The sequence below is a fragment of the Bradyrhizobium commune genome (assembly GCF_015624505.1).
In the GTDB taxonomy this organism is placed as follows: domain Bacteria; phylum Pseudomonadota; class Alphaproteobacteria; order Rhizobiales; family Xanthobacteraceae; genus Bradyrhizobium; species Bradyrhizobium commune.
Window position 1 is genome coordinate 4,936,686 of sequence record NZ_CP061379.1, and the last position, 115,343, is coordinate 5,052,028.

Sequence of the window (115,343 nt, forward strand, 5' to 3'; positions counted from 1 at the left end):
GGCATTTGCTGCCGAATTCGGGTGTCGTGGTCTTGCCGATCAGGATCGCGCCCTCGGCGCGCAGCTTTGCGACCGCGACGGCATCCTCGGCCGGCACATTGTCCTTGTAGGGCACGGCGCCGAAGGTCGTCCTCACGCCTTTGGTGTTGACGATGTCCTTGACAGTGACGGGGAGCCCGTGCAGCAGGCCGAGCGGCTCGCCGGCCATGACTTTGCGCTCGGCGGTGCGCGCCTCGGCGATCGCCTCGTCGCCGCAGATCGTGATGAAGCAGTTCAACTCGCCCTGGAGCGCTTCCGCGCGCGCGAGCACGGCGCTGATGATCTCGACCGGCGAGATCTTCCTGGCGGCGACCAGGCCGCGCAATTCGGTTGCGGACAGCAGGCAGGGATCGCCGTTCATCGTCACATCACGCTCCGAAGCCCGGCCCTCGTTGGCCAAGGCATTTGACAAGGTATTGACAGCGAGAATGACAGTTTTGTTAACTCGCCGTCCAATACGATTTTGGTGGCCAACCCATACGTTTTCGGTATGCCTATGGATCTTCGCCGGCTCCGCTATTTCGTCGCCGTCGCCGAGGCGCGCAGCGTCGGCAAGGCGGCCGAGCGGCTGCGGATGGCGCAGCCGCCGCTCTCGGTGCAGATCCGCAAGCTGGAGGCCGAAATCGGCGCGCCGCTGTTCCGCCGCGGCACGCGCGGCATGGACCTGACCGAGGCCGGCCAGGCGCTGATGGCGCGCGCCGGCGAGGCGCTGGCGCTTGCGGCCGACGGCGCCGAAGCCGCGCGCGCGGTGGCTTCGGGGCGACGCGGCCGGCTGTCGGTCGGCTACATGTTCGTGCTGGCGAATGCGGTGTTGCCGCGGCTGATCCCCGAGCTGCGGCGCTCCGTGCCCGGCGTCGATCTCGATTTCGTCGACCTCAGCGCTTCGACGCGCGAGGCGCGGCTGCTCGACCGCAGCGTCACGGTCGCGCTGTGCATGCCGGCGATCCATCACCCCGAAATCCAGGTGGCGAGGATCGGCGCGCAACCCTTCATGCTGGCGATGCCGATCCGCTCGCCGCTGGCGCGGCTCGGCGCGGTGCCGATGGCGAAATTGCAGGGCCGTCCGCTGATCGCGCTCCCGCCGCCGGAGCGGGATCCCGCCTCCTCCGCGGTCGCGGCCCTGTTGCGGCGGCATCAGATCGTGATGCCGATCGCGAGCCGGGTCGAGACGGTGCATTCGGCGATGAGCCTCGTCCTCTCCGGCGAAGGCCTTGCGATCCTGCCAGCTTGCGCAAAACTCGGCGCGCCGCGCGGCATCGTGTTCCGGCCGCTGCGCGATGCGAGCGACTCCATCGACATCGCGGTGTGCTGGCGGCGGGATTCGCAGAGCCCGCTGATCCGGACGTTTATCAAATGTGCCGAGAAGGTCGTCGCGCGGCTGTGACGCGGGCTACCAGCTCCAATTGATCTCGCTAATCCAGGGCGGATCGGCGCCCGGGCGGGTGCAGGTGAGACCGGCGCAATTGGCGGCAAAGGACAGCGCGCGGCGAAGCTCGTCGGTGCTGATGTCCTTGAGCCGTTCTCGGGCAAGCCGTCCCTGCTTGTGCAGGGCGAACAGCAGCGCGGCCTGAAAACTGTCGCCGGCGCCGATGGTGTCGGCGACCGCGACCGTGGGCGCCTGCACCTCGATCTGCCCGGCGCTTGCGTGCCAGGCGATGGCACCGCTGTTGCCGCGGGTAATGACGACGAGGCTCGTCCCCTGCCCGAGCAGCGCGCTCGCGCGCTGCTGACAGGGCTCCTCGCCATGCAGATAGGCGAAGTCGATATCAGACATCTTGACGAGGTCGGCGTCCCTCGCGAACTCCGCCATGCGCACGAGATAGGCCGGCTTGTCCTTGACCAGATTGGGGCGGCAGTTCGGATCGAACGAGATCGTCGATGAGCTCCGTGCGTCAGCGATCAGCGCCTTGGCCTCGGCCGCGCCCTGGTCGTTGACCAGCGTGGTCGAGCCGACATGGACGGCTTCGACCGTGTCGAAGGGAATGGATCCGCGCCGGTAGGTCCAGCTCCGCGTCGCGGTTTCGGCATCGTAGAAGGCGTAATGCGATTCACCCGCGACGATGCGGACGAAGGCGAGCGTGGTCTGGTGGTCGCTGCGGGTGGCGAGATCGAGCTCGACGTTCGACGCCGCTGCATGGTCGGCGATCATGCGGCCGAACAGATCGGTCGAGATGCCGCCGACGAATCCGGTCGGCGCGCCCAGCCGCGCCATGCCGATCGCGACGTTGAGGCAGGAGCCGCCGACGGCCGGCATCACCGCCTCGCGTCCGTCGCCGGTTCGCGTCGGCACGAAATCGATCAGCGCATCGCCGCAGGCAATCAGCATGTCCTTCAACGTGTCCTTCAACTCTTGGCGATGTTCTTGGCGATATCAGCCATCGCGGCACGGCTGCCGCGATCGACCTCGCGCAGCAGCTTGTAGACCTCGCGCTTGCGTTGGTGAAATGCCGCCATGTCGGGTGCGGTCGGCTCGCTCTTGCGTCCGAGCGCCGACATCTTTGCCATGGTCTCGCCGATCGATGAATAGGCACCGCCGGCGACCGCGCCCAGCATCGCTGCGCCGAGCAGCACCGGCTCCTTGGTCTGCGGCAGCGCGACGGTGAGGCCGGTCGTATCGGCCATGATCTGCCGCACCAGCGGACTGCGGCTGGCGCCGCCGCCCATGATCATGAGGCCTGCATGGACGCCATGTGCGGCAAAGACCTCGATCACTTCGGCGAGACCATAAGCGAGCCCGCACAGGCCGGCGACGAACAGCCGCTCCATCGCGCCGGTATCGGTGTCGAGATCGAGACCGGCGATTACCGCGCGCGTGTCGGGGTCGGCATAGGGCGAACGGTTGCCGATGAATTCGGGCAGCACATGGATATCCCGGGCAAGCCGCGCTGCGCGGCTGGCATCGCCCGCACGCGCGATGATGCGGCGCTCGAGGAATTCGATGAGATCGAGTCCGTCGTTGCGCGCCGCCGCGCTCGCCTCGGCATGGCCGGGATGCGACTTGAGGAGATGATCGATCGCCGCGCCCGCGGCCGACTGGCCGCCCTCGTTGAGCCAGAAATCCGGCACCATGCCGGAATAATAAGGGCCCCACACACCGGGCACGAAGCACGGCTCTGTGGTCGTCGCCATGATGCAGGCCGACGTTCCCATGATATAGGCGAGCCGGTCGCTGACATCCGTCGCACCACCCGATCCGTCACGGCCGCCGATCGCGCCGATGCCGCCGGCATGCGCGTCGATCAGGGAGGCGCCGACCGGCGTACCCGGCGACAGGCCGAGATCGGCAGCGGCGGCGCGCGTCAGGCCGGTGCCGAGGCGCGTACCGGGCGCCACGATCTCGGTGCCGATGCGGGCGTATTTTTCGTTGACGAAGTCCGAGAGCCCGATGCGCTTGAAGAATTGGCCGCTCCAGCCGCCGCCATCATGGGCGAGATAGTTCCACTTGCAGGTGACGGTGCAGGTCGAGCGCTGCAAGGAGCCGGTCGCGCGCCAGGTCAAATAGTCTGCCAGATCGAAGAAATGACCGGCGGCGTCAAAGCTCGCGCGCAGATGCCGCTTCAGCCACAGCAGCTTCGGCATCTCCATCTCGGGCGAGATCGAGCCGCCGACATAGCGCAGCACGGCATCCTCGGTCTCGTTGATCAGCCGTGCCTCCGCGGTGGCGCGATGGTCCATCCAGACGATGACGTTGCGCTGCCTGTCGCCGGAGCCACTGACGGTGACAGGCTCGCCTTGCTTGTCGAGCACGACCAGCGAGCAGGTGGCGTCGAAGCCGATGCCGCCGACGCTGTCGGGCGCGACGGCAGCTTCCGCCATCGCCGCCTTCACCGATGTCGCGCAGGCGTCCCAGATGTCGGACGACGACTGCTCGACGAGATCGCCGGCCTCATGCCAGATCCTGATCGGATGCCTGGCGGTGGCAAGCAAGGTGCCGGCCTCGTCAAACACCCCTGCCCGCGTGCTCGTGGTCCCCACGTCGACGCCGATATACGCTCGCGGCATTGTTGCTCCCGGAAGCTCTCGTCAGTCTTGACGCAAGCCTACCAGCAAGTGTAGCCGCCATCCACCAGCACGATGCTGCCGGTCATCAGGCTCGCGGCTTCCGAGGCCAGGAACAAGACGACCGAGGCGATCTCCTCGACCTGCCCCATCCGCGCCATCGGGGTTCCACCGATCCAGGCGTCATACATTTTCGGGGTGCTTTTCACGAAGGCGTTGAGCGGCGTGTCGATATAGGTCGGCGCCACCGCGTTGACGCGGATGCCGCGCGCACCCCATTCGGCCGCGAGCGACTTGGTCAGATGGTGCACGCCGGCCTTGGAGGCATTGTAAAAGCACTGCTCCTGCGGCTTGTTGACGATGAAGCCGGACATCGAGCCGACATTGACGATGGCGCCGCTTTTCGCTTTCAGCATGTGCTTGCCGAACTCGCGACAGCACCAGAAGGTGCCGTTGAGGTTGACGTCGATGACATTGAGCCAATGCTCGTCGGTCACGGTCTCCGCCGGCGTTTCGCTGCGCGCAATGCCGGCATTGTTGACGAGGATGTCGACCTTGCCGTGGCGGGCGACGAGATCGTTCGCCACCTCAGCCACCCGCTTGGTGTCGGTGACGTCCATGATCGCGGTCTCGACATCAAAACCCTTGGTCTTCAAGATGGCTTTCGCACTGTCGGCGACCTTGCTGTCGCGGTCGCCGATCACGACCCTGGCGCCGGCTTCGGCCAGCGCCTCGGCACAGCCAAGGCCGATGCCCTGCCCGCCGCCGGTGATGAACGCGGTCTTGCCGTTCAGCTTGAATTTTTCCAGGTACATGGTGGTCTTCCCGTCTTCTTGCCGTTTCTTGTTAGCCACGGAGCGCGTTGCCGCCCGCGTCGAACCGGTGGATGCGCGCGGGGTCCGGCACCAGCGACACGCGGTCGCCGGCATGCAGGCTCAATTCGCCGATGTAGCGCGCCGTCAGCATCCCGAGCGGCCCCGCATCGACATAAAGGAACGTGTCGCTGCCGAGATGTTCCGCCACCGTGATCGTTCCCGGCCAGCCGCCAGCGCCGTCACGCTCGATCTTCAGATGCTCCGGCCGTACGCCGATCGTCGCCGCGCCCTTCTGCAAGGCGGGTTCACCGGTCACCAAGTTCATCTTGGGCGAGCCGATGAAGCCGGCAACGAACAGATTGGCGGGCCGCTCATAGAGCTCCAGCGGCGAGCCATATTGCTCGATCTTGCCGGCATTGAGCACGACGATCTTGTCGGCCATGGTCATGGCCTCGACCTGGTCGTGGGTGACGTAGATCGCGGTGGTGCCGAGCTGCTTCTGGAGCCGGGTCACCTCGATGCGCATCTGCACGCGCAGCGCCGCATCGAGGTTCGACAGCGGCTCGTCGAACAGGAACCCCTTGGGCTCGCGCACGATGGCGCGGCCGATCGCGACGCGCTGACGCTGGCCGCCGGAGAGCTCGCGCGGCTTGCGGTCGAGATAGGGCGTGAGGTTGAGAGTGGCGGCGGCCGCCTCGACCTTGCGGTTGATCTCGTCCTTGGGAAGGCCCGCCATCTTCAGGCCGAAGCCGATATTGCCGCGCACGCTCATATGTGGGTAGAGCGCGTAGGACTGGAACACCATCGACAGGCCGCGCTTCGCCGGCGGCGTGTCGACGACGTTCTTGCCGTCGATCAAAATCTTGCCGCCGGAGACATCCTCGAGCCCGGCGATCAGGCGCAAGAGCGTGGTCTTGCCGCAGCCGGAGGGGCCGACGAACACCACGAAGGAGCCGTCGGTGATGTCCAAGTCGGCGCCCTTGATGATGTGCACGGGGCCGAAGGATTTCTGCACGTCCTGAAGTGTGATCTGACCCATGATCCGGCAGCCCCTTTTACTTGACCGCGCCGAAGGTGAGCCCGCGCACGAGCTGCTTCTGGCTGAACCAACCGAGGACGAGAATGGGCGCGATCGCCAGCGTCGAGGCCGCTGACAGCTTGGCCCAGAACAGTCCTTCCGGACTGGAATAGGACGCGATGAAGGTGGTGAGCGGCGCCGCGTTCGAGGTCGACAGATTGAGCGTCCAGAACGCCTCGTTCCAGGCCAGGATCAGATTGAGCAGCATGGTCGATGCGAGCCCGGGGATCGCCATCGGCGTCAGGACATAGACGAGCTCGCGGCCGATCGTGGCGCCGTCCATCCGCGCGGCTTCGAGGATGTCGCGCGGGATCTCCTTGAAATAGGTGAACAGCATCCAGATCACGATCGGCAGGTTTCCGAGGCAGAGGATGAAGACGAGGCCGATGCGGGAATCGAGCAAGCCGAAAGTCTTGAAGATCAAGTAGATCGGCACCAGCACGCCGACCGGCGGCATCATCTTGGTCGAGAGCATCCAGAGCAGAATGTCCTTGGTGCGCTTGGTCGGCGAGAACGCCATTGACCAGGCCGCCGGGATCGCAATCAACAACGCAATCAGCGTCGAGCCGCCGGCGATGATGATCGAGTTCAGCGCATGGTGCAGATAGTCGCTGCGCTCCTGCACGGTCGCATAGTTCTCCGTGGTCCAGTGGAAGAACAGGAAGGACGGCGGGATGGCGAAGGCCTCGAGCTCGGTCTTGAAGCTCGCCAGCACCATCCACAAAATCGGGAAGAAGATCAGGAAGCCGAACAACCATGCCCCGATCGTCGAGACCACCACCCGCTGCGTCGTCGCCATTCGCGCCATGGTCTATGCCTCCAGATTGCGGCCGACGATGCGGACGAGGAAGAAGGCAACGATGTTGGCGATCACGACCGCGACGAGGCCGCCCGCCGACGCGCTGCCGACGTCGAACTGGATCAACGCCTGCGAATAGATCAGGAAGGCGATGTTGGTGGTTTGCAGGCCCGGCCCGCCGCCGGTGGTGACGAAGATCTCGGCGAACACCGTGAGCAAGAAGATGGTCTCGATCAGGATCACCACGGTGATCGGGCGCGCCAGATGCGGCAGCGTGATGTAGATGAAGGTCGACACCGCGCTGGCGCCATCCATCTCAGCCGCCTCCTTCTGCTCCTCGTCGAGCGATTGCAGCGCGGTGAGCAAAATGAGCGTCGCGAACGGCAGCCATTGCCAGGCGACGATCAGGATTACCGAGAACAGCGGCACGTCGTTGAACCAATCGACCGGCGTCAGCCCGACCAGCTTCGCGAGCCAGGCGAACAGGCCGGAGACCGGGTGCATCAACAGGTTCTTCCAGACCAGCGCGCTGACCGTCGGCATCACGAAGAACGGCGCGATCACCATCAGCCGGACGAAGTTGCGGCCGACCACGGGCTGGTCCATCAGCAGCGCCAGGGGAATGCCGAGCAGGATCGTCAGCGCAAGAACCGAGCCGACCAGCACCAGCGTGTTCTGGAGCGAGGCGAGAAAGGCGGGATCTGTGAGGAAGTAGCGGAAATTCTCGAGCCCGACGAATGCTTCCGAGCCGGGATCGAGCAGGCTGTAATGCAGCGTCGAGAAATAGAGCGTCAGCGCGAGCGGGACGATCATCCAGATGAACAGCAGCCCGACGGCCGGGGTCAACAGCGACCGCGCAAGAAGTTGCGTCTGCCGGGTTGCCATCCTTCGCGCTCCGCTCTGAGGAAAAAGGCGGCCATCCATCGGCGTAACGAGGATGGCCGCAGGTGTGAGCTCAGGGAGAGCTCGGGTTCACTTGATATAGCCGGCGCGCTTCATCTCGCGCTCGGTGGCGGATTGCGCGGCGGCAAGCGCCGCATCGACCGTCATCGATCCCGCAAGCGCGGCCGAGAACTGCTGCCCGACTTGGGTGCCGATGCCCTGGAATTCGGGGATCGCAGCATATTGCACGCCGACATAAGGCACCGGCTTCACGGTCGGCTTGTTCGGGTCGGCTGCGTCGATCGAGGCCAGGGTCATCTTGGCGAAGGGCGCGGCCTTCAGATAGTCAGGGTTCTGGTAGAGCGAGGTGCGCGTGCCCGGCGGGACGTTAGACCAGCCCTCCCTCGAGGCCACGAGCTTGGTGTAGTCCTTGCTCGTTGCCCAGGCGATGAACTTCTCCGCGGCTTCGGTCTTCTTGGAGCCGGCGGGGATCGCGAGATTCCAGGCCCACAGCCAGTTGGCGTTCTTGCCGAGCCCGGTGTTGGGCGCGAGCGCGAAGCCGACCTTGCCGGCAACCGTGGACTGACTCGGGTTCGTCACGAAGGACGCCGCCACTGTGGCATCGATCCACATGCCGCACTTGCCGGCGTTGAACAGCGCCAGGTTCTCGTTGAAGCCGTTCGAACTCGCGCCGGGCGGCCCGGCGTCCTTCATCAAATTGACGTAGGTCGTGAGCGTCGTCTTCCATTCCGGCGTGTTGAACTGCGGCTCCCACTTCTCGTCGAACCAGCGCGCGCCGTAGGAATTGGCCATCGCCGAGAGGAACGCCATGTTCTCGCCCCAGCCGGCCTTGCCGCGCAGGCAGATGCCGTAGACGCCACCGTTCTTGTCGGTCAGTTTCTTGGCGGCGTCGATCACAAAGTCCCAGGTCGGCTTCTCCGGCATCTTCAGGCCGGCCTTCTCGAACAGATCGGTGCGATACATGATCATCGAGCTCTCGCCATAGAACGGCGCGGCATAGAGCTTGCCGTCGACGGAGACCGCGTCCTTGATCTTCGGCAAGAGGTCGGCGACGTCGTAATCGGCGCCGAGATTGGCAAGCGGCACCAGCCAGCCTTTCTTGGCCCAGATCGGCACTTCATAGGTGCCGATGGTCAAGACGTCGAACTGGCCGCCCTTGGTGGCGATGTCGGTGGTGACGCGCTGGCGCAGCACGTTCTCCTCCAGCGTCACCCATTTCACGGAGATGTCGGGATTCGCCTTGGTGAATTCGCCGGTCAATCCCTGCATCCGGATCATGTCGCCGTTGTTGACGGTGGCGATGGTCAGGGTCGTTTCGGCCATCGCGGGGACGGCCAGCAACAGGCAAGACGCGCCGCAGACGGCGCCAAGAACGTGTTTCACGGTGACCTCCCTAAGCTCGCGTTCTTGAGCATATGCCCACGCGTTGGGCGTATGTTCGACCGCGGGCCGGCGCTTGTCAAGCAGGCGCGCGGGCGTTTCGGCAACTTATGAGTGCTGCGGTGCGGGAGGCCGGGCTGTTGTTTGCGATAGAGCGCCGCGGCTTGCTTTACCTCTCCCGCTTGCGGGAGAGGTCGTATCGCATCGCAGATGCGATACGGGTGAGGGCTTTTTCCTTTTGGGGAGTCTTGCCAGGGAGGCACCCTCTCCCCAGCCCTCTCCCGCAAGCGGGAGAGGGAGCCGAATCCCGCTACCGCGCTAGCCTTCCCTACCGCTCCAGAATCGCCCTCGCCGTCGTCTCGTCGGTGATCAATCCGTTGATCAACCGCCCGTTCAGCGCGGCCGCAATTGCCGGCACCTTGGCGGCGCCGATGGCGGCACCGATCGTCGTGGTCCTGGCCGGCACTTCCGGCGGAATGCTGGTGAGGCGCTTGTTGGTGCCGGCCTTGAGCAGGCGGCCCTTGGAATCATAGGCCCAGCCGGTGATCTCGCCGATGGCGCCCTGGCGCATCATCTCGAACAATTCGTCGCGGGTGACAAAGCCGTCGATATGGACCTGCGCCTTCTGGTCCATCTGACCGATGCCGACGAGGCGCAGGTCGGCCTTGGCCGCGACCGCCTTCACTTTCGCGATCGGCTCGATGCGGACCATCTTGTTGCGCTCGTCCTCCGACGACATCAGGAACGGCAGCGGCATCGGATAATGCCGCGCGCCGGTGCGATCGGCGAGCCGGCCGACGGTGTCGTAGAAGCTTGCCGAACCGTCGGCGGAGATGTTGCCGACCAGCGAGACGATCTGGTGATTGGGCCGGTCGATCGGCGTGACGCGCTCGACCGCGGCGCGCACCGCCCGCCCCGTGCCGAGCGCGACGATGACGGGCGTCTCCGAGCGCAGCGTCGCATCCAGGAGATTGGCGCAGCGCTCGGCGATGCCGGCGGTTGCCTGCGGCGCAGCCGGATCGGCCGGCACCACCTCGCAATGGGAAAGATCAAACCGTTGCTTCAGACGCGCCGCCAATTCCATGCAGGCGGCGATGGGATGTTCGAGCCGGAAGGTGATCAGCCGCTCGGCGAGACACAGCGACACCAGCCGCTGCGCCGACGCCCGCGAGACCTGAAGCAGTTTTGCGATCTCGTCCTGGGTGTGGCCGGCAATGAAATAGAGCCAGCCGGCGCGCGCGGCGTCGTCGAGCCTGGACTTTTCGTTCTCGACAGCCACGGCTGAAATCACGCCTCCCAGAAATCACCCATCCGCGCGAAGACCCGATCGGCTCCGGCGGCGGTCAATATAGCGCGACCGTCGCGGCTGCGATAATGGCTGCCGCCGACAAATCCCCAGACGGTCATGCCGGCCGCCTTGGCGGCCTGCACACCGCTGACGCTGTCCTCGATCACCAGGGCGCGCGAAGGATCGACCCGCATCTTCTCCGCGGCATAGAGAAAGAGGTCGGGGGCGGGCTTGCCATGCTTGACCATCTGTGCGGTGTAAAGCCGGCCATCGAAATGCGCTGCGAGGCCGGTCACATTGAGCGACAGCGAGACGCGATCGATATCGCTCGAAGAGGCGACACAGCGCGGCGACTTCAAATTGGACAAGACGGCGCTGACCTCAGGGATCGGCTGGAGCGCGCCCGCAAACGTCTCGAGCACGCGCGTTTTGAGCCGCGGCAAGAAATCATCGGGCAGAACCTCGCCGCGCTCGCGAAAATACTGCCCGATCGCAGCCGTGCTGCGCCCGAGAAAGAGCTCGAGCGCCTGCTCCACACTGAGCGCGAAGCCGAACTCGGCCAGCGCCTCCGACAGACACCGGCAGCTCAATAGCTCGCTGTCGACGAGCACGCCGTCGCAGTCGAAGATGACGAGATCGAGCTTGCCAGGATCCATCCGATCATTCGATCATATACTCATTGACTGGGCAATAGCTCAGGACTTGCCGGGCGTTCCGGGGCAACCCGCGGCAAAACAAGCCGAAATGCCGTGCCGGCGTCCGGCTTGCTTTCGAGCCGAAGCTGTCCGCCGAGGCGATCCACGACGATGCTGTGGACGATGTGCAGACCGAGGCCGCTCGCACCATCGTGCCGACGCGTCGTAAAGAAAGGATCAAAGGCCCGCCGCTCCACGTCCGGCGCCATGCCGCAGCCGTCGTCGGCAAACGAGAGCACGACATGTTCGTAACCGGCCGCACCGATCGAGACGTTGATGGTTCCCCGACGACCGCCGGGAAACGCGTGCGTCATCGCATTGACGGCGAGATTGGTCAGGACCTGGCCGAACGGCCCGGGATAGCTGTCCATCGCCAGACCCGGCGCGCAGCTGATGCTGAGCGCGATGTCACGCTGCCGCAGCTGGCGCTCGAACTGCGAGAGCACCTGCCCCGCCAGTTCGCCCGCGTCAAAGCTTCGTCGATGGGACTCGGTCTGATCGGCCGCGACCTGCTTGAAGGATTGAACGCGCTCGGCGGCCCGGCCGAGATTGGCGACCAGCTGTTCCGAGGCCTCACTGACCAGCTTCAGGAAGCCGGTCAAGGTCGAACGCCTGAGGTTACCGCGCGCGACTTCCGCCGCGAACAGCTCCGCCTTCCGCTGAAGCGTCGAGGCGACCGTCAGGCTGCTGCCGAGCGGCGTGTTGATCTCATGGGCGACGCCGGCGACCATTCGCCCGAGCGCGGCCAGTTTCTCGGCTTCGATCAGCGAGGCCTGGATGTCGCGCAAATGGCGAAGCGCGGTCTCGGCCGCGTCCCGGGCACTGCGAATGTCGCGCTCGGCGCGCTTGCGTTCGGTGATCTCCTCCGCGGCGACGTTGACCGCAATGATCTCGCCGCCCTGCGTTCGCAGCGGATGCCAATAGGTGACCCAGGAGCGCTCCTCGACCTGATCGGCGCGCTGGCCCGCGACCTCGATGCCGATGACGGGTTCCCCGGTCTCGACGATCGACCGCACGATCTGCTCGACGGAATCCGCCAGCGCAGGCACGCAATCCCTGACAAAGCGTCCAAGATGGCCTTCGACGGATATGCCACAGATCTCGGTCAGGCGCTGGTTGATCAGGAGATAGCGGCAGTCGCGCGACAGGCAGGCAAGCCCGATCGGTGCGGTATCGTAGATCAATTGCAACGCCGGCGTCGTCGAGACCAGCATCACCTCCGACGCCGACAGCGATATCGGTGTACTCGTCACGCAAGTTCCCCGTGCACGCTGCGCCCGCCCTATGACATTAGCACGGAGCGGGCCGTCGGTTGATCTAGATCAACATCGCATCGCGGACGGGCAGGCGTCTCAGGCCGGGAAACGGAGCCAGAAGGGACCTTTTGCACGATGTCGGCGTGGAAGATGGTGGGCACGGCGCAAGTGCGCCTTTTGCCCACTCTACGAGCATGATCCCATCACCGCCGCTGGTTATACACATCGATGCAGACCGCCCCGAGCAGCACCAGGCCCTTGATCACCTGCTGGTAATCGATGCCGATGCCGAGGATGGACATGCCATTGTTCATCACGCCCATGATCATGGCGCCGACCACCGCGCCGCCGACCCTCCCTACTCCACCGTACGCCGAGGCGCCGCCGATGAAGCAGGCGGCGATGACGTCGAGCTCGAAGCCGAGGCCCGCTTTCGGGGTCGCGGTGTTCAGCCGCGCGGCGAAGACGAGGCCGGCAAGGGCCGCGAGCACGCCCATGTTGACGAACGTGAAGAAGGTCAGCCGCTCGGTCTTGATACCCGAAAGTCCCGCCGCCTTGGCGTTGCCGCCGACGGCATAGATATGCCGACCGATCACGGTGCGGCGGGTGACGAAGCCGTAGAGCGCGATCAGGACGCTCATGATCACCAATACGTTGGGCAGGCCGCGGTAGGTCGCGATCAGGTAGGTGAAATACAGCACGGCGCAGGCGAGCACGACACTTTTGCCGAGAAAGAACGCATAGGGCTCGACCTCGATGCCATGCGAGACTTCACGCGCCCGGCTCTTGGCGCTGGCATAGACCAGCCCCAGCGCCAGCACGGCGCCGATCAGCATCGATGTCGGGTGCAGCGTACCGGCCTCGGGCAATAGCTCCGGAATGAAGCCCGACGACAGCTTCTGGAAGGTCGACGGGAACGGGCCGAGCGACTGGCCCTGCAACACCGCAAGCGCCAGCCCCTTGAATACGAGCATGCCGGCCAGCGTCACGATGAAGGACGGGATCTTGAAATAGGCGACCCAATAGCCCTGCGCCGCGCCGATTGCCGCGCCGACCACGAGGCAAGCGATGAAGGCGAGCGTGTAGTCGACCTTGTAGGTCACCATGAGAAGAGCGGCGACAGCGCCGACGAAGCCCGCAACCGAGCCGACCGAGAGGTCGATATGGCCGGTGACGATCACCAGCAGCATGCCCAGCGCCATGATGACGATGTAGCTGTTTTGCAGCACCAGGTTGGTGAGGTTGAGCGGCTGAAGCAGCGTGCCGCCGGTCATGACCTGGAAGAACAGCATGATCGCGATCAGCGACATCAGCATGCCGTAGTTGCGTAAGTTGTTCTTGATGAAGCTGCCGGTCCGGCGCTCCTCGGGCAGCGAAACCGTCTTGTCGGTCATGGCCGCACACCTCCCATCTCCGCGACCTCGGCCGCGCCGTTTCCATTGCTTCGTTCGTTGCGCATGATGGCGCGCATGATCTTTTCCTGCGTCGCCTCACGGCCAGGGAACTCACCCACGAACGCACCGTCGTTCATGACGCAGATGCGGTCGCAGATACCGAGCAGCTCGGGCATCTCGGAGGAGATCACCACGACGCCACGGCCGGCCTCTGCAAGCTCGTTGATGATACAGTAAATCTCGTATTTGGCACCGACGTCGATGCCCCTTGTCGGCTCATCCAGGATCAGGACTTTCGGGTCGGTCATCAGCCATTTCGACAGGACGACCTTCTGCTGGTTGCCGCCGGAGAGCTGGCCGGTCTCCTGGTAGACGTCGGAACAGCGGATGCGCATCCGGTTCCGGTAGTCGCTGGCGACCTTCAGCTCGGCGATATCGTCGATCACCCTGCCCGGCGCGACCTGGTCGAGGCTTGCCAGCGTAATGTTCTTGCGGACGTCGTCGGCGAGGATCAGCCCGAGCTGCTTGCGGTCCTCGGTGACATAGGCAAGGCCGGCATCGATCGCCGCGGCGACGCTCGGCAGCGCGATCTCACGGCCTTCGAGGGCGATGCGACCGCTGATATTGGTGCCCCAGGACCGGCCGAACAGGCTCATGGCGAATTCGGTGCGGCCGGCGCCCATCAGCCCGGCGATTCCGACCACCTCGCCGCGCTTGACGCCGAAATTGACGTTCTTGATCACCTGCCGGTCGGGATGGATGGGGTGATAGACCGACCAGTTGATAACTTCGAGCACGGGCTCGCCGATCTTCGCGCTGCGTTCGGGAAAGCGGTGGGCGAGATCGCGGTTGACCATGCTGCGGATGATGCGATCTTCCTGGATCGGCTCGGCATGGCAATCAATGCTGTCGACGGTGCGGCCGTCGCGCAGCACGGTGATGTGGTCGGCGACCTTGGCAACTTCGTTGAGCTTGTGCGAGATCAGGATCGAGCCGATGCCCTGCGCGCGGAACGCCATCAGGCGCTCGAGCAATGCGGCGCTGTCGGCCTCGTTGAGGCTCGCGGTCGGCTCGTCCAGGATCAGCATGCGCACCCGCTTGGAGAGCGCCTTGGCGATTTCGACCAGCTGCTGCTTGCCGACGCCGAGATCGGTGATCAGCGTGTCCGGCGATTCCTTCAGGCCGACCTGCGCCAGCAGCTCGCGGGTGCGCCGGTAGACCTCGTCGCGATCGATCACGCCGAATTTTGACGGCGGGTGCGAGAGAAAGATGTTTTCCGCGATCGACATCAGCGGGATCAGCGCGAGCTCCTGATGAATGATGATGATGCCGAGCGCCTCGGAATCGTTGATGTCGCGGAAGCGGCGCTCCTCGCCCTCGAAGACGATGGTGCCTTCGTAGCTGCCTGCCGGGTAGACCCCACTCAGGACCTTCATCAGCGTCGATTTGCCGGCGCCGTTCTCGCCGACGAGGGCGTGGATCTGGCCCGCCTCGACCGAGAAGTTGACGTCGCGCAGCGCCTGCACACCGGCAAAGCTCTTGCTGACGTTGCGCATCTCCAGCATGGCGGTCATGGCGTCTTGTCCTTTAGTGCCCGTGTCGAGAGAGCCCCTCATCCCGACCCTCTCCCCGTGAGAACGGGGAGAGGGAGAAGAGAGAGCCTTACTGGAACTGCGACTTCTTGTAGTAGCCGCTGTCGACCAGCGTCTTCTCCCAATTGTCCTTGTAGACCACGACCGGCTTCAGGAGATAGGACGGAATCGTCTTGACGCCGTTTTCGTAGGTCTTGGTGTCGTTGACGGTGACCTGCTTGCCGGCGAGCGCGGCGTCGACCATGTCGGCGGTCACCTTGGCGAGGTCGCGGGTGTCCTTGAAGATGGTCGAGTACTGGTCGCCGCGCAGCATCGCCTTGATCGAGGGTACCTCGGCGTCCTGGCCCGAGATGATCGGCATCGGCTGGTCGGCGCTGCCGTAGCCGACGCCCTTCAGCGATGAAATAATGCCGATCGAAAGCCCGTCATAGGGCGACAGCACGGCGTTCACCTTCTTGTTGCCGTAATAGGCGCTGAGCAGATTGTCCATGCGGGCCTGCGCAGTGGCACCGTCCCAGCGAAGGGTCGCAACCTTGTCCATGCCCATCTGGCCGGAGACGACGACGAGCTTGCCGCTGTCGATATACGGCTTCAGCACGCTCATCGCCCCGTTGTAGAAGAAGTAGGCGTTGTTGTCGTCGGGCGAGCCGCCGAACAGCTCGATGTTGAAGGGGCCCTTGCCGTCCTTCAGGCCAAGGCCTTGCACGATCGAGTCCGCCTGGAGCACGCCGACCTGGAAATTGTCGAAGGTCGCGTAATAGTCGACGTTCGGCGTGCCGCGGATCAGGCGGTCATAGGCGATCACGGTGATGCCCTTTGCTTTCGCCTGCTTCAGCACGTCGGACAGCGTGGTGCCGTCGATCGCGGCGATCACCAGCGCCTTGGCGCCCTTGGTCACCATGTTCTCGACCTGCGAGAGCTGGTTCGGAATGTCGTCCTCGGCATATTGCAGATCGGTGTTGTAGCCGCGCTCCTTCAGCACCTTGACCATGTTGTTGCCATCGTCGATCCAGCGCGCCGACGACTTCGTCGGCATGGCGATGCCGACGGTCGCCTTCTCCTGCGCGGAGGCAGGCGCGATCATCGCAGCGGCGCTCGCAACGGCGAGTGCAAAAAATGTCGTCTTCAGTTTCAGCATGTTTCACTCCCTTGGGTATCAGACTGTTTGTTAGGTCGTCGAGAAACTCTGGTCGTGTGTGGCCTCTGGTCTCCTATGCGAGCTTGACATCAGGCTCCGCGCGCCCACGTGCGGACGCTTGGAGCAGAAAGGTGCACCCCGCTTGCGGATCGGCAGCGCGCGCCGACGCGTCCATGTCCTGCCAGGCGGAGGTAACGAGCAGGCGCGACAGGTCCGGGCCGACAAAGGCCGGACAGCTCGCCTGCTTGGCGGGCACGTGCAGCGAGCGCAGGCGTTCGCCCTGCGGAGAGTAGACGTCGACGCGGCTTGCGCCCCAGCAGGCATTCCAGATTTGCCCGTCGGCGTCGCACACGGAGCCGTCGAGGCCCCCAATGCCGGTGTGACGCAACAGCACCTCCGGCTCGCCGCGCGGCAGGCCGGTCGCGGGATTGAGCGGCACCGCATAGAGCACCGCGCGCGGGGTATCGGTGAAGTAGCCGGTCGCACCGTCCGGCGAGAAGCAGATCGAGTTGGGGATGCTGATGCCCGGAAACAGCGTCGATATCTTGCCGCGATGGAGCGCGTAGATCGCCCCCGCCTTCGGCTCGGCCTTGCGCCCCATGGTACCGATCCAGAACGTGCCGGATTGATGCACGCGGCAATCATTGGAGCGCGTGGCGGGATTATCCGCCTCGAGCGGCAGGAACGGCGTCATCGTCTCGTCGGAGAGTGTGCGGATGTACAGACCGTCCTCCGCGACGATCAGCTGGCGCTCGGCATCGATGCGCGCAAGCGCGCTCGCCATCCGACCGAGCGCGTGGACACGGATGCTGCGGCCAGCGAGATGCGCCTCGAACAGCTTCCCTTCGCCAATGTCGAACCACCACGCCGTGTCGGTGGTCACATCATAGGTCGGCCCTTCGCCGAGATGACAAGGATGGTCGGATAGAACTGACGTCGGCACGTCTTCCATCATGACGCCCTCACCGCAAAACGATAGACGGTGTGATACCGGTAGACCGCGCCGGGATCGAGGCGCGGGCTCGGGAAATCCGGCCGGTTCGGCGAATTCGGCCAGATGTGCGGCTCCAGGCACATGGCGTCCGACTGCCGGATCAGCTTGCCGCCCTTGCCCGACATGGTGCCGTCGAGATAATTGCCGGAATAGACCTGAAGCCCGGGCTGATTGGTGAAGAGCTCCATGATCCGCCCCGAACGCGGCGCCTCCAGCCGCGCCGCAAGTGCGAGCTTGCCGTCACGGGCGAGACAATAAGTGTGGTCATATCCCCTGCCGTTGCGCAATTGTTGATCGCTCTCGCGGATGCGCGCCCCCACCGGCCGCGCCTCACGGAAGTCGAACGGCGTGCCGGCCACGCTGCGCGGCGGCTCCGGCAGCGGAATGGCGGTGGGGTCGATGGCGAGGAAGTGCTCGGCCGCGACCATCAGCTTGTGGTCGAGGATGGGCGTACCCGACGTTGCCCCCTCGAGGTTGAAGAAGCTGTGGTTGGTCAGGTTGACGATGGTCGGCCGGTCCGTCCGCGCTTCCATGGTCAGTGACAATTCGGTCGGGCCGGTGACGCAATAGGTCAGCCGCACGTCGAGCTTGCCGGGATAATTCTCCTCACCATGCGGGCTGGTGTAGGTCAGCGTCACCGCGGGCCCAGCGCCCTCGTCGATGTCGGCAATCGCCCAGAGCTTGCGGTCGAAGCCGTCGAGGCCGCCATGCAACGCATTTGGGCCGTTGTTGACGGGAAGCTGGAAGGCCTCGCCGTCGAGCGAGAACTGGCCTTTTTCAATGCGGTTGGCGTAGCGGCCGACGGTGGCGCCGAGAAACTTCCGCTCGGCGAGATAGGCGGCAAAGGCATCGTGACCGAGCACGACGTCATCCGTACCGCCTTTGGCGTCCGGCGCGATCAGCGCCTGGATCACCGCGCCATGGGTGATGATACGGGCCTCGAAGCCACCCTCGCCGCGCAGCACGATGCGATCCACATTGCGGCCGTCCGGCAGCGTTCCGAACACATCTTTTGTTATTTTTGAGCCAGCCATTTTCTAGTCCATAAAGGGTTCGACGATCGTGCGCTCGCCGAGCAGGAAGGAGTCGGCGACGAGACGGAGCGGCGCCAGGTCGACATCGCTGGCGCCGGTCGCCGCGAGCACAACGAAGCGGCGGTAGAGCTCGCGATATTCCTCGTCCGGCGCCTCGGATATGATCTTTCCGTCGACTGCCATGACCCTGCCACCGCGGGACAAACTCATCCGGCCCTGATCGGTTTCCACGACGATATCCCAGCTCTGCGGCCCGGTCTGGCGGAAGTCGAATTCGGCCGTGATCGGCGTGTCGCCGATATCGGTCAGCGTCAGGTTCGCGGCGATCGGCGCCTGGCGATTGGCCGGAAAGGCCAGCTCGGCCGCGGTGACGAACACGGACTTCGGCAGGATGCGGGTCAGGATCGACAACGCGTTGATGCCGGGATCGAACACGCCGAGCCCGCCCGGTTCCCAGATCCAGGCCTGGCCGGGATGCCAGACGCGGACGTCCTCCTTCCAGTTGATGTGTACCGACCTGATCCGCCGCGTCGCGAGCCATTCACGTGCCGGCTCGACGGCCGGCGCGTAGCGGGAATGCCAGGTCGCAAACAGAGTTCGCTTCGCATCCGCCGCCATCGCGATGAGAGGATCAAGCTCGGCGACGCCGGTGCCGGGTGGCTTCTCCAGCATGACATGCTTGCCGGCCGCGAGCGCCGCGGCGGCCTGCGCGCGTCGCACCTGCGGCGGCGTGCAGAGCGACACCGCATCGATCGGCGGGCCCTTGTGCAGCAGTTCCTCGATGGTCGCAAAATGCGGCAAATTCGACAGCGAGGCGTTGCGGCTCGCGACGGCGGCAAGCGCCGCGCCCGCTGTCGCGGCGATCGCGCCAACATGCTGATCGCGCGCGATCTTGCCGAAGCCGACGATGGCGATGCGAAGGTCAGTCACGTTCATTCTCCCGTATCCGCCGATGGCAGCGCCTCGGCTGTCTCGATCACGGTGCCCTCATGGCGGCGCATGCCGTTGTGAATGACGAAGATCATCGCTTCCGACGCCGTTTCGGCATCGCCGGCTGCAATCGCATCGACGATCTTCTGATGCCAGAGCAGCACGGTGTCGCGATCCTCAAGCTCGACCGGTGCGCTGAGCAGGAACGAGGCGCGCAAGGCCGCCTCGATGACATGCCCGATCGAGCGCATGAACAGATTGCCGGAGGCCCGTGCCACCGCGACGTGGAGCGCGAGATCGGCATCGGCAAAGCCGACGGAATCGGAACCTTCAAGCCGCATGCGGTCCATGCTGCGGCGAAGCTCGGCCAAGTCCTCCTCCGAGCGCCGCGCCGCCGCAAGCACGGCCGCGCGCGGCTCGACGGCGAGACGAATTTCGGCGAGGTCGTTGAGGAACCGCTTGTCGATACCGGCGTCGAGATGCCAGGCCAGCACGTCGGCATCGAACATGTTCCAGGCGGCGCGCTCACGCACGACGGTGCCGACCCGGGCCTTGGTGGTCAAAAGCCCCTTGGCGACCAGCGTCTTCACGCTCTCCCGCAGCACGGGGCGCGACACGCCGAACATCGCCGTCAGCTCGGCATCGCCTGGCACCCGCGTGCCCTCTGCATAACGGCCGGCGATGATGTCGACTCCGATCGAGCGCGCCACTTCCGCATGGTTGGAATGGGCCCGCCGGGTCGGGATGACGACGATGCGCGAGGTCATGAAACCGCTCCCGCGCGGTTCGCCGACGGCCGGCGCGCCAGCGCGACCAACCCCTGCTGCAAGGCGATGAAAGCGAACAGCAGCACGCCGGTCGCGATCTTGGTCCACCAGCTCGACAGCGTTCCGTCAAAATTGATGTAGGTCTGGATCATGCCCTGGATCAGCACGCCGAGGAACGTGCCGATCACCGAGCCCTGCCCACCCGTGAGCAACGTGCCGCCGATTACGACCGCGGCGATGCTGTCGAGCTCTACACCAACGGCGGAGAGCGAATAGCCGGCGCTGGTGTAGAGGGAGAACACGATGCCGGCGATGCCTGCAAGCAGGCTCGACAGCATGTAGATTTTGACCGTCATCTTGCCGACGGCGACGCCCATCAGGCTTGCGGTGGCCCGGCTGCCGCCGAGCGCGTAGACATTGGCGCCGAACCTCGTGAGATGCAGCAGCAAGGCGCCGCCGATCACGATCACGAGCATGATGATCGCGATCGCCGTCAGCCGCCCGCCGCCGGGCATGCGCAACGCAAAGTCGGACACGGTCGAATAGATCGGCGCGGTGATCGGCACCGATTCCGTCGAGAGCAGGAAGCTCGCACCGCGCGCCAGAAACATGCCGGCGAGCGTCACGATGAAGGGCGGCAGGTCGAACACGTGAATGATTGCGCCCATCGCCGCCCCGAAGGCCGCCGACAGCGCGAGGATGGCAACGAACGCGACCAGCGGCGGAACGCCCCAGCGCTCGATCGCGAGCGCCACGAACACGGTGGTGAAGCCGATCACCGAGCCGACCGAGAGATCGATGCCGCCGGAGATGATGACAAAGGTCATGCCGGTCGCGACGATGCCGAGGAAGGCGTTGTCGGTGAGGAGATTGCCGACCACGCGGGTCGAGGCAATATTGGGAAACTGCGCGGCGCAGCCGGCGAAGCCGAGGACGAGCACGATGGCGGTGATCAGGACGGGCGGCAGGCCTTTCATGGTTTCGTCCTCCGCGGCCGCGCCATGATGCCGGCAAAGCCGGACAGCTTTGGCGATTGCAGCAAGAGCACCGCGAGCACCACCACCGCCTTGACCAACAAATTGAACTCCGGTGGGTAGCCTGACAACAGGATGCCGGTGTTCATGGTCTGGATGATCAGCGCGCCGAGCACGGCGAGAACGAGGCTGAAGCGCCCGCCGAACAGCGAAGTGCCGCCGATCACCACGGCGAGAATCGCATCGAGCTCGAGCCAGAGGCCGGCATTGTTGGCGTCCGCGCCCATGATGTCGGCTGCGGCGATCACGCCGGCGAGCGCGGCGCAGACGCCGCACCAGACATAGACCGCCAAAATCATCGCGCGGGTGCCGACGCCGGCAAGCTCGCTCGCCCGCGCATTGCCGCCGGTCGCCTCGATCAGCAGCCCGAGCGCCGAACCGCGCACCACGACGCCGGTCAAAATCAGCATGCCAAGCGCGACTGCAACCGGCACTGGCAGGCCGAGGATGGAGCCGTTGCCCAACCAGACCAGGTCGGGCGACGAGAAGGTCACGATGCGCCCTTCGGTGATCAGCTGGGCGATGCCGCGCCCCGCCACCATCAGGATCAGCGTCGCCACGATCGGCTGCATGCCGAGCACGGCGACGAGAAAGCCATTCCACAATCCGCAAACAAGACCGGCACCGAGCGCGGCCGCCAGCACCACCGGCAGACCATGGCTGTCGGCGAGGCTTGCCGCGATCGCACCGGAGATCGCCATCACCGCGCCGACCGAGAGATCGATGCCGCGGGTCGCGATCACCAGCACCATGCCGAGCGACAGCAGCGCCACCGGCGTGCCGCGGTTGAGCACATCGATGAGACTGCCGAACAGTCGGCCGTCCTGAAGGCGCAAATCGAAGAATTGCGGCGACACCACGCGGTCGACCGCGAGGATCACGATCAGGGCCAGGATCTGGGCAAGGCCGCGACGCGGCAGCAGCGCGGTCATGCACGCGCCTCCTGCATCGCCGCGCCGTCGGCGGCGATGGCCGTGAGAATGTTGGTGACGTCGATCGCCTCGCCCGACAATTCCTCGACATGGGCGCGATCGCGCAGCACCACGACGCGATCGGAATAGGTCACGATCTCATCCAGCTCGGAGGAGATCACGAGCAGCGCGAGCCCGTCGTCACAGAGCTCGCGGATCAGGCGGATGATCTCGGCATGCGCGCCGACATCGATGCCGCGGGTCGGCTCGTCCAGCACCAGAAGCCGCGGCGCGGTCGCGAGCCAGCGCGCCAGCAGCACCTTTTGCTGATTGCCGCCGGAGAGCAGGCCGACGGGCCGTTCGGCATCGGGCGGGCGGATGTCGAGCATCTTGACGTAACGACGCGCGATCTCATCCTGCTCGCGGCGCGACAGTGGCCTGTACAGACCTCGCTTGGCCTGGAGCGCGAGCACGATGTTCTCGCGCACGGTGAGCTCGGCGACGATGCCGTCGGTCTTGCGCTCCTCCGGGCAATAGCCAAAGCCATGGCGTACGCCGTCGCGCGGCGACTGGAGCCGCACCGGCGCCCCCTCCACTTTCGCCTGCCCGCGATCGGCGCGCTCGGCGCCGAACACCAGCCGCGCTGTCTCGGTCCGGCCCGAGCCGAGCAGGCCGGCGAGACCGACGACCTCGCCATGACGCAGCTCGAGATTAAATGGGGTGACATAGCCGGCCTTGCCGTAATTCTCGAAGCTCGCACAGACTTTTCGCGCCTGATGCTCGTGCGAGGCCGCCCGCGCGCCGGTGGTTTCCGCAAGCTCGCGTCCGAGCATCATTCGGATCAGGTCGAGCCGCGGCAACGAGGCGGTCTCGCGCTCGCCGACCAGGCGGCCGTTGCGTAGCACGGTGATGCGGTCGGAAATTTCGTAGACCTGGTCGAGGAAATGGCTGACAAAAACGATGCCGATACCGCGCTTGGCGAGCTGGCGCATGATGCGGAAGAGGATCTCGACCTCGTGACGGTCGAGGCTAGCGGTCGGCTCATCCAGGATCAGCACGCGCGCCGAGAGATCGACTGCGCGCGCGATCGCAGTGACGTGCTGGATGGCAACCGAATAATTGCCGAGGGGCGCTCCGACGTCGATGTCGAGGCCAAAGTCCGCGAGCAGCGTCTTGGCGCGGCGGCGTATCTCGCCCTCGCGGACGATGCCGAAGCGCATCGGCTGCCGGTCGAGAAACAGGTTCTGCGCCACCGAGAGATTCGGCAGCAGGTTGACCTCCTGGTAGACCGTGGCGATGCCGGCCTGAAGCGCGGCCTTGGCCGAGCGCGGCGCGACCTCATCGCCTCCTAAGCGGATCACACCGGCATCGCGCGGGAACACACCGGTGACGACCTTGATCAGCGTCGATTTTCCGGCGCCATTCTCGCCGAGCAGCGCATGGATCTCACCGGCGCGAAGCGTGAAGTCGACCTCCTGCAACGCGCGCACCGTGCCGAAACTCTTGCTGATCCCGCGCGCCTCCAGCAGGGAAGGAGCAGGATCAAGGCTGTTCTCCATAGCGACGTCACTCCCACCGGCGCCCGCTTATGCCGCGGACGCCCAGCCTATTCGTTCGCGCAGCGGAATCGAAGGGGCTTGCAGCGCGGGACCACATGGTCCCGCGCTGCATCTCGCCTCAGTAGCCGAGGCCCTTCTTGCTGTCGTAGATCTTCTGCGGATCGTCAGCCGCCGTATAGAGTTTCGAATCCGTCTGGATCCATTTCGGCGGAACAGCGCCCTTGTCCTTGAAGGCCGCGATGGCGTCGAGCGCCGGGCCCGCCATGTTCGGCGTCAGCTCGACCGTGGCATTGGCTTCGCCCGCGGCCATCGCCTTGAAGATATCAGGGACCGCGTCGATGGAGACGGTGAGGATGTCCTTGCCTGGCTTGAGGCCGGCTTCCTTCATCGCCTGGATCGCACCAACCATCATGTCGTCATTGTGCGCATAGACCGCGCAGATCGACTTGCCGCCGCCTTCGGCCTTGATGAAGCTCTCCATGACTTCCTTGCCCTTGGCGCGGGTAAAGTCGCCAGTCTGGCTGCGCACCACTTTCAGGTTCGGATGCTTGGCTACGGCCGTGTCAAAACCCTTCTTGCGGTTGGCGGCGACGCTGGCGCCGACCGTGCCCTGCAATTCGACGATATTGCAGGCCTTCTCGCCGACCGTCTTGGCCAGCCAGTCGCCGGCGACCTCGCCTTCGTGCACGCTGTCCGAGGTGACGGCGGTGAGATAGAGGTCCTTGCCGGAAGGATCGATGTCGCGGTCGAGCAGCACGACCGGGATCTTGGCCTCCTTGGCTTCCTTCAGCACCGAGTCCCAGCCGGTCGAGACCACGGGCGCAAGGAAGATCGCATCGACGTTCTGCGCGATGAAGGAGCGGATCGCCTTGATCTGGTTCTCCTGCTTCTGCTGGGCGTCGGCGATCTTGAGATTGACCTTGCGCTTGGCGGCCTCCTGCTTGGAGACCGAGGTCTCGGCCGCGCGCCAGCCGGATTCCGATCCGATCTGCGAGAAGCCGATGGTGAGCTCGGCCGCACCGGCCGGGAGCGCGAGCAGCAACGCGGCCATGGCGCTGGCCGCATAGAGGGCTTTGAGGGTCATCAGGCGTGTCTCCCAAAAGACGTCTTGTGTTATTCCGGGCGCTCGTTGGTAACATCGCACCCGAAGACCGCCCTTTGCGGGCGACGAGCGGCACTATTTCACGGAAGACAGGTTCCGACTAGTCATATTATCTGACTATTCGGATGAAATGATGAGAAGATGGGCTGACTGCGCACATGACACGCCAAGCGCGATTTTGTTCCGTCGATGCAACGCGGAGATGAAGAAAATGATGCGACCTGGATGAAGCCACACCCGTCATGGCCGGGCTTGTGCCGGCCATCCACGCCTTGCCACACGGCACGAAGAACGTGGATGCCCGGGACAGGCCCGGGCATCACGGCCGTGGATAGAGAGAGGCGAAGACCTAGATCAGCTTCCGCTGCGCGAGGTTCTTCATCAGCGCGCCGATGCCGAAGGTCCAGGGCTCGCACTCGTCGCTGGTGCGCATGCGGTTGACGAGCTTGCCGAGCTGGGGCGCGGCGATGGTGACGATGTCGTCGCGCTTGTGGGTAAACCCCTGCCCCGGCGCATCGCGATCCTTGACGGGTGCGAACATCGTGCCGAGGAACAGCACGAAGCCATCAGGATATTGATGCACCTTGCCGATGGTCTGCTCGACGAGGTCGGTCGGATCGCGGCTGATCTTGCTGATCGAGGAATGGCCGTCGAGGACAAAGCCGTCGGTCCCCTTCACGTTCAGGCCGATGTCGAGCCTGCGCGCGTCGTCGAGCGTGAAGGTATCGTCGAACAGACGCAGCAGCGGGCCGATCGCGCAGGACGCGTTGTTGTCCTTGGCCTTCGACAGCAGCAGCGCCGAGCGTCCTTCGAAGTCGCGCAGGTTCACGTCGTTGCCGAGCGCGCCGCCGACGATCTTGCCGCGGCTCGACACGAACAGCACGAGCTCCGGCTCTGGGTTGTTCCAGGTCGATTTCGGATGCAGGCCGGCGTCCATGCCGGTGCCGACCGAGGACATGGTCGGCGCCTTGGTGAAGACCTCGGCATCCGGGCCGATCCCGACTTCGAGATACTGGCTCCAGGCGTTCTGGTCGATCAGCACCTGCTTCAGGTGCATCGCCTGGTCCGAGCCCGGCTTGAGCTTTGACAGATCGTCGCCGATCAGCCGCGTCACTTCTTTGCGGATTGCTTCGGCCGAAGCCGGATTGCCCTTGGCCCGCTCCTCGATCACGCGCTCCAGCATCGAGATGGCGAAGGTGACGCCAGCCGCCTTCAAGGTCTGGAGATCGACCGGCGCGAGCAGCCAGGGCTTCTTGGGGTCACGCCCATCGGGCGCCGTGTTGGCAACGATCGCATCGAGATCGCCGATGCGCTCGCCCCTGGTCGCGGCGAGGGCCTTGGCCGGATTGTCTTCCTCGCAGAGCGCGCTGACGGTCGGAAATTTTGCGGTGACGTCGAAGACACCATCGGCGCGGATGGCGACCACGGCCGGGCCGTTCACCTGCGGCAGCCAGAGGCGGCCGACCAGCGTACCCCGCACGCCATCCTCGGGGAGAAGGTCTTTCACGGACAGTGTCGTCATGACCGGCGTCCTCGCTGTTTCTAAGGACCGGCCGCGCTCATAGCGGCCGATCCCATTGGCGAAGACCAATAAACGTCTGGCAGGGGAAGTCCAGAGCGGCGGCTATGCCCCTGCCCGCGCCTTTCGCGCCGCGATCTGCTGGAGCGCCCAGCGCGCGTTCTTGCGCACGTCGGGATCGGCATCGTCGGCGATCACGGCAAGGAATGCTTCACCGTCAGGGTGGGCGATCTCGCCGAGTGCTGCGGCGGCTTCCTTCCGCAAGTTTGCCTGATCATGATTGATGCAATTGCCGACCGGCCGTACCGCGCGCTCGATCTTCATCTTGCCGAGGCTGCGGATCGCCTTCAGGCGGACCTGCCAGAATTCATCGGCAAGCGAACCGATGAGCTGGTCGGCCGCGATCGAACCGTTGACGTTGAGGCCGAGTGTCTCGGCGGCCATCTCGCGGACCATCCAGTCCGAATCCTTCAGCGCACGCGTGATCGTCTCCGCCGCGGGCTTCATCTGCGAGAACGCCAGCGCGCTCACCGCGGCGCGGCGCACATGGGCATCGGGATCGTTGATCAGCGCCGTCAGCGCGGGGATCGATTCTTCGAGCTTGAGGAAGCCGATCACGCCGATCGCCTGGACGCGCACGGCGGCATCGGAATCCTGGAGCGCTTCCAGCGCCGGCTTCAGCGTGTCCTTGCAGCGCAGCTCCTTCAGCGCGCGCAGCGCGCCCATGCGGACGAAGGCGTGAGTGTGCTTGACCAGCGGCAGGATGATTTCGGCGCAGGCCGGATCCTTGAACTCGGCCATGCTGTCGGCCGCGGCCGATGCCACGATTCGTTCGGGATCAACCAGCAGCTTCACCAGCGCGCTCGCCGCCTCCGGCCCGTCGAACTCGCCGAGCGCCATCGCGACCTGCTGGCGCACGCCGGCATCGGGATCGGCGACCATGTTGGCGAGATGGCCGACCGCTGCGGGATCGCCGGAATGGCCGAGCGCGATGATGGCGACGCGGCGTTCGGCGGGATCGGCAGCCTGAAGCCGCTCGTCGGCGTCTTCGAGATCGTCGTAGGATTCGAACGGACTCGACATGATCACCTCAGGAGATAGGGAATGTTGACGGTGACGGCGCCGGTCGGGCAATCGGCCTCGCAGGGCATGCAGTACCAGCACTCGTCATAGGCCATATAGGCCTTGCCGGTCATGTCGCTGATGCGGAGCACGTCGAGCGGGCAGACGTCGACACAGACGGTGCAGCCCTTGTCGGCGATGCATTTGGCGTCGTCGACGACCACCGGAACCGAAGTCTGATAGGACGCGAGAGGCATTTGACGTCTCCTGTTGCTCTGGTGCGGTGGATCAGGCGGTGGCGCGGATGCGCTGCTTGTCGTAGAGGTCCTTCTCGTCGTCGGCGATCGGGACGACATAGGGCTCGACCGCGCGCTTCTCGCTGGTCATCTTGCCGTTCTGCTTCGACAGCAGCGTGTGGCAGAACCAGTTCTCGTTGTCCTTCTCAGGGAAATCCGTGCGCCAGTGGTAGAGGCCCCAGCGGCTTTCCTCGCGGTAGAGCGAGGCATGCACGGCCATATCGGCGCAATCCATGATCGATTGCACTTCGAGCGCACGAAGCAGCTCATGCGCATTGCGCGCGATCATGCGCTCCTGCATGTCCTCGCGCGCCTCGGCGAGACGGCGCATGCCAAGCTCGTATTTGCGCGTGACTTTTGGCGGCTGGAGGTAGTCGTTGACGAGACGGCGGGTCTTGTACTCGATCTGATTCGGCGGAATGCCGTCCTCGCGCTTGGTCGGCGCCAGCACACGGTCGCGCTCCTTGGCGACATCAGCGGCGTCGAACTCCGCAAAGTCGTGATTGTCGGCGAACTCCATCGCGTCGATACCGGCGACCGAGCCGTTGGTGAAAGCGCCCAGCATGTAATTGTGCGGCACGCTCGCCATGTCGCCGGCGGCATAGAGGCCGGGCACGGTGGTGCGGGCATTGTCGTCGACAAACACGCCGGAGGCGCTGTGGCCGGAGCAGAAGCCGATCTCAGAAATGTGCATCTCGATCGACTCGTTGCGGTAATCGACCCCGCGCCCCTGCTGGAACAGGCCGCGCGTGGGACGCTCGACCTTGTGCAGGGTCGATTCGATTTCCTCGATCGTGTTCGGATGGAGGTGCTTGAGCTGGAGGAACACGGGGCCCTTGCCGGAGAGCAGCTCGTTATAGAATTCGAGCATCATCTGGCCGGACCAGTAGTCGCATTCGATGAATCGTGAGCCTTGGTTATTGGCCGTAAACGCGCCGAAGGGACCGGCGACGTAAGCGCAGGCCGGGCCATTATAGTCCTTGATCAGCGGATTGATCTGGTAGCATTCGAGGTTCGCGAGTGCGGCACCGGCATGGTAGGCCATCGCGTAGCCGTCGCCGGAATTGGCGGCATTCTCGTAGGTGCCGAACATGTAGCCGGAGGTCGGCAGGCCGAGGCGGCCGGCAGCCCCCATGCACAGGATCACGGCCTTGGCCTTGATCACCAGGATCTCAGCGGTACGGGTGTTGACGCTGATCGCGCCGGCGATGCGGCCATCCGAAGACTTCAGCAGCCGCGTCGCCATGTAGCGGTTCGAGATCAGGATGCGGGCACGTCGGAGCTGGCGATACAGTGCCTTCTTCACGGTCTCGCCATTCGGCATCGGCAGCACGTAGGTGCCGATGTGGTGCACCTTCTTGACGGCATAGTCGCCGTTCTCGTTCTTCAGGAAGCGGATGCCGAAACTGTCGAGCTCTTCGATGATCTCAAAGCAGTTCTGGGCGTATTTATAGACCGCCTTCTGATCGACGATGCCGTCGTTGGCAATGGTGATTTCCTTGGTGTACTGCTCCGGCGTCGCATAGCCGGGGATGACGGCGTTGTTCAAGCCGTCCATGCCCATCGAGATCGCACCGGAGCGCTTGACGTTGGCCTTTTCGAGCAGGACGACATTGGCCTTCGGGTTCTTCAGCTTCGCTTTCAGCGCCGCCATCGGGCCGGCCGTGCCGCCGCCGATGACGAGCACATCGCAGGAAACCTCCGAAAGTCCGTCGACGATCTGATCTAGTGCCATCGCTTGCTCCTGGTTCGCCGGCGCACCGGTGCTTCTGCATCAGATTTGTTCAGGTGGCTTTCCGGCGATAGCAATTAGTTGTCGCCAGGACGCGAATTGCGCCTCAGCGCTCGACAAAAGCCTTTTCGATGACGAAGTGGCCGGGCTGGCTGTGATTGCCCTCGACAAACCCGCGCGCGGTGAACATCGCGGGGAGTTCCTCGAGCATCGCCGGGCTGCCGCACAGCATGATGCGATCGGTCTCGATGTCGAGGCCGGACCGCCCGATATCGTCGAACAGCTGGTTCGATGCGATCAGATCGGTGATGCGGCCACGGTTCCGGAACGGCTCGCGGGTGACGGTCGGGTAATAGACCAGCTTGTCGCGGATCAGGGGGCCGAAGAATTCGTGGTTGCACAGGGCGTCGACGAGGTGCTCGCCATAGGCCAGCTCGGAGACCTGGCGACAGCCATGGGCGAGCACGATGGTCTCGTAATTCTCGTAGACATCAGGGTCCTTGATCAGGCTGGCGAACGGCGCGAGGCCCGTTCCGGTCGAGAGCAGCAGCAGACGCTTGCCCGGAATGAGATTGCCGGTGATCAGCGTGCCCGTCGCCTTGCGGCCGACCAGGATGATGTCGCCTTCCCTGATCTTCTGGAGGCGCGAGGTCAGCGGACCGTCCTGCACCTTGATCGAGAAGAATTCAAGCGCTTCCTCATGATTGGCGCTCGCCATGCTGTAGGCCCGCATCAACGGCTTGCCCTCGACCTCCAGGCCGATCATCGCGAACTGGCCGTTCTGGAAGCGGAAGCCGGGATCGCGCGTCGCGGTGAAGCTGAACAGGGACTCGGTCCAGTGCCGGACCGACAAAACCGTTTCCTTCTGAAATGCGCTCATCCGTCGTCTCTCCATGCCTTGGTTGCGCACAAGGTTTCGGAGAGAGGAGAGTCCGGCAACGCGGAAGTAAAATTCCCGGTCGATTAGTTTCACATTTCGCGGGCGATGATTGAAGAGCAGGCACACGGTCACACAAGCTGCGCGTCCGCGCTGGCAATTAGTTGCTATTCGCGCGCGCCAGCGCGGGCGTAGAGAGAGATCGGAGGTTCGTCATGACCATGACCCTGGTGGCACCGACCTTGGCTGATTATGAAGCGAGCGCCGATCTCGCGACGCTCCTCGTCCGTACCACCGAGGGCGACGCGCTCAGCGTGTCCGCCGAAACACTCCGCCTCTCCTGCAAATGCGCCCACTGCACCCGCGCCCGCTTCGACGGCCGCTTCCCCGACGGGTTTCCGGGGATTGCCATCGTCGAGATCGGCGATCTCGGTTACGGGCTGAACATCTCGTTTTCGGATGGGCACAATCGCGGGATTTACCCCACGCCGTATCTGCTGAGCCTGGCGGGGCGTTAGTCGCCCGTTTGCCCGGCCCCCATCTGGCACGGACATTGCTCCTCTTTAGAACGATTTGAACGTTCCGGAGGCAGGTGATGTTGCAGGCGGCGAGTGCGGTTCGCGGGGCGGTTCCCCCGGCAGTCCGGCCTGCGGGCAGTTCCTCGCTGCTGCTCACCGAGAACCAGCAATGGATCGGCGGGCCGCCGCCGCTGATGGACAAGCTGACGCCACGCGAGCGGGAGCTGGTGCTGAAGCAGGGCCGCCGCAAGGTGCTCAACCGCGGCCAGACACTGTTCAGCCAGGGCGGCAAGCATGACGGCATCTGGCTGGTCGAGAGCGGCCGCATCCGCGTGTTCTACACTTCCCCGCTCGGCCGCGAGATCACACTCGCCTATTGGCATGTCGGCAATTTCGTCGGCGGCCCCGAAGTGTTCGAAGGCACCGTGCATCAATGGTCCGGTGTCGCATCCAGCAATTGCAGCGTCGTGCACCTGCCCGGAAAGGAACTGCGGTCGCTTGCCGTTGAGATTCCGAACCTCGCGATCGGCCTGATCGAAGGCCTCACCTTCAAGGGCAAATGCTATTCGGCGCTGGCCCAGATGCTGGGAACGCGCTCGATCACGCAGCGCCTTGCGCATCTCTTGCTGCATCTCGTCGATCTCTATGGCGTCGAGGATGCTGACGGCCGCGTGATCGCGGCGGCCTTCACCCATGCCGACATCGCCCACATGGTCGGCGCGACCCGGCAATGGGTCACCATCAGCCTGAAGCGGATGCAGGAGAAGGGAATCGTCTTGACCAAGCGGTCGCAGATCGTGGTGTGCCGAACCGACATCCTGGAAGAGATGCGCGGCCAAGCGGCCGATTGAGGCCGGTGCCCAGGCAAGCGGCTTTATAGTGCAGGACTGCCCAAGGAGTATGCAATCAGCTTTTCCCGGCAACTAATCGACTGCGGCACCCATTCCGGATTTGCCCTGTCCGCGCCCCCACCCAATCATGGCAACCACAGCACATCCAACCGAATGAGGATGAGAATGGTCCGCCATCTTCCCACGCTCTCGATCGCGATGTCGGTGACGTCGCTGGCGCTAATCCTCGCGCAGCCGGCCTCGGCGGAAACCGTCACGCTCGGCATCGGAACGCAGGACACCACGACCAACACGGTGACCGCCGGCGTCGTCATCCGCCAGCTTCACCTGCTCGAAAAATACCTGCCGAAGGACGGCAAATACGCCAACATCAAGTTCGAGCTGGAGTGGCAGAATTTCACCTCCGGTCCGCCCGTCACCAATGCGATGATGGCGAACAAGCTGCAAATCGGCATGATGGGCGACTATCCGCTGATCGTGAACGGCTTCACCTTCGACAGCAATCCGGAAAGCAAGAGCCGCCTGATCGGCATCGCCGCCTACAGCCTCTCCGGCTCCGGCAACGGCATCGTCGTTCACAAGGATTCGCCCTATTACGATCTCGCCGATCTCAAGGGCAAGCTCGTCAGCGTGCCCTTCGGCTCGGCCGCGCACGGCATGGTGCTCAAGGCGATGCAGGATCGCGGCTATTCGTCCGATTTCTTCCAGCTCGTCAGCCAGAGTCCCGAAGTCGGCTCGACCAATCTCCAGGAAAAGAAGATCGACGCGCATGCCGACTTCGTCCCCTTTGCAGAATTGCTGCCGTTCCGCGGTTTCGCGCGAAAAATCTTTGACGGCGTCGAGACCAATCTGCCGACCTTCCACGGTATCGTCGTCCGCACCGACTTCGCCGAGAAATATCCGGAGGTCGTGGTTGCCTACTTCAAGGCGCTGATCGCCGCCAACCAGTGGCTTCGCGACGATCCGAAACTCGCCGCGGAAAAGATCCAGGAATGGACCGGTATCAACAAGGAAGTCGTCTACATCTTCCTTGGCCCCAGCGGCAACATGACCACCGATCCCACGATCAAGCCGGCGCTGATCGATGCCGCCGCGACCGACGTCAAGGTTCTTCAGAACCTCGGCCGCATGAAGGAGTTCGATCCGAAGAAATGGGTCGACGACAGCTACATCCGCAAGGCCTATGCCGAGATGAAGCTCGACTATGACGCGCAGCTTGCGAGCACCAAGAACTACGAGATCTCAGGCGAAGACGCTTTCTGCAAGAAGCCGGTCACGGATCCGCGCAAGGCCGGCGAGGTCTGGGTCGATGAGGCCGGCATCATGCCGTTCTCGTCGGCGAGCTGCACGCTCGGCGCCTACGCGGACTTCAAGGCCAAAGGCAAGAAGATCAACGTCGCCTATGTCTTCGACACCATTCGCGGCATCAAGCTGTTCGCCGACCAGGCCTTCTTCGCGGTCGGCAATGGCGAGGTCGCGCCGTTCCTGCTGAAGAAGGACGCCGAAGCCTATGCCGGCAAGATCAGCGGCAAGGTGCTCGGCTTCGACGACGCGGTGAAGGCGGCAGTCAGCGGAGGCAAGACGTGAGCAGTCCCGCCATCCTCAGACAGTCCGAGGACAGCATGCCGGCAATTGCAGAGGCGGGCCCCGCGCCCGCCGCCGCGCCGCCCGCAACACCGCCCTCCTTCGGTACGCTCGCGCTGCGCTGGTACCGTCTCAATCAGGGCCGGCTGCGCGCGACCGCGATCGGCATCATTTCGCTGCTCGCGTTCCTGCTGGTCTGGCACCTGCTCACGACCTACCGCGTCGTATTCTTCGTGCGCTTCACCAACGTGCCCTCGCCGCTCGCGGTCTATGCGAGCTTCGCCAAGGCGATCCACGATCCCAAGTTCCTGCTGCACATCGCACTCAGCTGCCGGCGCATCTTCATCGGCTTCTCGCTCGCGGCGATCGTCGGCGTGCCGCTCGGCCTGATCATGGGCCGCTTCAAGCTTGTCCATGAGATCATCTTCCCGGTCGCCGAGGTGCTGCGGCCGATCCCAGCGATCGCGTGGGTGCCGATGGCGATCATGCTGTGGCCGACCAACGAGCAGAGCATCGTCTTCATCACCTTCCTCGGCTCGTTCTTCCCGATCCTGATCAACACACTGCACGGAATGTCCTTGGTCGATCCCGTGCTGGTGCGCGCCGCGCAATGCCTCGGCGCCCGCGAGCGCTCGATCTTCCGCGAGGTGTATTTCCCGGCCTCGCTGCCGCACATCTTCACCGGCCTCACGGTCGGCATGGGCGTGGCGTGGGTCTCGCTGATCGCGGCCGAGATGATCTCGGGCCAGTACGGCATCGGCTACTTCACCTGGGAAGCCTATTCGCTGGTTCAATATGCCGACATCGCGCTCGGAATGATCGCGATCGGCGTGCTTGGGCTCGGATCGAGCCTGTTGATCCGTGGCGCCGGGCAATTGGTGATGCCGTGGAGGTCGACATGAGCGAGATGCTGACGACCCCGTCGAAAGGCCATATCGAGGTCAGGAATTTTTCCCTCAGCTATGACAGTATCGAGGGACCGGTTCAGGCCGTCACTGACACACAGATCCACGTGAAGCCCGGCGAGTTCGTCTCGATCGTCGGTCCCTCCGGCTGCGGAAAGTCCACGCTCCTTAACGCAGTCGCGGGCTTCCTGAAACCCACCACAGGCATTGTCACCGTCGACGGCGAGCGGGTGAACGGACCCAGTGCCGAGCGCGGCATGGTGTTCCAGCAATATTCGCTGTTTCCCTGGAAGACGGTGCGGGAGAACGTCGAATTCGGCCTGAAGATGCGCGGCATGGCCCGCTCGCAGCGCGAACGCGCCGCGCGCACGCTGCTCGGGCTCGCCGGCCTCGAGGCGTTCGAAAAGCATTATCCGGAAAAGCTTTCCGGCGGCATGAAGCAGCGCGTCGGCATCGTGCGCGCGCTGGCCACGGGACCGAAGGTGCTGCTGCTCGACGAGCCCTTCGGTGCGCTCGACGCGCAGACCCGCGTCATCATGCAGCAGATCCTCACTAACATGTGGCAACGGCTGAAAATCTCGGTGCTGTTCGTCACCCACGACATCGACGAAGCCATCTTCCTGTCCGACCGCGTCTACTGCATGACCGCACGCCCCGGCTCGATCAAGGCGGAGATCCCGATCCCGCTGGAGCGGCCAAGGCAGCAGTCGATGATGATGTCGTCGGAGTTTCTGGCGCTGCGCCGCGGGCTGATGTCGCTGATCCGCGAGGAAAGCATCAAGGCGATGGGCGGCGAGATCAACGACATGGGCCTACAGGGCCTCAACATCGAGCTGCACGGGCATTCGCTGGCGGATGTGATTTGATGTCACCTCGCCCCGCTTGCGGGGAGAGGTCGATCGCGTAGCGATCGGGTGAGGGGGACCGTCCGCATATCCTACTCTCACCGTCCTTGCGGAGACTCCCCCTTACCCCACCCTCTCCCCGCAAGCGGGGCGAAGGAGTGCACGAGCTTCGCGCGCCTCACTTGAACCAGTGCACCAGCGCGATGCTGATGCCGAGCAGCAGCATCAGTGACAGCGTCACCGCCGCTGTCACGCGGCCGCCGACATTGGCGAGCACCTTCACGTCGACGCCCAGGCCCAGCGCGGCCATCGACACCACGGTGAGGAAGCTGGTGATCTTCGTGATCGGACCAACCACTGTACCCGGCACGATCTCCAGCGACCGTAACGTCGCGAGCGCGAGAAAGCCGAGGATGAACCAGGGGACCAGGCGGAAGAATCCGACATTGGTCTTCTTGGCGCCGGTCTGCCAGCGCGAGGCGACGAGCGAGAGGCCGACGACGACCGGACCGAGCATCAGCACGCGCATCAGCTTGACCAGCGTGCCGATCTGCGTGGAGATCAGGCCCGCCGGCACTGTCGCGGCGAGCACTTGCGGTACCGCATAAACGGTGAGGCCGGCGAGGATGCCATATTGCGTGGCGGTCAGTTGCAAGAGCGGAATCAGCAGCGGCAGGCCCAGCACCATCATCACGCCGAGGATCGCGGTGAACGAGATCGAGGATGCGATCTCGTCGCTATTCGCGCCGATGATCGGCGCCACGGCCGCAATCGCCGAGTTGCCGCAGATCGAGTTGCCGCAGGCAATCAGGATCGAGAGGCGGGTCGAGAGCCCGAGCAGACGGCTCAGGCCGAAGGACACGCTGAGCGCGATCACGACGACGGCTGCGATCGACGCCAATAGGGCAATGCCGGAGGCCGCGATCGCGGCAAAGCTGATGGAGGCGCCGAGCAGCATCACCGCGACTTCGAGCAGCTGCTTGGCGCTGAAGGCGATGCCGGCCTGCCAGCGTGGCGCCGGCTTCCAGAAGCTCCGCACGGCCATCCCGAGCAGGATCGCCATCACCAGCGCCTCGACATAGGGGTGCTCGAAGACGCCGAGCTCGGCGCGCTCCAGCAGGGCCGAAATACCGGCGACGGCGATACAGAGGAGGATGCCGGGAATCAGCGCGAGGATGCGGCTAGCGGCGGTGGCCGGCTTGGAATCGGCCGGGCTGGATGCTTGATTCTGCGACACAAATCTCTCCCTAGGGAGAAAGATTTATACGCAGCGATGCCCGGCGAGGAAATAAGTTTTCGGCATATCAGGGCCGAGGGAAGTTCTATCCTCGGCCCGGAATAATCCGGCTCAGAACAGTAGGTTCTTGGCGAGCGAGGCCACGTGGTTGAAACTGTCATAGACGCCGGGCTCGAAGAAGGCTGCGCGGGCGAAAACGATCGCCGCGACCAGCGACCAGAACACGCCGGTGCCGGCCCGCAGCACGAGCTTTGCAGCGCGCGACTGCGGCTGGGTGTCCGTCGCGGACACCAGCTGCTCGCCGAAGGGCTCAAATCCAGTGCGTTCCATGGCCGCCAATCCATCAATTTGTGAAGGAAATGTCGTTGTTTCCGCCCAAAACAGCAATGGAAGCGATTGGCGTTTTTGCGGCCTCAAGGGGAAACTCCTTCCGCCGGACAGACGTCAGGCAATAGGTTTCTTCTTTTGGCCGGTTTATCGGTCCGGAGGCAGCCCGAGACCGGCCGCATAGACGATCAACCCCTGGTCGATTACCGTGCGAACGAGCCGGACCGCCGGAGATCAGAAAAAGACGATGAACATCGCATCTCCACACAAGCCACTCGACCTCGCATCCGCAATCGCCGAAGGCGACATCCGCTGCCTCCTGATGGTGCTCGTGCACATGACCGGCGATGCGGCCTGGCTCGAGCCACCCTATCTGCCGAAGCGCGACATCCGCCTCATCCCGGATCCCGAGGCCGGCGTGCCGAAGGAGGTCCAGGACGAGATCCGGGCCGCGGTGGTCAAGCTGTTTGCCGACGGCACGCCGAATCCCGTCATCACCGATCCCGGCGACGAGCTGATGCTGAAGATGATGCGCGCCTGCCTCGGCGAAAACGTCGCGCCGGAATATGCGCCTTTGATGCGCGAGGAGATGGGCTTCGTGTCGCGCGAGGCGCAGTGGGCGAAGCGACCTTCCGACGACAAGCTCGCAGAGCGACACGTCCTGATCGTCGGCGCCGGAGTCTGCGCCATCGCGCTTGGCGTTGCGCTCGGCCATCTCGGCATACCCTACACCATCATCGAGAAGAATGCCGAGCTTGGCGGCACCTGGTGGATCAACCGCTATCCCGGCTGCGGCGTCGACACACCGAACCACTCCTATTCGTACTCGTTCGGCTCGGGCAATGCATGGACGCGCTATTTCTGCCAGCGCGAGGAGCTGCTCGGCTATCTCCTGAAGGTCGCGGACGAATACGGCATCCGCAAGCATCTGCGCGTCAACACCGAGCTGACCTCATCGCGCTGGGATGAAGAGAAGCGCCGCTGGATCTCGACGTTGAAGACGAGCGACGGCGAGGAGACCTTCGAATCCACCGCGTTGGTCTCGGCCATCGGCCAACTCAACGATCCCTCCCGCGCCCGCTTCAACGGCGAAGAGGATTTCAAGGGAACGATCCTGCACTCGGCGCTGTGGTCGGACGACATCAAGCTCGACGGCAAGCATGTCGCCGTGATCGGCACCGGCGCGACATCGATGCAGCTGGTGCCGACGATTGCCGGCCGCGTTGCTTCCGTCACCGTCTACCAGCGCAGCGCGCAATGGGCGCGGCCGGTGAAGGGTTATGCCGATCCGATCACCGAAGGCGCGCGCTGGCTGCTCGCGCATCTGCCGTTCTATGTGCAGTGGTATCGCTTCAACATGTTCTGGCGCTATGGCGACGGCCTGCTGCCGTTCCTGCGCAAGGACCCGGCCTGGCCGCATCCCGAGCGCGCCGTCAACAAGGGCAACGACCGGCATCGCCAGGAATTGACCGACTTCATTCTCACCGAGCTGAAGGACCGGCCCGACCTGATCGCAAAATGCGTACCGACCTATCCGCCGTACGGCAAGCGCATCCTGCTCGACAACAATTGGTTCAAGACGCTGACACGGGACAATGTCGAGCTCGTCACCGACACGATCGACCATTTTGACCGCGACGGCATCGTCACCGCCGACGGCGAGCACCGCCCCGCCGACATCATCGTGATCGCCACCGGCTTCAAGGTGACGGAGATGGCCGCGCGCCTCAACATCAGGGGCCGCGACGGCAAGGCTCTGCGTGAAGCCTGGGCCAACGACAACCCGACCGCGTTCCTCGGCCTCACCGTTCCCGATTTTCCCAACTTCTTCTGCATGCTCGGCCCGAACTCGGGCCCAGCCCATGGCGGCAGCGTCATCTTCCAGTCGGAGTGCCAGAGCCGCTACATCTCCGCCTGTCTCGTCGACATGATCGAGCACGACGTCGCCGCCATCGACGTCCGCCCGGGCGTGCTCGACGATTACGTTCGCAAGGTCGATGCCGAGCACGAGGCGATGATCTGGACCCATCCGGGCATGAGCACCTACTATCGCAACAGCAGCGGTCGCGTGTTTTCGGCGATGCCGTGGCGATTCGTGGATTACTGGCGCATGACGCATGATCCGGATTTCGGGCAGTACAGGGTGACGAAGGCGTGAGCCGGCCGCGCCTTACGCCGCAAGCCCGCTCCCGACAGGCGCGAAGTCCAACCCGAGGCTTTCCGCCACCGCCTTGTTGGTGACGCGACCGCGATGGACGTTCAGCCCGTTGCGCAAATGCTGATTTTCCAGCACCGCGGCAAAACCCTTGTTCGCGAGCATCAGGCCGAACGGCAGCGTCGCATTGTTCAGCGCCTGGCTCGACGTCACCGGCACAGCGCCCGGCATGTTGGCGACGCAATAATGCACGACACCATCGACTTCATAGGTCGGGTCGGTGTGCGTCGTCGGATGCGAGGTCTCGAAGCAGCCGCCCTGGTCGATCGCGACGTCGACCAGCACGGCGCCCGGCCGCATCGATGGCAGCATCGCGCGCGTGACGAGTTTTGGTGCGCTAGCGCCGGGCACCAGCACGGCGCCGATCACGACATCGGCATTGAACACCTCCTCCTCGACCGACTCGATGGTCGAGAACCGCGTGCGAATGCGTCCGGCGAAGAGATCGTCGAGCTCGCGCAGCCGCGGGATCGCGCGGTCGATCACCGTGACCTCCGCGCCAAGGCCCGCGGCCATGCGCGCGGCCTGCGTTCCGACCACGCCGCCGCCAAGCACGACCACGCGTGCCGGCTGCACGCCGGGCACGCCGCCCAACAACAGCCCGCGACCGCCAGCTGACCGCTTGAGCGCCGCGCCGGCGGCCTCGATGGCGAGGCGGCCGGCGACTTCGCTCATCGGCGCAAGCAGGGGGAGGTGACCGGCCGCGTCGGTGACGGTTTCATAGGCGATCGCAGTACAGCCCGACGCGAGCAGACCCTTGGCCTGTTCAGGATCCGGCGCGAGATGGAGATAGGTAAACAGGATCTGGCCCTCGCGAAGCTGGGCCCATTCGCCCTTCTGCGGCTCCTTCACCTTCACGATCATGTCGGACTTCGCGAAGATGTCGCGCGCACTCGCAGCGATGAAGGCCCCTGCCCGCTGGTACACCTCGTCGGAGGCGCCGATGCCGCCGCCTGCGCCGGTTTCGACCGTCACCTGATGCCCGGCCGCGACGTATTCGCGGACCGCGCCCGGGGTGAGCCCGACGCGATATTCCTGCACCTTGATCTCCTTGGGCACACCGACACGCATCCTGGGCTCCTCTTGATTCACCCCCGCGATCGTAGCGATGTGGCCAGTTTGGTTTCGTGCAAATATCCGCTAGTTTCGCATGCCTAGCGCCGGTTTCGGGCGCGGAAATGCCCTCTCGCGCTGGAAACGAAACCTTGGCCCTCGACCGCAAAGATATCGCCATTCTCGCGGAACTCACCACCAATGCGCGCGCCAGCCACACGGAACTCGCCAATAAGGTTGGCCTGTCGAGCACCGCGCTGGCGCGGCGGCAGAAGGCGCTGGAGGACGACGGCTACATCCAGGGCTACCAGGCGGCGCTCGATCTCGCGCAGTTCGGCCTCACCACGACGGTGTTGGTGCGCATCGCCCTGGAGAGCCAGAGCGACGAAGCGCTGAAGGCGTTCGAGGCGGAGGTGGTGAAATGCCCCTCCGTCGTGCGCTGCTTCCTGATGTCAGGCACCGACGACTACATCCTGATCGTGCTCGCCCGCGACATCCAGGATTTCGAGCGCATCCACCGCACCGAGTTGTCGCGCCTGCCGCGCGTCGCACGCGTACAATCGAGCTTCGCGCTGCGCGAGATCGTCAACCGCGCGGTGCCGACCGTGGTGTTTGCGGAGGTGAAGCGCTGATTGGCGTCGGGCGCGGGTCGGATCGCGCTGTCAAGCGCGTCACTTCACAGCGGCTTTCATTCCATCATCAAAGATAATTGACGTTTCAGCCGAACGATTGAGGGTGTTCATCAGACCTAATGGAAGGAGGCGTAGCCGGGTTCGTGGTCCCTTAATACAACCTTCTGATATTCGAGGTCTTCGATGTTCAAATCCAACCGACGTGTTTTCATTCAGTCCGTTGCCTTCGGCGCTGGTGTATTGGGCGCTTCACAATCAGCGATTGCAGCCCCAGACGGGCACGCCGCGGGTTACGACGTCGCTCCGGCGTCGGAATTCCTCAAGACGATCCCGCGGAAGTCCGGCGATCCCATGGCGTTCACGGCGTCGCTGGACAGGGCGCCGATCAAGGCCACCTCGGGCGGCTGGGCGCGCGAAGTCACGACCCGTACCCTTCCGCTCGCGACCGGCATTGCCGGCGCGCATCTCTTCGTCAACGCGGGCGGCGCCCGGGAAATGCATTGGCATAATTCGGCCGAATGGGCCTTCGTCGTCGACGGCCATTGTCAGGTGACGGTGGTCGATCCCGAGGGCCAGCTCGAAATCGTCAATCTCGCACCCGGCGATCTCTGGTACTTCCCGAAAGGCCACAGCCACGCTATCCAGACGCTGGGGCCCTCCCCCTGTCACGCCGTTCTCGCCTTCGATGACGGCCTTTATTCCGAGCACGGCACGTTCGGCATCAGCGACTGGATGAGCCGCTACGACGCCCCGACCCTGTCGCAGGCGCTCGGCGTTTCCACGGAGATCTTCGGCGCCAATCCGAAGGCCGAGACCTACATCATGCAGGGCGAGGTGCTGGCGCTCGACGGCCCGCAGGCGAAGACTGCGCGCGCGCTGGATCGCGACCGGACCCACCGCTTCGCGCTGATGTCCCAGAAGCCACGTGTCAGCACGGCCGGCGGCCAGCTCTACGTGGCCTCCGCCAAGGAGTTTCCGGTCTCGAGCGGAATGACCGGGCTGGTCCTCAAGCTCAAGCCCGGCGCGATGCACGAACCGCATTGGCACACCGATGCCAACGAATGGCACTACGTGCTGAAGGGACGCACGCGCGTGACCCTGTTCGCCTTCGACAAGCGTGTCGCCGTCGCCGAGCTGTCGCCCGGAGACTGCGCCTACATTCCGCGCAATTGCGGCCACTCGATCGAGAATATCGGCAAGGAGGACGCCGAAATGGTCGGCGTGCTCGACAATGGCGCATATCGCGAAAGCAGCCTGACCGATTGGCTGGCGAAGGCGCCGCGCCATCTGCTGGCCAACAATTTCGGCCTTCCGGAGGCGGCGGTGGCGAATTTCGGGCGGAAGCGGATGATCATTGCCGCGGCAAGCTGAGCGCTCCACAGCGGCGCGCGCCGTCGTCATAGAACTGTCATCGAATGTGCAGAGACCTGTCGGACTCGCACATTCGGGACACGCCATGGACTATTTCAAGCGCTTCAACTTCCTGTTCGCCGCACCTGTGTTCGACACCGACGATCTCGAGGGCGTCCGCTTCAACCAGATCATCGAGGAGATCCAGCGCTCCGGCTTCGAGGTGGTCCGGGCCCGCAAGCTGGAAGACGCCGAGATGGCCGTGCAGACCGATGCCGCGATCGGCTGCATGGTGGTCGACTGGGGCAAGAAGGGCCTGGAGGGCAAGACCTCGGCGCTGATCAATCTGATGCGGCGACGCGGCCTCGACTTCCCGATCATCCTCCTGATCCGGCGCAAGCGCTTCGAGGATTTGCCAGTCGAGGTGCTCGACTTCATCGACGGCTACGTCTTCCTGTCCGAGGAGACGCCGACCTTCATCGCCAAGAATTTGATCAGCCGGCTCAAGCAATATGCCGAGACGCTGAAGACGCCGTTCTTCGGCGCCCTGGTCGACTATGCCGAGGAAGGCAACCAGCTCTGGACCTGCCCGGGCCATAATGGCGGCGTGTTCTACAACCGCAGCCCGATCGGCCGGGTCTTCGTCGAGCATCTCGGCGAATCCGTGTTCCGCGACGACCTCGACAATTCCGTGCTCGACCTCGGCGACCTCCTCACCCATGAAGGCCCGGCGCTGAAGGCGCAGAAGGAGGCCGCTGCCATCTTCGGCGCGGAGAAGACCTATTTCGTGCTCAACGGCACCTCGACCTCGAACAAGGTCGCACTCGGCGCCCTCGTCACCGACGGCGACCTCGTGCTATTCGACCGCAACAATCACAAGGCCGCCCATCACGGCGCGCTTCTGATCAATGGCGGCATCCCGATCTACGTGCCGACCATCCGCAACGCCTGGGGCCTGATCGGCCCGATGCGCTGGGATGTACTGGACGAAAAGGCCCTGCGCGAGGCGATCCGCAATCACCCGCTGGTGACGGACAAGGACGTCTGGCGCAAGGAGCGGCCGTTCCGCGTTGCCGTTGTCGAGCAGTGCACCTATGACGGCACGATTCACAACGCCGAGATGATCCTGAAGCGCATCGGCCATCTCTGCGAATACATTTTGTTCGACGAGGCCTGGGCTGGCTTCATGAAATTCCACCCGCTTTATGCCGGCCGCTTTGCCATGGGACTGGCAAATCTTGCCCCCGAGGCGCCCGGTATCATCGCGACGCAGTCGACCCACAAGCAGCTCGCGAGCTTCTCGCAGGCCTCTCAGATCCATATCAAGGACCGTCATATCCGCGGCCAGAAGCGGCGCGTCGAGCACCGGCGCTTCAACGAAAGCTTTATGCAGCACGCGTCCACGTCGCCATTCTACCCACTATTTGCGTCTCTGGATGTCGGCGCGCAGATGATGAAGGGTCGCTCCGGCGAGGTGCTGTGGGACGACACGATCCGGCTCGGCATCGAGCTGCGCAAGAAGATCCGCGCGATGCGCCGGGAGTTCGAGGAGAAGGAGCAGAACGCGGACCGGCGCTGGTTCTTCGAACCCTTCGTGCCCGATCGCGTCGCGATCCCCGATGTCAGCCGCCCCGGCAGCGCGCACAACGTCGCCTGGGAGACTCTCTCGACCGACGAGCTCGCCACCAATCCCGCGCTGTGGCAGCTCTCCCCCGATACCGACTGGCATGGCTTTCCCGGCCTCACCGAAGGCTTTGCCATGACCGACCCGAACAAGCTGACACTGCTCACGCCCGGCTTCGACCGCGCCACAGGCGCCTATGCCGAGCATGGCATCCCCGCACCCGTCGTCGCGCAATATTTGCGCGAGAACCGCATCGTGCCCGAGAAGAACGACCTCAACTCGCTGCTGTTCCTGCTCACCCCCGGGGTCGAGGCGAGCAAGGCCGGCACGCTGATCTCCGGCCTCGTCGCCTTCAAGCGGCTGCACGATGACAATGCGCTCCTGGCCGACGCGATTCCGGAATTCTATCAGCGGCGCCAGGCCCGCTATGCCGGCGTGCGGCTGCGCGATCTCTGCGGCGAGATGCACCGCTTCTTCCGCTCAGCCGATGTCAGCGCGCTCCAGGCGCGGCAATTCATGCCCGAGCACATGCCGGAGATCGCGATGTCGCCCCGCGATGCCGCGCGCCGGCTGATCCGTAACGATGTCGACTATCTGCCGATCGAGGCAATCGCGGGTCGCATCGCCACCACACCCTTCGTGGTCTATCCGCCCGGCATCGCTACGATCGTGCCCGGCGAGCGGCTGACGGAACGGGCCAAGCCCATGGTGGATTACCTCAAGATGTTCGAGGCCTGCTTCAACAATTTTCCAGGCTTCGATGTGGAAATCCAGGGCGTCTACAAGGAGGTCGATGCGCAGGGTCGCATCGGGCTCTATACTTACGTCGCTGCCGAGTAGGTGCCGATGAGCGAAACAGCCGTAATTCGTGCGGATGACGAGCCGGTCCTGGTCCGTCCCTCCCGTGAGAGCGATATCGAAGCCATGATGGCGATCTATCGCTATCATGTCCGCAATGGCGTTCCGCGCGACGTCGAGGGAACCGGCGCGCCTGAGCCGGACGATCTGCGCGACCGGCGCAAGAATTTGAAGCAGACCCGCCTGCCGCATCTGGTCGCGACCTTTCGTGGCGAGGTCGTCGGCTATGCCTATGCGGTGCTGTTTCGCAAGCGCCCGGCCTATCGCTACACGGCCAAGCATTCGATCTACGTCCACCATGAGCATCTTGGCCGCGGGGTCGGACGGCTGTTGCTCGGAGAATTGATCGATGCCTGTGCTGCGGCGGGCTTTCGCCAGATGATCGGCTACATCGATGCCGACAACGCCCCGTCACTGGCGCTGCATGAAAGATTTGGGTTCGCCCGGGTCGGCCTGTTGTGCGGCGTCGCCTATCGCCACGGCCGCTGGTGCGACACCGCCATGGTCCAGCGCTCGCTCGGCGCGGGCGTGACCGCCCCTCCGCCTGTCCCCACGCCCGGGCGCTGACACCTAGGACGCAAAGTCAGCCGGCCTGACCTGGATGCGGTCTGCATGCAGCGACCAGTGATGCAACGCCTGGTCCTTGCAAAACCTCGCCTTCGCCCGCTCCCTCGCCTCGTCCTCGTCGGCGGCGTCGATCTCGAGTGTACCCTGGCAGACCTCAATCTGCCGGCCGTACTGGCCGAGCACGTCCTTCATGAACCTGACGACGTAAGTGGACATGGGACCTCCCTGTGCCCCCCGCAGCATTCTAGTCCCATTTTGCCCGGACGGGGGAAGGAGATTTTGATGGAGATCAAAGGTCGGCGACGGTTCCCGCCGCCGCGTCGGTTCGATCCCGTCAGCCATCACGTCGTGATATCGAGGAGCGACTTCTCCGTTTCGGAGTAGGCTTGAATGACCTTCGCATTGGCAATGAAACTGTACTTTGCGGTCGCCATTTGAACGAACTCGTTGGTGAGATCGACATTTGGCGCTGCGACCAGGCCGTCCTGGTTTGCGAAGGGAGCGCTCGAGTCATATTGTGCCGTATAGCTCGGCGAAACTGTCGACACGGTCGCGCTCGTACCGCCTGGCGTCGAACCGCTCGATTGGTCGACCTGATCGACGCGCAACGGCACATAAGCCGCGGGATAAGCCGAACTCGTGCTCGAACTGCCAGCACCGGCCAATGTGCCCGATCCGCCTGACGCGGGCAACGGGCCGGTCGTGCGGACATTGGCGATGTTGCTCGCGGCCACGTTCAACCGCAAACTCGCCGCATTAAGCCCGGATGTCGCAATCGAAAATATGCTCATGCACCCCGGTTTACAGAACAAGTCATACGTGATCATTCACGCTATCGATAAGATGCGCCACTTTGTGTTTTCATCGTGGTAACCAAGGACTGGCGCGCATGAGCCCTTCGCGCGCACCCTACCCCGGGGTGAGGCCGAACGTCTGCTTGAACCGCTCCGCATAGATCGGCCAGACCTCGGGATTGATGATGCGTGGTGGCCGCTTGCCGTCGAGCGTCTCCAGCACCTGCTCGGCGGCGATGCGGCCCATGTTCTGGCGCGCCTCGATCGTCACACCGGCCGTGTGCGGGCTCGCCAGCACGTTGTCGAACTGGAGCAGCGGATGCTCCGGCGGCGGCGGCTCCTTGGACCAGACGTCGAGGCCGGCCCCTGCGATGCGCCTGTCGCGCAACGCCCCAAGCAGCGCGTCCTCGTCGTGGATGAAGCCGCGGGCCGTGGTGATGAAATAGGCGTGCGGCTGCATCAGCGCGAATTCGCGCGTGCTCATCATGTTACGGCTGCCCTTGTTGAGCGGGCAGGAGATCGAGACAAAATCGGCGCGGCGCAGGAGCTCGTCGAGCTCGACCTTCTCGCCGCCGCGCTCGGCCATCACTTCGGCGGACAGATACGGGTCGTAAGCCAGCACCTTCATGCCGAACAGGCCGTTGCACAGCGCCGCAATGCGGCGGCCGACATTGCCGAGCCCGATAATGCCGACGGTCTTGTGCTCGATCTCGTTGCCGACGAGCTCGTTGCGGTTGACGTTGGACTCCCTGCGGAGCTTGCGGTCTGACTGGATGATGCGCTTGGACAGCGTCAGCATCATCGCCAGCGCGTGCTCTGCGACGGAATGCGCGTTGCCGCCGGACTGGTTCACGACCAGCACGCCCGCATCCGTGCAGGCCTCGACATCGACGGGGTCGAAGCCTGCGCCATTGCTGGAGACCAGCAGCAGGTTCGGCGTCCGCTTCAGGAAGGCGGCGTCGACATGGAAATGCGGTGCCAGCTCATCGCGGGCGGCACCGATCTGGTAGACATGGGCCGCCCCCAGGATCGGAGCGTAAAAGTCCTCGGGGCTCTCGTTCTCGATGCGGTCGAGCCGGACGTCGGGCCGCGCTTTCAGGATGTCGATATAGATCGGATTGGCCAGGTATTTGACGTAGAAGACGCGCTTGCTGTTGACCGACATCAGGACCCTTCCGGCTCTCTCGCGGAGACCCACAAGGCCAGCGCAATGCGCGCCCCGTCCATGCGTTCCTCCCGTTTTCTCGTTATCGCCGCTTATGACACGGCGGCGCCGGCAACGGCAGGCCGTCTGGCGCAGGTCACGGTGCCGGCCGGGACATGTTGACAATCCCGCCCGCTCCGTCAAGTTCGGGAGATCGCCGCGACGGCCCAAGAAGAAGCGCGCGCGGCTGAAGGGGAGAACGCAATGGCGGTTGCGGAGCAACAGACCTCGTCACAGGCGTCCAGCGACAAAAGCTGGCACGGCATCGTCCTGCAAACCCTGAAGCGAAACGAGATCAGCCTCGTGCCTTACGTCCCCGACCGGGTGCTGACACCACTGATCAAGAACCTGCATGCCGATCCTTTCTTCACGAGCTTCGCCACCGCCCGCGAGGAAGAGGCCGTCGGCATCGTCTCAGGCGCCTGGATGGGCGGCAGGCGCGGCGCGGTGCTGATGCAGACCTCGGGTTTCGCCACGCTCGCCAATGTGCTGGCCTCGCTCGCGGTGCCCTACCAGATCCCGCTGATCATGTTCGTCTCCGAGCGCGGCACGCTTGGCGAGTTCAACTACGGCCAGTCGCTGGTCTGCCGCACCATGCGACCGGTGCTGGATTCGCTCGCGCTCGAGCATCACACCATCACCCGGCTCGACGAGCTCGAATTCATCGCCGACCGCTCGATCAAGCAGGCCGTGACGACGCAGGCGCCGGTGGCGCTGATCCTCAACCCGCTGCTCACCGGCGGCAAGACTTTCGACAAGTGAGGTCAGCGATGGACACCCGCAATACCAAGGTGATGAACCGCTTCGACGTGACTTCGCGTCTGATCGGAAAGCTCAAGCGAGAGGAAGCCGTGATCGGCGGCATCGGCAACACCAATTTCGACCTCTGGGCCGCCGGCCACCGTCCGCAGAACTTTTACATGCTGGGCAGCATGGGCCTCGCCTTCCCGATCGCGCTCGGCGTCGCGCTGGCGCAGCCCGACCGTCGAGTCTTTGCGCTCGAAGGCGATGGCTCGCTCTTGATGCAGCTCGGATCGCTCTCGACGATTGCGACGCTGAAGCCGAAGAACCTGATCATGATCGTGATGGACAACGGTATCTACCAGATCACCGGCGCGCAGCCGACGCCGGCCGCAAGTGTGGCTGACATCGTCGCGATCGCGTTGGGCTCGGGTCTCGCCCACAGCGCCTGGGCGGCAGACGAGGAAGATTTTGAGCGCCTGGTCGATGAAGCGATGTCCGCCTCCGAGCCGAGCCTGATCGCCGTCCGCATCGATGACAAGCCCGGCGTCGGCGCCACCCGGCGCGATCCCGTCCAGATCCGCGAACGCTTCATGCACGGCCTCGGCGTGCGCGAGCCACTCTGACGTCTGGACATCAAAGACACGGCCCCGCGGAGTGGTACTCCGCAGGGCCGACTTGCTTTAGCCTACGTTCGCCGCACTCAGTCGATGATCTTGACCACCCGCCGCGTGCGCGGCTCGACGATCACGCGACGGTCGTTGACGACCGCATAGCGATATTCGGTATAATTCGGCACGGGTCGTAGTTCGACGGTCGCCGGCAGCGGCTCGCCGACCACGACGCGCTCCTGGACCACGACCGAACGCTCACGCGGAAGACCGCCCAAGACCGCATTCGGAATCTCCAGACCGGCGCCGACGGCCGCACCGACAGTGCCGCCAACCATCGCGCCGACCGGGCCACCGATGTCGCCACCCGCACGCGCGCCGTTCCTGGCGCCCTGTTCGGTCGTCGACTGGGCAAAGGCTGCACTCGACGCCAGCAGCGACACGGCAGCCAACGAAATCGCAAGACGGGTCTTCATGTCCACACCCTCCAGTGTTTGTTGATGTGCCTTCAACCGCGCGGCCGGACCATTGTTCCGGTTCCCGCGCGCCGAAAGTTGCTTCGCATCTGAAGAGTGTTACCGCGTAACAGTTCAGGCCGCGGCGATCTCGTGCCCCGCCATCAGTTCCAGCGCCCGCACCATCGCCGAGTGATCCCAGGCCTTGCCGCCATGCGCCGCGCAGGACGAGAATAATTGCTGCGCGACCGCCGTACTCGGCAACGACAGGCCGAGTACGCGGGCGCCTTCGAGCGCGAGGTTGAGATCCTTCTGGTGCAGCTCGATGCGGAAACCCGGATCGAAATTGCGCTTCACCATGCGTTCGCCATGGACCTCGAGAATTCGCGACGACGCAAAGCCGCCCATCAGCGCCTTGCGCACCAGCGCAGGGTCGGCGCCGGCCTTGGATGCGAACAGCAGCGCTTCGCTCACCGCCTCGATCGTCAGCGCGACGATGATCTGGTTGGCGACCTTTGTCGTCTGGCCATCGCCATTGGCGCCGACATGGGTGACATTCTTGCCCATCTTGTCGAAGATCGGCTTCATCGTGCCGAAGGCCCGCTCCGGTCCGCCGACCATGATGGTGAGGCTCGCCGCCTTGGCGCCGACCTCTCCGCCCGACACCGGCGCGTCGAGATAATCCGCGCCGAGCGCCACGATCTTCTTGGCGAACTCTTTCGTCGCCAGCGGCGAGATCGAGCTCATATCGACGACGATCTTGCCTTTGGAGATGCCGCTCGCAACGCCGTCCTTGCCGAACAGCACGGCTTCCACATGTGGCGTATCCGGCACCATGATGATGACGGCATCCGCCTCCTCCGCCACCTCCTTGGCCGACTTGCAGGCAACGCCGCCGGCCGCGATCAGCTCCGGCGCAACAGGCGCGACGTCATGCAGGACAACGCGATGGCCCGCGGCCAGGAGATGGCCGGCCATCGGCCGTCCCATGGTGCCAAGTCCGATGAAGCCGATGTCGATCATGTCTGCGTTTCCTCAGGTCTCAAACGTTTGTGCCGCGTGCCAGGACAGGCCTTCCAGCGTCGTGGTGCGCGGCTTGTATTCGCAGCCGATCCAGCCGCGATAGCCGATCGCGTCGAGATGGCGGAACAGGAAAGGATAGTTGATCTCGCCGGTGCCGGGCTCGTGCCGGCCGGGATTGTCGGCGAGCTGAATGTGGGCGATCTGGGGCAGATATTCCTGCATGGTGCGGGCGAGATCGCCCTCCATGATCTGCATGTGGTAGATGTCGTACTGGATGAAGACGTTGTTCGATCGTACCTCGGAGATCAGCTGCACCGCCTGCTCGGTGCCGTTGAGGAAGAAACCGGGGATGTCGAGCGTGTTGATCGGCTCGACCAGCAGCTTGATGTTCTCGCGCGCCAGCGTCGAGGCGGCGAAACGCAGATTGCCGACCAGCGTCTCCTGAAGCTCGCGCGGATCAGCGTCCACTGGTGCGATGCCGACGAGGCAGTTGAGCTGATCGCAATCGAGCGCTTTGGCGTAGTCGATGGCGCGGAACACGCTGTCGCGAAATTCGGCGACGCGATCGGGCATGATCGCGATGCCGCGCTCGCCGGCGGCCCAGTTGCCGGCCGGCAGGTTGTGCAGCACCTGGGTCAGACCGTGAGCCTCCAACTGCTCGCGCAATAGCGCCTTGTCGAACTCATAGGGGAAGAGATATTCGACTCCGCTGAATCCGGCCGCTTTCGCCGCAGCAAAACGGTCGGGAAATGGCATCTCGTTGAAGAGCATGGTGAGGTTGGCGGCGAATTTCGGCATGATGCTGTCCCCCTATTCTGCCGGTTGGAGTACGCCGGGCCGCGCGGTCCCGACCTCGTCGAGCGGCAGATCCAGCACCTCCTCGAACTCGACGATGTTGTCGATCTCCGTCCCCATCGCGATGTTGGTGACGCGCTCGAGGATGAATTCGACCACCACGGGCACGCGGTGCTTCTTCATCAATTCGCGCGCAGTGGCGAACGCCGCCTGGGTATCCTTGGGATCCGTGACGCGGATCGCCTTGCAGCCGAGACCTTCGGCGACCGCGACATGGTCGACGCCGTAGACGCCGATCTCGGGCGCATTGATGTTCTCGAACGAGAGCTGGACGTGATAGTCCATCTCGAACCCACGCTGGGCCTGACGGATCAGGCCGAGATAGGAATTGTTCACGACGACGTGGATGTAGGGTAGATTGAACTGCGCCCCGACTGCGAGCTCCTCGATCAGGAACTGGAAGTCGTAGTCGCCGGACAGCGCCACGATGTCGCGCTCCGGGCACGCCGCGCGCACGCCAAGCGCTGCCGGCAAGGTCCAGCCCAGCGGCCCCGCCTGCCCCGCGTTGATCCAGTTGCGCGGCTTGTAGACGCCGAGGAATTGCGCACCTGCGATCTGCGAGAGGCCGATCACGGTGACATAGGTGGTGTCGCGGCCGAAAGCCTTGTTCATTTCCTCATAGACGCGCTGCGGCTTGATCGGGACGTTGTCGAAATGGCTCTTGCGCAGCATGGTCTTCTTGCGGTCGCGGCAGGCCGCGGGCCACGCCTGGCGCTCGCGGAGCCTGCCTGACCGGCGCCACTCCCTGGCGACGGTGACGAAGAGCTCGAGCGCGGCCTTGGCGTCCGAGACGATGCCGAGATCGGGATTGAAGACGCGCCCGATCTGCGTCGGCTCGATGTCGACATGCACGAAGGTGCGGCCTTTGGTGTAGGTCTCGACCGAACCGGTGTGCCGGTTGGCCCAGCGGTTGCCGATGCCGAGCACGAAATCGGATTCCAGCAGTGTGGCGTTGCCGTAGCGGTGGCTGGTCTGCAGACCGACCATGCCCGCCATCAGCACGTGATCGTCAGGGATCGCGCCCCAGGCCATCAATGTCGGCACCACCGGGACATTGGCGATCTCGGCGAACTCCACCAGCAGGTCCGAGGCATCGGCGTTGATGACGCCGCCGCCCGCGACGATCAGCGGCCGCTCGGCCGCGTTGAGCATCTCCAGCGCCTTCTCGACCTGTTTTCGCGTGGCGGCCGGCTTGTAGACCGGCAACGGCTCATAGGTCTCGTCGTCGAATTCGATCTCGGCGAGCTGGACGTCGAGCGGCATGTCGATCAGCACCGGCCCAGGCCGGCCCGAGCGCATCACATGAAAGGCCTGGCTGAACACGCGCGGCACCAGCGCCGGCTCGCGCACGGTGACAGCCCACTTCGTCACAGGCTTGGCGATCGACTCGATGTCGACCGCCTGAAAGTCCTCCTTGTAGAGCCGCGCCCGCGGCGCCTGCCCGGTGATGCAGAGGATCGGAATGGAATCGGCGATCGCCGAATAGAGCCCGGTGATCATGTCGGTGCCAGCCGGCCCCGAGGTGCCGATGCAGACGCCGATATTGCCGGCCTTGGCACGGGTATAACCCTCGGCCATGTGCGAGGCGCCCTCGACGTGGCGCGCGAGGATGTGGCGGATCGAGCCGCGCTTCTTCAGCGCCGAGTAAAGCGGATTGATCGCCGCCCCGGGAACGCCGAAGGCCGTCGAAATGCCCTCCTTCTCCAGGATACGCACGGCCGCATCGACAGCTCGCATCTTCGCCATATCGGACCTCGCTTGGTTACGTCAGCGAGCGAGATCATCGGGCGCGCAAGATGCGATCTCAACGAGATCGATTTTATTTTCCACGATGCGGCAGCCGTGGAAAAATCGCGGGTGTCTCAATCGGTTAGATCGAGAAGCGCATGAAAGAGATCACTCGAACAGCGGTGCGAGCTCCATCTGAGGCACCAGCACCAGACCCTTGTCGGTGATGCGAATTTCCGGAATGACCGACAGCGGAATGAGATTGAAGCCCATGTAGGGGATGGTGCAGCCGGCCTCGGCCCATTCCTTCTTCAGCACCTTGACCTCTTCCGCCACTTCGGTGACGCGCTTGTCGGACAGGAGCCCCGCGATCGGCAGCGGGACCAGCGCCCTCACCTTGGCATCGGCGACGACGCAGACGGCGCCCTGATGCTCCTTGATGGCTGATATTGCGACCTGCATGTCGGGCTCGTTGGTGCCGGCGACGATGAGGTTGTGGCTGTCATGGCCGACGCTGGAGGCGACCGCGCCGCGCTTGAGGCCAAAATCCTTGAGCAGGCCATAGGCCACGTTGCCGGCCGACTTGCCGTGGCGTTCGACCACCGTCACAAAACACAGGCCGTAGCGCGCGAACAGCGATGGCCAGTCCTTGGCCGGCTCGATCGCGACCTTCTCGTGGATCAGCGTGATGCCCGGCAGCGCCGTCCTGATGGTGTTGACGGTGCAGGCCCTCGCCGGCAATTCCGGCGTCAGCTTCAGCTTTTCCGGCAGCTTCACGGTGACACAGGCTGCCTTCGGATATTGATAGCGCTGCGACAGCGCCTGATCGAGCCGCGGCGTGATCTTGCGGTTCTCCACCACCAGCTCGCCGCCATACCAGGTGCATTGTGGCTTCAGATTGTCATCCATCAGCACCAGATCGGCGCGGCGGCCACCGCCGAGCCCGCCGATATCGCCGTCCATGCCGAAGCGCGTCGCACCATGCAGCGAGCCCATCGACCAGGCCTGCTCCGGCGACATCCCCGCCTTCACGGCTTCGCGCACCACCCAGTCGAGGCCGAACAGCAGCAAATCATCAGCATCGCGGTCGTCGGTGCAGACCGCGGTGCGTTTGTGCGAAGCGCCGAGCTCGGTGATCGTCCGGATCGCCTGCGGCAGCGAATGCCAGGGCGTGGTCGGCGGACCGCCACGCAGGAAAATCCAGACGCCGGCATCAAGCAGATCGTCGGCAATGTCACGGTCGATCGCCTCATGGGTATCGGTCACGCCGCTCGCCGCATAGGCCGCGACGAATTCGCGGCCGTAGATATGGCCGGACACTGGTCGCCCACGTGTCAGGGCGGCAGCGATGATCGCGTGGCTGCGCTCGTCCCCCATCGTCACCGGTACAAAATCCATCTTCTCCCCGAGCGCGACGGCTTCGGGCCAGCGATCGAACAGGCCGGCGATCTTGTCAGGCGTGAGATCGCCGCCCGCGGTCTCCAGCGCGGCCGAGGTTGCCGGCACGGTCGACGGCACGGTCAAGAAGATCGACAGCGGCGCCTCGCGCGCGTCCTCCAGCATCGCCTCGACGCCGGCGACGTCCATGACATTGCCGATCTCGTGGCTGTCGCAGAAGATCGTGGTGGTGCCGTTCAGCAGCGCGGCCTCGGCGTAGGCGCAGGCCGTCACCATCGAGGATTCGATGTGGATGTGCGGATCGACCAGACCCGGCGCGATGATGCCGCCGGCGGCGTCGTAGAGCGGCACGCTGCTCCAGACCTTTTTCGCCGTCCCGGCCGGCTTGACGGCGGCGACGCGGCCGGTGGTGATCCAGACCTCACGTCCCGGATGGATCCGCTCGGAATAGGTCGAGAGCACCCGCGCATCGGTGATCACGAGATCGGGCGCGACGCGGGCCGAGGCGACATCGGCGAGGCGCCGCGTCATTGCATGCAGCGGCGCAACGGCAAAGCGGGTGAGTTTGGTCATCAGGATCTCGCGTGGCGTTACGATTGGGGGCGATGGTTACGCCCTGCGCCAAACTGGGCAAGCTCAAATATAACGGCACGCCCTGCTTACGCCTTAGGCGGCGGACCGCCCGCCGTCCCTGACCTGGCAGGTCTGCGCGAGTTCCGCGTCCTCGGCGGGGATGCGGCAGTGGGTTTGACCCGAATCCGCATCGATCGGCCCTTTGGCTCATCGATCTCGAATGAATTTGTCTTTCGCACGAGGTCACTCAGCTTGCGGAAGCCAAAAGTCCTCGGATCGAAATCGGACGCCAAATTGGCAAGCTGCCGTCCGACTTCGCCAAGCGCGACCCAGCCGTCTTCGCTCTCCATCTGGGTGATGACCTTCTTGATGATGGGGGTCGCTGCATCGGGCGGCTGAAGCGATGTCGATCTCAGGGCGGCGTCCTGGTTGTTCGCCGGGGTGGCCAGCAGGTTCTCCGTATAGACGAATCTGCGGCAGGCCTGCCTGAAGCTTTCCGGTGTCTTCTGTTCGCCGAACCCAAAGACATCGACGCCCTGCTCCCGGATGCGGGCGGCAAGACGGGTGAAGTCGCTGTCGGACGACACCAGGCAAAAGCCATCGAACCGACCGCTGTGAAGCAGGTCCATTGCATCGATGACCAGCGTTATGTCGGAGGCATTCTTTCCCGTCGTATAGGCGAACTGCTGCTGGGGGATGATGGCGTGCTTCGAGAGAATGTCGGCCCAGCCTCGGGACCTGGCATTGGAGAAGTCGCCGTAGATGCGGCGAACGCTCGCCTCCCCGATCTTGGCAATTTCCTCGAACAGGCCATCGGCGATTTTTGCGGAGGCATTGTCGGCGTCGATCAGGACAGCGAGACGGGGCGAACGGAGCTCGGAAGGCATGACATTCCCCCAAAAAGGACGCGACAACGGTAGATGGATATACCGATGTTGGGGCTCGTGCCGCCAGAGCTGATTTCATTCAGGGGTCACGACGGATAGCACACCCGGCTCAGGCCGACTTTAGCACCGGCGTCACGCCCCCGAGCGCAGCGGTCAGCTCCGCCGCGACCTCGCGCACCACGCGGCCGATCTCCGGCAGCCGGGCGTCGGTGACGCGGCTGGTCAGGCCCGAGACGGAGATCGCGGCCAGCGGCTCAGCGAGCGCGTTGTAGACCACGGCGGCGACGCAGCGCAGTCCCATCTCAGCTTCCTCATCGTCGATCGCATAGCCTTGCTTGCGGATCGTCGCGAGTTCCCGGAACAGATCGCCCGGCCGCACGATCGATCTCTCCGTCAGTCGCGGCATGCCGTGATGGCGGATGATCGCGCCGACGTCCTCGTCGGAATAGGTCGCGAGCACGGCCTTGCCGACCCCCGATGTCACCATCGCGACACGACCGCCGACCTTGGTCAGCGAGCGCATGATCTCGCGGCTCTCCATGCGGGTCAGCACGATGATGAATTCATCGTCGACCACGGCGAGATTGGCGGTCTCGCGGGTGAGGTCGCGCAGCTTGCGCAAATATGGAATGGCCTGTGCTGTGAAATTGCGACGTCGCGCGAAGCTCGCGCCCACCGTAAAGCTGCGGACGCCGACGTGCCATTTGGATTCGGCACGGTCGAACTGTACGAAACGGCGGCTTTCCAGCGTCGCCAGCAGGCGGTGCACGGTCGAGGCCGATAGCCCCGTCCGCACCGCGAGATCGCTAAGGCGGTAGCCTTCGTCGTCCTCGGCCAGTGTCTCGAGGATCGACAACGCGCGGTCGACGGACTGCACGCCGCCGTCACGCGCATCGGGCTCGGCCTCCGATGGAGACCGAGTTTCGAGCGATTTGCGCCGGATCACGTTCTTGCCCATCGCGACCTGACCGTTCCCACCTCTCCCCACAAGCGGGGAGAGGTGCATGGACTTCGTCAGCTCAGAGCAGCCCTGCCCCGCGCGCCCATTTGTACTTGGCGCCCAGGACCTCGACCGGAAGCTCGGTCGAATAGGCGTAGGCCGGGATGCCGTTCTGGTAGAGATATTCGGCGGCTTCCTCGACCTCGACGTCGCCGGCGAGCGAGGCCACGATCGGCTTCACGAAGCCCTTGGCCTCCATCTCCTTCTTCACCTCGACCATGTTGCGGGCGAACACCATCGGCGGCGTGACGATGGTGTGCCAGTAGCCGAGGATCAGCGAGTGGATGCGCTCGTCCGACAGGCCGAGCTTCACCGTGTTGACATAGGTGATCGGAGGCTCGCCGCCGGTGATGTCCACAGGATTTCCGGCCGCACCAAACGGCGGAATGAACTTGCGGAAGGCCGCGTCCAGATCCGGGGGCATCGACATCAGCGACAGGCCGTTGTCGACACAGGAGTCCGACAGCAGCACACCCGAGCCGCCGGCGCCGGTGATGATCAGCACGTTCTCGCCCTTCGGCGTCGGCAGCACCGGCACGCCGCGGGCGAATTCGAGCAGCTGGCGCAGCGAGCGGGCGCGGATCACGCCGGACTGCGCCAGGACGTCCTCATAGATCTTGTCATTGCCGGCGAGCGCGCCGGTGTGCGACGAGGCCGCCTTCGCGCCGGCCGAGGTGCGGCCGGCCTTGAGCACGACGACCGGCTTCTTCTTGGAGACGCGCTTGGCGGCTTCCGCGAAGGCGCGGCCATCCTTGAGGTCTTCGCAGTGCTGCGCGATCAGGTTGGTGTTCGGATCCTGCTCGAAGAAGGCAAGCAGATCGTCCTCGTCGATGTCAGATTTGTTGCCGAGGCCGACGATCGCCGACACGCCCATCTTGGCCGAGCGCGAGAAGCCGATGATGGCCATGCCGATGCCGCCCGACTGCGACGACAGCGCCGCATGACCCTTGACGTCATAGGCGGTGCAGAAGGTCGCGCAGAGGTTAGCGGGGGTATAGTAGAAGCCATAGATGTTCGGCCCCATCAGGCGGATGTCGTATTTCTTGCCGACCTCGACGATCTCGGCCTGGAGCTCCGGCGCGCCGGCTTCAGCGAAGCCCGACGGGATCAGCACCGCGCCAGGGATTTTCTTCTCGCCGCATTCGGTCAGCGCCGCAGCCACGAACTTCGCGGGGATGGCGAACACCGCGGTGTCGATCACGCCCGGCACGTCCTTGACGCTCTTATAGGCCTTGTAGCCCAGAATCTCGGAGGCCTTGGGGTGGATCGGATAGATCTCGCCCTTGTAGCCGCCGTTGATGAGGTTCTTCATCACGGAGTTGCCGATCTTGCCGTCTTCGGCGGAGGCGCCGACCACGGCGACTGCTTTCGGCTGCATGATGCGGCTCATGGCCGCTACGATCTCTTCGGTCGGGCGCGGCTTCGGCTTGGGCTTGTAGGCGAAGTCGACGACGATACGGACGTCGGCGGCAATTGCGTCCTTCGCCGTCGCGAAGACGGGATTGAGGTCGAGCTCGATGATCTCAGGGAAATCGGTGACGAGCTGCGAGACCTTGACGATAACGTCGGCCAGCGCCGCGCGGTTCACCGGCTCGCCGCCGCGAACGCCCTTCAAAATCTCATGCGCCTGGATGCCGTCAAGCATCGAGAGCGCATCTTCCTTGGTCGCGGGTGCGAGGCGGAAGGTGATGTCCTTCAGCACTTCGACCAGCACGCCGCCGAGGCCGAAGGCGACCAGCTTGCCGAACGAGCCGTCGGTGATCGAGCCGACGATCACCTCGGTGCCGCCGGCCAGCATCTGCTGCACCTGGATGCCCTCGATCTTGGCATCGGCCTTGTACTTCTTGGCGTTGCCGAGAATCGTCTCGTAGGCCTTTTCGGCATCCTGCGCCGTCTTGACGCCGACGATGACGCCACCGGCTTCGGTCTTGTGGAGAATGTCCGGCGAGACGATCTTCATCACCACCGGGAAGCCCATGGAGGAGGCCATCTTGCCGGCCTCGCCTGCCGACTTCGCGACGCCCTCCTTCGGCACCGGAATGCCGTAGGCGTCGCAGACCAGCTTGCCTTCCGGCGCCGTCAGGCTGGTGCGGTTGTCCGCCTTGACCTGGTCAAGGACTTTTCGGACGGCGTCTTTGGAATTGGACATATGGCTTCTCCCTTGACCTCAGTTCTTGCTTTGCAAAGCGCGCGTGATGCGGCTGCCCGTGACACTTGCCATCGCCGCGCTTTGTTCCGCGCCGCGGAATGGACCGGCAAAAATGCCTGGACTATCCCGCCAGCTTGGATCAAAAATGGCTAGCGATGGCATTTGGTATGCCAGAAGCCAACTTGTCAAGCCAAAGCACACTCCAGAACGCCGCAAAAAATAGCCAGCTTGACATTCTGGCATGTGGTATGCCAAAAACTTTCCGGCAAATATTCCTGTAAAAGACGACTCCCACTGGAGGAGAATCGTCGTGTCACTGCGGAAACCAACCAAGGCGTTGCCGAACATGGCCGAGGCAGACATCGCAATCGTTCGTATTGCCCCGGAGTCGAGCTTCAAGAACAAGGCGTATGACGCCTTGAAGGAAGCCATCCTCAAGATGGACATTTACTCGACGCCCGAGCCGGTGATGCTCGACGAGCGGGCATTGTCCGAACGTCTGGGTGTCAGCCGCACGCCGATCCGCGAAGCGATCGCGATGCTCGAGCAGGACGGTTTCGTGAAAACCGTTCCGCGCCGCGGCATCATGGTGGTGCGCCGGACCAAGAGCGAGATCGTCGACATGATCCGCGCCTGGGCGGCGCTGGAGAGCATGGCGGCGCGCCTCATCACCACCACCGCGCGCAAGAAGGACATCACGGCGCTGCGCGACTATTTCAAGGACTTCAGCAAGGATCGCCTGCCCGAGGATCATGTCGAGGAATATTCGCGCGCCAACATCGCCTTCCACCAGGCGCTTATCTCGCTGTCGGAATCGCCGGTGCTGGTCGATCTCACCAACGATCTCCTGCTGCACGTGCGCGGCTATCGCCAGCTGACGATCGGACGCAAGGACCGCACCGCGACCTCGCTGCCCGAGCATCTCGGCATGATCGAAGCGCTGGAAGCACGCGACACCGAGCTCGCCGAGAAGCGCGCCCGCGACCACACCCTTGGCCTTGCCGCTTACGTCGAAGCGCACGGTCAGGAACTCTTCACCTAGCAACCTTCACCAGAAGGGCGAACCATTCGCCCCACCTATCTTGAGACCAGGGAGACAAGGCCCATGCTGAACACCGCGACCAAGTCCGAAGCACCGGGCACCGAGCAGGAACTGACGGATGGCTTTCATCTCGTCATCGACGCGCTCAAGCTGAACGGCATCAACACCATCTATAATGTGCCGGGCATCCCGATCACGGATCTGGGCCGCATGGCGCAGGCCGAAGGCATTCGCGTGATCTCGTTCCGCCACGAGCAGAATGCCGGCTACGCCGCCGGCATCGCCGGCTATCTCACCAAGAAGCCCGGCGTCTGCCTCACCGTCTCCGCACCCGGCTTCCTCAACGGTCTCACCGCGCTCGCGCACGCCACCACCAACTGCTACCCGATGATCCTGGTCTCGGGCTCCTCCGAGCGCGAGATCGTCGACCTCCAGCAGGGCGACTACGAGGAGATGGACCAGCTCGCGATCGCCAAGCCGCTGTGCAAGGCGGCCTATCGCGTGCTGCACGCCCAGGACATCGGCATCGGCTTTGCCCGCGCCATCCGCGCCGCGGTCTCGGGCCGTCCGGGCGGCGTCTATCTCGACCTGCCGGCAAAGCTGTTCGGCCAGGTGATGAATGCTGACGCCGGCCAGAAGTCGCTGGTCAAGGTGATCGACGCGGCGCCCGCCCAGCTCCCCTCGCCCGCTTCGGTGAAGCGCGCACTTGACGTTCTCAAGAGCGCAAAGCGTCCGCTCATCATTCTCGGCAAGGGCGCGGCCTACGCGCAGGCCGATGAGGAGATCAAGACTTTCGTCGAGAAGAGCGGCGTGCCGTTCCTCCCCATGAGCATGGCCAAGGGCCTCCTCCCCGACACCCATCCGCAATGCGCCGGCGCAGCGCGCTCGACGGTGCTGAAGGATTCCGACGTCGTGATGCTGATCGGCGCGCGGCTGAACTGGCTGCTCTCGCACGGCAAGGGCAAGAGCTGGGGCGAGACGCCGAAGAAGTTCATCCAGGTCGATATCGAGCCGAGGGAAATGGACTCCAACATCGAGATCGTCGCGCCCGTGGTCGGCGACATCGGCTCGGTCGTCTCCGCCTTCAATCAGGCGCTCGCGTCGGGCTGGACTGCGCCGCCGGCCGACTGGACCAAGTCCATCGTGTCCAAGCGCGACGAGAACGTCGCCAAGATGGCGCCGAAGCTCATGAACAACAAATCGCCGATGGACTATCACGGCGCGCTCGGCGTGCTGAAGACCATCATCAAGGATCACCCCGAGGCGATCCTCGTCAACGAGGGCGCCAACACGCTCGACCTCGCCCGCGGCGTCATCGACATGTACCGCCCGCGCAAGCGTCTCGACGTCGGCACCTGGGGCGTGATGGGCATCGGCATGGGCCAGGCGATCGCGGCCGCGCTCGAGACCGGACACCCCGTGCTCGCGGTGGAAGGCGACTCGGCGTTCGGCTTCTCCGGCATGGAGGTCGAGACCATCTGCCGCTACAACCTTCCGATCTGCGTCGTCATCTTCAACAATGACGGCATCTATCGCGGCACCGACGTCAACAACGTCAACGCGGATCCCGCGACGACGGTGTTCGTCAAGGGCGCGCGCTACGACAAGATGATGGAAGCCTTCGGCGGCGTCGGCGTGAATGCGACCTCGCCGGATGAGCTGAAGCGTGCCGTCAACGAGGCGATGGCCTCGGGCAAGCCGACGCTGATCAACGCGGTGATCGATCCGGCCGCGGGCTCGGAGAGCGGCCGCATCGGCAACCTCAATCCGCAGAGCGTTCTTCAGAAGAAAAAGTAAGTCCTCCCCCTCAACCCATTATTCCCTGCCGGGTGCAGGGGCAGACACAGAGTACGGAGCAAATACGATGACCAAGGCGCTCACGGGCGTTCGCATTCTCGACTTCACCCACGTCCAGTCCGGGCCGACCTGCACGCAGCTTCTGGCCTGGTTCGGCGCCGACGTGATCAAGGTGGAACGCCCGGGCGTGGGTGACATCACCCGCGGCCAGCTTCAGGACATCCCGAACGTGGACAGCCTGTATTTCACCATGCTGAACCACAACAAGCGCTCGATCACGCTCGACACCAAAAACCCCAAGGGCAAGGAAGTCCTCACCGAGCTGATCAAGAAGTGCGACGTGCTGGTCGAAAACTTCGGCCCCGGCGTGCTCGATCGCATGGGCTTCCCCTGGGAGAAGATCCAGTCGATCAACCCGAAGATGATCGTCGCCTCGATCAAGGGCTTCGGCCCCGGCCCCTACGAAGACTGCAAGGTCTATGAGAACGTCGCGCAGTGCACGGGAGGCGCCGCCTCCACCACCGGCTTCCGCGACGGCCTGCCGCTCGTCACCGGCGCGCAGATCGGCGACTCTGGCACCGGCCTTCACCTCGCGCTCGGCATCGTCACCGCGCTCTATCAGCGCACCCATTCGGGCAAGGGCCAGCGCGTCACCGCCGCGATGCAGGACGGCGTGCTCAATCTCGCGCGCGTAAAACTGCGCGACCAGCAGCGCCTCGCGCACGGCCCCCTCAAGGAATACAGCCAGTTCGGCGAAGGCATTCCGTTCGGCGATGCCGTACCGCGCGCCGGCAACGATTCCGGCGGCGGCCAGCCCGGCCGCATCCTGAAGTGCAAAGGCTGGGAGACCGACCCGAACGCCTACATCTACTTCATCACCCAGGCCCCGGTCTGGGAGAAGATCTGCGACGTGATCGGCGAGCCCACCTGGAAGACCGACCCGAACTACGCCAAGCCTGCGGCCCGTCTGCCGCGCCTCAATGAAATCTTCGGCCGCATCGAACAGTGGACGATGACGAAGACAAAATTCGAGGCGATGGAAATCCTCAACAAGGACGACATCCCGTGCGGCCCGATCCTGTCGATGAAGGAGATCGCCGAGGACCAGTCGCTGCGCGCGACCGGCACCGTGGTCGAGGTCGATCATCCGACCCGAGGCAAGTACATCTCGGTCGGCAACCCGATCAAGCTGTCGGACTCAGCGAGCGACGTCACCCGCTCGCCGCTGCTCGGCGAGCACACCGACGAGATCCTGCGCGCGGTGCTCGGCTTCAGCGACCACCAGGTCGCCGAGATCCACAAGTCCGGCGCGCTCGATCCGCCGCAGAAGCAGGCCGCCGAGTAAGCGGCGTCGCCTTAACGTGAAGCATGAGGGCCGCCTGTCGAGGCGGCCCTTTTTTCATCAACGCGGCGCAAACCCAGGCCGCTGACTCAAAAGTTGCAAAACAACCCCATGCACAGTAGCCAATCCGTTGGCCCCGAAGTGATTTCGTATTTTGCGAAGCTCGTTTGACTCGTCGGGCAAAACAGGGGTATGATGCCATCGTCCGAAAAGTGAATGTCCGGCTCGGTGAAGAGCATTTCGCGACACGCAACCCTTTGTTGGCTTCCGCGCGACGCGCCTTTGCACTGCCCCTAATTTCACCTTGAGCGGGAACCAGCCCCGGCATAGCCTCGGGGCGTTTTCAGAGAATTCATTTTCATCGAAGGGAATTTGGCCATGGTTGCGGAGTTCATGGCGCGGCAAGCTGCCGCTCGCAACATCCACTACGGCTGGGTGATGGCGGCGCTGGGATTTCTCTACTCCCTGTTTGCAAGCTCGGCACTCGGCGTGCCCGCCGTCCTGATGCGGCAGATTGCGTCCGACGTTCACGTCAGCATGGGCGAGCTGTCGGCGTCGCAAGGACTTCGCTTCGCGCTGTTCGGGCTGGTGGCACCGTTCGCCGGTGGCCTGATGCTGCGCTACGGCCCGAGGATGATGCTGGCGGTCGCCGGCACGCTGGCGCTGGCCGGCTTGCTGCTGACGATCGTCATGACCGGCCGGTTCGAGATGTGGCTCGGCCTCGGGCTCATTCTCGGCATCGCGCCGGGGTTGACGGCGCTGCAGCTCGCAGCGGTCATTTCGGTGCGCTGGTTCACGACCCATCGCGGCTTGGTGGTCGGGCTCCTCAACGGCTCGATCGCGACCGGCACCTTGATCTTCATGCCGCTCGGCGCATGGATCGCCGAGCATTGGGGCTGGCGCGTCGCGCTGATCCCCTCCGGCCTCGGACTTCTCCTGTCGCTCGCCCTGTTTCTGTTGTTCGGGAAGGATCGCCCGCAGGAATTGGGGCTGGCGCCGCTCGGAGAGACGGCGATGCCGCCGATCCCCGCCATGCCGACGCAGAATTTTGCGGCGATCAGCTTCCAGGGCCTGCGCCTGGCCTCAACCCGCCTGGTGTTCTGGGTGCTGGCGCTGACCTTCCTGATCTGCGGCGTCTCCAGCTACGGGCTGACATCGACCCACTTCGTGCCGTTCTGCGGCGATCTCGGCTTGCCGGCGGTGACGTCGGCAGGCCTGCTCGCCATGATCGGTGTGTTCGACCTGATCGGCACGATCGGTTCTGGATGGCTGTCCGACCGCTACGACAACCGATGGCTGCTCGCGATCTATTACGGCTTTCGCGGGCTCGCGCTGATCTGGCTCGTCGGATCCAACGCGACGCTGGGCGCGATGAGCGCGTTTGCGATGCTCTATGGGCTCGACTTCATCGCGACCGTTCCGCCGACGGTGAGACTGACGGTCGGTGCGTTCGGGCGGGAGATGGGACCGGTGATCTTCGGCTGGATCTTCGCCGCCCATCAGCTCGGCGTCGGCCTGATGGCCTTTGCCGCGGGCGTCAGCCGGGATGCGCTCGGGACTTACGTGCCGGCGTTCCTTCTGGCCGGAATCCTCTGCCTGCTGGCGGCCGCGGCCTTTGCCCTGGTGAGGCGACCGGCGCCGGCGGCGGTTGCTGCGTAGCGGGCGCCAAACATTGCAGCACCATTAGAGCCCATTTCGATGGAACCGGAACGGGTTCCAGATATTTGACTCGTTTTCTTTACGCAACCGAACATTGACGCAACAATGCGCGACGTCACCTTCGGGACCCATCGCGACATTTGCCGTAGTTTGCGTACGGACCGTCGGTATCGGAGCGAAGCAGACATCACCGACGATTTATCAGTACGCGCCCCCGTACCTCTACCACCTTCCGACACTTTCAAATCTGCGTCGGATCACACTTTGTCGGACCCGATTCAAATTCTACGAGTCTGATGTCCTGAACGCTCTGCCGGTGATAGTAGCTTGGCAACGGCAGCCCAATGGCAACACGCTAACATGCTGAGAACTAGTCGTTGCCCGCGCCCGCATCGCTCGAGGCCTCGGTTCCGCGAGCGAGTTTCTGGCGGGCACGATCCGTGCTTTGCGTCGCCAAAACGTTGCAAATTGCTAATGTCTCAACCACACTAGTGTTCAGCTGTGAGCATCGGTCAGTCTGGCATCAATGTCATCATCCAGATGACCGTTAATCTTGAGTGTATCTGTGGTTTGATCCTTTCGAAGATCGTGAGGAAATTCATGGTGCGAGTGATTGGTGTGCACGGAGTCGGTCATCAATTTTCGGGTGAAAACACGATACGATCGGCTTGGCTGCCGGCGCTAAAGGACGGGTTGTGTCGCGTCGATCGATCCATGGCTTCGGATGACGACTTCGCATGCGCTTTCTATGGGGATTTGTTTCGACCACTAGGAAAGGCTACGATGGTGCCACCGCTGGATGCATCGGACATCACAGACGAGAGGGAGAAGGAGTTACTTGAGCGCTGGTGGCTAGAAGCCGCGCGGATCGATCCGATGGTCATTGGCGTCGGTGCGCAAACAAAAGTACGAACGCCGACCTCTGTTCAGCGAGCTCTCAATGCTTTGAGCCAGTCGAAATTCTTCGCCGGGATTGGCGAAAGGGCTCTAATCTTTGATCTCAAACAAGTAAGGCGGTACTTGATCGATCAAGAAGTGCGCCGCACCGCGCAAGAGCGAATAGAGCGAAAGATAGACTCTGATACTTCGGTAATTGTCGCGCATTCTCTCGGATCAGTTGTTGCATATGAATCGCTTTGCAATCATCCCGAGTGGCCTGTGCACACCTTCGTGACAATCGGCTCCCCCCTCGGAATCAGCAACATCATCTTCGAAGAACTTCGGCCTGCCCCGCAACAGGACACTGGAATTTGGCCTCCAGGGGTGCGGCGATGGTTCAATATCGCGGACAAATATGATGTTGTTGCCCTCGTGAAGGCGCTCTCGAGCCGCTTTGGCGACGACGTGACGGATGCGTCAATAGACAATGGCGCCAATGCGCACGACGCCACCCGCTATCTCACGACTAAAGAGTTAGGTCATGCCGTCGCGTCAGGACTCTGAAACGACCCGTCGGCTCTTGATCGCCGCTGGAACGGCGCAATTCAGGGAATTGGCCGATCTCAATCTCCCGCTCGTGCCCCAAGAGCTGGATCGTATTTCGCACAGTCTGGCTTCTCTGGGGTACGATCGACAGCAAAGAGCCTCGAGTCTTGATCCCAGCAAGACTCAGATCCAGAAGGCCCTCGAAGATTTGCGAAATGACAGCCGTGCCGACGATCTTATCGTCGTCTATTATACCGGCCACGGTGTCCGCGACAACGAGCGGTTCTATTTATTGGTGCACGATTCGATTGATTCCGACTACGACACGACCGCCCTTCCAGCCGAGGACCTTGCTCGACTCCTGACGAAAAACTCCAAGGCGTCCCAAATTATGGTGATGCTCGACACATGCTACGCAGGTGCTGGAGCGGCAGAATTTTCGCAAATCGTCCACGATTTGGCCGGAAAGACTGGTGGAGGGCCTTCCGTTTTCGTTATGGCTGCCGCGAGACCGAAGCAGGAAGCGCAACAAGGAGCCTTCTCCGCCGCGCTCGCATTAGCATTGGCTAATCGAGACGAACAACTTGGTGGCGCGACGCAAGCTTACCTAGCTATCGACGAAGTCATGGAAGCGGTCGATGGCTATTTATCCAAACATTACCCCACGCAAATTGCTTCGTGGTCGAGCGCTAACGTTCGTGGACGCTGCAGAATTTTTCCCAACCCACACTTTAATTCACAAATACGCTCGGGTCTGGATCTGGATACACAAAGGTCCTTTTTGAATCACTGGCTTCCGAAAGCCCGTGGCGCAAGCCTTGACGTGAGTGGGTGGTATTTCACGGGCCGTCGAGTGGCTCTCCGTGACCTCGTCACTTGGTTGTCGGGAGATACCTCCTTGGGCTATCCACACGTCGTCACCGGGGGCGCAGGCAGCGGAAAATCAGCATTACTTGCCCGTCTCGTGACGCTTGCTGATCGATCCTACCGACAAGAAGTATTGGCAGCAGCAAGTCGAACGGGTCTTGACCCGAGAACCGTCCCGCCGGAAGGCATCATCGATGTCGCGGTTCATGCTCGACACAAACTTTTGTCGGATGTGACCAAAGAAATTGCTGCTCGATTATCCCTAGATGCGGCAGACCCTTCGAGCCTGATATCTGCAATCTCTCAATTGGGTAGGAAGGTCGTGATCGTGTTGGATGCGCTCGACGAGGCCGTTGAGCCTGACCAAATCAGTATTCAGCTGCTTCGACCTCTCGCCGAACATTGGCACGTGTTCTTGCTGATAGGTAGTCGTCCCGATTCAACCGCGGATGAAAGATTTCGAACGATTGCCAAAAGGGTTATCGAGATCGATCTTGATGACGAAAGATACATCGAACCGAACGATGTGCGACAATATGTTCTGTCTCGCCTGCTCGCCACGGAAGAGCCGGGACGTTTAACACCTTACAATAACTTGGAGGAGCGTGCGGAAGAAGTTGCTTCGGCGATTGCAGAGTGCGCAAAGAACGTTTTCCTCGTTGCACACACGGCGGTGCAAGCCTTGTTGGCTACTGAATCTGCGGTGGATACAACGGAAGTTGGTTGGATCGACAGATTACCGACTGGCGTCGATGAAGCCTTTGATCAGTTTCTTTCCGGTCTTTTTGTTCGCAGCCGAGGCAGTGTCACGTCTTCGACGGCTCGCGCCGTTCTGCTTCCGCTGGCGTTCGCGGAAGGAGAAGGTCTTCCCTGGGCGGACATCTGGTCTCCAGTTGCCACCTCGCTCTCTGGTCTAGGTATCACCGACATCGACATCTCAAACGTACGAAGATTTGTTGCCGCATTTATCGTCGAGGCGTCCGAGCACGATCGTTCAGTCTACCGACTGTATCATGAAAGTATCGCAAAATATCTCCGCGGCAGTTTAGAGGATGATAGGGCCGCTCAGGAGCGCATTGTGGCTTGTCTTCTCGATAGGAGAGCATCGCGTATCACTCGCGGGCGTGTATCCGATTGGTCTGACGCCCATCCGTATTTGTTGAATCACCTAGCGGCACATGCGCTCAAAGCGGGAATTCTGGCAGAGCTGGTGGCCGATATTGAGTTTCTTATATGTGCTGATGCCGAACGTCTCTATCAGGCTTTGTCAAACTCGACCGATTCTAGATCAGCTGCAGTCTACACCTGCTATTCAATCGCTTTTGAGCGGATCCGCGACCAGTTGCCAGATGTTCGGTTAGCTCGTTTGCAGATGATCGCACGGCAGCAAGGTTACGAGACTTTAGCGGATCATTGGAACGTACCTGATCGACTTCCTTGGTTCGTCCAATGGGCAAATTGGCAAGCGATATCGACTCACCGATCGTTCTCCACGATCGCGCAAGTTGAATATCTAAAAGTGGTCTTGATCGACGATCGGCCTTCGATTCTTGCCGCGCTGAACGATGAATCCATTCAAGTTTGGGATATCACCACGGGCACGATTCTCCGCGAGCTACCGTCAGCTAGGTTCGGCTTTCTAACAAATTGTAATGGTCGGCCCACCGCGATCGTTGTAGATCGAAATCGCCTGAAATTGATGGACATCATGTTGGGAACGTATTGGGATGAGTTTCTAGCGATCGAGAACGAGCAAATCGATGAGGAAATAACCTCGATCGCGCTTGGGCAAGTTCATGACCAGCCGGTCGCGATAACAGGGTCATTCGGCGGCGGCGTTCGGATTTGGGAGGTTAAAACCGGCTGGCAACACATCGCACCGGCAACGCGCTGGAAAGAAAGAGTTACCTCGATTGCCCTAGTGACTGACAGAGACAAGCCGATTGTGCTCATCGGGTCAGCCCGCGGAAGAGTTGATCTCCTCGAATTGGATTCTGGGGCGCACCGAACTCTAGTCGAGAGTGGCTCGGGTGTAATCTCGATAGTCGTTGGTGAAGTGGACAAGCAATCCCTTGCCGTGTCCGGAGGGCAAGACGGTGTAATTCATGTTTGGAATCTTGCTGCCAGTCTAATGGACAAGCGGTTGCTACAGGGTCACGTCGGCGAGATCCGTTCTCTTCTGATAGGCGTGCTGGAAGGTTTACCAACCATCTTCTCAGGTGGCTCGGATGGCACGATCAGGCTATGGGATCCAAATTCTGGTGTTCAACGTGGTGAACCCTTGGTCGGGCACGAGGGTGACGTTGCGGCGCTCGCGCTCTTGGAGATCAATAATCGACCAGTTCTCGTGTCGGGCGGCAGAGACCTAAAGCTTCGTGTTTGGGATTTGAATGCACGCCATCTCTCCGATCGCCAGACTACAATCGGTGTCTCGGCTCTAACCTGTGGTACTATAGATGGCAAAGACCTTGTCGTCGCAGGCTGCACCGATGGAATCATCAGATTCTTTGACTTAGCTTCGGGAAAGATGCTCGGCAGAACTCTTCAGGGGCTCTCGAGCGCCGTGACATCCGTGGTTTTAGCGAGAATCGACGATCGGGCCGTGATCTTGTCCGCGAGCGCCGATCGAAAGATCCGTATTTGGGATTATGTGACAGGTGCTCAACACTTCGTTGGCAATCCGATTGAAGGACCAAGGAGGAGAGCTTGGTTCGCAATCGGGGCATTGACAGACAAAGCAGTTGTTATTTCACGGAGTGATGCACAGCATGTCCAAGATTGGCGCCTTGCGCTGGATGCGACGGCCCTTGTCGAGGATGATCCATTGCGTGGCTGCGTATTGGGAATAAGCCCATCTGCATTTGGAACCATAAATGATATGCCGATCGCGGTTCTGGTCGAGAATGGAACGACTAAGGCGGTGATAGTAATTTTGCTTGAGTCCGGCGCCCAGCTTAGGAGACTTTATTGCGAAGATTGGATCTCTTCAGTTGCGCTCGGTTATCTTGGTGAAAGTCTCATTTTGGTATTTGGAAGCGGTGGGAAAGTACATCTGTGGGACCTTTCTTCAGACAAGAAGTTGGTGGAGCCTCAATCCGGCTTGGGAGCGTCGTCCGTTGCGTTCGCAATATTGAATGAGCGACCGGTCGTCGTCTCCAGCGGTGGCGAGACGTTGCACATGTGGGATTTGGAGACCGGAGAAGTTCTTAGATCTGAGGTGGGGAGCACGATAACCGGAATTTCAGTTTCGAACGACGCAATTATTGTCGGGACACGCAACGGAATTCTATCGCTCCGTTGCTTGAACACGCGAATGAACTGAATTTGCGGTGAGATGGGTCGATCGTGCTTCTTCGGGATCAACGGCTCCTCGTTGGCAAATGCATGTCAGTTGGAAGCTCTGACGCCGTTCCCCGGGCGCAAATTGGTCACTCAGCGCCCCCAATTTCCTTCGGCAGGCGCCGCGACCATTTCTCAAGTGGATCTAAGGCGCAGATGGACGCCATCTATAAACGTTGGCTTTGGTAAGCCTAAACGCGGGGCGGATATTTCGCCCTCTTTTGTACACGTCCAGGGAAGGAAAATGAGTTAGCCAAATGCAGCAATTCCCTGCGCTACGATTTCGTGTTGAGGATTATTCCGAGCGGAGCGCGACTTCGATGCGCCGGAGCAATTTCTTGCACGGGCCAGGTCAGGGGCGGCGGCATCGCCGTTCACGCCGTCGATCCCCGCGATGCCGAAGCAGAACTTCGCGGCGACCCGCCGGCTGGATCTTTGCCGCCCATCAGCTCGGCGTCGGCCTGATGGCCTTTGCCGCGGGCGTCAGCCGGGATGCGCTCGGGACTTACGTGCCGGCGTTCCTTCTGGCCGGAATCCTCTGCCTGCTGGCGGCCGCGGCGTTTGCCTTGGTGAGGCGACCGGTGCCGGCGGCAGTGCCTGCGTGACAGATCAAACATCACAGGCAGATCACGCCAGGGGGCTTCAGTGCGCAAGGCCCAGAAGATGCCCATGAGGACACGACGGTCAGACTTTCCGTGTTGAGCCGATGCAACCTTGGTGTTATCTTCAACCTACATCATTCCCCCTAGGTCTGATGCACGGGCGGGTGATCAGGCTTACGGACTGCCGCCTGTATTTGAGAATGGAATACTTGAAGCCATAGGCCCCGCCTCCGGACGCATTTCAAAGCCGGCCGGGCAAAGTTCATTGACGTTAACGCCCTCCGTTCTTCCCATTGACTCGGAGGCGGGTCTTTTTTCTGTCGAACGTTGACCAAAAAAGCGATTTCGCATGCCCATTCCGACATGCCGAGCCGATTGCAGGGCAGGCAATGATCATTCCAGTGCAGGCCGAATTGGCCGTTACTTCATGGCATCCATGCTTTGTGTGGCTTGCGGGGTTCCGTTCGCGAGCACCACGTGGGCTCAATGCGCAGCCCGGGATGTGTTGCAGAACCAGCTAAAGCTCACCATACGCTCCGCCCAAGCGCCTCAACTGCCTATAGAGTCCGCTCGCGACATTGCGACGTGGAAGACGATTGCGATCGGCACCTTTGCTGACTCGATCAGGCTGCGTAACGAGCTGGATCGGATGGGCTGCAATGTCGGAGGGCAGGCCGCGGAAATCCTTGCTCGGTCGGCATTTACCGTTGGCGCTCACAAGATAGATGTGGATCTTATCGCCGTCACACCGGCGCAGCTTGGCTTCACGTCCGATACCGTGACGTTGGCAAACGTTTACGCGCGCGCTCGACAGCTCGGCTTCGAACTTGCTGCGGCCGAGGTCGGCCCGCAATTGCGCATCCAGTATCTTGATCAGCCTATGGGTGAATTTCTCATCATTGGAATGGAGCCAATCACGACCTGGAGTGGCGAGCCAATCATCCTGAATGTTGCAAATGGCGGAGCCGGATTGATCCTCATCGGCCAAGACGGTAGAGCCACAGCGGAAATACACGTGGCATCGCGTTTTGTTTTCGCGCGTTCCCGTCAATCCGCGCCCAACCCTCAACTGGTCGTGGGAGCGGCAGGACGTCTGCCGCCGTAAGCGTTCAGGCCTTGGGCTACCGGGTGCGGGCTTGTTCGCGACGCCAAAGGATTACCAACGAAATCTCCTTGAAACATTCGGGAAGCATAATCGTCCCATTAGCGATCAATTTTTCAAGCTCTCCGTTTTTTATCACCATCAGGGATTGTTCAAATGCCCGTCACCCTTGTTGCGGTGCTCTGTTCCATTGCTTCCAGCAACTGCACCGAAGTGGTCGTGACAAACTCCAATCTGGATGCCGCAATTACTTTTCAACAATGCCTGATCGGGGCCCAAGCAGGCCTTGCTCAATGGAAGACCAATCACCCGATCTATCGGTCGGATGATTGGCGGATTGATCGCTACAAATGTGTAGCTGGACAATACGTGGCAAAAGCGAAAATCTAACTGCTATCGGTCATCTCGGCTCGACTTCATCGCGACCGTTCCGCCGACAGTCAGATTGACGGTCGGTGCGTTCGGGCGAGAAATGGGCCCGGTGATCTTCGGCTGGATCTTCGCCGCCCATCAGCTCGGCGTCGGGCTGATGGCCTTTGCCGCGGGCGTCAGCAGAGATGCGGGACTTATGTGCCGGCGTTTCTTCTGGCCGGAATCCTCTGCCTGCTGGCGGCCGCGGCCTTTGCTTTGGTGAAGCGTCCCGGCGGCGGCAGTGCCTGCATAGCGGCTGTCTCGCGCGCCAAACGTTGGCGCACGGCCTATCTGCGAACCAGCGGGATCTGAAGATTGGTGGGCCGGTTCTGCTCGGCGTCGAAGCCACGACCGTCGATGTTGCGGGCGCCCCAGAACAGGAGATCGCCTCGGAGATAGACGAGGTCGTACTCCATGAAGTTCGTCCCCGCCGCGAGAGCAAACGGCGCAAAGACCTTGCCGAAAATGCTCTGGGATGAATTGACGGCCCAAGGCGCATATCCGGCTGAAGCCACCTTGTTAAGCAGATCGGCGAACCCCTGCGCGAGCGGCGTGACCTCGTAGGCTTCGTCGGCGACGAAGTCGACCTTCTGCGCGCCCGGCGCGATCGGATGGGCGCCGCGCCACAGCATGTGGCCGCCGATCCTCATCCGAACCAGCGGCACGGCGCCGTAGGGGTCGGCCGAGTTGATGACGTCGAGCTCGAAGCGGTCGGACGGCAAATATTTGAAGGTGCGCTTGAGATAAAATGGCTTGAGCGTGCCGTCCGGGTTCTTGCTCGCGCTCGGCCGCACCTCCGGCGCGATGCTCTCCCACGCACCGAGCATCGCCTGCTGAAGTGCCACGACGTCCGTTTCCATCCGCTTGCCCTGCCAAATGAAGATGTCGGCCTTGCGACAGGCTCTGCTTCCGAGGCAGATCCGACATGAGGCCCTGCTGTCTGCTATAGAGAGGCTGGCCCGCGGGAAAAAGACTTTGTAGGCTGGGCCCATGCCTGCGAGATATGGGAGATTGTGATGGAGCTCCGGCATCTCCGCTACTTCGTCGCCGTGGCCGACGCGGGCAGCCTGACCGTTGCCGCCGAGCAAACGCTCCACACCTCCCAGCCGTCGCTCAGCCGGCAAATCCGCGATCTCGAGCAGGAGATCGGCGCTCAATTGATGATACGCAGCGCCCAGGGCATCGAGCTGACACCGGCGGGCAAGGCTTTTCTCGATCATGCCCGCATGGCGCTCGTGCAGGCGGAGGCGGCCAAGGAAGCCGCGCTGCGCGCAGCTCAGCCCGGACAACCGACTTTCGCGCTCGGCTTTCTATCCGGGGCCGAGATCGGATTGCTGCCCGAGGTGGACCGCGTGTTGCGCGGCGAATTTCCCGACATCGACATCCGCCTGTCGAGCGACTACTCGCCTGCGCTTGCAAAAGCCCTGTTGAGGCGCAAGCTCGATGCGGCCTTCATGCGGCCGGAAGAGCACATGGGCGATCTGGCGACGCGGCGCGTGCGCACGGATCCCCTGCTGTTCGTTCTTCCGAGCGACCATCCTCTCGCGTCGCAAGCCGCGATCGCACCGGACGAGATCTTGAACGAGACATTCTACTTCCCGTCCAAGGCCGCTCCCGCCGTGCGCCGCGTCGTCCTGGACTATTTCAAGCGCACCGGAATCGACCTCAAGCCGGACCGCGAGGTGCACAATGTCGTCCATGCGATCTCGATGATCACGTCGACCCGCGCGATCATGCTGCTGCCGGCCTACACCAAGCGCTACCTCCCGGAATCGATCACGACCCGCCCGGTGCAAGGCGAAGTGCCGACACTCGACCTCGTCATCGCCTATCACAAGGCGAACACATCGCCGATCCTGAAGCTGCTGCTCGCCAAGGCCGGCAAGCTTGCCGGGGCGTCCAGCTGATATGGGCCGCCACGGCGTCTACTGCTCTGCGCCGCCGAGCTGCGCGCGAAAATACTGCACCACGGCCGCGTTGAACTCGCGGTGAAAGGCCGCCCGATCGAAGCCCGGCACGTCGGTGCAGATGCGCGGAATGGCCGCTGCAAGCTCGGCCGAGCACGGTGCGAGGAACGCAAAGTGACCGGCCGGAACGACGTGAATCTCGGGCTGGCCCGGCAGGCCCTCCGCAACGCGCGCCGTGCCTGAGCCGTCGCCGACACCGGGCCCGCCGAACTGCGACCGCCAGAACTGGAACGGCAGCTTGACGACGGCGAGATTCTCGCGCGTCAGCACCCCGGGCGCGGGATCGACGATGACGGCCGTGCGGATACGCGCATCCCTGAGCGGTTCAGGCGGCGTCTCGCCGTTGTGAAGCTCTGCGCAGGCGCCGGTCGTCTCCTTGCAGAAGCTGGCGATCCGCGCGAAATCCGGCCTGGTCCCCATCAGCACGAAGCCGGTCGCGCCGCCGAGCGAGAAGCCGAAGAAGCCGACCCTGGCGGGATCGATCACCGCCCTGTCCTTCCAGTCGTTCAGAACGAAATCGAGCAGACGCACGATGTCCGCGGGTCGCGATCCCCAGAGGGACAGGGCGTCGCGCCGCGACGAGTCGTTGGTGGTGTCGCCGGGATGGTTGATGGCCGCAACGATGAAGCCGGCATTGGCCAGCGCCTCCTCGGTGTCATGGTTCGCGCCGAACCACCCGCCCCTGCCATGCGAAAAGATCACCAGTGGCAGCTTTGCGCCGGTGACGGGGCAGTCCTTCGCGCCCGTGAGGTCGAAATCGGCGCCGACCGAGAGCTTGCCGAGTGCGACATGGGCCGGCTCCGCCGCGCAGGGATACCAGATCGCGCCTGACAGCGCCGGATCTGAGTCGAGAAGCTGAATGCCGGCAGCATCGGCGGGCGAACCGAGACAGCAGAGAGCGATGGCGAAAGCCCAAAGCGTGATGCGCAACGGAAGTCCCCCCTGATCCGGCCCGTGAGCCGATTGGAGACAACACCCAAATTGTGGCTTCAATTGATCGCCGGATGCTGTCGAGGGCGTGGTCAAAGGCCCAACTCGCTCCTGGCCGCGCGAAGAATGTCGTCCGACAGCTTGGGATCGTTCACGGCGCGCGCGAGCACGACCGCCCCGACAAGAGAGGACAAGGTCGCGAGCGCCTCATCCTCGCGACGCCTTTGCTTCGCTCCGGCATTCAGTTGGCCGCTGATCCAACCCACCATGCCCTTCACCCCGGCCGTGAAGCGATCGCGCGCGGCTTTGCTCTGGTGGCGCATCTCGCAACACAAGGCCGAAAACGGACAGCCGCCGCCCGGCTCGTCGCGGTGCTCGGGCGAGAGATATTCCGAAACGTAATCGTGGAGCGTGGCTCCCGCGTGCAGCTCCTGTCCTTTGGTCGCGATCGCGTCGGCGATCGCCTCCTCGACCAGCCGCTCCTTGGAGCCGAACTGGCTGTAGAGGCTGCCGTGAGTCATGCCGGCCGCTTCGGTCAGTTCGTCCACGCCGACCCCGGAGATGCCGCGTTCGCGCATCAGGCGGGATGCGGCCTTGAGAATTCGATCGCGGTTCTCCGCCGCTTTTTCCTTCGAGATGCGCATGTTCCAGACCTTTAACCACGACGCGCCAAGGGGGTCTTGACATTTATAATTACGATCGTCATTTTAAGCAATGATTACGATCGTAATCAAAACACGTGATCCACGGAACGAACCGATGCCGGCCATGCGTGGACGATGTGATCGTCCTTCGCCGCCAGCCCGGCATCACCAGGAGAAGCAGATGGCTGCGCCCCATGGGAAGATCGCGCTCGTGACAGGTGCCTCGTCAGGCATCGGCGAGGCAACCGCAGAGCGGCTCGCGAAGGCCGGCTACGAGGTTTACGGCACCAGCCGACGCGGAGCGCAGGTCGGCAAGCGATCATTCGAGATGCTGTCGCTCGACGTGACCAGCGACGAATCCGTGGAAGCCGCCGTCAACGAGGTGATAAAACGTTCCGGCCGCATCGATCTGCTGGTGAACAACGCTGGCTTCGGCGTCGCGCCGGCCGGCGCGGAAGAGAGCTCGCTCGACCAGGCAAGGGCGATCTTCGAAACGAATTTCTTCGGACTGGTGCGGATGACGCGCGCCGTGGTGCCGCACATGCGCCGCCGGGGGAGCGGCCGCATCATCAACATCGGCTCCGTGCTCGGCTTCCTGCCGATGCCGTATGGCGCGCTCTATGCCGCCACCAAGCACGCAGTGGAAGGCTATTCGGAATCGCTCGACCACGAGCTCCGCACCTGGGGCATCCGCGTCTCGGTGATCGAGCCCGCCTATACCAAGACGCCGTTCGACGCGAATTTCATCGAACCCGACGCAAAGCTTGACGCGTACAGCGCGATCCGTGCCGGCGTGAGCAAGCGTGTCAACGAAGTGATGGCGACCGCCGAGTCGCCTGGCGTCGTCGCCAATACCGTTCTGGCGGCCGCCGCTGCCGCACGTCCAAAAATCCGATACACGGCCGGCCGTCTTGCGGGCCGGCTGCGGTTGTTGCGCCGCTTCGCGCCGGCCGGACTGGTCGATGCCGGAATTCGGAAGGACCTGCGGCTTGACGACGGTCGCGTCGCAGCCGCCAGCCGCGCCCGCGCCTTCTGACCAGAGGCAGGGACACATGAAAGCGCTCGTCGTGAAACGTTATGGCCGGCCGGATCAGGTCGCATTCGCCGACACGCCTCGGCCGGTGCCGAAGCCGGACGACATTCTGGTTGAGGTCCACGCCGCAGGCCTCAATCCCATCGACACCGCGATCCCGAAAGGAACGTTCAAGCCCATTCTCAAGCTCGATCTGCCGGCGACGCTCGGCAGCGATCTGGCCGGAATCGTGGTTGAGGTCGGGAGCCGCGTCACCCGCTTCAAGCCGGGCGATGCCGTCTTTGCCAGCATCTTCGATCTCGGCGACACAGGCGCGCTCGCGGAATTCGCGCGCGTGCCGGAAAGCGCGGCCGCGCTCAAGCCGGCCAATCTCGACTTCGTGCAGGCCGCCTCGATCCCGATGGTCGGACTGACCTCGTGGCAGGCGCTGAAGGAGCGCGCGCAACTCAAGCCAGGCCAGAAGGCTTTCATCCCGGCAGGTTCAGGCGGCATCGGCACCTTCGCGATCCAGCTCGCAAAATATCTCGGCGCGGAGGTCGGCACCACCACGAGCACCGGCAATCTCGATCTGGTCCGCAGCCTCGGGGCCGACGAGGTGGTGGACTACAAGAAGCAGCAGTTCGAGGCTGTGCTGAAGGACTATGATGCCGTGCTGGGGACGGTCAGGGGCGATGCCATCGAGAAATCGCTGCGGATCCTGGGGCCCGGAAGCACCATCGTCTCGCTGATCGGCCCGCCCGACGCTGCGTTCGCGCGCGCCCGCGGCATGAATGTCGTGATGACGTTCCTGTTCGGAATGCTGAGCCGCAAGATCATCGGCGCCGCCAAGGCGCGCGGCGCGTCCTATTCGTTCCTGTTCGTGCGTCCCGACGGCGGCCAGCTGGCGGAGATCGGCAAGCTGCTCGAAGCGAAGCGTATCCGGCCAGTGATCGACAAGGTCTTCCCGTTCGACCAGGCCAAGGAGGCGCTGGCCTATCTCGAGCAGGGCCGCGCCAAGGGCAAGGTGGTCGTGCAGATGCGGTGACGGCAAGAAAATCCGCGGCAGGCCAGAGGCCGGCGTTAAGTGATCGCCTCCCGCTTGACCCCGCCGTCCGCGGTCCATCTGTCCGGGTCCGGACTATGTCCGATCAGGGCAAGCCCATAGGCGATCGACTCGAACTGGTCGCCCGACATCAGCCGTTCGTTGCCGAATCTTTCGGCGAACAGCTTTCGCACCGCCGGCACGAAGGACGTGCCGCCGGTCAAGAACACTTTTTCGATCTCACGCGCGGTGATGCCGGCCTCGGCCAGCACCTTGTCGACGGTGGCGCTGAGCCGGGCGACATCGTCGGCGATCCAGGCGTCAAAGTTCTTCCGGGTGATGGCCGCGCCGATGTCGACCCCGCCGCCGCTAAAGCGGAAGTCGACCTGGTCCTGCCCCGACAGCGCGACCTTGGCGTCGGACACTGCGCGATAGAGCGAGAAGCCGAGATCGAGATCGACGATGGTGATGAAATCCTCGAGCAGTTTTGGTTTCAGCGCGGTGCGCGCCAGCTCGCGGAGCTCGCGCAGATCGCCGTTGCTCTTCATCATCGCGAGCTGATGCCAGCGCGCGAGGTTGGTGTAATGGCCGCTCGGGACCGGCAGCACCTTGTCGAACGAGCGGAAGCTCGAGCCCTTGCCGAGCCGCGGCGAGACGACGTGATCGACGATGCGATAGTCGAAGGTGTCGCCGGCGATGCCGATGCCGGCGTGTCCGAGCGGCTCGGCGCGCAGATGGCCGCCCTGGCGCGAGAAACGCATCACCGAGAAATCGCTGGTGCCGCCGCCGAAATCCGCCACCAGCACGGTGGCATCGCGCTCCAGCCTTCGGGCGAAGGAGAACGCGGCACCGACGGGCTCGTAGACGTAGCGCGCATGGCCGGCGCCGAGACGCTCGAACGCGGCGCGATAACGCTGCATCGCCAGCGCCTCGTCGGGATTGCCGCCGGCGAACCGCACCGGGCGGCCGACCGTGATGTTGGCCGCCTCGAAGCCGAATCTGTCGCCGCCATGGCGCGCCAGCGTCCGCAGGAACGCGGCGAGAATGTCCTCGAACTTGAAGCGCTGCCGGAAAACTTGCGTGCTGTTGAAGCTCGAGCTCGCTGCAAACGTCTTGAAGGATTGAAGGAAGCGGTAGATGTGGCGTCCATCGAGAAACTGCTCGATCGCCCACGGCCCGCCTTCGGCCTGCGCGCCGGCGCCCGGCCGATCCTCCCAGAAGCAGAGGGCGGAGACATAGGTGCTGTGCCGCTGTCCGCCATGCTCGAAGCGGATCGCTTCGACCCGGCGGTCGTCCGCCGCGAGCGCCACGACGGTGTTGCTGGTCCCAAAATCGATGCCGATCGAGACGGCGGGCGAGGCGCTCGACATGAACCACTCTGACGGTTGGGTGGAAGGGGGCAGACCACTAACGGCTTCGGCCGCCGCTGCCAAGGCCTTTGATTGTGCACCGCATCAGTCAAATGAGCCGGATTCGGCAGCATTTGGACGCTTTATGCCCATATCGGCCACTTTAACGCATGATTATGCTGCAATGCGAAGAGTTGCATGCTGCTATGCAATGGCATGCATAGACTTTGGCATCTGGTATACATAGATTGCCTTTCGAATGAGACAGCAATACTGACCGTCTCGAGAAAGGATTGTCCGATGTCCAAGACCGCCACCGTCGCGCTCGCGCCCTCCGCCTCGCTGTTCGCCCGCTTCATGGCCGCGGTTGACCGCTTCCTGATGGCGAGCGCCGAGATCTCCAATCACAACGGCGACCTGCCCCGCTTTGGCCTGTAAAGCTGCCTCAAGGCCCTGGCGCGTCGAATTGTCGCGCCGGTTGTAAAACCAGCGAACTCCTACTTTCGAAGAATGGCCCTGCATCGCGGGGCCATTCTTATTTGGAATCGGCTCATTCACGCGACCCGCAAACGAGGTTGCGTCATAAGCGCACAATGGGCCGGCGTGCGCTTGAAGCTTGGCATAATGAATACAAAAATGCCGCCAACGCTCGCTCAAAAAAACAGGAGCGCTCATTGGAGGATTCATGACGGACATGGTGCAGGCCACAACAGCCCCTACAGCCGCGCGCGTCAGCGACACGTATCGCTGGGCGCAACTGGCGGTCGGCGTAGCGGCCATGGTGATGATCGCCAACTACCAATATGGCTGGACGTTCTTCGTCCCCGACATCCAGAAAACCTTCGGTTGGGATCGCGCCTCGATCCAGTGGGCCTTCACGCTGTTTGTCCTGTTCGAGACCTGGCTGGTGCCGGTCGAAGGATGGTTTGTCGATAAATACGGCCCGCGCATCGTCGTGCTGGTCGGCGGCGTGCTCTGCGCGATCGGCTGGGCGATCAACGCGCAGGCGACCACGCTCAACGGCTACTATCTCGGCATGATCATCGCCGGCATCGGCGCCGGCGGCGTCTACGGCACCTGCGTCGGCAATGCGCTGAAATGGTTTCCGGACAAGCGCGGTCTCGCGGCGGGCATCACGGCCGCAGGCTTCGGTGCCGGCTCTGCGCTCACCGTTGCGCCGATCCAGGCGATGATCAAGGACAGTGGCTTCCAGACCACCTTCCTCTATTTCGGCCTCGGACAAGGCATCATCATCTGCATTCTCGCCTTCTTCCTGCTGGCGCCGAAGCCTGGCCAGGTGCCGAGCGTCGTGGCGAACGCTGCGCTCGCGCAGACGCGGCGCAACTACCAGCCCACGGAAGTTTTGCGTCAGCCGATCTTCTGGCTGATGTACTTCATGTTCGTGATCGTCGGCGCCGGCGGGTTGATGGTGACGGCGAACCTCAAGCCGATCGCGGTCGACTGGAAGGTCGACGCGGTGCCGGTGACGCTGATCGGCATGACCATGACCGCGGTGACGTTCGCAGCCACCATCGACCGCGTGCTCAACGGCCTGACGCGTCCGTTCTTCGGCTGGATCTCCGACATGATCGGCCGCGAGAACACGATGTTCATCGCCTTCGGCATGGAAGGTTTCGGCATCTGGATGCTCTATCTCTGGGGCCACGATCCGATCTGGTTCGTGATCCTGTCGGGCTTCGTATTCTTTGCCTGGGGCGAGATCTACTCGCTGTTCCCCTCGACCTGCACCGACACTTTCGGCGCGAAATTCGCGACCACCAATGCCGGCCTGCTCTACACCGCGAAAGGTACGGCTGCGTTGCTGGTGCCGCTCGCGAATTACGTGCAGCAGACCTCGGGCCATTGGGACAACGTGTTCATCCTCGCGGCCGGCGCCAACATTCTGGCCTCGCTGCTCGCGCTCGTGGTGCTGAAACCCTGGCGCAAGGTGGTGGTCGCGCAATCGACCACCTGAAGCACGACCATCCCACCCATGACGCCCGGCCTCGCGGCCGGGCGTTTTCGTTTTCCGCGAAACGCTCCCAATTCCAGGAATCCGAATGGAACAGCCCTATTTTGCTGCGGCGCGTCGCAAGATAGGGCTTGCTTTCTGGAATATGGTATACCAAGCTGCCAGCCGCGCTTGCGACGATAAGCCACAATATTTGCGACACTCCGTCATTTGGGCGGCGCGTGTCGTGACCAGACAGGCGCTTGGGAGGTTGTTGATGATGTCCAGCACGGACGGCGCGGTGACCGCTGCGCCCTTACGAACCGGTTTCCGTTGGCTCCAGCTCGCAATGGGCATCGTCTGCATGGCGATGATCGCAAACCTGCAATATGGCTGGACGCTGTTCGTCGATCCGATCGACGCCAAGTACCATTGGGGTCGCGCCGCGATCCAGCTTGCTTTCACCATCTTCGTCGTCACCGAGACCTGGCTGGTGCCGGTCGAAGCCTGGTTCGTCGACAAGTACGGCCCACGCATCGTCATCATGTTCGGCGGCGTGATGATCGCGCTGTCCTGGATTCTGAACTCCTACGCCGATAGCCTTCCCCTGCTTTACACGGCGGCCGTCGTCGGCGGCATGGGCGCGGGCGCCGTGTACGGCACCTGCGTCGGCAATGCGCTGAAATGGTTTCCCGATCGCCGCGGCCTCGCCGCCGGCGCGACCGCCGCAGGCTTCGGCGCAGGTGCCGCGCTCACCGTGGTGCCGATCGCGACCATGATCGCCTCGAGCGGCTATCAGCACGCGTTCCTCACTTTCGGCATCGGCCAGGGCCTGATCGTTTTCGTGCTCGCTTTCTTCATCCAGCCGCCGCGGATCTCGATCCCGCCGAAGAAGAAGCAGCTCAATCTGCCGCAGACCAAGATCGACTTCACCCCGCCACAGGTGCTGCGCAGCCCGATTTTCTGGGTGATGTATCTCGTCTTCGTGATGGTCGCCTCCGGCGGCTTGATGACCGCCGCGCAGATCGCGCCGATCGCGCACGACTTCAAGATCGCCGACACGCCGGTGACGCTCGCGGGCTTCCAGATGGCGGCGCTGACGTTTGCGATCTCGCTCGACCGCATCTTCGACGGCTTCGGACGTCCGTTCTTCGGTTTTGTCTCCGACAATATCGGTCGCGAGAACACCATGTTCATCGCCTTCGGTACCGCAGCGCTGATGCTGCTGACGTTGTCGGCCTATGGGCACATCCCGATCGTGTTCGTGCTTGCGACCGCGGTTTACTTCGGCGTGTTCGGCGAGATCTACTCGCTGTTCCCCGCCACCTGCGGCGACACCTTCGGCTCGAAATATGCCACCACCAATAACGGCATGCTCTACACCGCGAAGGGCACAGCGTCCCTGCTCGTCCCGCTCGCGAGTGTGATTTCGATCGCCTATGGCTGGAAGGCCGTGTTCGTGGTGGCAGTGGCGTTGAACGCGACCGCTGCGCTGATGGCGCTGTTCGTGATCAAGCCGCTGCGCCGCTCCTTCATCCTCGGCAAGGAAGCCGAGAGCGCCAGCACCGCGACGGCCAACGCCAAGACCACTGCCAAGACAGAGACGGCGTAAGCGACCACACGCCATTGCACGGGCCGGAAAAGGGGCGCAGCATTGCGCCCCTTTTTCTGTTTTGACGGAGAACAAACGTCAGCATCACTGCCGCAAGAATTTTCGGATCACCCAAATCCAGGGTTTGACAATTGGCATAATGTATACCACACTTGATCCCATCGTTCACCTAGGGAGGTTGCAATGCTGGTCGGAGACATTCTGCGCAAGAAGACGCCGCGCGTTGTCACGGTGCGAATGAACGAAACAGTGGGTATCGCCGCCAAGCTGATGCGCACCAACAACATCAGCGCCCTGGTGGTGAAGGACGTGGTCCGCTCCGAAGGCAACACCGCAGTCGGCATGTTCACCGAGCGCGACGTGGTGCGCGCCGTTGCCGAGCACGGCGCCAATGGTGTGAACGTCAAGGTCGCGCAGCTCGTCTCCGTGCAGCAGCTCGTCTCCTGCACCTCGAGCGACACGATCGAGCAGGTCCGGCACCTCATGAACGTGAATCATATCCGGCACCTGCCGGTGATCGACAACTACAGCCTCGTCTCCGTCATCAGCATGCGCGACATCGCTGCTGCCGTCGACGAAGCGATCAACGGCTCGCCGCAAGCAGCAGCCTAAGGCAGCGCGACTCCTCCCCTGTGACTATCGGCCCCGGCTCGGACCCGTCCGCGCCGGACCGGATCCTTCGTCCAAAATTTGGCCTTTCCCGCGAGGATTTCATGAAGATCTGCATCTACGGCGCCGGCGCGATCGGCGGATATCTTGGAGTGCAGCTTGCGCGCGCTGGCGCCGATGTCAGCCTGGTCGCCCGCGGTGCGCACCTTGCCGCGATGCGCGAACAGGGGCTGACGCTGCTCGCGGGCGAGGACAAGCACACCGTCTATCCGCGCTGCACCGACAATGCCGCCGAGCTCGGCGTGCAGGACTACGTCATCGTGACGCTGAAGGCGCATTCGATCACCGGCGTGATCGAGAAGATGCAACCGCTGCTCGGGCCCCGCACCCGCATCGTCACCGCGGTCAACGGCATCCCCTATTGGTACTTCCACAAGCACGGCGGCGATTACGAGAACTCGACGCTGGAGAGCATTGATCCCGGCGGACGGCAATGGCGCGAGCTTGGGGCCGAGCGCGCCATCGGCTGCATCGTCTATCCCGCGACCGAGATCGAGGCGCCCGGCGTGATCCGCCACGTCTACGGCAATAATTTTCCGCTGGGTGAGCCCTCGGGCGAGATCACGAGCGACGTGCAGCGCCTCGCCGATCTCTTCGTCGCCGCCGGGCTGAAAGCGCCGGTGCTCGACCGCATCCGCGACGAGATCTGGCTCAAGCTCTGGGGCAATGTCTGCTTCAACCCGATCAGCGCGCTGACGCATGCGACGCTCGACGTGATCTGCACCGATCCGGCCACGCGCGCGCTGTCGCGTGCGATCATGGTGGAGACGCAAGGCATTGCCGAGACCTTTGGCGTCAAATTCCGCGTCGACGTCGAGCGGCGCATCGAGGGCGCCCGCAAGGTCGGCGCGCACAAGACCTCGATGCTCCAGGATCTCGAGCGCGGCCGCCCAATGGAGATCGACCCGCTCGTCACCGTGGTGCAGGAGATGGGCCGGCTGACCGGAATCCCGACGCCGGCGCTCGACTCGGTGCTGGCGATGGTGACCCAGCGTGCCCGTATCGCCGGCCTCTATGACGGCGTCTCGGCGCCATCCGATCCCCGTGCACTGGCGGTGGCGTGATGGCGGACGACCTGACGAAGTGGCTGCGCTTCCGTTACGCCGGCACGACCGGCTTCGGCACGCTGACGCCTGACGGCATCAGCGTGCATGACGGCGAGATGTTTGGCCGCAATGCGCCAAACGGCAAGATTCTGGCGCTGTCGGAGGTCGAGCTGCTCGCGCCTTGCGCACCCAGCAAGATCGTCGCGCTCTGGAATAATTTTCGCGCGCTCGCCGCCAAGCTGAACCAGCCCGAGCCACCGGAGCCGCTCTATCTCCTGAAGGCCACCACCAGCATCACGACGCCCGGCGCCGTGATCCGCCGCCCATCTTATTATGACGGCAAGACAACCTATGAGGGCGAGCTCGGCATCGTCATCGGCAAGACCTGCGCGCGCGTGTCGCCTGCGGAAGCCGGCGGCTTCATCTTCGGCTACACCTGCGTCAACGACATCACCGCCAACGATATCCTGACCGGCGACCCCACCTTCCCGCAATGGGCCCGCGCCAAGGGCATCGACGATTACGGCCCGTTCGGCCCGGTGATCGCGACCGGCCTCGATCCGGCCGAGCTTACTGTCCGTACCATCCTCAACGGCGCCGAACGGCAGAACTACCCGATCGCCGACATGATCTTCCCGGCCGAGGTGCTGGTCAGCAGGATCTCCCACGACATGACCCTGCTCCCGGGCGACCTCATCGCGGTCGGCACCTCGGTCGGGGTCGGCGTCATGAAAGAGCCGGTCAACACGGTGACTGTCGCGATCGACGGCATCGGCGAGCTGACCAACGAGTTTCGGCTGTAACGGCTCGGTCTTTCCGGGGCGCGACGTCGTCGCGAGCCATGATGCGCAATTGCGCATCTGGGAATCCATGTGTCCGCGGAGCCTGCCGCCCGATGGATTGCGGGCTCGGCGCTGCGCGCCGCCCCGGAACGACGAGCCCGAATTCGGGAAAACCTGGCACCCCTCACCCGATCGGTTGACCCAGCCGGTTGGGGATGGCTCGCCCGGAAACACGCCGCGACGCGGCCGCCCCTTGATCTCGGTTCCACTCTCCAATAGCAACACGGGGATATTTGTGCCGGCGTGAGGTCTTCACGATGTGGCTGGTTTTCCTGCTTGCCTGGTTTGCCCTGCTGGCCGTCATCGCTGCCTTCGCCCAACTGGCGTTTGGCTACGACGTCACCCATCTGCCCGCTCAGTTTTCGGCGCTGCCGACGCCGCAGCGCATCGCCACCGGCGCGCTGGTGGTCGTAGGCCTGGTGCTGATCGGTGCGTCCGTCTGGCTGCTCTCGCGCCAGGACCGGCGTCTCAACACCCTGCGCGATCGCCTGAAAAAGACCCGCGAGGACGTCGTCGTCGCCCACGCCCTGCAAAACCACCTGGACGCGACGGTCCAGCACCTGATCGAGACCGACCCCAGAGAGGCGGTCTCCGCCCTCCACGACAAGCTGGGTGAAACCGAGCAGCGGGCTCTGCTTCAGCAGAGCCGCAACCAGTCCACCGACATGCACGACCAGCTCGCCGAAATCCGCCGCCGCCAGCAGGCGCTGCGCGAGACGGTCGGCAAGGTCGCCGACCAGCGGCGGGTGGTCGAGCCTGTCTTCACCGAGATCCGCGACCGCCAGAACCAGCTCGAACGGTCCCTGCTCGACCTCGAAACCGACGACCGCAAGAATAATCTCGCCGACCGGCTGCGGGACATCGCACGCGACGTATCGACGCTGCTGACGCGGGTCGGCGTGGTCCAGGACACTTTCGCGACGCTGAACCAGTACAAGGAAGATCTGGCCAAATCCCACGCCGAGCTGGTGCCGCTGCGCTCGTCGGACGCCGGCATCAATGTCCTGATCGGCGAATTGAGCCTCAGCCATGAGCGCCTCGCCAAGAGCGTCGATGAGCTCGAGACCGGCGGCGAAGCCCCGCTCTCCGCGCGCGTCGAGACGCTGTCGAAGAACAAGATCGAGATCGAGCAACGTCTCGCCCGCATCGACGACAGCGCCAACATCCTCAAGGCGATCCGGCTCGATTTCGAGGAGCTCGGCCAGCGCCAGGCCCAGCTCGAACGCTCGCTCGCCGAAGTCGAAACGGACGACGACGGCAAGACGCTGGCCGACCGCCAGAACGCGCTGAACGATTTCGTCATCCAGTCGCGCCAGCGCCTCGGCGCGTTGCAGGAGACGCTGGCGACGCTGAACGCCTTCAAGGCCGAGCTGTCGAAGTCGCAGGCCGACACCGTGCCGCTGAAGGCGCCCGTGTTCGGCATCGAGGCCCTGATCGCGGAGGTGAGCACCACCCGCGATCTCCTCGCCAAGACCGTCGGCGAGATCGAGGCCAACGGCGGCGTGACGCTCGCCTCGCGCGTCGACACGCTGACCAAGAGCAAGCGCGAGGTCGAGGACCGCCTCGCCCGCATCTTCGAGAATTTCAACGCGCTCGACAGCTTGCGCAAGGACATCGGCGGCATCTTCTCGACGATCAGGAACAGCCTGAACCGGATCGGGTGAGGACGGACGTCGCTCAAAAATCACACCTCCCGCCTGCCCGACATAAGCCGCCAACATGTCCCGCGCGCGCCGCACTGTGGACGCATTCCGACGTCCATTTGTGAGGGGTGTCTGGGGGCACGGCACGGCCGTGTTTGGGCCAAACCTTCTAGGGGTATCACTGTGAAGAAGATTGTTTTTGTTCTGGGTGCGACGCTGGCTCTGGTGACGGCTGCGAACGCGGCGGATCTGCCGCGCCGGCAGCCCGTGCCGGTCTATCCGGCGGAGCAGGCTCCGATCGGCAAGATGCCGATTGGCAAGAGCCCGGTGGGCAAGGCCCCGATCGGCAAGGCGCCGGGTCCGGTCGCAGCGCGCTACTGAGGCGCAGGCGACATCAGCACGGCCGACAGTCGAGGGGCAAAGCGTGACAAACAGATCTGATCGATGGCTCGCGGGGTTCGCCCTTGCGGCGATGCTCGCGTGTACGATGCCGTCGGCCTCGGCCCATCAAGCGAACAAGCGCGTTGCGGACGCAAACGCGCTTGTCACGACCGACATCGCACCACGCCCGGCGCCGCAATCGACGCGGCGCTCGGTCTCGCGTAGCGAGAAGGGTCCCTACTATGTCGACTTCCGCGCCCGCACGGCGGCGAGCTGGGGCCACGCCTTCGTCTGGTACGGCAAGACCAGCGAGCGCGCGGTCGACGTCGCGGGTCTCACGCCCGCCGGCGATACCTGGAGCTATATGCTCGGTTATCTCACCTGGGTCCCGTCCGAGACCGGCGCCAGCTACGGCGATCTCGATCCGGACTATCTGACCGCGAGCTATCGCGTCTATCTCAACGAGGCCGACGCCAAACGCGTGTTCGCCTACATCAAGAAGCTCCAGGCAAGCTCGCCGGTCTGGAACGCCGAGACCACCAACTGCACCGGCTTCATCGGCGACATCGCCGAGTATATGGGATTGAAGGTCCCGAACCGGTGGCAGCGCCCGGAGAACTTCGTCAACAGCCTCCGGGATATGAACGGCGGCCGCCAGACGGTGCGGCTGTCGGCGGAGTAGCGGCACGGGTACCTCCGCTGCGTCGTCCCGGCGAAGGCCGGGACCCATACCGCGAGGTCCGTCGATGGCGCGCGGTCGGAGCACCGAACGACGAATTTTCGCCAAACCTCTCCCTGTGGTTATGGGTCCCGGCCTTCGCCGGGACGACGGCGAATGTGAGAGCGCCTTTCCGTCTCTCGGACGGAGTACCGGACATTATCCGTCTCGCGGAATCTCCCTCACGCCTCCGCATGATCGCCCCGCACAGCCCCGCAATAGACATTTCTCACCCCCGGCGGCATCCTCCCCCAATCAACCGATAACAGAGCCTGCAAACACAGGCGGGGAAACAGACGATGTTGCAGACACGGTTCACAAAGCTCGTCGGCGTCGAGCACCCGATCGTCCAGGGCGGCATGCAATGGGTCGGGCGCGCCGAGCTGGTTGCGGCCGTTGCCAATGCCGGCGCGCTTGGCTTCATCACGGCGCTGACCCAGCCGACCCCGGAGGACCTGACCAAGGAGATCGCGCGCTGCCGCGACCTCACCGACAAGCCGTTCGGGGTCAACCTGACCATCCTGCCCGCAATCAAGCCGCCGCCTTACGCCGAATACCGCTCGGCCATCATCGAGAGCGGTATCACGGTGGTCGAGACCGCCGGCAACAAGCCGCAGGAGCATGTCGACGAGTTCAAAAGGCACGGCGTCAAGGTCGTGCACAAATGCACCAGCGTCCGCCACGCGCTCTCGGCCGAGCGGATGGGCGTCGATGCGATCTCGATTGATGGATTTGAGTGCGCCGGGCACCCCGGCGAGGACGACACCCCTGGCCTGATCCTGATCCCGGCCGCCGCCAACAAGGTCAAGATCCCGATGATCGCCTCGGGCGGCTTTGCCGACGCCCGCGGCCTCGTCGCCGCCCTGGCACTGGGTGCCGAGGGCATCAACATGGGCACCCGCTTCATGGCGACCAAGGAGAGCCCGATCCACCAGTCCATCAAGGAGAAGATCGTCGCCAATGACGAGCGCGAGACCGAGCTGATCTTCCGCACCATGCGCAACACCTCGCGCGTCGCCAAGAACGAGATCTCGACCAGGGTCGTCGCGATGGAGAAGGAAGGCGCCAGGTTCGAGGACATCCGCGAGCTCGTCGCCGGCGCCCGCGGCAAGATGGTCTATGCCACCGGCAATTCGGACGAAGGCATCTGGTCGGCCGGCCAGGTGCAGGGCCTGATCCGGGACATCCCGAGCTGCGCCGAGCTGATCTCGCGCATCGTGCGCGAAGCGGAGGCGATCATCCGCTCCAGGCTGGAAGGAATGATCGTTCAGCCGCAACGTGAAGCCGCGGAATAATCACTGCAAGAAGCGAGAGCAACTTATGAAGGCTTATGTCTATGGTGCTGACGGCGCTCGGATTTCCGACGCCCCTCAACCAAAGCCTAAGGGTGCGCAAGTGCTGGTCCGCGTGCGTGCCTGCGGATTGAACCGCGCCGACACTGGCATGCGGAAGGGCCACGCCCACGGCGCGGCCGGCGGCGTCGGCACCGTGCTCGGCATGGAATGGGCCGGCGAAGTCGCCGAGCTCGGGCCGGATGCCAAGGGGGTCAAGGTCGGCGACCGCATCATGGGCTCGGGCGGCGCGGCGTTTGCCGAGTACACGCTGGCCGATCACGGCCGCCTGTTCCGCGCGCCCTCGAACATGAATTTCGAGGAGGCCGCCACCCTGCCCGTCGCGCTCGCGACCATGCACAACGCCGTGGTCACTGTCGGCGGCGTGCAGCCGGGGCAAGCCGTGCTGATCCAGGGCGCGAGCTCCGGCGTCGGCCTGATGGCGGTGCAAATTGCAAAACTCAAGGGCGCCAGGCTCGTGATCGGCTCCTCGACCGATGCCTATCGGCGCGGCCGGCTGACGGAGTATGGCGCCGACATCGCGGTCGACTCCTCCGACCCAAAGTGGGTCGACGAGGTCCTGAAGGCGACGAACGGGGAAGGCGTCGATCTCATCGTCGACCAGGTTTCAGGCAAGGTCGCCAACCAGAACCTCGCCGCCACCCGGGTCAAGGGCCGTATCGTCAATGTCGGCCGGCTCGGCGGCACCCACGCCGATTTCAACTTCGACCTGCACGCCGCCCGCCGCATCGACTATGTCGGCGTCACCTTCCGCACCCGCACCATCGAGGAGGTCCGCGAGATTTTTGAGGAGGTCAGGAAGGACATCTGGGGCGCGGTGGAGCAGCGCAAGCTCCAGCTGCCGATCGACAGGGTCTACACGTTCGCCGACATCGACAAGGCGTTCGAGCACATGGAGGCCAACAAGCATCTGGGGAAGATTGTCGTGACGGTGCCGTAGCCGTCATTCGAGGACCGGTCTTGTAGGGTGGGCAAAGCGGAGCGTGCCCACCCTGCGTCAGCGATCGCGGAAGAATGGTGGGCACGGCGCTGCCGCGCCTTTGCCCACCCTACCGGGCCGGAGCAAGACGTAGAACGCTCCTGCAAATCACTAGCGACTACAGCTGTGGATCGTCGCTTGATGTTCACCTGTGGGCTGCTAAATCCCCCGCCATGAGCGCACAGCACAACAAGACATCGGTCGCCGCTATCTCGATCTTCGCCAGCGGCGGCATGGCGGCGGCCAAGTTCGTGGTCGGGATCGCGATCGGCTCGCTGGCGCTGATCTCCGAGGCCCTGCACTCCTCGGTCGATCTGATCGCGACCATCATCACCTGGGCGGTGGTGCGGGTTTCCGACAAGCCGGCGGACCACGAGCACCATTACGGCCACGGCAAGCTCGAGAGCATCTCGGCGCTCGGCGTCACTGCGCTGCTCTACGTGCTCGCCGGCGGCATCCTGGTCGAGGCCTATAGCCGGTTGCGTGAGGGAACCCCACCGCCGACGATCTCGGCGGTGCCGTTCGTCGTGCTGGTGATCGACATCGTCGTCAATCTCTGGCGCGCCCGCGCGCTGCACAAGGCTGCGCGGGAGACGCGGAGCCAGGCGCTGGCGGCCGACGCGCTGCATTTCGCATCTGACGTGATGGGCTCGTTCGCGGTCATTGCCGGCCTGATCCTCGCCGCCCTCGGCTTCTGGTGGGGCGATGCGGCGGCCGCCGCCGCCGTCGCCGTGATGATCGCGGCGCTCGGCCTGCGCATGGCGGGCTCGACCGTGCAGACGCTGGTCGACCGCGCGCCGGAAGGCGCGCAGGACAAGGCCACCGCCGCGATCCGCGGCGTGCCCGGCGTGATCGACGTCGAACGGCTGCGCCTGCGCATGGTGGGCGCAACCACTTTCATCGACACCATCGCAAAGGTGCCGCGCACTTACCCGATCGACCGCGTCGAGGACATCAAGCGCAACGCACAAATCGCCGTCAGCAAGGCATTCGGCGATGCCGACCTCACCTTCACCGCGGTTCCCGTGGCACGCGACAACGAGACCGTGCGCGACCGCATCATGGTGATCGCGCGCAATTCGGGCCTCGCCATCCATCACGTCACCGTGCACGATCTGGGCGCCAAGCTGATCGTCGGCATCGACCTCGAGGTCGACGGCGAGATGCCGCTCGATCGCGCCCACGACGTCGCCAACACGCTGGAGCGCAACATCCAGGAGGATTTCGGCGCGGACGTCGAGGTCGACGTCCATATCGAGCCGCTGGAACCGGAACTGCCGTTCGGTGTCGACGCCTCGCCGGAACGCGTGCAGGCCATTGCCGCCGCGCTCAGCGAATACGCAACGGACGGCGAGATTCACGACATCCATAATGTGCGCGTGCGCGACACCGACGCCGGCGAGATCGTCAACTTCCACTGCCGCGCGACGCCGTCGATGAGCGTGATCAAGGTGCACGAGCAAGTCGACGCGATCGAGCGCGCGTTGCGGCGCGCATTCCCGAGCGTGAAGCGCGTGATCAGTCACGCCGAGCCGCCGCGGGCGTGACGCTGAGCGTGCAGAGAGAGTCACACGTTCCCGTTTCGGACTCGCCGCGCACGTAGTCTTGCGGACGACGCACGCGCGAAGTCTTCGTTGGATAAGAATTATTTCACATTAACGATTCGTTGACTCTCGACAGCCTGCGAAAACTGGATTCAAATCGGCTTGATTCGGAAGCGACGTGGGGCTGCTTCCGAGCTTGAGTTGCAAGCAGGTTTTCAGGGGGCCGAAGGCATGGCGCGTGCAGACGCCGCGAACGCGTGCGTCCAATCCGATTCAATCAAGGGATTGGCGCAATCGCTCGCGAAACCTGCCTATCATCGGCTCCTGATTGCGGAGCCGGCGCTGCGCCGCGCCGTGCCGACGCTTATCATTGCCTTCCTCATCACGATCTGCCTCGGCGCCTTCGTCCAGGTCGTCGATCAGACGCGCCAGAAGCGGCTGGTGATCCGGCACGACATCTCGGCGCTCGCCGACTATCTCGCAGAGCGGATCGACCGCCTCACCTCGGTACGACAGGAGCGGCTGAAGAACATCGAGAACATGCCGACGCTGCTGCCCGACCTGATCCCGTCCTGGGGTACGGCCTCGGGCCGCCACGTCATCGTCACCTCGGCCGGAATCGATCGCCGCATTCTCGCGCGCATTCCCATCGACAGCGATCCGGCCGGCAACGACCGGCTGCTCGACGCGATCACCACGGCGCAACTGCTGGCGACGCCGCCGCGCGACAACAACATCTCCGACATGACGCTGCCGAACGGCAACGCCGCGATGGCGACCGCGCGGCAGATCAAATCGCTGCCCGGCCTCGTCACCGTGATCCAGGAGCGCAACGAGCCGATCTGGGGTTCGGACGCGGCGCTGTCGGTGACGCTGTCGGCGACCACCGGCTTCGTCGTCCTGATCCTCGGCTTCGCCTTCCACTGGCAGTCGACCCGCGCCCGCGAGGGCGACCTGATCAACGACGCCGTACGCGGCCGGATCGACACCGCGCTCAACCGCGGCCGCTGCGGCCTGTGGGACTGGGACCTGTCGCGCGGCCGGATCTTCTGGTCGCAATCGATGTTCTCGATGCTCGGCCTCGACGGCCGCAACGAGCTCCTCACCTTCGGCGAGGTCAACGCACTGGTGAAGTCCGACGACATCGACCTGTTCGAGATCGCCGACCAACTCATCTCCGAAAAGATCGACCATATCGACCAGACCTTCCGCATGCAGCATGTCGACGGCCACTGGATCTGGCTCCGCGTCCGCTGCGAGCGGACGCGCGGGGCGAGCGATTCCGGCATGCACCTGATCGGCATCGCGGTCGACATCACCGAGCAGAAGAGCCTCGCCGAGAAGACGGTGGAAGCCGACCTTCGTCTGCGCGACGCGATCGAGACCATTCCGGAAGCCTTCGTGCTGTGGGACGCGAGCGATCGCCTGGTGCTCTGCAACTCGCACTTCCAACGCCTGCACAAGCTGCCGGACTCGGCCGTCATCCCCGGCACCTCCTACGAGACCGTGCTGGAAGTCGGCCGCATGCCTGAGGTGCGCACCCGCCACAACGAGACCGCAAGCCAGGGCCCGGGCGCGCGTACGTTCGAGGCGCAGCTCGACGACGGCAGCTGGCTGCATATCAGCGAGCGCCGCACCAAGGACGGCGGCTACGTCTCGGTCGGCACCGACATCACCCGCATCAAGGAGCACGAGCAGAAGCTCGTCGACAACGATCTGCGGCTGCGCGCCACCGTCATCGACCTCAAGCGCTCACAGGCGGCGCTCGAGCGCCAGACGGTCGAACTCGCCGACCTCGCCGAAAAATACCAGCGCGAGAAGACCCGCGCCGAGGAAGCCAACCAGACCAAGTCGAAATTCCTCGCCAATATGAGCCACGAGCTGCGCACGCCGCTCAACGCCATTATCGGCTTCTCCGAGATCATGGGCTCGGGCATGTTCGGCGAGCTGGGCTCAGAGAAGTACCGGGAATACTGCCACGACATCCTGACCAGCGGCCATTATCTGCTCGAAGTCATCAACGACATCCTCGACATGTCCAAGATCGAGGCCGGCCGCATGAAGCTCGACATGGAGGAGCTCGACCTCGCACAGACGCTTACGGAATCCCTGCGCGTCGTCGCCGGCCGGGCGCAGGACAAGCACCTGACGCTGGACGCGGATATCGCAAAATCCATCTCCGTCGTCGCCGATCGTCGCGCGACCAAGCAGATCGTCGTCAATCTGCTGTCCAATGCCGTGAAGTTCACCCCCGACGGGGGGCGCATCGTGGTGCGCAGCCGCCAGCTCGACGACCGGATCGTGCTGATGATCGCCGACACCGGCATCGGCATTGCCCCGCACTCGCTGGCCCGGCTCGGACGCCCGTTCGAGCAGGTCGAGAGCCAACTCACCAAGACCTATCACGGCTCCGGCCTCGGGCTTGCGATTGCCCGCTCGCTGGCGCAGTTGCACGGCGGCTCGATGCGGCTGCGTTCCAAGCTCGAAGTCGGCACCGTCGTCCGCGTGACGCTGCCGCGCGATGCCATCAAGGCGGCGTCCGGGATTTCGGCCGCGGCTTAGCGCATGGCGGGAAGCTCGCCTGCGGCCATCCTTCGAGACGCCCGCCGCCGGCGGGCCCTCAGGATGAGGGCGGAATATGCAGCCGCAGTTTCAGCAGGCACCGATGCCGCTTAGCCTCATCCTGAGGAGACCGCAAAGCGGTCGTCTCGAAGGACGAGGCGCTTGCTCGGGCCCTCCCGCTCTGGTCCCTAGGATTGCAGTGTCGGCGCCACTTCGCGCGCGACATTGACCAGCGCCGCGATCAGCGGCGTCATCGGATCGCGCTGCGGGATCACGAGGCCAATGCTGTAATTGACCTCGGGATCGGTGATCGGGATCGAGCGGACCTTGTCCGACAGGCCGAGCGTCTCGGCGAGCTTGGCCGGCATCACGCTTGCCCAGCGCCCGGTCTTCACATGCGTGTACAGCACCAGCAGCGAGTTCGAGGTCAACGTCGGCGTCGCCTCTGCGCCGACCGAGCGCAGCGCCCGGTCGATGATGCGGCGGTTCTGCATATCTGGAGTCAGCAGGCACAGCGGCACCTGACCGACCTCGGCCCAGGTCACCGAATCCCGATCACCGAACATCGCGTCGGGCGCGGTCAGGAGGCGGTAGCTCTCGTTGAACAGCGGAATGGTACGCACCTTGCCGATCGGCTCGTTCTCGATATAGGTCAGCCCCGCATCGACCTCGAGATTTTCCAGCAGTCCCAGCACCTCCGACGAGGTCGTCGACCGGATGCTGAAACGCACCTCGGGATGCCGCGCGCGGAACGGCGTCGTCAGCGACGCGACCATGCCGAGCACGGTCGGAATCGCCGCAATGCGAATCTCGCCGGAGAGCTGATGCTTCAGTCCGTTGATCTCGTCGCGCATGGCCCGGGCATCGCCGACGATCCGCCGCGCCCAGTCCAGCGCCCGCTCGCCTTCGGGGGTAAAGCCCTGGAAGCGCGACCCGCGCTGGACCAGCATCACGCCCAGGATCTCCTCGAGCTGCTTCAGCCCGGTCGACATGGTCGGCTGGGTCACCCCGCAGGCCTCTGCCGCGCGTCCGAAATGCCGCTCCTTCGCCAGCGCCAGCAGCAGCTCAAGCTTGTCGATCAACCGGCCGTCCCCTCGGATTCTGTCGTGGCATGCAAGCTAGCACGCCCCACCTCTGCCAACACGTAAAAACCGGGCGGCGGAACAGCCTCGATTGCATTTTCACATCGTCCGATTGCATCCGCCAATCGATCTGAATTCGCAATCGCAGCATGAGACAGCTTTATTGATCTTTGAACGATTCCAAATAGTTTGCGAGGAAGGAACGCCCAATCTGAGAACGAAGAATGACAGCGGTTTACGAGCCTTCTTGCGAGCCTTCTTACGAGCCTTGGGACGAGACGCGCGGCGCCGAGATCATCGCCGAACATGCCGGGCAGGAGGGCGCGACGCTGGTGATTCTGCACGCGCTCCAGGAGGCCTTCGGCTATGTGCCGGAGGCGGCGATCCCCATGGTGGCGCAGGCGCTGAATCTGTCGCGCGCCGAGGTCTATGGCGTGTTCACGTTCTATCACGATTTCCGCCACAAGCCGGCCGGCCGCCACGTGCTGAAGCTGTGCCGCGCGGAAGCCTGCCAGGCCGCGGGCGGCGATGCGCTGGCTGCGCGCGCTGAAGCGATGCTTGGCGTCTCGCTTGGAAACACCACCGCGGATGATCGCGTCACGCTGGAGCCGATCTACTGCCTCGGCCTGTGCTCGACCGCGCCGTCGGCGATGCTCGACGGCCGCCTCGTCGGCCGGCTCGACGAGAAGCGCCTCGATGCGCTGGTTGCGGAGGCGCAGCGATGAAGATGCGGATCTTCGTTCCCAGGGATGCAACGGCGGTCGCCGTCGGCGCCGACGAAATCGTCACAGCATTCGAGCGGGTCGCGGAGACGCGCGGCCTGCCGATCGAGATCGTCCGGACCGGCTCGCGCGGATTGCACTGGCTGGAGCCGATGGTGGAGGTCGCGACGCTGAAGGGTCGCGTCGCCTATGGCCCGGTCAGCGCGGAGGATGTCGCCTCGGTGTTCGAGTCCATGGCGAGCAATGGGCCGCACGCCCTGCGGCTTGGCATCGCGGACGAGATCCCCTGGCTGAAGCGCCAGACCCGCCTGACCTTCGCCCGCTGCGGCGTGATCGATCCGCGCTCGCTCGAAGATTACCGCGCTCATGGCGGCTACAAGGGCCTCGAGCGCGCGCTCTCGCTCGGCTCGGACACGATCCTGGCGGAAGTCACCGCGTCCGGCCTGCGTGGCCGTGGCGGCGCGGGCTTCCCGACCGGCATCAAGTGGAAGACGGTCGCGCAGGCCAAGGCCGACCGCAAGTTCATCGTCTGCAACGCCGACGAAGGCGACAGCGGCACCTTTGCCGATCGGATGATCATGGAAGGCGACCCCTTCCTGGTGATCGAGGGCATGACCACCGCCGCAATCACGGTCGGCGCAACCAAAGGCTATATCTACATCCGCAGCGAATATCCGCATGCGGTCGAGGCGATGAATGCCGCGATCAAGGCGGCGAAGCGCGGCGGCTATCTCGGCGACAAGATTGGCGGCTCGACCTTCGGCTTCGATCTCGAAGTCCGCGTCGGCGCCGGTGCCTATGTCTGCGGCGAAGAGACCTCGCTGCTGGAGAGCCTCGAGGGCCGCCGCGGCATCGTGCGTGCAAAACCGCCGCTGCCGGCGCATCATGGACTGTTCGGCAAGCCGACGGTCATCAACAACGTGCTGTCGTTCGCAGCCATCCCCTTCATCCTCGCCGAGGGTGCCAAGGCCTATGCCGATTTCGGCATGGGCCGCTCGCGCGGCACGATGCCGATCCAGCTCGCCGGCAATATCCGCCAGGGCGGCCTGTTCGAAACGGCGTTCGGCGTGACGCTCGGCCAGCTCGTCGACGACATCGGCGGCGGCACGTTCACCGGACGTCCGGTGCGCGCGGTGCAGGTCGGCGGGCCGCTGGGTGCCTATTTCCCCCGCACGTTGTTCGACACGCCGTTCGACTATGAGGCGTTTGCCGCGCGCGACGGCCTGATCGGCCATGGCGGCATCGTTGTGTTCGACGACAGCGTCGACATGCGCAAGCAGGCACGTTTCGCCATGGAATTCTGCGCCGTCGAATCCTGCGGCAAGTGCACGCCGTGCCGGATCGGCTCGACCCGTGGCGTCGAGACCATCGAGAAGATCATCAACGGCGAGCGGGTCATCGAAAACCTCGCGCTGGTCGAAGACCTCTGCAACACCATGAAATTCGGCTCGCTCTGCGCACTCGGCGGCTTCACGCCCTACCCCGTGCTCAGCGCATTGAAGCACTTCCGGGAGGATTTCGCACCCATCCCGACCACGCTTCAGGCCGCGGAATAGGAGAACAACGATGTCTCTGATCGAAGAAGTCGACTACGGCACACCGCGCTCCAAATCGACGTCGATGGTCACGCTGACCATCGACGGCAACCAGGTCACGGTGCCCGAGGGCACCTCGATCATGCGAGCCGCGATGGACGCGGGCCACCAGATCCCGAAACTCTGCGCCACCGACATGGTCGACGCGTTCGGCTCCTGCCGCCTCTGCCTCGTCGAGATCGAGGGCCGCGCCGGCACGCCGGCCTCCTGCACCACGCCCGCCATGAATGGCCTCGTCGTGCACACCCAGAGCGAGCGGCTGAAGAAGCTGCGCAAGGGCGTGATGGAGCTCTACATCTCCGACCATCCGCTCGACTGCCTCACCTGCGGCGCCAATGGCGACTGCGAATTGCAGGACATGGCGGGCGCGGTGGGCTTGCGCGACGTGCGCTACGGCTATGAGGGCGAGAACCACGTCTTCGCCAAGACACCTGGCAAGACCGACGGATGCACCAACGACAATTGGATGCCGAAGGACGAGTCCAACCCGTACTTCACCTACGATCCCTCAAAATGCATCGTCTGCTCGCGCTGCGTCCGCGCCTGCGAAGAAGTGCAGGGCACCTTCGCTCTCACCATCTCCGGCCGCGGCTTCGACAGCCGCGTCTCACCCGGCATGAGCGAGAGTTTTCTGGGCTCCGAATGCGTCTCCTGCGGCGCCTGCGTGCAGGCCTGCCCGACCGCGACGCTGACGGAAAAGTCGGTGATCGAGATCGGCCAGCCCGAGCATTCGGTCGTCACCACCTGCGCCTATTGCGGCGTCGGCTGCGCCTTCAAGGCCGAGATGCGCGGCGAGGAAGTCGTGCGCATGGTGCCGTACAAGGACGGCAAGGCCAATCGCGGCCATTCCTGCGTCAAGGGCCGCTTCGCCTGGGGCTACACCAACCACAAGGAACGGATCCTCAATCCCATGATCCGCGAGCGGATCGAGGATCCGTGGCGCGAAGTCTCGTGGGATGAAGCGTTCTCCTTTGCCGCAGCGAAGATGCGCGGCATCCAGACAAAATACGGCCGCGATTCCATCGGCGGCATCACCTCGTCCCGTTGTACCAACGAAGAAACCTATCTGGTGCAGAAGCTGATCCGCGCCGGCTTCGGCAACAACAATGTCGACACCTGCGCCCGCGTCTGCCATTCGCCGACCGGCTACGGCCTCTCGCAGACCTTCGGCACCTCGGCCGGCACGCAGGATTTCGACTCGGTCGAGGACACCGACGTCGCTGTGATCATCGGCGCCAATCCGGCCTCGGCTCACCCCGTCTTTGCCTCGCGCCTGAAGAAGCGGCTGCGCCAGGGTGCAAAACTGATCGTGATCGATCCGCGCCGCACCGAGATGGTGGAATCGCCGCATGTGAAGGCGCTGCATCTGCCGCTGATGCCCGGCACCAACGTCGCCGTCGTCACCGCGCTGGCGCACGTCATCGTCACCGAGGGCCTCGCCAACGAAGCCTTCGTGCGCGAGCGCTGCGACTGGAGCGAGTTCGAGGAATGGGCCGCTTTCGTCGCCCAGCCGAAGCACAGCCCGGAAGCAACCGCGATCCTCACCGGCGTCGATCCGAAGGTGTTGCGCGAAGCGGCCCGCGTCTATGCCACCGGCGGCAACGGCGCCATCTATTACGGCCTTGGCGTCACCGAGCACAGCCAGGGTTCTACCACGGTGATCGCGATCGCCAACCTCGCGATGGCGACCGGCAATATCGGCCGTCCCGGTGTCGGCGTGAACCCGCTGCGCGGCCAGAATAACGTCCAAGGCTCCTGCGACATGGGCTCGTTCCCGCACGAGCTGCCGGGCTACCGCCATATCTCGGGCGACGCCGTGCGCGACCAGTTCGAGGCGCTGTGGAACGTCAAGCTCAACCCGGAGCCCGGCCTGCGCATTCCCAACATGTTCGATGCCGCGATCGAAGGCACGTTCATGGGGCTCTACGTCCAGGGCGAGGACATTCTCCAATCCGATCCCAACACCAAGCATGTGGTGTCGGCGCTCTCGGCGATGGAATGCGTGATCGTCCACGACCTCTTCCTGAACGAGACTGCGAACTACGCCCACGTCTTCCTGCCCGGCTCGAGCTTCCTCGAGAAGGACGGCACCTTCACCAATGCCGAGCGCCGCATCCAGCGCGTGCGCAAGGTGATGTCGCCGAAGAACGGCATGGCCGACTGGGAGGTCACCATTGGTCTTGCCAAGGCGATGGGCTTCGAGATGAACTACGGTCATCCGTCCGAGATCATGGACGAGATCGCGGCGCTGACGCCGACCTTCACCGGCGTCTCCTACGCCAAGCTCGACGAGCTCGGCTCGGTGCAGTGGCCCTGCAACGAGAAGGCGCCGGAGGGCACGCCGGTGATGCATATCGGCGGCTTCGTCCGCGGCAAGGGCAAGTTCATCGTCACCGAATATGTCGCGACCGACGAACGCACCGGCCCGCGCTTCCCGCTGCTGCTCACCACGGGCCGCATCCTCAGCCAGTACAATGTCGGCGCACAGACGCGACGCACCGAGAACGTGGTCTGGCATGCCGAGGACCGGCTGGAGATCCATCCGCACGATGCCGAGCAGCGCGGCGTGCGCGACGGCGATTGGGTGCGGCTACAAAGCCGCGCGGGCGAGACCACGCTGCGCGCGGAGATCACCGACCGCGTCTCACCGGGCGTCGTCTATACCACCTTCCATCATCCCGACACGCAGGCCAACGTCATCACGACCGACTATTCGGACTGGGCGACCAACTGCCCGGAATACAAGGTCACGGCGGTGCAGATCTCGCCGTCGAACGGCCCGTCCGACTGGCAGAAGGCTTATGACGAGCAGGCGCGGCATTCCCGCCGCGTCGCACCGGCCGAGGCCGCGGAGTAACGGCATGCACGTCCCGGTCCAGGCCATTGACCGCGAGATCTGGCGCGACGGCGTCACCTCGGAAGGGGCGCGGCTGATCCCCGGGGAGACGCCGCTCGCGCTGACCTATAATGGCGGCACCTACGCCGTCATGATGGGGACGCCGCAAAACCTGGAAGATTTTGCCGTCGGCTTCAGCCTGGACGAAGGCGTCATCAAATCGGTCGACGACATCAAGTCGCTCGAAGTGGTCCGCCTCGACGACGGCATCGAGCTGCGGATGTGGCTGGCGCCGGACGAAGCCGCGCGCGTCAGCGAGCGGCGGCGTCACATCGCAGGTCCGACCGGCTGTGGCATCTGCGGCATCGATTCGATCGCCGAAGCCGTGCGGCCCGCGGCCATCGTGCCACCGGGGCAGACCTTTACGCCCGAGCTGATCATGACGGCGATGCAGGCGATCGCGCCGCTGCAATCGATCAACATCCAGACGCGCGCGGTCCACGCGGCGGCATTCTGGACGCCGTCGAACGGCATTGTTGCCCTGCGCGAGGATGTCGGCCGCCACAATGCGCTGGACAAGCTGGCGGGTTCGCTCGCGCGCAGCCGGACTGAGGCAAGCGGCGGCATGGTGCTGCTGACGAGCCGTGTCTCGGTCGAGATGGTGCAGAAGACCGCTGCGATCGGCGCGCCTGTGATGGTCGCGGTCTCCGCGCCCACCGCGCTCGCGGTCCGCACTGCGGAGGCTGCCGGCATCACACTGATTGCGATCGCCCGCAGCGACGGATTTGAAGTGTTCACGCACCAGGGCCGCATCGCGGCTCATCGTGCCCAGGAGATTGTCGATGTCGTCGCCTGATCGTCTCGTCTACATGGCCAACCAGATCGGCAAGTTCTTCGAGAGTCAGGGCCGTGATAAGGCCGTTCCGGGCATCGCCGATCACATCAAGAAGTTCTGGGATCCCAGGATGAAGCGGGCGATTTTCGCACATCTCGACGCCGGTGGCGAAGGGCTCGCCCCGAACGTCCACGAGGCCCTCGCCTCGCTGAAGCAGGCTATGCCCCTTCCAACAGCGCCCTGAACACGCGCCGCACCTCGCCCTGCGTTTCCTTCACGCGTGCCTCCAGCGACGAGAAGTCCGGCGCGTCGCCGGCGCGCGCCATCACCCGTTGAAGGTCGGTGCCCGCGGTTTCCGGCTTGAAACGATCGCTGACGCACAGCCGCAGGATCTGCGTCAGATCGTGGTAGAGCCGCGCTGCTGCGCGCAGGATCTCCGCCTCCGATTGTGCAAGCACACCCAGCTTCGCGGCATTCTCCAGCACCTGGACCGTGCTGACGTCCAGTATCCCGGGCTTGTCGTGCGCGTGCACGAGCTGGAGATATTGCGCGATGAAGTCGATGTCGACCATGCCGCCGGCGGCATATTTCAGATCCCAATAGTCGGTCTCGCCCTTCTCCTGCGCAATCGCGCGCCGCATGTCTGCGACGTCGTTGGCAATGACGGTGCGGTCGCGGCGGCGGGTCAGAACCTCGCGGATGATGCCCTCGATCCGCACACGGAATTCAGGTGATGACGACACCACGCGCGCGCGGGTCAGCGCCATGTGCTCCCAGGTCCAGGCTTCGTTGGCCTGGTAGTCCGCGAAGGACGCGAGGCTCGACGCCACCGGCCCGGCGCGTCCGGACGGGCGCAGCCGCATGTCAATCTCGTAGAGCACGCCGTAATTGGTGCGCGTCGTGAACGCACTGATCAGGCGCTGGGTGAAGCGCGCGAAATAGTGCGCGCCCTGCAGCGATTTCGGTCCATCGGAGTCCGGATTGTCGGCGTCGAAATCGTAGAGCAGGATCAGGTCGAGATCGGACGACGCCGTCATCTCGCGACCGCCGAGCCGACCCATGGCGATGATCGCGGTCTCTTGCCCCTCGATGCGCCCATGCTGGGCGGCGAAGCGATCGGCGACGAGGCCGTGGACGGTGTGGACGATGCCTTCGGCGACGTCGGCAAAGGCCGTGCTCGCCTGCTGCGCGGAAACCGTGCCTGAGAGGATGCGCGTGCCGATCAGGAACAGGCTCTCCTGCCCGAACAGGCGCAGGCGATCGAGGAATTCCTCGTAGGAGCTTGCATCCTGCACCGTGACCGCGAGCCGCGCCGACAGTTCCTGGCGATCCGGCATCGCGCCGAAGAAGCGCGGATCGATCAGGCCGTCCATGAGCTGCGGCTGCCGCGCCAGCATCTCGCCGAGCCGTGGTGCGGCGCCGAGCACAAGCGCCACCAGCGCGACGAGATCGCGGTTCTGGCCGAGCAACGTGATCAGCCGGCCGCCACGCTGAAGTGCGCGGAGGAAGTGATCGAAGGCCACCACCGCACGGTCTGGCTCCTCTGCATGCGCGAGACCGTCGATCAGGGCCGGCACGAACTCGACGAAGGCGCTTCGCGTCTGCTCGTTGCGAAGCACCCGGTAGTCGCCGGCGATCCAATCGCGCAGGGTCTGGGCGACGGCAGCCGGCATCTTGAAGCCGAGCGTCGCCAGGTGCTGGAGCAGGCGCGGATCGTCGGGGCCCGCACCGTATCCGAGCGTCGGCAGCCTGGCCGTCCCGGTCGGATTGTCGCCCTCGAACAGTTTTTCGTAATGTCCCTGGACGATCTCGAGCTGGCGCAGCAGATCGCGCGCAAAGCTCTCGCGATCGGGATAGCCGAAGAACCAGGCGAAGCGCTCGACGGCCTCTTTGTCGTCCGGCAGTGCATGGGTCTGCTCGTCAGCGATCATCTGAAGACGGTGCTCGACCCGGCGCAGGAATTCATACGCTGCGGTCAGCTCGTCGCGCGCCGCGAAGGTGATCCAGTTGCTGTTGGCGAGCACGTTGAGTGCCGCAAGTGTCGGCCGCACCCGCAGGTCGGGATGACGGCCGCCGGCGATCAGCTGCTGGGTCTGGGCGAAGAATTCGATCTCGCGGATGCCGCCGCGGCCGACCTTGACGTTGTGGCCCTCGACCGTGATCTCGCTCTGGCCGCGATAGGTCTGCATCTGCCGCTTCATGTCGTGGACGTCGGCAAGCGCGGCGAAGTCCAGATGCTTGCGCCAGACGAAGGGCGCGATCTCTGCGAGCAGCGCTTCGCCCGCGCGTACGTCACCGGCGCAGGCGCGCGCCTTGATCATCGCGGCGCGCTCCCAGGTGCGCCCTTCCCGCTCGTAGTAATGCAGGGCGGCGTGACGCGAGATCGCCACTTGCGTCGACGACGGATCGGGACGCAGGCGCAAATCGACACGGAAGACGTAGCCGTCATAGGTGCGCTGCTGGAGAATGCGCGCCATCCCTTGCGTCACCCGCACGAAGAACGGCTGCGCCTCGATATCCGCCGCCAGCGTCGTGTTATCGGGATCGAAGAACACGATGAGATCGATGTCGCTGGAATAGTTCAGCTCGCCCGCGCCCATCTTGCCCATCGCCAGCACGATAAGGCCGCAGCCCTCTTCCGGCATCTCCGGATTGGGTGGCACGATCTTGCCGCGTGCGGCTTCCTGCCGCAGCAGATACTGGAGCGCGGCCTGCACCGAGGAGACGGCAATTTCGGTCAGCGCCGCCGTCACCCGCATCACCGGCCAGACACCGCCGATGTCGCACAGCGCGATCAAGAGCGCTGCCTCCGCCTTCATGCGGCGAAGCAGCCGCATCACTTCGGCCTCGTCGGCCGCCGCGAACACCGCGCCCCTCGCCTCCGCGATCAAGGCGGCAAGATGCGCATCCGGATCGCATTCGAGCAGCCGGATCAAGCGCGGCGGATCGGCGCGCACCAGCTCAAACAGATAGGGCGAGAATTCCGCGATGCCAGCCACGATATCCCGTGCGAAGGGATGAACCAGCAGGGCGTCCAGACGGGCCGCTTGCGCCGGCTCGAGCTCGGCCAGCCAGTTGCCAAAACGTCGTTCGTCGGTTGTGGAAACGGCAATATGGGGAGCCTCCGCGAAGCGCGCGGCCAGGCTCTCACCAGTCTTGTCCGCGTTTCCCGGCGCGGAGTGGTTCATGCCACCTTCTGTGGCACATCCGGTAATGGAGGAGCAACCCTGTCGCCGGCCCCCGCCCGTGCCGGCAGCACCAGCGTGGCGACGAGGCCGGGATGGGCATCGCCCAGCCGCAATTCGCCGCCATGCAATGTGGCAACTGCGGCGGCGAGACTGAGGCCGAGACCGGAGCCCGGTAGCGTGCGGCTCGCTTCCAGCCGCACGAATCGCTCGACGACATGCTTGCGGTCGGCCTCGGGGATGCCGGGGCCGCGATCGGTGACGCTGAGCAGCACCTGGTCATCCTCGCGCTTCGCCTCGATCGTGATCTGCCGTCTGTCCATGCTGACCACGGTTCCCGCCGCCTGTGCGGCCGGCTTGCCGTATTTGATGGCGTTCTCGACCAGATTGGCGAGTGCCTGACTTATCAGTTCGCGATTGCCGCGAATGGACGCAGCCTCCGCCTTGACCTTCAAGGTCATGCCGTCGTCTTCGGCCAGCGGCTCATAGAGCTCGTGGATGCCATTGGCGACTTCGGCCGCGTCGAAATCGTCCATATTGCCGCGCGCCTGCCCCGACTCTGCGCGGGCGATCATCAGCAGCGCGTTGAAGGTGCGGATCAGGCCGTCGGATTCCTCGATGGTTCGTTCCAGCGCGGCGCGATAGTCGGTCTCGCTGCCGCATTTTGCCAGCGCCTCCTCGGCGCGGTTGCGCAAGCGCGTCAGCGGCGTCTTGAGGTCGTGGGCGATGTTGTCGGAGACCTCCTTCAGCCCCGCCATCAGTGCCTCGATCCGCTCCAGCATGGCGTTAAGATTTTCCGCGAGGCGATCGAGCTCGTCGCCGCTGCGCCCGACCGGAAGCCGCTCGCTGAGATCGCCGGTCATGATGCGATGCGCGGTGCCGCTCATCGCATCGATGCGCGTGAGCACGCGGCGCGCGACGAACACACCGCCGCCGAGACCGAGCACCACGACGATCAGGATCGACCATTGCGCCGCCTTGGCGACGATGCCGAACAGGCGCCGCCGCTCGGCGAGGTCGCGGCCGATCAGCAGGCGAAACCCGTTTTCAAGCTGGGTGACGAGCACGAGCGCGCGATGGTCGCGGTCGTCGGCATCCTCGATCCGCCGATAGGCGGTCTCCGACCAGCCGACCGTTCCCATCACGCCCGGCGCAAGCGAGCCGACATTGCCGGCAATTGCCTGGCCGGTCGGCGTGGTCACGAGGTAGAGGTTGGCGCCCGGCCGCAATGCCCGGTACTCGATCGCGCGCGCGAGGCCGAACATGCCCCGGCGACCGTAGATCTCGTTGATCTCCGAGGTCTCGGCATTCACCGTCTGGGTGATCTCTTCGGTGATCAGCCGCCGCGTATTCCAGGCGAAATAGCCAAGCAACGAGGCCGCGAACATCGCGAACAGCAGCAGATAGACCAGCGTCAGCCGGAACGCCGTGGTGCGGACGAGTTTACCGAATGCCGTCACGGATCATGTACCCGGCGCCGCGGATCGTATGCAGCAGCGGCCGCTCGAAACCCTTGTCGATCTTGGAGCGCAGCCGCGAAATGTGCACGTCGATCACGTTGGTCTGCGGATCGAAATGATAGTCCCAGACGTTTTCAAGCAGCATGGTTCTCGTCACCACCTGGCCGGCATGCTTCATCAGATATTCAAGCAGCCGGAACTCGCGCGGCTGCAGCGTGAGCTCGTCCTTGCCGCGCGCCACGCGATGGGAGAGCCGGTCGAGCTCGAGGTCGCCGACCCGATAGAGCGTATCCTCGGCCGGACCGCCGCGGCGCCGCGACAGCACTTCGACCCGGGCCAGTAGCTCTGCGAAGGAATAGGGTTTCGGCAGATAGTCGTCGCCGCCGGCACGCAGGCCCTTGATGCGGTCATCGACCTGCCCGAGCGCAGAGAGAATCAGCACCGGCGTCGTGTCACCCTTGTCGCGGAGCACGCCAATCAGCGAGAGGCCGTCGCGCTTGGGCAGCATGCGGTCGACCACCAGCACATCGTAATCGCCGTTCTCGGCCATGGCGAGGCCCTCCTCGCCGTCGCCGGCGTGGTCGGCAATGTGTCCGACTTCGCGAAACGCCTTGACGAGATAATCGGCGGATTCGCGGTCGTCTTCGATGATGAGGAGGCGCATCGTGCGTTCGGCGGCGGTCAAGGAGGTCAACCTTCTCTAAACATGGCGCGAGCGGCAATCGCATGCAAGCCGAGCGAGAGACTCTTGTCTCGAGAAAAAGGCGGGCGGTGAAGCTGGGGGGACCTCACCGCCCTAGGCCTTCCGACGGAGGGGGGCGTAATTCCACCGGAAGGTAGACTGGGGAAGCGAACTTTGCGCTGCTTCCCCGAAGGGCGTCGGCGGCGGGGGCGACTGATGCCGGCGACACCCCTCATCTCATAGACCTCCTGAGGCTTAGCCCTTGGCGATGGGCACCGCGACGAAGCGCGACTGGCCGCCGCTCTTCACGCGCATCAGGACGCTGTTCTTGTTGTCGGTCCGCGCCGCGGTGATGGCGTCGCGGACGTCGCCGGCGGTGCTCACGCTCTTGCCGCCGACTTCGAGAATCACGTCGCCTTCCTTGAAGCCGCGTTCGGCCGCAGCACTCTTCGGGTCGACTTCGGTGACCACGACGCCGTCCTTGCCGGCGCCGGCGACGGAATTGGCGGGCGCAACCGTCATGCCGAGCTTCGGCACGTCGGTGCCCTTGCTCGCGCCCTTGCCGCTGTCGTTGTCAATATCGGCCTTGGCCTCGACCGTGTTCGGCAGCTGGCCGAGGGTGAGGTTCACGACCTTGTCCTGGCCTTTGTGCAGCACGTTGAGCTTCACGGACGCGCCGGGCACCATGCCGCCGATGGTGCGGGCGAGCTCGCGGGCGTCCTTGACGGACTCGCCGTTGACCGACGTGATCACGTCGCCGGACTCGATGCCGGCCTTGGCCGCCGGACCATCCTTCTGCGGCTCCGCCACCAGCGCGCCTTCGGCCTTCTTCATGCCGAGGCTGTCGGCGATGTCGGATGTCACCGGCTGGATCTGCACGCCGATCCAGCCGCGGCTGACCGAGCCCTTGTCCTTGAGCTGGGCAACCACGCTTTTCACGGTGCTGGCAGGAATCGAGAACGCGATGCCGACGCTGCCGCCGGAGGGCGAGTAGATCGCGGTGTTGACGCCCATCACCTCGCCGTCGGTGTTGAAGGCCGGACCGCCGGAATTGCCCTTGTTCACGGGCGCGTCGATCTGGATGAAATCGTCATAGGGACCGTTGCCGATGTCGCGGCCGCTCGCCGAGACGATGCCGGCCGTCACGGTGCCGCCAAGACCGAAGGGGTTGCCGACCGCGAGCACCCAATCGCCGATCCGCGGCTTGCCGTCGGCAAGCTTCGCGAACGGGAAGTTGGAGCCGCCCTCGACCTTGATCAGAGCGAGGTCGGTGCGCTGGTCGGTGCCGATCACCTTGGCGCTGTAGGTCTTGCCGTCGTCGGTCGTGACCTCGACCTTGTCCGCGCCGTCGACCACATGGTTGTTGGTCACGGCGAAGCCGTCAGCGGAGATGAAGAAGCCGGAGCCCTGGCCCTGCACGACGCGGCCACGGCCACCCTTCTGGCCCGGGAACCCATCGGGACCACCGAAGCGACGGAAGAAGCGTTCCATCGGCGAGCCCGGCTGGAACGGCGAGGCGGAATCATCGCCATCGTCGTTGCTTGCGGTCTTCTCCTTGATGTTGACCTTCACCGAGATCACCGAGGGCTTCACCCGCTCGACGATGTCGGCGAAACCGATCGGACGTTCGACCTTCTTGACCTCGTTGTTGACCTGCGCATGCGCCGGGCTCGAGAGCAGGTCGGCGGGCGACGTCGACGGGCTGAAGCCGTGGACGGCGATGCCGAGACCGGCGACGACCGAGGCCATCAGCGCGATTCTGCGGGCGGAAAACACTGAACGGCGGGGCTGCCGGTAGGACGGAAGGTTCGTGAGATCGGGACGGTCGGTCATGCAGGATGTCTCCAGGGCCTTGAAATCCTTTTCGCGCCGGATGCGCGGCACGTTACGGACCTGAAGATGGGGGCTGCCGCCTTACCGCGCGCTGGCTGCGGGGTTAAACTTTTGTAATGAAGGGCAACTGCGGATGCGGCAGTTCATCGCACACAAAAAATCGTGGTCTGACAGGAACTTAATCTGGTTCCGGCGACCTAGCGCGATGCCGCCTCGTCTGACATCAAAGCGGCGAGCCGCGCCTCCTCGTCGGGCGTCAGCGGCGGCATTGGTGCGTCTGCATTGTTCCGCGCGCGCCGGCGGATTTGCAGCCACAGCGCAAGGCCGCCGCCGATCAGCAGCAGCGGCGCGAGCAGCCACAGCAGCATGGTCTGCCGCTCGAAGCGCGGCTTCAGCAGCACGAACTCGCCGTAGCGCGCCACCAGAAAGTCGAGCACCTGCGCATTGCTGTCGCCGGCCGCGATACGCTCGCGCACCAGGAGCCGCAGATCGCGCGCCAGCGGCGCGTCGGAATCGTCGATCGACTGGTTCTGGCAGACCATGCAGCGCAGCTCGCGCGACAGGTCGCGCGCGCGGGCTTCCTTCACGGGATCCGACATGATCTCGTCGGGCTGTACGGCATACGCCGCAGGCGCAGCCAGCAGCGCAAGCGCGACAAACGCGGCCATCATCCGGCCCATTGCTTCACTCCGCCGGCTGGAGGCGCTGCTTGGCCCGCGCCGGCTTCGGCGCGCCGACCCGCAAGCGCCGGTCCGACAGCGACAGCATGCCGCCGAACGCCATCAGCACCGGTCCCCACCAGATCAAGAGCACCAGCGGCTTGTGATAGATGCGCACGGCGATGGCGCCGTTGGCGGCGACGTCGCCGAGCGAGATATAGAGCTGGCTCGCACCGCGGGTCAGAAGCGCCGCCTCCGTGGTCGACGAGCCGCGGGTGGTGAAGCTGCGCTTCGACGGCGTCATGATGCTGAGCGCCTCGCCATCGCGGCTGACGTTGAACTGCGCGATCATCTCGCGGTAGTTCGGCCCCTGGCGCTCGAGCAGGCCGTCGAGCTTCAGATCATAGCCGGCGACCTGGGCAACGTCGTTCGGCTTCATCGTCGCGATATATTCGCTGTTCCAGGTGGTCTCGCAGACGATCCCGATCAGCGCCACGCCGAGACCGGCATGCGCAAATACCGTGCCCCAGGCCGAGCGCGGCAGGCCGCGGGCCCGGTGCAGCGTCGTTGCAAACGGCAGGCGAAACAGCCCGGTCCGTTCGGCGAGGTCGGTGACGGCGCCGGCGATGACGAAGATTCCAAGTCCGATCGCAAGCGGCGCCAGCGCGCTGCCGCCGCGCGTCCAGGCCCAGACAATGGCGACCACGACAAGCCCGGCAACACCAGCTGTCAGCAGGCGCTGGGTGACGCCGAGCAGATCGCCCCGCTTCCACGCCAGCATCGGCCCGAACGGCACCGCAAGCAGCAGCAGAACGAATAGCGGAACAAAGCTGAGATTGTAGAACGGCGCGCCGACCGACATCTTGAAATCCGCCATCACCTCCATCGCCAGCGGATAGAGCGTGCCGAACAGCACGACCGCGCAGGCAACCGTCAGCAGCAGATTGTTCAGCACCAGCGCGCCTTCGCGCGAGATCGGCGCGAACAGGCCGCCCTGCTTCAGCGAAGTGGCGCGCCCCGCAAACAGCGACAGGCTGCCGCCGATGAACAGGCAGAGGATCAACAGAATGAACACGCCGCGGGTTGGATCATTGGCGAAGGCGTGCACGGAGGTGATAACACCCGAGCGCACCAGGAAGGTGCCGAGCAGCGACAGCGAGAAGGTCAGGATCGACAGAAGAATGGTCCAGACCTTCAGCGCGTTACGCTTCTCCATCACCAGCGCCGAGTGCAACAGCGCGGTGCCGGCAAGCCAAGGCATCAGCGAGGCATTCTCGACCGGATCCCAGAACCACCAGCCGCCCCAGCCGAGCTCGTAATAGGCCCAATAGGAGCCCATGGCGATGCCGAGCGTCAGGAAGATCCAGGCCACCAGCGTCCACGGCCGCACCCAGCGCGCCCAGGCCGCATCGATCCGGCCCTCGAGCAACGCCGCGATCGCAAAGGAGAACGAGATCGAGAAGCCGACATAGCCGAGATAGAGCATCGGCGGATGCACCGCGAGACCGATGTCCTGAAGCACCGGATTGAGATCGCGTCCCTCGATCGGCGGATTGACGATGCGCAGGAACGGGTTCGAGGTCATCAGAATGAAGAGATAGAACGCGCTGGCGATCCAGGCCTGTACGGCCAGCACATGCGCGCGCAGCGACAGCGGCAGATTGTTGCCGAAGGCCGCGACAAGGCCGCCGAACAGCGCCAGGATCGACACCCACAGCAGCATCGAGCCTTCATGATTTCCCCACACGCCGGTGATCTTGTAGATCATGGGCTTCATCGAGTGGGAATTCTCGTAGACATTGGCGACGGAGAAATCAGACGTCACATGCAGAGTGACGAGCGCAATGAACGACGCGCCGACGAACAGGAGCTGCGCCAGCGCGGCGGAGCGCGCCACGTTCATCAGCGCGGCGTCGCGCAGGCGCGCGCCGACCAGCGGCACGAAGGACTGGATCAGCGCCAGCGCGAGCGCCAGCACCAACGCGTAATGTCCGGCTTCTGCGATCACCGCACTGCTCCTTGCGAGTTGCCCTGCGCCGTCGTTGCCGCCGGCTTGGAGCCATCAGAAGCTTTGGCACCGTAATCGTCCTTCCAGTGCCCCTGCTTCTTCAGGGCGTCCGCAACGTCCTTGGGCATATAGGTCTCGTCGTGCTTGGCAAGCACGGTGTCGGCCTTGAACACACCGTTGGCATCGAGCGCGCCTTCGGCGACGACACCCTGCCCTTCGCGGAACAGGTCGGGCAGAATGCCCTTGTAGGCGACCGGCAGCTTGGCGCCGCCATCGGCGACTTCAAAGGTCACAGCGAGATTGTCACCGCGCTGGAGCGAGCCGGGTTGCACCAGCCCGCCGAGGCGAAACCGCTTGCCCGGCTGGACATGCTTCTCGGCGACCATGGTCGGGGTCGAGAAGAACACGATGGAGTCGCGCAGCGCGTTGAGCACCAGCGCAGCGGCGAGCGCGAGCACGGCGAGCGAGCCGCCGATGATGGTCATACGTCGCTGCTTGCGCGTCATGGCGTATCCGTTCTCCGCTCGTGTCGTCCTGGCATTGTCACCCGTCGAGCCCGAGATTCTTGAGGCCTTCGTTGAGCTGGCGCAGCCGCTCGGAATCGTTGGCAACTGCCTGGCGGGCATCGGCCGACGCGCCCAGCGCCTTGTCGCGATCGCCCATCACGAGATAGGCGCGCACCAGGCGAAGCCAGCCGTCGACATCGTCGCCGTTCTGCTTCAGCCGAGTCGCGAGACGCTCGACCATGCCGCGGATCATCGTGCCGCGATCGCCCTCGGTCATGTCCTTGGACGCGGCGATCGTCTCGTCCGACAGCGCCGGCATCGTGCCGCCGCCCCCGGCGCGAGCGAGCGATGACTGCACCAGCGGGCGCCACGGTGCATCCGCCGGTGCCTTTGCAAGCAGCGCGCGCCAGATATTGGCCGCATCGTCCTTGCGGCCATCCTGCTCGGCGGCCAAACCGAGGAAGTAGTTCGCCTTGGGATCATCGGCGTTGAGCGCATGCGCGCGCTCGAACTCGGTTTTGGCCTCGGCGGTCACCACGCCGTTGGCCGCCGCCGCGATCGCCTCACCGAGATCGGCCCTGCGCTCCGCGCTCTCGCCGTTATAGGTCAGCGAATTGCGATAGGCGCGCACCGCATCGTCGAAGCGGCCGAGCCGCTCCAGCACCGGTGCGAGCACGTTCCAGCCGCGGCCATCGGTTGGATTTTTCTCCAGATGTTGCTCGACCTGCACGACCAGATTCTCGAGCGACCGCGCCTGCCCGACCCCGCGCTCCCGTTGCGCCAGCGGAAAGTCGCGAAGCGCGGGCGAGCCGAGCGGAACATAGATCGCGACCGCGACCAGCGGCAGGCCGACGAGCGCCAGCACGGCGGCCGCGCGGCGCCATTTGAGATTGGATTTCGACTCTGGCACAGGCTCGGTGCCGGCGGCCGCAAGGAGCCTGCGGCTGATCTCGACACGCGCCGCTTCGGCTTCGGGCGCGGCGATCAGCCCTGCGGCGAGATCGCGCTCGATCTCAGCCAGCTGGTCCTTGTAGACCACGACCTCGCTGCCCTGATTTTCGACGCCCCGGTTCTGCGCACGGCCGAGCGGCCAGAGCACGGCGAAAATCGCCGCGACGGTCATCAGCGCGAACACGAACCATAGCGTCATCTGGCAAGCTTCCGGCAGCGCGCGAGTCGCGCCCATCAATGGCGTTACACCACGTGGCTTTACACTACGGCCGGACAAGGCGGCAATTGACAATTGTCAATTCGGCGCGAGCGCCCTCGCCCTGAAGCGCTGGAAATCCAACGGCTTAAGCGATCTCGAAGTCCACGCTCTGGGCGGCGTCCTCGCCGTGCCCGTTGATCGCCCTGAGGAAGTACGTTCCAGGCCTGATGGCGTCCGGCAGCCTGATGCGCAAAGCCCCGACCGGAACCGGTGACGCAATCCTCGTGACCGTCTCGGAGAGCTGCTGGCCGCTTGCCTTCTCGACCAGCACCACCTTCGCGCTGACCATCAGCCTTTGATATTTGGCAACAATGACGCGGTTCTCGATTTCAACGAAGCTGATAAGTGGTTTCATGCGCCCACAGATAGAAATTCCCCGTACTGCACGGGACCGTAGGGCTCGCCGCCGACAGCGTCAACTACAAATTGTGATCACGGAAAAATGCGCTTGAATCAGCTCGCGCGCGTCGATTTGCGCTCGCCTGTCGCGGCGTTCTCCGCGGCGCGGCTCATCAGCGAGGCGTAGTCGTCGCCGAACAGCACCTCGCAGAAGCGGATCGCGGCGTGAACCTGCTGTTGGCGGTAGGTGCGAACCTTGTGATCGGCGCCGCGCAGCGACTGAACCAGCGATTCCGTCGACCGCTCCACATATTGCTGGAGGTCGGAATAGGTGCGCAGCGTCACCTCGTTGATTGCGAGTTCGCTGGCATAGTTACGGCAGGTTGCGACGAAGTCGATCAGCGCCACCGTTTCTTCCACCTCGGTGGTGTCGATCCGCGCACCGGGCGGAATGTCCTTCTCGGCGCGCTGGCGCAGGATGCGGCGAACGCGGCCCGGCACGCTGTCGATCTCCGATTGCAGGGCATTGGAGATGTCGGCCCGGATCGAGGTCAGTTGCTTGCCCCAGGCTGAATCATTGCGCAGGTCGAGCTCGGTGCGCAGGCCCCGCACGCCGTCATGCAGCGCCTTCAGATTGTCGGCGACGGTGTCGAAACGGCTGCGCTTGATATCCATGCGCAGATTGGCGGCAACACAGGATAGGTCGTGCAGCGCCATCGTGACGGCGACGCCGTAAGGCGTCGCAGCGACGCGGATCTCGTCGTCGGAGGCGGCGATCTTGATGGCAAGGCGAATGATCTGCCACGGTGCGGTCATGCGCTGGACAACCGCCGACAGCGCGAAGGGCAGCATCTGTGGCGTCTGGAGCACGGGGATGTTGAGCGCCGCAGTCACCGAGGCGATCTGGGGATCGCCGAAGGCGCGCAGGAAGCGCGGCAGCTTTTCATTGAGCGTGCCGATGGCCTCGCGGACCGCAAGCACCGCGCCGATCGAATAGAGGTCCTCGATCACGTTCGGCGGGCCGACCCGGGCAAGCGCGCGCGACTTGTCGCCGCCGCCCGGCCCGGTCAGCGCGAAGATCGCGTCCGCGGCCGCGGTCTGGAGCTTTTGCGCGAGCGCCTCGACCTGGCCCGCACTGTCCGCGGCTGGCATGCGCGCCAGCGCCGCCTCGAGTTCGTTGATCTTGTCCGGGGCACCGTCGCGGCCGAGCCATTGCCAGATCGGTGGCAGCGAGGAACGGCGGATCTGCCCGACCCGGATCGGGGCACCGGCCTCGACCAGGAACGGTTCCAGCACCTGGAACAGCAGCCGCGACAGGTCGTCGGTCCGCGGCGGCGGGGCCTCATCGGCTTCAGTCTTGCGCACGATCTTGCGCAACTGCTCGAGCACCAGCGTCGCCACAGCCGTGTCCTGGCCGCGCTCGAGCGCGCGCTCGAACTCCCGCATCAGCAGCGCCTGCGCCTGCGGCGGGAGCTGCGCGAGATAGTCTCTCAGCCGCTCGATGGATGTCTGACTCATACGCCCGGTAATGCACGGTAAAGTGGCGGACGTGGGATGCGTCCGCCGCGATCATAGGGGGGCGCGCCTTAAGAAGCCGTTGAGGAAGTCATTCCGAATACCTCCGGTTTCGCCCGGAATCCCCAAATAAGTGTTTGGGATCAGAGTATTATATTCCGGGCAGCGCCAGCTCGGCCCGCAGGCCCCCGATCGGGGCGCTGCCGAGCGAAAGGCTGCCGCCATAGAGGGCGGCAAGGTCAGTCACAATCGACAGTCCGAGCCCCGAACCGGGCTTGGATTCGTCGAGCCGCTGGCCACGGCGGGAGACCTGGGCGCGCTCGGCCTCCGACAGGCCGCGGCCGTCGTCGTCGACGAGGATCCGCAGACGCGGCCCCGCGCCCGCCTGCTGCGGGGCCTCCACCAGGACCTCGATGAAGACCCGCGAGGCCGCCCATTTGCAGGCATTGTCGACGAGGTTGCCAACCATCTCCTCCAGATCCTGCCGCTCGCCGCGGAATTTTGCGGCCGGATCGGCCTTGGCCTCAATCACGATGCCGCGGTCGCGATAGATCTTCTCCATGGTCCGCCGCAACGCCTCAATGGCGGGCGCGACCTCCGTCACGGTGCCGACGACCGAGACCCTCGCCGCGATGCGGGCGCGCTCCAGGTGATGGGCGAGCTGGTCGCGCATCACGTCGGCCTGCTCCATGACCTTGGCCGCGAACGGATCGGCCGCGTGCGTCCCGGCCTCGTTGACGATGACCGAAAGCGGCGTCTTGATCGCGTGGGCGAGATTGCCGACATGGGTCCGCGCGCGCTCGACGATCTCGCGATTGGCATCGATCAGCGCATTGGTCTCGCGCGCCAGCGGCGCGATCTCGACCGGGA

100 protein-coding genes (2 of these 100 cut by a window edge) are annotated in these 115,343 nt (G+C 64.0%); 42 read left to right on the top strand and 58 right to left on the bottom strand.

What is annotated here, in order from left to right:
• On the bottom strand, window positions 1-400 hold the 5' portion of the coding sequence (locus IC761_RS23400) for an amidase (protein WP_195804750.1). Its footprint begins 1,022 nt before the window's first position; 400 of the gene's 1,422 nt are visible here — the first part of the coding sequence; the start codon lies at window positions 398-400; the stop codon falls past the left edge of the window.
• Between the two features lie 135 nt (window positions 401-535).
• On the opposite strand from IC761_RS23400, the gene IC761_RS23405 reads away from it, so the two are divergent.
• Window positions 536-1,423 (top strand): LysR substrate-binding domain-containing protein, encoded by an 888-nt coding sequence (locus tag IC761_RS23405; RefSeq protein WP_195798986.1) that lies wholly within the window; start codon window positions 536-538, stop codon window positions 1,421-1,423.
• Window positions 1,424-1,429: 6 nt separating this feature from the next.
• Here IC761_RS23405 and IC761_RS23410 read toward each other — a convergent pair whose 3' ends face one another.
• The 26 genes from IC761_RS23410 to IC761_RS23535 all read right to left on the bottom strand — a co-directional run bounded on the left by IC761_RS23410 (window position 1,430) and on the right by IC761_RS23535 (window position 30,196).
• Window positions 1,430-2,365: a carbohydrate kinase family protein gene (locus tag IC761_RS23410; protein WP_195804751.1), complete on the bottom strand. Its 936-nt coding sequence runs from the start codon at window positions 2,363-2,365 to the stop codon at window positions 1,430-1,432.
• A 17-nt stretch (window positions 2,366-2,382) separates the two neighbouring features.
• Complete coding sequence (locus IC761_RS23415) at window positions 2,383-4,041, bottom strand: FGGY-family carbohydrate kinase (protein WP_195798987.1); 1,659 nt, start codon at window positions 4,039-4,041, stop codon at window positions 2,383-2,385.
• Between the two features lie 38 nt (window positions 4,042-4,079).
• The gene (locus tag IC761_RS23420; RefSeq protein ID WP_195798988.1) at window positions 4,080-4,853 is read right to left on the bottom strand and encodes an SDR family NAD(P)-dependent oxidoreductase; all 774 of its coding nucleotides are present in this window, start codon (window positions 4,851-4,853) and stop codon (window positions 4,080-4,082) included.
• A gap of 31 nt (window positions 4,854-4,884) precedes the next feature.
• Window positions 4,885-5,892 (bottom strand): ABC transporter ATP-binding protein, encoded by a 1,008-nt coding sequence (locus IC761_RS23425; RefSeq protein ID WP_195798989.1) that lies wholly within the window; start codon window positions 5,890-5,892, stop codon window positions 4,885-4,887.
• A gap of 16 nt (window positions 5,893-5,908) precedes the next feature.
• Window positions 5,909-6,739 (bottom strand): carbohydrate ABC transporter permease, encoded by an 831-nt coding sequence (locus IC761_RS23430; protein WP_195798990.1) that lies wholly within the window; start codon window positions 6,737-6,739, stop codon window positions 5,909-5,911.
• Window positions 6,740-6,742: 3 nt separating this feature from the next.
• Complete coding sequence (locus IC761_RS23435; RefSeq protein WP_195798991.1) at window positions 6,743-7,615, bottom strand: carbohydrate ABC transporter permease; 873 nt, start codon at window positions 7,613-7,615, stop codon at window positions 6,743-6,745.
• A gap of 87 nt (window positions 7,616-7,702) precedes the next feature.
• Complete coding sequence (locus IC761_RS23440) at window positions 7,703-9,016, bottom strand: ABC transporter substrate-binding protein (RefSeq protein ID WP_195798992.1); 1,314 nt, start codon at window positions 9,014-9,016, stop codon at window positions 7,703-7,705.
• Window positions 9,017-9,341: 325 nt separating this feature from the next.
• Complete coding sequence (locus tag IC761_RS23445; RefSeq protein WP_195798993.1) at window positions 9,342-10,292, bottom strand: sugar-binding transcriptional regulator; 951 nt, start codon at window positions 10,290-10,292, stop codon at window positions 9,342-9,344.
• A gap of 8 nt (window positions 10,293-10,300) precedes the next feature.
• The gene (locus IC761_RS23450) at window positions 10,301-10,957 is read right to left on the bottom strand and encodes an HAD family hydrolase (protein ID WP_195798994.1); all 657 of its coding nucleotides are present in this window, start codon (window positions 10,955-10,957) and stop codon (window positions 10,301-10,303) included.
• A 20-nt stretch (window positions 10,958-10,977) separates the two neighbouring features.
• Window positions 10,978-12,249 carry a sensor histidine kinase gene (locus IC761_RS23455; RefSeq protein ID WP_246791308.1) on the bottom strand — a complete coding sequence of 424 codons (1,272 nt, stop codon included), beginning with the start codon at window positions 12,247-12,249 and terminating at the stop codon, window positions 10,978-10,980.
• Between the two features lie 206 nt (window positions 12,250-12,455).
• A complete protein-coding gene (gene mmsB, locus IC761_RS23460) occupies window positions 12,456-13,646 on the bottom strand; it encodes a multiple monosaccharide ABC transporter permease (protein ID WP_195798995.1) in 1,191 nt (396 codons plus the stop codon).
• Window positions 13,643-15,220 (bottom strand): multiple monosaccharide ABC transporter ATP-binding protein, encoded by a 1,578-nt coding sequence (gene mmsA / locus IC761_RS23465; protein ID WP_195798996.1) that lies wholly within the window; start codon window positions 15,218-15,220, stop codon window positions 13,643-13,645. The genes mmsB and mmsA overlap by 4 nt, the downstream gene beginning before the upstream one ends.
• 88 nt (window positions 15,221-15,308) lie before the next feature.
• Entirely contained in the window at window positions 15,309-16,376 is a 1,068-nt protein-coding gene (chvE, locus tag IC761_RS23470) for a multiple monosaccharide ABC transporter substrate-binding protein (protein ID WP_195798997.1), read from the bottom strand.
• A 73-nt stretch (window positions 16,377-16,449) separates the two neighbouring features.
• Window positions 16,450-17,328, bottom strand: a complete 879-nt coding sequence (locus IC761_RS23475; RefSeq protein WP_195804753.1) for an SMP-30/gluconolactonase/LRE family protein — start codon at window positions 17,326-17,328, stop codon at window positions 16,450-16,452.
• Window positions 17,328-18,404 carry an aldose epimerase family protein gene (locus IC761_RS23480; protein ID WP_195798998.1) on the bottom strand — a complete coding sequence of 359 codons (1,077 nt, stop codon included), beginning with the start codon at window positions 18,402-18,404 and terminating at the stop codon, window positions 17,328-17,330. Before IC761_RS23480 ends, IC761_RS23475 begins: the two co-directional genes overlap by 1 nt.
• Before the next feature lie 3 nt (window positions 18,405-18,407).
• A complete protein-coding gene (locus IC761_RS23485) occupies window positions 18,408-19,334 on the bottom strand; it encodes a Gfo/Idh/MocA family protein (protein WP_195798999.1) in 927 nt (308 codons plus the stop codon).
• Between the two features lie 2 nt (window positions 19,335-19,336).
• Entirely contained in the window at window positions 19,337-20,101 is a 765-nt protein-coding gene (locus IC761_RS23490; protein ID WP_195799000.1) for a FadR/GntR family transcriptional regulator, read from the bottom strand.
• Entirely contained in the window at window positions 20,098-21,078 is a 981-nt protein-coding gene (gene yjfF, locus IC761_RS23495) for a galactofuranose ABC transporter, permease protein YjfF (protein WP_195799001.1), read from the bottom strand. The genes IC761_RS23490 and yjfF overlap by 4 nt, the downstream gene beginning before the upstream one ends.
• On the bottom strand, window positions 21,075-22,067 hold the full coding sequence (locus IC761_RS23500) for an ABC transporter permease (RefSeq protein ID WP_195799002.1): 993 nt from the start codon (window positions 22,065-22,067) through the stop codon (window positions 21,075-21,077). Before IC761_RS23500 ends, yjfF begins: the two co-directional genes overlap by 4 nt.
• Window positions 22,064-23,605, bottom strand: coding sequence for a sugar ABC transporter ATP-binding protein (locus tag IC761_RS23505; protein ID WP_195799003.1), 1,542 nt, complete (start codon window positions 23,603-23,605; stop codon window positions 22,064-22,066). The genes IC761_RS23500 and IC761_RS23505 overlap by 4 nt, the downstream gene beginning before the upstream one ends.
• Window positions 23,606-23,723: 118 nt before the next feature.
• Window positions 23,724-24,689 (bottom strand): galactofuranose ABC transporter, galactofuranose-binding protein YtfQ, encoded by a 966-nt coding sequence (gene ytfQ / locus IC761_RS23510; RefSeq protein ID WP_195799004.1) that lies wholly within the window; start codon window positions 24,687-24,689, stop codon window positions 23,724-23,726.
• Window positions 24,690-25,056: 367 nt separating this feature from the next.
• Window positions 25,057-26,229 (bottom strand): fumarylacetoacetate hydrolase family protein, encoded by a 1,173-nt coding sequence (locus IC761_RS23515; protein WP_195799005.1) that lies wholly within the window; start codon window positions 26,227-26,229, stop codon window positions 25,057-25,059.
• 102 nt (window positions 26,230-26,331) lie between these two features.
• Complete coding sequence (locus IC761_RS23520; protein WP_195799006.1) at window positions 26,332-27,309, bottom strand: HEAT repeat domain-containing protein; 978 nt, start codon at window positions 27,307-27,309, stop codon at window positions 26,332-26,334.
• Between the two features lie 2 nt (window positions 27,310-27,311).
• Window positions 27,312-27,545 (bottom strand): 4Fe-4S dicluster domain-containing protein, encoded by a 234-nt coding sequence (locus tag IC761_RS23525; protein ID WP_008141081.1) that lies wholly within the window; start codon window positions 27,543-27,545, stop codon window positions 27,312-27,314.
• A gap of 31 nt (window positions 27,546-27,576) precedes the next feature.
• The gene (locus IC761_RS23530) at window positions 27,577-29,319 is read right to left on the bottom strand and encodes a fumarate reductase/succinate dehydrogenase flavoprotein subunit (protein WP_195799007.1); all 1,743 of its coding nucleotides are present in this window, start codon (window positions 29,317-29,319) and stop codon (window positions 27,577-27,579) included.
• A gap of 103 nt (window positions 29,320-29,422) precedes the next feature.
• Entirely contained in the window at window positions 29,423-30,196 is a 774-nt protein-coding gene (locus IC761_RS23535) for a ferredoxin--NADP reductase (RefSeq protein WP_195799008.1), read from the bottom strand.
• A gap of 218 nt (window positions 30,197-30,414) precedes the next feature.
• Here IC761_RS23535 and IC761_RS23540 point away from each other — a divergent pair, with 218 nt between their 5' ends.
• The 5 genes from IC761_RS23540 (at window position 30,415) to IC761_RS23560 (ending at window position 34,917) form a co-directional block, all read left to right on the top strand.
• Complete coding sequence (locus IC761_RS23540; protein WP_195804754.1) at window positions 30,415-30,711, top strand: gamma-butyrobetaine hydroxylase-like domain-containing protein; 297 nt, start codon at window positions 30,415-30,417, stop codon at window positions 30,709-30,711.
• 77 nt (window positions 30,712-30,788) lie between these two features.
• Entirely contained in the window at window positions 30,789-31,562 is a 774-nt protein-coding gene (locus IC761_RS23545) for a Crp/Fnr family transcriptional regulator (RefSeq protein WP_195799009.1), read from the top strand.
• Between the two features lie 165 nt (window positions 31,563-31,727).
• Window positions 31,728-33,149, top strand: a complete 1,422-nt coding sequence (locus tag IC761_RS23550; protein WP_195799010.1) for an ABC transporter substrate-binding protein — start codon at window positions 31,728-31,730, stop codon at window positions 33,147-33,149.
• 35 nt (window positions 33,150-33,184) lie between these two features.
• Entirely contained in the window at window positions 33,185-34,048 is an 864-nt protein-coding gene (locus tag IC761_RS23555) for an ABC transporter permease (RefSeq protein ID WP_438265146.1), read from the top strand.
• Complete coding sequence (locus IC761_RS23560; RefSeq protein ID WP_195799012.1) at window positions 34,045-34,917, top strand: ABC transporter ATP-binding protein; 873 nt, start codon at window positions 34,045-34,047, stop codon at window positions 34,915-34,917. Before IC761_RS23555 ends, IC761_RS23560 begins: the two co-directional genes overlap by 4 nt.
• 157 nt (window positions 34,918-35,074) lie before the next feature.
• Here IC761_RS23560 and IC761_RS23565 read toward each other — a convergent pair whose 3' ends face one another.
• Window positions 35,075-36,133, bottom strand: a complete 1,059-nt coding sequence (locus IC761_RS23565) for a YeiH family protein (RefSeq protein ID WP_195799013.1) — start codon at window positions 36,131-36,133, stop codon at window positions 35,075-35,077.
• Between the two features lie 111 nt (window positions 36,134-36,244).
• Entirely contained in the window at window positions 36,245-36,463 is a 219-nt protein-coding gene (locus IC761_RS23570; RefSeq protein WP_195799014.1) for a hypothetical protein, read from the bottom strand.
• 244 nt (window positions 36,464-36,707) lie between these two features.
• Here IC761_RS23570 and IC761_RS23575 point away from each other — a divergent pair, with 244 nt between their 5' ends.
• The gene (locus tag IC761_RS23575; RefSeq protein WP_195799015.1) at window positions 36,708-38,618 is read left to right on the top strand and encodes a flavin-containing monooxygenase; all 1,911 of its coding nucleotides are present in this window, start codon (window positions 36,708-36,710) and stop codon (window positions 38,616-38,618) included.
• A 12-nt stretch (window positions 38,619-38,630) separates the two neighbouring features.
• Here the strand turns inward: IC761_RS23575 and ald are convergent, their stop codons facing one another.
• Window positions 38,631-39,746 (bottom strand): alanine dehydrogenase, encoded by a 1,116-nt coding sequence (ald, locus tag IC761_RS23580; RefSeq protein ID WP_195799016.1) that lies wholly within the window; start codon window positions 39,744-39,746, stop codon window positions 38,631-38,633.
• A gap of 134 nt (window positions 39,747-39,880) precedes the next feature.
• Here ald and IC761_RS23585 point away from each other — a divergent pair, with 134 nt between their 5' ends.
• The 4 genes from IC761_RS23585 to IC761_RS23600 all read left to right on the top strand — a co-directional run bounded on the left by IC761_RS23585 (window position 39,881) and on the right by IC761_RS23600 (window position 44,759).
• The gene (locus IC761_RS23585; protein ID WP_195799017.1) at window positions 39,881-40,360 is read left to right on the top strand and encodes an Lrp/AsnC family transcriptional regulator; all 480 of its coding nucleotides are present in this window, start codon (window positions 39,881-39,883) and stop codon (window positions 40,358-40,360) included.
• Window positions 40,361-40,711: 351 nt separating this feature from the next.
• On the top strand, window positions 40,712-41,731 hold the full coding sequence (locus IC761_RS23590; protein WP_195799018.1) for a cupin domain-containing protein: 1,020 nt from the start codon (window positions 40,712-40,714) through the stop codon (window positions 41,729-41,731).
• An 85-nt stretch (window positions 41,732-41,816) separates the two neighbouring features.
• On the top strand, window positions 41,817-44,174 hold the full coding sequence (locus tag IC761_RS23595) for an Orn/Lys/Arg family decarboxylase (RefSeq protein WP_195799019.1): 2,358 nt from the start codon (window positions 41,817-41,819) through the stop codon (window positions 44,172-44,174).
• Window positions 44,175-44,180: 6 nt separating this feature from the next.
• Complete coding sequence (locus tag IC761_RS23600) at window positions 44,181-44,759, top strand: GNAT family N-acetyltransferase (protein ID WP_195799020.1); 579 nt, start codon at window positions 44,181-44,183, stop codon at window positions 44,757-44,759.
• 3 nt (window positions 44,760-44,762) lie between these two features.
• On the opposite strand, the gene IC761_RS23605 is transcribed toward IC761_RS23600, so the two are convergent.
• The 3 genes from IC761_RS23605 to IC761_RS23615 all read right to left on the bottom strand — a co-directional run bounded on the left by IC761_RS23605 (window position 44,763) and on the right by IC761_RS23615 (window position 46,718).
• The gene (locus IC761_RS23605; protein ID WP_195799021.1) at window positions 44,763-44,975 is read right to left on the bottom strand and encodes a hypothetical protein; all 213 of its coding nucleotides are present in this window, start codon (window positions 44,973-44,975) and stop codon (window positions 44,763-44,765) included.
• A gap of 125 nt (window positions 44,976-45,100) precedes the next feature.
• Complete coding sequence (locus IC761_RS23610) at window positions 45,101-45,550, bottom strand: flagellar basal body rod protein FlgC (protein ID WP_195804755.1); 450 nt, start codon at window positions 45,548-45,550, stop codon at window positions 45,101-45,103.
• Window positions 45,551-45,668: 118 nt separating this feature from the next.
• Window positions 45,669-46,718 carry a hydroxyacid dehydrogenase gene (locus IC761_RS23615; protein WP_195799022.1) on the bottom strand — a complete coding sequence of 350 codons (1,050 nt, stop codon included), beginning with the start codon at window positions 46,716-46,718 and terminating at the stop codon, window positions 45,669-45,671.
• 243 nt (window positions 46,719-46,961) lie between these two features.
• Between IC761_RS23615 and IC761_RS23620 the strand changes: the two genes are divergently transcribed.
• Window positions 46,962-47,519, top strand: coding sequence for a thiamine pyrophosphate-binding protein (locus IC761_RS23620; protein ID WP_195799023.1), 558 nt, complete (start codon window positions 46,962-46,964; stop codon window positions 47,517-47,519).
• An 8-nt stretch (window positions 47,520-47,527) separates the two neighbouring features.
• Entirely contained in the window at window positions 47,528-48,124 is a 597-nt protein-coding gene (locus IC761_RS23625; protein ID WP_195799024.1) for a thiamine pyrophosphate-dependent enzyme, read from the top strand.
• Window positions 48,125-48,201: 77 nt separating this feature from the next.
• Here IC761_RS23625 and IC761_RS23630 read toward each other — a convergent pair whose 3' ends face one another.
• The 9 genes from IC761_RS23630 to IC761_RS23670 form a co-directional block, all read right to left on the bottom strand.
• Complete coding sequence (locus IC761_RS23630; RefSeq protein WP_195799025.1) at window positions 48,202-48,585, bottom strand: DUF1236 domain-containing protein; 384 nt, start codon at window positions 48,583-48,585, stop codon at window positions 48,202-48,204.
• Between the two features lie 114 nt (window positions 48,586-48,699).
• Window positions 48,700-49,587 carry a 2-hydroxy-3-oxopropionate reductase gene (locus IC761_RS23635; protein WP_195799026.1) on the bottom strand — a complete coding sequence of 296 codons (888 nt, stop codon included), beginning with the start codon at window positions 49,585-49,587 and terminating at the stop codon, window positions 48,700-48,702.
• A 12-nt stretch (window positions 49,588-49,599) separates the two neighbouring features.
• Window positions 49,600-50,385 carry a hydroxypyruvate isomerase gene (hyi, locus tag IC761_RS23640; protein ID WP_195799027.1) on the bottom strand — a complete coding sequence of 262 codons (786 nt, stop codon included), beginning with the start codon at window positions 50,383-50,385 and terminating at the stop codon, window positions 49,600-49,602.
• 12 nt (window positions 50,386-50,397) lie between these two features.
• A complete protein-coding gene (gcl, locus tag IC761_RS23645; protein ID WP_195799028.1) occupies window positions 50,398-52,188 on the bottom strand; it encodes a glyoxylate carboligase in 1,791 nt (596 codons plus the stop codon).
• 150 nt (window positions 52,189-52,338) lie between these two features.
• Entirely contained in the window at window positions 52,339-54,141 is a 1,803-nt protein-coding gene (locus IC761_RS23650; RefSeq protein ID WP_195799029.1) for an adenine deaminase C-terminal domain-containing protein, read from the bottom strand.
• Window positions 54,142-54,227: 86 nt separating this feature from the next.
• On the bottom strand, window positions 54,228-55,028 hold the full coding sequence (locus IC761_RS23655) for an NYN domain-containing protein (protein ID WP_195799030.1): 801 nt from the start codon (window positions 55,026-55,028) through the stop codon (window positions 54,228-54,230).
• Window positions 55,029-55,137: 109 nt separating this feature from the next.
• On the bottom strand, window positions 55,138-55,986 hold the full coding sequence (locus IC761_RS23660) for an IclR family transcriptional regulator (RefSeq protein WP_195799031.1): 849 nt from the start codon (window positions 55,984-55,986) through the stop codon (window positions 55,138-55,140).
• Between the two features lie 61 nt (window positions 55,987-56,047).
• The gene (locus tag IC761_RS23665; protein WP_195799032.1) at window positions 56,048-58,177 is read right to left on the bottom strand and encodes an acetate--CoA ligase family protein; all 2,130 of its coding nucleotides are present in this window, start codon (window positions 58,175-58,177) and stop codon (window positions 56,048-56,050) included.
• Between the two features lie 18 nt (window positions 58,178-58,195).
• On the bottom strand, window positions 58,196-58,540 hold the full coding sequence (locus IC761_RS23670) for a hypothetical protein (protein ID WP_195799033.1): 345 nt from the start codon (window positions 58,538-58,540) through the stop codon (window positions 58,196-58,198).
• Between IC761_RS23670 and IC761_RS23675 the strand changes: the two genes are divergently transcribed.
• The 8 genes from IC761_RS23675 (at window position 58,524) to IC761_RS23710 (ending at window position 71,742) form a co-directional block, all read left to right on the top strand.
• A complete protein-coding gene (locus IC761_RS23675) occupies window positions 58,524-59,219 on the top strand; it encodes a GntR family transcriptional regulator (protein WP_195799034.1) in 696 nt (231 codons plus the stop codon). The two genes, IC761_RS23670 and IC761_RS23675, sit on opposite strands and share 17 nt — an antisense overlap.
• A gap of 63 nt (window positions 59,220-59,282) precedes the next feature.
• Window positions 59,283-61,016 (top strand): oxalyl-CoA decarboxylase, encoded by a 1,734-nt coding sequence (gene oxc / locus IC761_RS23680; protein WP_195799035.1) that lies wholly within the window; start codon window positions 59,283-59,285, stop codon window positions 61,014-61,016.
• Window positions 61,017-61,083: 67 nt separating this feature from the next.
• Entirely contained in the window at window positions 61,084-62,361 is a 1,278-nt protein-coding gene (frc, locus tag IC761_RS23685; protein WP_195799036.1) for a formyl-CoA transferase, read from the top strand.
• A gap of 375 nt (window positions 62,362-62,736) precedes the next feature.
• A complete protein-coding gene (locus tag IC761_RS23690) occupies window positions 62,737-64,017 on the top strand; it encodes an MFS transporter (RefSeq protein ID WP_210338482.1) in 1,281 nt (426 codons plus the stop codon).
• Window positions 64,018-64,518: 501 nt separating this feature from the next.
• Window positions 64,519-65,460, top strand: a complete 942-nt coding sequence (locus IC761_RS23695; RefSeq protein ID WP_210338483.1) for a lipase family protein — start codon at window positions 64,519-64,521, stop codon at window positions 65,458-65,460.
• Window positions 65,438-69,631 (top strand): caspase family protein, encoded by a 4,194-nt coding sequence (locus IC761_RS23700; protein WP_195799037.1) that lies wholly within the window; start codon window positions 65,438-65,440, stop codon window positions 69,629-69,631. The genes IC761_RS23695 and IC761_RS23700 overlap by 23 nt, the downstream gene beginning before the upstream one ends.
• 1,121 nt (window positions 69,632-70,752) lie before the next feature.
• A complete protein-coding gene (locus IC761_RS23705; protein ID WP_368367066.1) occupies window positions 70,753-71,355 on the top strand; it encodes a hypothetical protein in 603 nt (200 codons plus the stop codon).
• A 153-nt stretch (window positions 71,356-71,508) separates the two neighbouring features.
• A complete protein-coding gene (locus IC761_RS23710) occupies window positions 71,509-71,742 on the top strand; it encodes a hypothetical protein (protein ID WP_195799038.1) in 234 nt (77 codons plus the stop codon).
• A gap of 308 nt (window positions 71,743-72,050) precedes the next feature.
• Here the strand turns inward: IC761_RS23710 and IC761_RS23715 are convergent, their stop codons facing one another.
• A complete protein-coding gene (locus tag IC761_RS23715) occupies window positions 72,051-72,623 on the bottom strand; it encodes a hypothetical protein (RefSeq protein ID WP_195799039.1) in 573 nt (190 codons plus the stop codon).
• Between the two features lie 156 nt (window positions 72,624-72,779).
• Between IC761_RS23715 and IC761_RS23720 the strand changes: the two genes are divergently transcribed.
• Complete coding sequence (locus IC761_RS23720) at window positions 72,780-73,670, top strand: LysR family transcriptional regulator (protein ID WP_195799040.1); 891 nt, start codon at window positions 72,780-72,782, stop codon at window positions 73,668-73,670.
• Window positions 73,671-73,688: 18 nt separating this feature from the next.
• Here IC761_RS23720 and IC761_RS23725 read toward each other — a convergent pair whose 3' ends face one another.
• Together IC761_RS23725 and IC761_RS23730 are read right to left on the bottom strand one after the other, a co-directional pair.
• Entirely contained in the window at window positions 73,689-74,660 is a 972-nt protein-coding gene (locus IC761_RS23725; RefSeq protein ID WP_195799041.1) for an alpha/beta hydrolase family protein, read from the bottom strand.
• Window positions 74,661-74,752: 92 nt separating this feature from the next.
• A complete protein-coding gene (locus IC761_RS23730; RefSeq protein WP_195799042.1) occupies window positions 74,753-75,304 on the bottom strand; it encodes a TetR/AcrR family transcriptional regulator in 552 nt (183 codons plus the stop codon).
• A 181-nt stretch (window positions 75,305-75,485) separates the two neighbouring features.
• Here IC761_RS23730 and IC761_RS23735 point away from each other — a divergent pair, with 181 nt between their 5' ends.
• Together IC761_RS23735 and IC761_RS23740 are read left to right on the top strand one after the other, a co-directional pair.
• Window positions 75,486-76,340, top strand: a complete 855-nt coding sequence (locus IC761_RS23735) for an oxidoreductase (RefSeq protein WP_195799043.1) — start codon at window positions 75,486-75,488, stop codon at window positions 76,338-76,340.
• Window positions 76,341-76,356: 16 nt separating this feature from the next.
• On the top strand, window positions 76,357-77,361 hold the full coding sequence (locus IC761_RS23740) for an NADP-dependent oxidoreductase (RefSeq protein ID WP_195799044.1): 1,005 nt from the start codon (window positions 76,357-76,359) through the stop codon (window positions 77,359-77,361).
• A 35-nt stretch (window positions 77,362-77,396) separates the two neighbouring features.
• On the opposite strand, the gene IC761_RS23745 is transcribed toward IC761_RS23740, so the two are convergent.
• A complete protein-coding gene (locus IC761_RS23745; RefSeq protein ID WP_195799045.1) occupies window positions 77,397-78,728 on the bottom strand; it encodes an Hsp70 family protein in 1,332 nt (443 codons plus the stop codon).
• 279 nt (window positions 78,729-79,007) lie between these two features.
• Between IC761_RS23745 and IC761_RS23750 the strand changes: the two genes are divergently transcribed.
• The 13 genes from IC761_RS23750 to IC761_RS23810 all read left to right on the top strand — a co-directional run bounded on the left by IC761_RS23750 (window position 79,008) and on the right by IC761_RS23810 (window position 94,006).
• Window positions 79,008-79,145, top strand: coding sequence for a hypothetical protein (locus IC761_RS23750; RefSeq protein WP_195799046.1), 138 nt, complete (start codon window positions 79,008-79,010; stop codon window positions 79,143-79,145).
• 247 nt (window positions 79,146-79,392) lie between these two features.
• Entirely contained in the window at window positions 79,393-80,682 is a 1,290-nt protein-coding gene (gene oxlT, locus IC761_RS23755) for an oxalate/formate MFS antiporter (RefSeq protein WP_195799047.1), read from the top strand.
• Between the two features lie 253 nt (window positions 80,683-80,935).
• Window positions 80,936-82,270, top strand: a complete 1,335-nt coding sequence (gene oxlT / locus IC761_RS23760; RefSeq protein ID WP_195799048.1) for an oxalate/formate MFS antiporter — start codon at window positions 80,936-80,938, stop codon at window positions 82,268-82,270.
• A 183-nt stretch (window positions 82,271-82,453) separates the two neighbouring features.
• Window positions 82,454-82,882, top strand: a complete 429-nt coding sequence (locus tag IC761_RS23765) for a CBS domain-containing protein (protein ID WP_195799049.1) — start codon at window positions 82,454-82,456, stop codon at window positions 82,880-82,882.
• Window positions 82,883-82,983: 101 nt separating this feature from the next.
• Window positions 82,984-84,003, top strand: coding sequence for a 2-dehydropantoate 2-reductase (locus IC761_RS23770; RefSeq protein ID WP_195799050.1), 1,020 nt, complete (start codon window positions 82,984-82,986; stop codon window positions 84,001-84,003).
• Complete coding sequence (locus IC761_RS23775; RefSeq protein ID WP_195799051.1) at window positions 84,003-84,788, top strand: fumarylacetoacetate hydrolase family protein; 786 nt, start codon at window positions 84,003-84,005, stop codon at window positions 84,786-84,788. The genes IC761_RS23770 and IC761_RS23775 overlap by 1 nt, the downstream gene beginning before the upstream one ends.
• Window positions 84,789-85,084: 296 nt before the next feature.
• Complete coding sequence (locus tag IC761_RS23780) at window positions 85,085-86,491, top strand: coiled-coil domain-containing protein (RefSeq protein ID WP_195799052.1); 1,407 nt, start codon at window positions 85,085-85,087, stop codon at window positions 86,489-86,491.
• A 156-nt stretch (window positions 86,492-86,647) separates the two neighbouring features.
• Complete coding sequence (locus IC761_RS23785) at window positions 86,648-86,851, top strand: hypothetical protein (RefSeq protein ID WP_018647766.1); 204 nt, start codon at window positions 86,648-86,650, stop codon at window positions 86,849-86,851.
• A gap of 91 nt (window positions 86,852-86,942) precedes the next feature.
• Window positions 86,943-87,533, top strand: a complete 591-nt coding sequence (locus IC761_RS23790) for a hypothetical protein (RefSeq protein WP_438265147.1) — start codon at window positions 86,943-86,945, stop codon at window positions 87,531-87,533.
• A gap of 335 nt (window positions 87,534-87,868) precedes the next feature.
• Window positions 87,869-88,864: an NAD(P)H-dependent flavin oxidoreductase gene (locus IC761_RS23795; protein WP_195799054.1), complete on the top strand. Its 996-nt coding sequence runs from the start codon at window positions 87,869-87,871 to the stop codon at window positions 88,862-88,864.
• 25 nt (window positions 88,865-88,889) lie between these two features.
• Complete coding sequence (locus IC761_RS23800) at window positions 88,890-89,861, top strand: zinc-binding dehydrogenase (protein ID WP_195799055.1); 972 nt, start codon at window positions 88,890-88,892, stop codon at window positions 89,859-89,861.
• Between the two features lie 212 nt (window positions 89,862-90,073).
• Entirely contained in the window at window positions 90,074-91,447 is a 1,374-nt protein-coding gene (locus tag IC761_RS23805) for a cation-efflux pump (RefSeq protein WP_195799056.1), read from the top strand.
• A gap of 228 nt (window positions 91,448-91,675) precedes the next feature.
• Window positions 91,676-94,006 carry a PAS domain-containing sensor histidine kinase gene (locus IC761_RS23810; protein WP_195799057.1) on the top strand — a complete coding sequence of 777 codons (2,331 nt, stop codon included), beginning with the start codon at window positions 91,676-91,678 and terminating at the stop codon, window positions 94,004-94,006.
• A gap of 188 nt (window positions 94,007-94,194) precedes the next feature.
• Here IC761_RS23810 and IC761_RS23815 read toward each other — a convergent pair whose 3' ends face one another.
• On the bottom strand, window positions 94,195-95,088 hold the full coding sequence (locus IC761_RS23815; RefSeq protein ID WP_195799058.1) for a LysR family transcriptional regulator: 894 nt from the start codon (window positions 95,086-95,088) through the stop codon (window positions 94,195-94,197).
• Between the two features lie 224 nt (window positions 95,089-95,312).
• Here IC761_RS23815 and IC761_RS23820 point away from each other — a divergent pair, with 224 nt between their 5' ends.
• Genes IC761_RS23820 through IC761_RS23840 form a run of 5 tightly spaced genes read left to right on the top strand, consistent with a single transcriptional unit; the run spans window position 95,313 to window position 101,320 of the window.
• Entirely contained in the window at window positions 95,313-95,813 is a 501-nt protein-coding gene (locus IC761_RS23820) for a formate dehydrogenase subunit gamma (RefSeq protein WP_195799059.1), read from the top strand.
• On the top strand, window positions 95,810-97,366 hold the full coding sequence (locus tag IC761_RS23825) for a formate dehydrogenase beta subunit (protein WP_195799060.1): 1,557 nt from the start codon (window positions 95,810-95,812) through the stop codon (window positions 97,364-97,366). The genes IC761_RS23820 and IC761_RS23825 overlap by 4 nt, the downstream gene beginning before the upstream one ends.
• Window positions 97,367-97,376: 10 nt before the next feature.
• Window positions 97,377-100,262, top strand: coding sequence for a formate dehydrogenase subunit alpha (gene fdhF / locus IC761_RS23830; RefSeq protein WP_195799061.1), 2,886 nt, complete (start codon window positions 97,377-97,379; stop codon window positions 100,260-100,262).
• 4 nt (window positions 100,263-100,266) lie between these two features.
• Window positions 100,267-101,097 (top strand): formate dehydrogenase accessory sulfurtransferase FdhD, encoded by an 831-nt coding sequence (fdhD, locus tag IC761_RS23835; protein WP_195799062.1) that lies wholly within the window; start codon window positions 100,267-100,269, stop codon window positions 101,095-101,097.
• Complete coding sequence (locus tag IC761_RS23840; RefSeq protein WP_195799063.1) at window positions 101,084-101,320, top strand: formate dehydrogenase subunit delta; 237 nt, start codon at window positions 101,084-101,086, stop codon at window positions 101,318-101,320. Before fdhD ends, IC761_RS23840 begins: the two co-directional genes overlap by 14 nt.
• On the opposite strand, the gene IC761_RS23845 is transcribed toward IC761_RS23840, so the two are convergent.
• The 11 genes from IC761_RS23845 to IC761_RS23895 all read right to left on the bottom strand — a co-directional run.
• The gene (locus IC761_RS23845) at window positions 101,295-104,264 is read right to left on the bottom strand and encodes a bifunctional [glutamine synthetase] adenylyltransferase/[glutamine synthetase]-adenylyl-L-tyrosine phosphorylase (protein ID WP_195799064.1); all 2,970 of its coding nucleotides are present in this window, start codon (window positions 104,262-104,264) and stop codon (window positions 101,295-101,297) included. The two genes, IC761_RS23840 and IC761_RS23845, sit on opposite strands and share 26 nt — an antisense overlap.
• The gene (locus tag IC761_RS23850; RefSeq protein ID WP_195799065.1) at window positions 104,261-105,721 is read right to left on the bottom strand and encodes a sensor histidine kinase; all 1,461 of its coding nucleotides are present in this window, start codon (window positions 105,719-105,721) and stop codon (window positions 104,261-104,263) included. The genes IC761_RS23845 and IC761_RS23850 overlap by 4 nt, the downstream gene beginning before the upstream one ends.
• Complete coding sequence (locus tag IC761_RS23855) at window positions 105,705-106,385, bottom strand: response regulator transcription factor (RefSeq protein WP_195799066.1); 681 nt, start codon at window positions 106,383-106,385, stop codon at window positions 105,705-105,707. The genes IC761_RS23850 and IC761_RS23855 overlap by 17 nt, the downstream gene beginning before the upstream one ends.
• Before the next feature lie 273 nt (window positions 106,386-106,658).
• Window positions 106,659-108,236 (bottom strand): Do family serine endopeptidase, encoded by a 1,578-nt coding sequence (locus IC761_RS23860; protein ID WP_195799067.1) that lies wholly within the window; start codon window positions 108,234-108,236, stop codon window positions 106,659-106,661.
• Window positions 108,237-108,433: 197 nt separating this feature from the next.
• Entirely contained in the window at window positions 108,434-108,916 is a 483-nt protein-coding gene (locus IC761_RS23865) for a cytochrome c-type biogenesis protein (protein WP_195799068.1), read from the bottom strand.
• A 4-nt stretch (window positions 108,917-108,920) separates the two neighbouring features.
• Window positions 108,921-110,903, bottom strand: a complete 1,983-nt coding sequence (locus IC761_RS23870) for a heme lyase CcmF/NrfE family subunit (protein WP_195799069.1) — start codon at window positions 110,901-110,903, stop codon at window positions 108,921-108,923.
• Window positions 110,900-111,409: a cytochrome c maturation protein CcmE gene (ccmE, locus tag IC761_RS23875; protein ID WP_195799070.1), complete on the bottom strand. Its 510-nt coding sequence runs from the start codon at window positions 111,407-111,409 to the stop codon at window positions 110,900-110,902. Before ccmE ends, IC761_RS23870 begins: the two co-directional genes overlap by 4 nt.
• Before the next feature lie 37 nt (window positions 111,410-111,446).
• On the bottom strand, window positions 111,447-112,559 hold the full coding sequence (gene ccmI / locus IC761_RS23880; protein ID WP_195799071.1) for a c-type cytochrome biogenesis protein CcmI: 1,113 nt from the start codon (window positions 112,557-112,559) through the stop codon (window positions 111,447-111,449).
• A 145-nt stretch (window positions 112,560-112,704) separates the two neighbouring features.
• Complete coding sequence (locus IC761_RS23885) at window positions 112,705-112,974, bottom strand: hypothetical protein (RefSeq protein ID WP_195799072.1); 270 nt, start codon at window positions 112,972-112,974, stop codon at window positions 112,705-112,707.
• A 98-nt stretch (window positions 112,975-113,072) separates the two neighbouring features.
• Entirely contained in the window at window positions 113,073-114,476 is a 1,404-nt protein-coding gene (locus IC761_RS23890) for a hypothetical protein (RefSeq protein ID WP_195799073.1), read from the bottom strand.
• 148 nt (window positions 114,477-114,624) lie between these two features.
• On the bottom strand, window positions 114,625-115,343 hold the 3' portion of the coding sequence (locus IC761_RS23895; protein WP_195799074.1) for an ATP-binding protein. It continues 658 nt past the right edge of the window; 719 of the gene's 1,377 nt are visible here — the last part of the coding sequence; the start codon falls outside the window, past its right edge — the gene reads right to left on this strand; its stop codon occupies window positions 114,625-114,627.

What these genes read in the sequence shown, in the direction of transcription:
- IC761_RS23405 (WP_195798986.1), top strand. Translation starts at nt 536, where the DNA reads ATGGATCTTCGCCGGCTCCGCTATTTCGTCGCCGTCGCCGAGGCGCGC.
- IC761_RS23410 (WP_195804751.1), bottom strand. Translation starts at nt 2,365, where the DNA reads ATGCTGATTGCCTGCGGCGATGCGCTGATCGATTTCGTGCCGACGCGA.
- IC761_RS23415 (WP_195798987.1), bottom strand. Translation starts at nt 4,041, where the DNA reads ATGCCGCGAGCGTATATCGGCGTCGACGTGGGGACCACGAGCACGCGG.
- IC761_RS23420 (WP_195798988.1), bottom strand. Translation starts at nt 4,853, where the DNA reads ATGTACCTGGAAAAATTCAAGCTGAACGGCAAGACCGCGTTCATCACC.
- IC761_RS23425 (WP_195798989.1), bottom strand. Translation starts at nt 5,892, where the DNA reads ATGGGTCAGATCACACTTCAGGACGTGCAGAAATCCTTCGGCCCCGTG.
- IC761_RS23430 (WP_195798990.1), bottom strand. Translation starts at nt 6,739, where the DNA reads ATGGCGCGAATGGCGACGACGCAGCGGGTGGTGGTCTCGACGATCGGG.
- IC761_RS23435 (WP_195798991.1), bottom strand. Translation starts at nt 7,615, where the DNA reads ATGGCAACCCGGCAGACGCAACTTCTTGCGCGGTCGCTGTTGACCCCG.
- IC761_RS23450 (WP_195798994.1), bottom strand. Translation starts at nt 10,957, where the DNA reads ATGGATCCTGGCAAGCTCGATCTCGTCATCTTCGACTGCGACGGCGTG.
- mmsB (WP_195798995.1), bottom strand. Translation starts at nt 13,646, where the DNA reads ATGACCGACAAGACGGTTTCGCTGCCCGAGGAGCGCCGGACCGGCAGC.
- mmsA (WP_195798996.1), bottom strand. Translation starts at nt 15,220, where the DNA reads ATGACCGCCATGCTGGAGATGCGCAACGTCAGCAAGAGCTTTGCCGGT.
- chvE (WP_195798997.1), bottom strand. Translation starts at nt 16,376, where the DNA reads ATGCTGAAACTGAAGACGACATTTTTTGCACTCGCCGTTGCGAGCGCC.
- IC761_RS23475 (WP_195804753.1), bottom strand. Translation starts at nt 17,328, where the DNA reads ATGGAAGACGTGCCGACGTCAGTTCTATCCGACCATCCTTGTCATCTC.
- IC761_RS23480 (WP_195798998.1), bottom strand. Translation starts at nt 18,404, where the DNA reads ATGGCTGGCTCAAAAATAACAAAAGATGTGTTCGGAACGCTGCCGGAC.
- IC761_RS23490 (WP_195799000.1), bottom strand. Translation starts at nt 20,101, where the DNA reads ATGACCTCGCGCATCGTCGTCATCCCGACCCGGCGGGCCCATTCCAAC.
- yjfF (WP_195799001.1), bottom strand. Translation starts at nt 21,078, where the DNA reads ATGAAAGGCCTGCCGCCCGTCCTGATCACCGCCATCGTGCTCGTCCTC.
- IC761_RS23500 (WP_195799002.1), bottom strand. Translation starts at nt 22,067, where the DNA reads ATGACCGCGCTGCTGCCGCGTCGCGGCCTTGCCCAGATCCTGGCCCTG.
- IC761_RS23505 (WP_195799003.1), bottom strand. Translation starts at nt 23,605, where the DNA reads ATGGAGAACAGCCTTGATCCTGCTCCTTCCCTGCTGGAGGCGCGCGGG.
- ytfQ (WP_195799004.1), bottom strand. Translation starts at nt 24,689, where the DNA reads ATGACCCTCAAAGCCCTCTATGCGGCCAGCGCCATGGCCGCGTTGCTG.
- IC761_RS23515 (WP_195799005.1), bottom strand. Translation starts at nt 26,229, where the DNA reads ATGACGACACTGTCCGTGAAAGACCTTCTCCCCGAGGATGGCGTGCGG.
- IC761_RS23520 (WP_195799006.1), bottom strand. Translation starts at nt 27,309, where the DNA reads ATGTCGAGTCCGTTCGAATCCTACGACGATCTCGAAGACGCCGACGAG.
- IC761_RS23525 (WP_008141081.1), bottom strand. Translation starts at nt 27,545, where the DNA reads ATGCCTCTCGCGTCCTATCAGACTTCGGTTCCGGTGGTCGTCGACGAC.
- IC761_RS23530 (WP_195799007.1), bottom strand. Translation starts at nt 29,319, where the DNA reads ATGGCACTAGATCAGATCGTCGACGGACTTTCGGAGGTTTCCTGCGAT.
- IC761_RS23535 (WP_195799008.1), bottom strand. Translation starts at nt 30,196, where the DNA reads ATGAGCGCATTTCAGAAGGAAACGGTTTTGTCGGTCCGGCACTGGACC.
- IC761_RS23540 (WP_195804754.1), top strand. Translation starts at nt 30,415, where the DNA reads ATGACCCTGGTGGCACCGACCTTGGCTGATTATGAAGCGAGCGCCGAT.
- IC761_RS23545 (WP_195799009.1), top strand. Translation starts at nt 30,789, where the DNA reads ATGTTGCAGGCGGCGAGTGCGGTTCGCGGGGCGGTTCCCCCGGCAGTC.
- IC761_RS23550 (WP_195799010.1), top strand. Translation starts at nt 31,728, where the DNA reads ATGGTCCGCCATCTTCCCACGCTCTCGATCGCGATGTCGGTGACGTCG.
- IC761_RS23555 (WP_438265146.1), top strand. Translation starts at nt 33,185, where the DNA reads ATGCCGGCAATTGCAGAGGCGGGCCCCGCGCCCGCCGCCGCGCCGCCC.
- IC761_RS23560 (WP_195799012.1), top strand. Translation starts at nt 34,045, where the DNA reads ATGAGCGAGATGCTGACGACCCCGTCGAAAGGCCATATCGAGGTCAGG.
- IC761_RS23570 (WP_195799014.1), bottom strand. Translation starts at nt 36,463, where the DNA reads ATGGAACGCACTGGATTTGAGCCCTTCGGCGAGCAGCTGGTGTCCGCG.
- IC761_RS23575 (WP_195799015.1), top strand. Translation starts at nt 36,708, where the DNA reads ATGAACATCGCATCTCCACACAAGCCACTCGACCTCGCATCCGCAATC.
- ald (WP_195799016.1), bottom strand. Translation starts at nt 39,746, where the DNA reads ATGCGTGTCGGTGTGCCCAAGGAGATCAAGGTGCAGGAATATCGCGTC.
- IC761_RS23590 (WP_195799018.1), top strand. Translation starts at nt 40,712, where the DNA reads ATGGCGTTCACGGCGTCGCTGGACAGGGCGCCGATCAAGGCCACCTCG.
- IC761_RS23595 (WP_195799019.1), top strand. Translation starts at nt 41,817, where the DNA reads ATGGACTATTTCAAGCGCTTCAACTTCCTGTTCGCCGCACCTGTGTTC.
- IC761_RS23600 (WP_195799020.1), top strand. Translation starts at nt 44,181, where the DNA reads ATGAGCGAAACAGCCGTAATTCGTGCGGATGACGAGCCGGTCCTGGTC.
- IC761_RS23605 (WP_195799021.1), bottom strand. Translation starts at nt 44,975, where the DNA reads ATGTCCACTTACGTCGTCAGGTTCATGAAGGACGTGCTCGGCCAGTAC.
- IC761_RS23610 (WP_195804755.1), bottom strand. Translation starts at nt 45,550, where the DNA reads ATGAGCATATTTTCGATTGCGACATCCGGGCTTAATGCGGCGAGTTTG.
- IC761_RS23615 (WP_195799022.1), bottom strand. Translation starts at nt 46,718, where the DNA reads ATGTCGGTCAACAGCAAGCGCGTCTTCTACGTCAAATACCTGGCCAAT.
- IC761_RS23620 (WP_195799023.1), top strand. Translation starts at nt 46,962, where the DNA reads ATGGCGGTTGCGGAGCAACAGACCTCGTCACAGGCGTCCAGCGACAAA.
- IC761_RS23625 (WP_195799024.1), top strand. Translation starts at nt 47,528, where the DNA reads ATGGACACCCGCAATACCAAGGTGATGAACCGCTTCGACGTGACTTCG.
- IC761_RS23630 (WP_195799025.1), bottom strand. Translation starts at nt 48,585, where the DNA reads ATGAAGACCCGTCTTGCGATTTCGTTGGCTGCCGTGTCGCTGCTGGCG.
- IC761_RS23635 (WP_195799026.1), bottom strand. Translation starts at nt 49,587, where the DNA reads ATGATCGACATCGGCTTCATCGGACTTGGCACCATGGGACGGCCGATG.
- hyi (WP_195799027.1), bottom strand. Translation starts at nt 50,385, where the DNA reads ATGCCGAAATTCGCCGCCAACCTCACCATGCTCTTCAACGAGATGCCA.
- gcl (WP_195799028.1), bottom strand. Translation starts at nt 52,188, where the DNA reads ATGGCGAAGATGCGAGCTGTCGATGCGGCCGTGCGTATCCTGGAGAAG.
- IC761_RS23650 (WP_195799029.1), bottom strand. Translation starts at nt 54,141, where the DNA reads ATGACCAAACTCACCCGCTTTGCCGTTGCGCCGCTGCATGCAATGACG.
- IC761_RS23655 (WP_195799030.1), bottom strand. Translation starts at nt 55,028, where the DNA reads ATGCCTTCCGAGCTCCGTTCGCCCCGTCTCGCTGTCCTGATCGACGCC.
- IC761_RS23660 (WP_195799031.1), bottom strand. Translation starts at nt 55,986, where the DNA reads ATGGGCAAGAACGTGATCCGGCGCAAATCGCTCGAAACTCGGTCTCCA.
- IC761_RS23665 (WP_195799032.1), bottom strand. Translation starts at nt 58,177, where the DNA reads ATGTCCAATTCCAAAGACGCCGTCCGAAAAGTCCTTGACCAGGTCAAG.
- IC761_RS23675 (WP_195799034.1), top strand. Translation starts at nt 58,524, where the DNA reads ATGGCCGAGGCAGACATCGCAATCGTTCGTATTGCCCCGGAGTCGAGC.
- IC761_RS23670 (WP_195799033.1), bottom strand. Translation starts at nt 58,540, where the DNA reads ATGTCTGCCTCGGCCATGTTCGGCAACGCCTTGGTTGGTTTCCGCAGT.
- oxc (WP_195799035.1), top strand. Translation starts at nt 59,283, where the DNA reads ATGCTGAACACCGCGACCAAGTCCGAAGCACCGGGCACCGAGCAGGAA.
- frc (WP_195799036.1), top strand. Translation starts at nt 61,084, where the DNA reads ATGACCAAGGCGCTCACGGGCGTTCGCATTCTCGACTTCACCCACGTC.
- IC761_RS23690 (WP_210338482.1), top strand. Translation starts at nt 62,737, where the DNA reads ATGGTTGCGGAGTTCATGGCGCGGCAAGCTGCCGCTCGCAACATCCAC.
- IC761_RS23700 (WP_195799037.1), top strand. Translation starts at nt 65,438, where the DNA reads ATGCCGTCGCGTCAGGACTCTGAAACGACCCGTCGGCTCTTGATCGCC.
- IC761_RS23710 (WP_195799038.1), top strand. Translation starts at nt 71,509, where the DNA reads ATGCCCGTCACCCTTGTTGCGGTGCTCTGTTCCATTGCTTCCAGCAAC.
- IC761_RS23715 (WP_195799039.1), bottom strand. Translation starts at nt 72,623, where the DNA reads ATGGAAACGGACGTCGTGGCACTTCAGCAGGCGATGCTCGGTGCGTGG.
- IC761_RS23720 (WP_195799040.1), top strand. Translation starts at nt 72,780, where the DNA reads ATGGAGCTCCGGCATCTCCGCTACTTCGTCGCCGTGGCCGACGCGGGC.
- IC761_RS23730 (WP_195799042.1), bottom strand. Translation starts at nt 75,304, where the DNA reads ATGCGCATCTCGAAGGAAAAAGCGGCGGAGAACCGCGATCGAATTCTC.
- IC761_RS23735 (WP_195799043.1), top strand. Translation starts at nt 75,486, where the DNA reads ATGGCTGCGCCCCATGGGAAGATCGCGCTCGTGACAGGTGCCTCGTCA.
- IC761_RS23740 (WP_195799044.1), top strand. Translation starts at nt 76,357, where the DNA reads ATGAAAGCGCTCGTCGTGAAACGTTATGGCCGGCCGGATCAGGTCGCA.
- IC761_RS23745 (WP_195799045.1), bottom strand. Translation starts at nt 78,728, where the DNA reads ATGTCGAGCGCCTCGCCCGCCGTCTCGATCGGCATCGATTTTGGGACC.
- IC761_RS23750 (WP_195799046.1), top strand. Translation starts at nt 79,008, where the DNA reads ATGTCCAAGACCGCCACCGTCGCGCTCGCGCCCTCCGCCTCGCTGTTC.
- oxlT (WP_195799047.1), top strand. Translation starts at nt 79,393, where the DNA reads ATGACGGACATGGTGCAGGCCACAACAGCCCCTACAGCCGCGCGCGTC.
- oxlT (WP_195799048.1), top strand. Translation starts at nt 80,936, where the DNA reads ATGATGTCCAGCACGGACGGCGCGGTGACCGCTGCGCCCTTACGAACC.
- IC761_RS23765 (WP_195799049.1), top strand. Translation starts at nt 82,454, where the DNA reads ATGCTGGTCGGAGACATTCTGCGCAAGAAGACGCCGCGCGTTGTCACG.
- IC761_RS23770 (WP_195799050.1), top strand. Translation starts at nt 82,984, where the DNA reads ATGAAGATCTGCATCTACGGCGCCGGCGCGATCGGCGGATATCTTGGA.
- IC761_RS23775 (WP_195799051.1), top strand. Translation starts at nt 84,003, where the DNA reads ATGGCGGACGACCTGACGAAGTGGCTGCGCTTCCGTTACGCCGGCACG.
- IC761_RS23780 (WP_195799052.1), top strand. Translation starts at nt 85,085, where the DNA reads ATGTGGCTGGTTTTCCTGCTTGCCTGGTTTGCCCTGCTGGCCGTCATC.
- IC761_RS23790 (WP_438265147.1), top strand. Translation starts at nt 86,943, where the DNA reads ATGCTCGCGTGTACGATGCCGTCGGCCTCGGCCCATCAAGCGAACAAG.
- IC761_RS23795 (WP_195799054.1), top strand. Translation starts at nt 87,869, where the DNA reads ATGTTGCAGACACGGTTCACAAAGCTCGTCGGCGTCGAGCACCCGATC.
- IC761_RS23800 (WP_195799055.1), top strand. Translation starts at nt 88,890, where the DNA reads ATGAAGGCTTATGTCTATGGTGCTGACGGCGCTCGGATTTCCGACGCC.
- IC761_RS23805 (WP_195799056.1), top strand. Translation starts at nt 90,074, where the DNA reads ATGAGCGCACAGCACAACAAGACATCGGTCGCCGCTATCTCGATCTTC.
- IC761_RS23810 (WP_195799057.1), top strand. Translation starts at nt 91,676, where the DNA reads ATGGCGCGTGCAGACGCCGCGAACGCGTGCGTCCAATCCGATTCAATC.
- IC761_RS23820 (WP_195799059.1), top strand. Translation starts at nt 95,313, where the DNA reads ATGACAGCGGTTTACGAGCCTTCTTGCGAGCCTTCTTACGAGCCTTGG.
- IC761_RS23825 (WP_195799060.1), top strand. Translation starts at nt 95,810, where the DNA reads ATGAAGATGCGGATCTTCGTTCCCAGGGATGCAACGGCGGTCGCCGTC.
- fdhF (WP_195799061.1), top strand. Translation starts at nt 97,377, where the DNA reads ATGTCTCTGATCGAAGAAGTCGACTACGGCACACCGCGCTCCAAATCG.
- fdhD (WP_195799062.1), top strand. Translation starts at nt 100,267, where the DNA reads ATGCACGTCCCGGTCCAGGCCATTGACCGCGAGATCTGGCGCGACGGC.
- IC761_RS23840 (WP_195799063.1), top strand. Translation starts at nt 101,084, where the DNA reads ATGTCGTCGCCTGATCGTCTCGTCTACATGGCCAACCAGATCGGCAAG.
- IC761_RS23845 (WP_195799064.1), bottom strand. Translation starts at nt 104,264, where the DNA reads ATGAACCACTCCGCGCCGGGAAACGCGGACAAGACTGGTGAGAGCCTG.
- IC761_RS23855 (WP_195799066.1), bottom strand. Translation starts at nt 106,385, where the DNA reads ATGCGCCTCCTCATCATCGAAGACGACCGCGAATCCGCCGATTATCTC.
- IC761_RS23860 (WP_195799067.1), bottom strand. Translation starts at nt 108,236, where the DNA reads ATGACCGACCGTCCCGATCTCACGAACCTTCCGTCCTACCGGCAGCCC.
- IC761_RS23865 (WP_195799068.1), bottom strand. Translation starts at nt 108,916, where the DNA reads ATGGGCCGGATGATGGCCGCGTTTGTCGCGCTTGCGCTGCTGGCTGCG.
- ccmE (WP_195799070.1), bottom strand. Translation starts at nt 111,409, where the DNA reads ATGACGCGCAAGCAGCGACGTATGACCATCATCGGCGGCTCGCTCGCC.
- ccmI (WP_195799071.1), bottom strand. Translation starts at nt 112,559, where the DNA reads ATGACGCTATGGTTCGTGTTCGCGCTGATGACCGTCGCGGCGATTTTC.
- IC761_RS23885 (WP_195799072.1), bottom strand. Translation starts at nt 112,974, where the DNA reads ATGAAACCACTTATCAGCTTCGTTGAAATCGAGAACCGCGTCATTGTT.
- IC761_RS23890 (WP_195799073.1), bottom strand. Translation starts at nt 114,476, where the DNA reads ATGAGTCAGACATCCATCGAGCGGCTGAGAGACTATCTCGCGCAGCTC.